The sequence below is a fragment of the Mucilaginibacter straminoryzae genome, assembly GCF_022953055.1.
Classification (GTDB): domain Bacteria; phylum Bacteroidota; class Bacteroidia; order Sphingobacteriales; family Sphingobacteriaceae; genus Mucilaginibacter; species Mucilaginibacter straminoryzae.
The window spans coordinates 57672-142370 of the sequence record NZ_JALJEJ010000011.1; the positions used below are offsets into that span (position 1 = coordinate 57672).

The window sequence follows — 84699 nt, forward strand, 5'->3', positions numbered from 1 at the left end:
GTACAGAAGAAATTGCCAACCTGATCTTGTACCTATGTTCTGATGAAGCTTCATTCATCACCGGGTCTGACTATGGTATTGACGGCGGCTTCATCAAGCTGAATACCTGATAATAGCTTAATCATTATACGATCAACAAAAAAGGAGCAGTAATGCTCCTTTTTTGTTGTCCTTTTACATAGAACTATATAATATTTATTTAATAAGGGTGATAGAAGCCGCACGTTCTATCTTCTTGTGCGCATAGGTATCCGTTCCCTGGAAAACCCAGTAATACACTCCGGCAGGTGCTGCTTTGCCTTTGTAGGTACCATCCCAGTAGTCCTGCTGGCTTTGGGTACTGTAAACAATTTGCCCATTCCGGTCATAAATGGTTAATGAATTAAAGGTCACATAACCCTCCAATTCAAACTTAAAGTAATCATTAATACCGTCGTTATTTGGTGTAAAGGTATTAGGGCAAAGGACTTTAAAAGGATCGGGTGGGGTTATGGTTATCGTCACCGGTACCACCGTTGTACAGCCCGCCTCGTTCACTCCCTTAATATAATACGTTCCGCTCTCGTTTACTTTTGATGATGAGGATATCGTAGCTTCCGGATTGGTATAGTAGCTGTAATTAACGTTAAGCTCAGGTGTGAACGTTTGTTCCAGGTCAACAGCATCTGGATATTGTACCGGCGATGGTGTGGTTACTTTTATAACAGGATCGCCAATTACTACTTTTACTGGTAAAATATTCATACAGCCTTCAGCATTCACCCCCTGGATGTAATAGGTGCCTTCCTGCTTCACGGCATTTGGCGTATATAGAAAGTCCAGTGTGACGGGGTCTGTAAAATAGCTGTATTTAATATCCGGATCGCTGCCCGCCGTCACGTTGCTACGTGTTAGGTCAACGCCGGTACCGGGGCAACCACGCACCACACTTGCTACTTTCATCACAAAAGGAGCATCTATTTTATTGACAACCGTATTAAAAACATCCGGGCAGCCAAGGCCTTCGTAGGGAACAATGGTAACAGAATATTTAGTTTGGTCCGGCGGGCAAGGCGTTAGCGTCAACGCTTCACTGTTGCCAACGATATTATTCTGCGCATCGCGCCAGACATAATTATCAAAGCCAGGAGGGGCATGCAGTGTCATACTGGTTTGTCCGGCGCAGTAGGAATTACCGGTTACGGTACTTCCGCAGTTTTCATCAAGATCTATGTAGGCATAGCCAAAGTGGGACCCATTGTTTTTTGTACAATCGTTGGTGGTGAATTCCAGCCTGATGCGCTTACCGGCGTAGCCATTTAAGTTGATCGTAGAAGAAGACCATCCTTTGTAGTAAACAGTGCCTGCATTACTAGATACTTTAGAGGCTTTAAACCCAGGCAGATTACTGGAAGAGATAAAGTCAAACGCCGGGCAGTCCAGCGTCTTATTGTCTGTAAGATCAAAAACATTCACTCTAAACCGTGGCTGTTCAAACGGTAGGTGTGCACTACTGGGGTTTTGAAGTACCAGGGCATAGTTGAAAATTAAACTGAAGGTATTACCGGCAGGCACTACAAACTCGTAAGTTAGCCGTTCTGCTCCTTGCTGCGCCTGGTCATTTCCAAGTTTAACCGAGTATTTACCACCGTTTGGGCACAATGTCGGGAAGTCGCCCCAAGGATCCATGGTAGGGTAGGTAGTCGCGCTTTGAATGGTATGGCGATTGTTCATCGGGCCGGTGAGCGACAGATCTAAGCTTCCGTCTGTGCGTACCTTTCCGGCGTAAGCTTCCCAACCAGTAAAAGTGCCGCTTTCAAAACCAATGTTAGTAAGGCACTGCGAAAAACAGGTGAATGTGGAAATAAGCAATATTGCTATAAGGTTGATTAGGAGCTTCATAAAGTTACTAAAGCTAATAAATATTAAGTTAAGGGTAAAAACATTCAGAGATATAAATAAACTTTATGCAGCAGCCTCGGGCTGAAAGAGATGTTGGTGTATATTTGGATATAGAACACACACATATGAAACCTATTATAACACCAGAAGCGCTCGCCACAATGGATTGGAAAGATTTGGTAATTGTTGATGCCAGAAGTGGGCCGGATGCTTATCAAAGATATCTTCACGCCCATTTGCAGGGAGCAGTATTTGCTGATCTGGATAATGACCTGGCCGCAAAGCCGGTTGATGCGGCAGTTGGAGGAAGGCATCCCTTACCCAGCCCGGCAGACTTTGCAAAGGTATTAACGCGGTTGGGTATAACGCCCCAAAGCCATGTGGTAATTTATGATGATAAAGCGGGTGCTAACCCGGCAGCACGCATGTGGTGGATGCTTAAAGCCATTGGCCATGAGCAGGTACAGGTTTTGAGCGGTGGGCTACAGGCTGCAATGGATCAGCACTTACCGGTTACCAGTCATTTAAGCGCCCCTGTAGCTACAGCAGAATATCCCGTACCAGCTGGTTTTAATGGGACAGCGGATATAGAGGAAGTAAAAGCCGCCGTGAAAGATGGAAACCGGAAAGTGATAGATGTGCGCGAGTCTGCACGGTACCTGGGGTACACAGAACCGCTTGACCTGATCGCAGGCCATATCCCTGGTGCGGTTAACATGCCTTACTCAAACAATATGACACCTGATAACCGCTACCTAGGCGAAGACGAACTAAAGAAGAACTACCAGGAACTGCTGGGCAATGTAGCCGCAGAACAGGTGATTGTTCATTGTGGTTCTGGCGTTACGGCATGCCATACCCTGCTGGCGTTGGAAGAAGCCGGGTTAACGGGTGCAAAGCTCTATGTGGGCTCATGGAGCGAATGGTCTCGCCGTGACCTGCCGATAGCCAAAGAGGAAGTTTAATTGGAATCGTCGGGTTTCTTATTATTCTGCTTGGGTTTCTTACCGTCTTTCGCTTTTTCTTCTTTCTCTGCGTTTTTGTCCGCATCATGAGGGAAATTTCTACCGGTAGACGTCACCCTGGAATCGCGCTGGGTAGAGCAGGCCTGTAGCGAACAAAAGGCGTAAATAACTATCGCAACGGAAACTAAATACTTTTTCATAAGGCTGATTATGTTATAAAAATACATTTTTCAGCCGATAATACCTTCTAAAAATAAAACGGCCGCCCATTTTGCAGGCGGCCGTCTCTTGTTAGTATCTGCCGTTGTTGTAGTAACCATCGCGATCATAGTGATGATCATGGTAACGGTCATTATCATACCGGCGATCATATCTGTAATGATGTCTGTACGTATCGTTCTCTACCATACAACTACTTAGAGAACCTACTATGGCTGCAATTACTGCTATGCCTAATATCCTGCGCTTCATAATCTCTGCTTTTATTTATTAGTAGGAGTGTTTTGTCACGAAAAGGATTAATAGTAACACTAATTTTACTGCAATAAATTACGTCGGTTTTTTAAAACCAGCTTTACTGAAACTCTAATAAACAGTATACTTGCCCTAAGCTGTTAAAAAGTGTTAACGTCAACAATCAAAGCCATTTTGCAGCGTTATAGTGACTTAAATTTAAACTTTTGAAAAAATATCTTTACCCGCTTCTGTTCCTGTTTTGCTTTTCATCTGCTTTTGCACAGCGCGATAGCTTGCCCGTGACAACGGTTGTACAGAAAGCTGCCGTATCTAATTCGGAACACCCTATAGAAAAGGTATACCTGCATTTCGATAAGCCATATTACGCAGTTGGCGATACCGTGTGGTTTAAAGCTTACCTGACAATGGATGTGCATCTGCCTTCGGCGATCAGTAAAGTTGTAAACGTAGACGTGATCGGTCCGCGCGATAGTTTGATAGAATCTTTCAGGATACCGGTTACCAACAGTACGGGATCGGGCAGGTTTGTTTTAAACGGAACCACCTACCGCCAGGGAAATTACCGCATCCGCGCTTATACCAACTGGATGCTAAACTTCAAAACCTCTTACTTCTTTGATAAAACCATTGCCATTGGCAACGCGCTGAATAAGGAACTAAGTACGCAGGTAAGTTATTATGGCAACCCCGATGGAAAAGGTGCAAAGCCGGGAGCAAAGATTTTTTATAAGGACAAGGCAGGTAATATCCTGGCGGGTAAAAAAGTAGAGTGGCGTATCGAAACGAATGGCGATGTGATTACGCGCGGACGTGGTACTACGGATGCCAAAGGTTACCTGGATGTACCCGTAGAAGATAACAAAGTGAAGAACTTTGCGGGCAGTACCATCATTACCAGCGTAGAGGTGGCAGAGAAGAAAACTGCCTCTGCCAGTTTTTCGCTTAAGAACGCCTTTGGCGCCCCCGACCTGCAGTTTTTCCCCGAAGGCGGCTTACTGCTTTCTAATATTCCTATGCAGGTAGCCTTTAAGGCTATCCGTAGCAGTGGTTTGGGGATAGATGTAAAAGGGACTATCGTGGATGGTACGGGCAAGGTAGTTGCCGATTTTTCGTCGCAGCACCTGGGTATGGGTAAGGTAACCTTCACCCCCGAGGCTAATACCACCTATAAAGCCAATGCAGAATTTGCTGATGGCAGTAAAGCAACCGTATTATTGCCCCGTGTAGTATCAAACGGCGTGGTGCTGAGCGTCAATAATGCCCAGCCGGATAACCTGGTGATTCAGATCGCCTCTACGCCGGCCTTCTATGAAAAGTACAAGAACCGTGTTTTTTATCTCATAGCACGCTCCGGCGGTACCATCGCCTACGCGGCGCAAACGGCTTTAACCAGCCAGACGTATTCGGCGGTGATTCCCAAGTCTAAATTTAAATCTGGCGTGATATCGCTTTCGTTATTGACTTCTTCGAGCGACCCGGTAAGCGAGCGTTTGGTTTATATCAACCGGGATGATAACCTGAACCTGACGCTCAGCAGCGATAAGCCTGCTTACGCCGCGCGGCAGCATGTGGCCATGAAACTTACCGCTAAACAAGGCGCTGTTCCGTCGGAAGGTAGCTTTTCCGTGGCGGTAATTGATGAGACAAAGGTGCCGTTTAAAGAAGATGCCGAAACCACTATTTTAACCAATCTGCTGCTTACAAGTGATATTACCGGTTACGTAGAACAGCCGAATTATTATTTCAATAAACCTGACGCAAAGAAAAATGCGGATCTGGATGTATTGATGATGACGCAGGGTTTCCGGCAGTTTGATTTGTATGATGTAGTATGGGATAAAGTACCGCGCGCAACTATCGCCCCTGAGCAAGGGATAGACCTTGGCGGTACCCTTCGTAAACTGAACGGTATGCCTGTATTTAGAGGGGCTGTAAGATTGATCATTCCTGATAAAAACTATTCTGCGGAAACAACCACCGATGCCGACGGTAACTTTGTGTTTAAAAACGTGCAGTTTACAGATTCATCAAAGGTTACGGTAAGCGCCCGCAATAACCCGGATTCGCGGAATATGAAGATTACTATGAATGGTGATATCTTCCCATCGATAGCCAAATCTGAAAACGTAGCCGATGAAATACCTAATATCGATAGCGTGCTGAATACCTATATCCTTAACAGCGAAAAACAATATAAATTTAACCAGATACTGAAAGAGGTAGTGATCAAAAGTGCCCCGGTGATCAAGAAGGTATCCCATAATGACTATTCGGCGCTTACCGGGCTTCCGGCAATGGCCGACCGGCAGTTGAGCGGCGAGATGCTGAAGGGCTGTAATAACTTCTTCCTCTGTATCCAGAATTCGTTGCCGGGCGTGACGTTTGATAACGGAAACTTTTATATCTCGCGAAATTACACCCAGGGCGACCGAACACCAATGCAGATTTATGTGAAGGGGATGCAGGGAGATGTGAATTACCTGATGAGTGTTAACCCCGCAGAAGTTGAATCTGTCGAGGTGTTCTTTAATGATGGGGTAAGCGGGATCAACCGGATGACCAGCACCGCAGGGGTAATTTCAGTAAATATGAAAGAAGCACCGAAAGGAACGCCAATGAAGCTGAGCGATCTGAAGCAGTTATTCCCGGATCAAAATATCGTCACCTTTACTCCAAAAGGTTATATCAAATACAAACAGTTTTACTCGCCTAAATATACGGTGGTAAAAAGCATTGCCGTGAGCGACCTGCGCACCACCATCTTCTGGAGCCCGAACATCATCACTGATAAAACAGGTACGGCTGTGTTTGATTTTTATAATTCAGATGGACGAGGTACTTACAAGGCCATTGTAGAAGGTATAGATAAAGACGGGAATATCGGCCGAGGCATTTATCGTTTTACTGTTAAATAACAGCGTTTAACCCTGTAAAGATTTATAACTTTTCGGGTGCGGGATGGTCTGGCTGGCAAAAGCCAGTTGGCCACGTCTGCCGCGTTAGCCACATCCGCCGCATTCGCCACATTTACCGGGCGGCCATAGGTTTTATAACTTTTAAGTCAGGATTACTGACGTAAAAATGGCAGCAACGTTAGCGCATGCGCACATTTTGTAATGCATGCGGGAAACAGCGGACGATTTAATCGTCATTCAAGCTTACGCACGCATTGCAAATGCGCGCGAGAAGTTAAGAGGGGAAACGCCTTGATATTTGCAAACGTTTGAAGCGTATTTAGGAAAAATATAGCACCCGCGCGCATTTGTAATGCTTGCGGGAAATAGCGGACGATTTAATCGTCATTCAACCTTACGCACGCATTGCAAATGCGCGCGATAAGTAAAGGGGAAAAGCCCTGACGATTTGATTGCCTTATAACAACATCGCTTTATTTAATAAACCTGCCTGTGGTGCGGGCGAAATGCGAGCCTGCTGCTGGGCGCACATGAACTGATACCGGCAATAACGGTGATAACCAACAATAATCCTGCTGCTACTTTTCTCATCTTGCTACTTTGTTTGTTAATGCCTTCTACGAAACATAACCACATAGGTTACAACAATAAAAAAGAGCCGCTGGTACTGGCGGCTCTTGAAATCGAATTATCTTGTTTACGCGCTTCGCTTCTCTGCAAAGTAGCGTTCCAGCGCATCATAAAGCGACGGTAGCAATAATCCTTTCTCGCTTCCCAGTACGCTGTATTGCGGGCGTTTGGCTTTGTACCTAAAGTTGGTTAATGGCAGCGACCGTACTAAGCTGGTGCGGATACCTTCCTTTTCTGCTACGGCATAGGCAAGGTTAGCCCAGCTGATCTCCCCCTGGTTACTCATATGCCAGATGCCATGTTCGCCGTCCAGCAGCAGATCAAGGCTGTTATTTACCAGGTCGGGCACGTAAGTGGGCGAGATGTATACATCGGCAGCGGCGGCAAACTCTTTTCCTTGTCTTAATTCATTCAGTGCCACCTGGATGAAGTTGTACTGATCCCAGGGCCCAAAGAATGCACTCGTTCTAATGATTAGCGCGTCCGGGTTACCAGCCAGTACCCTTGCTTCTGCCAGCGACTTGCTTTCGCCATAAATATTCAACGGCGACTTATTGTCGCTTTCTGTATAAGGCTTATTCTTGCTGCCGTTAAAAACAAGGTCGGTAGAGTAGGTGAGTAGCCGTACGCTGTATTTTTCGCAAAGTGTAGCCAGGTTTTCTGCCCCGGCTGTATTCAGTAAGAAGCAGGCATCACGGTCGGTTTCGGCGTCATCTACGCGTACAAATCCGGCAGTGTTTACTATTGCCCATGGTTTTTTCTCAGCTATCACCCGTTCTACCTGTACCGGGTTTGTAATATCCATTTCCTGCCTGCCCAGGTGCTCATAAACAATCCCCCGGCTTTCGCAGATGCGCGCAAAGGCCTTGCCTAAAGTGCCGCTTTTACCCACGATTAGCAGTGGTTGGATGGTCTTTTTTTGTTCCTCTTGCATTGGTGTAGCATCATGGCAATAAATAGCCCTTACCGGCCTTTTCCACCAGCCATGGACATCCAGTACGGGGTGATGGAAGTTTTTCCCTGCGCTATATTGCTGTAGCATATGGCCCAGGATGGTTTTCCGCGCATAGCCCGATCTCAGGTCGAACACGCCGGTTTCATAATCGCCGTTTGGTTTGGTGAGTAATTTATTCCAACCGTGCGAACCCAGAACAGCCCACGCGGTAATGGCTTCCAGCTGATAACCTTCTTCACGCAATTGGTTGGTATCGTGCCAGATCTCGTCCAGCCAGCGCATCTGTTCTTCGCGGGTGCAATGAAGGTGTACCTCGGTTACCGCTACCTTTACGTCGCCATACCGGTTAAAAACTTCTTTTAACAGCCCATACAAACCTTCTGGTTTAGCATGGCCCACGCGCACAGCTTCAACATCTGCGTACTGGTGCCGGCCATTGCCCCCGTAAGTGTGCACAGGGTAGTTTTCCAGCCGTTCATCCAGATAACGTTCGGATGTGAGGTAATGATTAATACCGATGATATCCGGCTTGCAAACATTATCCAGGAAAAACTGAAGATCAGCCGACGGGATTCCGATATGCGTCAGAAAGTGCCACATCCCGTGATCATGATGTACGCGACCGCTTAGCAGGTCAAACGTTAGCCACCGGCGAACGTTTTCGTGCTGGGCCTGGTAGGCTAACAACGGGGTACTATGTGTTTTTCCTAAATCGTCCGTCTGTACCAGTTTTGCATTAGGGTTTATCTCCCGTATCGCCTGCATAGCCAGCACGGTAGCTTTACATTCGTTCAGTAGTATACGTGCAAATTCCAGCACATCTTTGTGATGTGGATGCCAAATACCATACAACCCACAAAAGCGGGCTGTGGTTAAAGGCTCATTTACCGGCGTATAGTACTCAATCCAGGGGAACCTTTCGGCTACTTCACGGGCATAAGCTGCCAGCCCTGTTGCGAATGATTCTTCGGCCATGTGTACCCAAGCCGGGCCGCTACCATGATGGACTAGTCCGGCTATCGGTTCAACCCCTGTTTCCCTTAATTTATCCAGTCTTTTTGCCGTTGCCGACCAGTCGATCAACCGGCCGGGTTCGGGCATATGTTTTTCCCATAAAATGGGGTATCTTAATTTTTTTATTCCCAGTTCCGAAATCAGTTTCAGGTCGTCCTCGCGTTCGTAATGGCCGTTATATTCCAACTGGTCGAAATAATCATCATTTACACGGTTACACGTACACTCTAATCCACCCCAGATTTCTACTCCCGGTAAGCTCTGCTTTTCCATAATTTTATCTTTTCGGTCTCTTTGTTAAGACCAGCCGGTTGTTAAAGTTTTTGTTTACAGTATATACCTAATATGATATAGCTGCTTTTCTTTCACATAAGCATAGCTGACGAGCAGAGCGTCAGCGTTCTTATGTTTCGCGTCCTGTGTCTGACCTCACCCTAACCCTCTCCAAAGGAGAGGGAATTTTAAGTCCTCCCTACGGGGGAGGATTGAGGAGGGGCTATACTGTTGTAATGCCATTACTGGGCAATACGCAGGTATGAGTTTTTGTCGGCGGCTTTTTTAATCAGGCTCAGCATGTTGTCGCAGGTTTTATCCCACGAGTTTGAAGACAGGAAAGTATCGGCTTTTAGCTGCCAGGCTTCTTTATCCTTTGCAGTGGTGTTCAGCAACTGTTCGGCTGCTGAAATGAACTCTTCAGCTGTTTCACCTATATGTACCAGGTTATTCTTGCCGTACGGATGAACAACATCACGGATTGGGGTTGAAATAACAGGTAAACCTGCTGCCAGGTATTCCGGTGTTTTAGTAGGGCTAATGAATTTGGTGGATTCATTCAACTGGAACGGGATCAGGGCAATGTCCCAGGTAGCCATATAATCCGGCAATTGCTGGTAGCTCTTCTGGCCCAGGTAGTGGATGTTGCTGTTCTTTGGTAAATGGTCTGGGTTGATCTTTACCACCGGGCCGATCAGGATCAGTTGCCAGTCTGGCCGTGCATCGGCAATAGCGCCAATCAGGTCGATATCAAAGCGTTCGTCAATCACACCATAGAAACCCATTTTAGGCTTGTCGGTATCAATCTGGTCTGCGGGGCAGGTGTCTATTGTGCGGGCTTTCAAAAAGTGTTTCTTTTCGATACTGCTTGGGAACGGATAAATGTTGGGGTGCTGATGTTTTTTGGCTTCGTACAAAGAATGCCCGCCGGTGAATACCACATCTGCGCGGTTCATTAATTTTTTCTCGAGCGCTGGCAGTTCTGCCGGTGCAAACTTAAATGCTGAAAGTTCGTCCATGCAGTCATAAACTACTACTTTAGGGTCGTGGTCTTCGCTAAACTTCAGCGCCATTGGTGTGTAATACCAGAAGATGAAATTGCTTAGCTGTTTGTTCTCCATAAAACGGTTAAACATCTGTTTTTGCATCTGCATGCTTTGCTCGTCGTCCAGGCCGGGTGGTAGGTGCGGTACCATTACCCAAATGTTGGGTTCCCTTTTAGAAAAGGTGTAGTAATGTTGCTCAATCTCTTCTACGTGCGGTTCTTCTATAAAAAATATATTAAAGGTATCGGATAAACGGGTTAAGAGATGTTGCGGCCTCTGGAAAACGAAATCCCATCTAAGGTGAGAAAAACAGATCAGGTTATCTGGTAACTGTTCGTTCTGGTTGTTTTGTTGGAAGTCTGCTTCCGGGGTCAGCTTTAAACTCATGTTATATCTGTTTTATTTGTATGTTGTTGTTTGCAATTCAAATGCCACTTAGGACATTTTAGATCTTTCAATTCGCGTTCTGATTTAAAATAATAACTAATAGTTAAATTATATAGCAAATTTGTATGTTTCAGAACCGTTACGCTATGGTTAAGGAGATACGTGTATACTTTTCCGGATAGCGGCGATGCCTGATTAAGAACTGAAATGGGCTACTTTAACGGAGGTGTAATTATTAATTAAATCGGAGCGGCTTAGTAGCTTGCTTGTTTATACAACAGGATAATGCGACTTTTGTTCGCGTAACTGGCTGATGCTTATGAAAAATGTGCTTATTTATGTTTTCTTGTTCCTTTCGCCGCTCTTGTTTTTTAGCGCTTATGCACAAAAGGATACCATAATCAGGCGTTCGCCCGTAAAAACTTTAACCGACGCGCAATACAATGCCATCCTGAAAGGGGACGATGTAAATAACACCGCCGCATCCGCTACCATGAACGGCTACCCTTTGCCGGACAAGGTTTTGAAGTATAAAAAAGAACTGAACCTGACTCCCGCACAGTTGAAACAGTTTGATGAGATCATGAAAACGCTCGACCTGAAAAAGCGGGAAGTTGCTGTATCCGTGATCCGCAATGAAAAAATGCTGGACAGCATGTTCAGGCGGCGCTTTGTAAACGAAGGCAGTATTGTGTTCTATGGTAACCGTTACGGTTTGTACCAGGGCGAATTGCGTACCGCATTGCTTACGGCTTGCTTTAACACCCGGAAAGTGCTTACGCCTTACCAGTTGAACAAGTTTTACACCCTCGAGAAACCATAATTACTAATTGCCATTACATTTGCTTAAATTAGCCACCCGATTTAAAGTGTATGAAGATTTCGTTTGACTTTGAGAAACCGCTTGCCGATCTGCAGCAGCAGATAGAAAAGGTAAAGCAGGCAGAAGATAAAACCAAGGTAGATATGTCGGCAACGCTGGCAGAGATGGAGGAGAAGTTCGAGGTATTGAAGAAGCAGATCTACAGCAATTTGACCGGCTGGCAAAAGGTGCAGATCTCGCGTCATCCCGAGCGCCCTTATACCTTGCAGTATATAGAATTAATGTGCGACGATTTTATTGAGTTGCACGGCGACCGCAATATCGGCGATGATAAAGCGATTGTAGGCGGGTTCGGTTCTATCAATGGCCATACGGCTATGTTTATCGGCCATCAAAAAGGGCGTAATACGAAGGATCGTCAGTACCGTAACTTTGGTATGGCCAATCCCGAAGGTTACCGCAAAGCCCTTCGCTTGATGAAAATGGCGGAGAAATTCAATAAGCCTATCATCACCTTAATAGATACCCCCGGAGCATTTCCTGGCTTGGAAGCCGAAGAACGCGGACAAGGCGAAGCCATTGCACGCAACCTGATGGAAATGTCTGTACTGAAAGTGCCTGTAATTTGCGTGATTATTGGCGAAGGTGCATCCGGCGGTGCGATAGGTATCGGTGTGGGCGATAAAGTGTATATGCTGGAGAATACCTGGTATTCAGTGATCTCGCCTGAATCCTGCTCATCTATCCTTTGGCGTAGCTGGGATTATAAAGAAAAAGCGGCTGAAGTGTTGAAGCTGACTTCAGGCGAAATGTTTAAGAACAAACTGATCGACGGTGTGATCAAAGAACCGCTGGGTGGTGCACACCAGGATCCGGTGGCAATGGCCGGTACGCTAAAAAAGCAGTTGCTGAAAGACCTGAAATCTTTACAGGAACGCAATGTCGACGAACTGGTGAATGAGCGTATCGAGAAATTCTGTTCGATGGGTGTGGTAGTAGAAGAAGAGACTACGGACGAACAACCTCAAAACGTGGTGTCTGCGCAATAATACCTGTATATTATGATAACAGAAAACGCCGCGCTTTATCAGTGCGGCGTTTTCTGTTATGTTCTAAGTTACTTGTTGAACTTGGTCATCGTGAGTTCAGTTCCAACGGTCACGAAGCTTTTAATTACTTCTATAGAGCGGTCAATCAGTGCGGGTAGTTCGGGCTGTTCGTCATCGTCAAAGCCGCTTAAAACATAATCTACCTGGCGGCCTTTAGGATAATTGTTCCCAACGCCAAATCTTAACCGGGCATATTGTGCGGTGCCGATAGAAGCTTCAATGCTTTTTAAACCGTTATGGCCACCTGCGCTGCCCTGTGGTTTCAAGCGGAGTGTGCCAAATGGCAGGGCAAGTTCATCTACCAATACCAATACATTTTGCGCAGGTATTTTTAACTGCTGCATCCAGTAAGCCACAGCTTTGCCGCTCAGGTTCATATAGGTAGTGGGTTTGATCAGGTGCAGCAAACGCCCTTTATACGACATTTCTGTGTAACCGGCCAGCCGCATGGTATGGAATTTTAAGCCTTCCTGCTTGGCCAGCTCATCCAGAATCATAAACCCGATGTTATGCCGGGTATCTGCATATTCCGGCCCGATATTTCCTAAACCTGCTATTAAGTATTTCATACCCCTTAATCCCCTTAAGGGGAAATTTTAATTAAAGTTGTCATTGCGAGCGAAACGCGGCAATCTGTTCGTGTACCTTGTTGGTACAAAGTCACAAAAGTACGAGATTGCTTCGTCGTTCCTCCTCGCAATGACGCGTTTATCTATAAAAAAAGCGATAAGATATCTTATCGCTTTTATCTGTGAAATCACTTTTAATCGTGAAATCGAACAAAAATTATTTTTTACCTTCTTGCTCAGCCTGACGCAGTGCACGAGAAGTAGTAACAGATACGATAGTATCTTCAACTGCGTTGGTGATTACTAAGTTTTCTAACTTAACGTCGCCTACACGTACAGATTTACCAACTTCAAGGCCTTCGATGCTAACGTCGATGGTATCAACGTGGTCTTTAGGTAAGCCTTTAACACGCAGTTTACGTAATTTCTGAACCAGTTTACCACCCATTTTAACACCTGGAGAAGTTCCGGTTAAACGGATAGGAATTTCAATAGCAACCGGTTTATTTTCGTTCAGTTGTAAAAAGTCAACGTGAATGATTCTTTCAGTAAGCGGGTGGAACTGAATGTCCTGGATGATCGCCTGGGTAGTAGTACCGGCAACTTCAATATCAATTAATTGAACATCAGGAGTATAAACTACTGGTTTAAGATCAGCTTCTGCAACAGAGAAGTGAGTTTGAGTAGCACCACCGTACAATACAGCTGGTACCAGACCCTGGTAGCGCAGCGCTTTGGCATCGCGTTTCCCTACGTTCTCTCTTGGAGAACCGCTAATAGCAATTGATTTCATTTTTTTTGTTAATTGTTGAGCCTCTCACCATCCCTCTCGGGGGGAGAGGGGGCTTGAAGCCCATATTGTTTATTTATTAATTCAAATAACAGTCCTCCCTACGGGGAGGATTCAGGCGGGGCTCAATCCACCTTAAACAGCTGGCTGATCGAACCGTGCTCGTTTACGTTAGCGATTGCCTTTGCAAACAGATCAGCGGTTGAAAGCACCCGTATCTTGCTGCTCTCTTGCTTCAACGGAATAGTATCGGTAACGATCAATTCTGTTAAAGCTGATTTTTCTATCGTTTCGTAAGCATTGCCCGATAACACAGGATGCGTACAAACCGCTCTTACGCTTCTTGCGCCACGCTCCATAATCAATGCGGCTGCTTTTGAAAGCGTACCTGCGGTATCGCAAATATCATCGATCAGTACGATATCCTGATCGGTAACATCGCCGATAACCGTCATTGATTCTATTTCATTCGCCCGTTTACGGCGTTTGTCACAAATTACCACCTCCGCGTTAAAATATTTGGCAAAGGTTCTGGCCCGGTATGATCCGCCCATATCCGGCGAAGCAATGGTCAGGTTTGGTAAACCCAGGCTTTTAATGTAAGGTACAAAGATCACCGAGGCATCCAGGTGATCAACCGGAACATCAAAAAAACCCTGTATCTGCGCCGCATGCAGGTCCATCGTCATAATACGGTTAATACCAGCTGCAACTAACAGGTTGGCAACCAGCTTTGCACCGATAGCAACCCGCGGTTTATCCTTACGGTCCTGACGGGCTAAGCCAAAGTAGGGGATTACCGCTGTTACGTAGTGTGCAGAAGCACGGCGCGCAGCATCCACCATCATCAGAATCTCCATCAGGTTATCAGTCGGCTGGTTGGTAGACTGGATCAGGAACACGTCGCAACCACGGACAGACTCGTTAAAGTGTGGCTGGAATTCGCCGTCGCTGAAGCGCGAAAAAATCACATCTCCAAGTTCGCGGCCATAACAATCAGCAATTTTGCGGGAAAGCTCTAAGCTGCTTGTGCCTGAAAATAGTTTAACCGGGTTAAATTGTAAGGGCATCCTTTTATTGAAATTTCGAACCCCGGGGATTAAGCCGGAAATTCAGTTATCAACTTTACTTTACGTAAAAACGAGTTATCAACCTGCCAACCTCAGCAACAATACACGGTACTGAAGCCTATAAACGAAAAAATTCGAATTCCGATATACGAAATCCGAATCTTTTCCTTTGTTGTCCGACCTGGATTCGAACCAAGACAAACTGAACCAAAATCAGTTGTACTACCCTTATACTATCGGACAATACCAGTTTCAGATAATTGCCTTCCGAAACGGAATGCAAATGTAAGACGATTTTTGAAACTTCAAAAGTAAAATTTAAAAAAATCTGAAAGCATGTAAAATCTATGCTAAGCGGGGTTAAATAATGTTAAACTATCCGGCTATTGGCCAAAAAGATATAATAGTTTTCTTAATTTCGTCGGCTTTAAACTGTTTCCTTTATATTCAACTATGAATTATAATAAGACCAATAATTTATTCGGCTGGATTACATTCGTTATTGCTGCCATTACTTATATTCTTACGCTGGAGCCTTCGGCCAGTTTCTGGGACTGTGGCGAATTTATTGCCTGTATCTACCGTTTACAGGTAGCCCACCAGCCGGGTGCGCCTTTGTTCACCATGATCGGCAAGATCTTTTCTTTACTGTCTTTCGGTGATGTACATAAAGTAGCTTACTGGACTAACATGGCCTCAGCCCTGGCCAGCGCGGCTACCATTTTGTTCCTTTTCTGGAGCATTACTGCGCTTGCAAAGAAATTATTGGTTAAAAATAACAATGAAATATCCGCTACGGACCAGATCCTGATCATCGGTGCAGGTATCGTAGGCGCATTGGCTTACACATGGTCTGACACCTTCTGGTTTTCAGCTGTGGAGTCTGAAGTTTACGCGCAATCATCTCTATGTACTGCCATTGTATTCTGGGCTACCCTGAAGTGGGATGCGCATGCAGACGAGCCTGGTGCCGACCGCTGGCTGATCTTTATCGCCTACATCATGGGTTTATCTATCGGTATCCACTTGTTAAACTTGCTGGTAATACCGGCCATCGCCCTGGTAATCTATTTCCGCAGAGCTAAAACCATTACCTCTAAAGGTACCATCTGGTCTTTCATTTTAGGTTGTGTTGCTTTAGGTTTAGTTTTGTGGGGAATTATCCAATACACGGTAAAAGGCGCAGCTTACAGCGATTTATTCTTTGTAAATACCTTAGGTTTCAGTTTTAACACCGGTGCTATTATATTCTATCTGCTGTTGGTTGCAGCCATTGTACTGGGTATTTACTATACCATTAAGCCTAATAACAGTGTCATCATTGCGGCAGCAGCATGTTTTATCCTGTTGCTGTTCTTTAGCGCCGGAATTATTGGTGTTATTGCAGGTGCGGCTGTCCTTGCTATCCTCGAATATATACTGCATGTCCGCAAGGCACGCTACATCCTGAATATTGTTTTACTGGGTGCATTCTTTATTTTGCTCGGTTACAGTTCTTTCGTGATGATTATCATCCGTGCGAAGGCAGGCACCAACCTGAACAACAGCGACCCGGAGGATGCTTTTGCGTTAAACAGTTACCTGAACCGCGACCAGTATGGCGAAACGCCTTTATTATACGGTCAGTATTTCGATGCGAAACAAACTGATGTGAAGGAAGGGCAGACCTTGTATCGCCGTGGAAAAACCAAATATGAAATCGCTGGCAAAAAACAAACTGCCATTTACGATCATAACACGCCATTCCCTCGCATCTTTAGCCAAACCGGCGACGATGTGCAGTTCTATCGCCAGTGGCTGCACCTGGGGCAGGAAGAAAGCCCGACCATGGCGCACAACATCGGCTTTTTCCTGAGCTGGCAGGTAAACCAGATGTATAACCGCTACTTCTTATGGAACTTTGTAGGCCGTACCAATGATATGGATGGCCAGAACGATAGCAATGGTACAGACGGTAACTGGATCACCGGTTTCAACGCCGGTAAGCGCTTGCCTTACGCCGTAACCCATAGCAAATCTTACAACCGCATGTACGCCTTGCCGTTCCTGATCGGTGTATTAGGTTTGGTTTATCACTTCCGCCGCCGTCAGCGCGACGCCGGTATTGTGGCGGTACTATTCTTCTTTACCGGTTTAGCTATTGTGCTTTACCTGAACCAGGACCCGAACCAGCCGCGCGAACGTGATTATGCCTATGCAGGTTCGTTTTACGCTTTTGCTATCTGGATTGGTTTAGGGGTATTGGCTATTGCCGATCTGCTAAGCAAAAAAATGAATGCAAAAACCAGCGCGCTGATTGCCAGTGTAGCCTGTTTGATTGCCGCACCAATATTAATGGCCAGCCAGGAATGGGATGACCACGACCGTTCTACCAAAACTACGCCGCGCGATATGGCGACCAACTACCTGCAGTCTTGCGCGCCTAATGCGATATTATTCACTTATGGCGATAACGATACTTACCCGTTGTGGTATGCGCAGGAGGTAGAAGGTATCCGCCCGGATGTGCGTATCGTGAACCTGAGCTTGTTAGGTACCGATTGGTACATTCGCCAGATGAAGCAGAAAATGAATACTTCTGCACCGCTGCCTATCACCATGCCGAACGAAAAGTTTGTTGCTGGTGTGCGCGATGTACTTTACCTGAACGACCGTAACCTGCCAGGCTCGATTGAGCTGAAAGAAGTTTTCGATTTTGTGACTTCTGATAGCCAGGATGCGAAGATACAGTACGAAAACGGAGAGTCGGATAACTACCTGCCAACGCAGAATTTCAAGATCACCAATAACCCGGACGAAGTGGTGAGTACCGGAACAGTACCTGCCCAGTTGAAAGATAAGATCGATCCGGTAATGAGCTGGAAATATCCTTCACGCTACCTTACAAAAGATAACCTGGCTATGATCGATATCCTGGCGCACAATAACTGGAAACGCCCGGTTTATTTTGCCATCACCGTGGGTAACGATAACATGATCGGCCTTGACAAGTACCTTTATAATGAAGGTTTTGCTTACCGCCTGATGCCGTTAAAACCGGATACCGCCGCCCAGCCGTTAGAAGTAACAAACACGCTCACCATGTATAATAACATGATGAACAAGTTTAAATGGGGCAACATGAAGCATGCGCGTTACCTGGATCATGAGTCTACCGTAATGTTCTACCCGCTGATCATGAAGCAATTCAGCACCCTGAGCGATCATTTGGTAGCTGAAGGCCATACCGACCTGGCCAAGAACTTGTTGAAACGCTTTGATGAAGTGATGCCTGATCTGTACCCATACACCGAGGTTTCTGCCCGTAAATTCTACATGGTAGAAAGCGGCTACAAAGCAGGCGAACCTCAACTGGCAAACAAATGGGCGAACGAGTTGGATACCTATCTGGATGCGGTGTTAAGCTATAACTCAGACCTGCTGAAAGATAATGCTGACGGAGTAAACACACACGATGTGCAGTTGTGTATGTCTATACTGAACGGCTTGGTAGGATTGACGAAAGATAACCAGCAAACTGCACTGAGTGCAAAGCTTGACAAGCAGTTTAAGGATTACGAAAGCAAATTGTCGAGCATCCTGGCACGACAGCAACAATAAGCTGAATAAGCCCCACCTATATCCTCCCCGGTAGGGGAGGACTTTTATAAGCCCCTCTCCCAGGAGAGTGGTTGGGTAGAGGTAAAGGCAGGAAGAGCGGGAGCAACAGTTCGTCTGACTCTTGTTTACTTGTACGGTGCGCTCCCCGTAAAGATGATAATGACAAAAATGTCACCCTGAGCTCAGTCGAAGGGTTTACGCGTTTCCTTTAAGAAGAGATTGCCGCGTCGCTGCGCTCCTCGCAAAGACGATAATGACAAAAATGTCACCCTGAGCTCCGTCGAAGGGTCTTTACGCTTTCCTTTAAGAAGAGATTGCCGCGTCGCTGCACTCCTCGCAAAGACAAGAATTGGTATATCACGTTTACAGCGATCTGGTTAAATCCCAACTTTAAGATTTTTAAAGTCTTGATTCTTGTCTCTTGTTTCTGAAACGATTCTTATTTCTGAAACGGCTCTTGTCTCTTGCTCCCAATAGACTTGTCTTCAGCGCGTCATATAATCCGATTGCGTAAAAAGCGGTTGTGCGAATAGATACCTTTGCTTTACCCGAAACTAATTTATGCTAAGAAGATTATTTTTTACCCTTGGGTTTGCTTTATGCGTATCGCAGCTGTTTGCCCAAACCACCTGGACCTTAAACACAGAAAAAGAAGGTATTAAAGTTTACACCAGCCCGGTGCCTGATTCTAAAGTGAAAGCTTTACGTGTAGAGTGCGAGTACAAAACCACGCTGTCGCAGTTAGTTGCTGTATTGCTCGACGTAAAAGGATGCACGGAGTGGGTTTATCACACCAAGTCTGCTACCTTAATTAAGCAGGTATCCCCTTCAGAGTTATATTATTATTCAGAAATTAATCTACCCTGGCCTACAGAAAACCGCGATTTTGTGGCCCACCTGATCGTACAGCAAAATCCGGATACCAAAGTGGTTACGATGGATGGCCCGGCAGTGCCAGGTTTTGTCGCTGTAAAGAAAGGTATTGTACGGATAGATCATTCTAAAGGCAGATGGGTGCTTACCCCGTCAGATGGTAAGGTTAAAGTAGAATACACTTTACACGTAGACCCGGCTGGCGCCATACCCGCTTGGTTGGTGAACCTCTTAGCTGCTGAAGGGCCTATTCAAAGCTTCAAGGCGTTACGTACACAATTGCAGAAACCCCAGTACCAGAACGCGGGCTATAGTTTTATAAAGAACTAATCCTGTTTATTGCGGCTATGGTTAGGCCGATCGATATAACGTGTAAGCACCGGAAAAATAATTGCACTTTTTCGTAGCATTTTTGTAACTATCGGTATTCAGGTTACGTCTTATGTTTACATGAGATCTACCTTATCACTTTTGGCGTTACTGCTAATGTGCACGTGCGCCTTTGCCCAGCCTGCTACTCAGGTAATCAAAGGTATCGTAACAGATTCTTTAAAAAAACAGCCCATTGGTTATGTAACAGTGGCTGTAAGAACGGCAAAGACAGACCAGCCTGTAAAAAGTACCCTAAGCAAAGAGAGCGGTAGTTTCGAGTTCAATAATCTTCCCGCAAAATCCTACAAGCTGGTACTGGCATCGGTAGGATATAAAAATAAGACCATCTTTCTTGATAGCACAAAGGCGATGATAGACCTTGGCAAGATCCTGCTTTCACCTGCGAGCAAGGATTTGAACGAGGTAACAGTTACTGCATTAAAACCCCTGGTAAAGCGCGAGGTAGACCGTATTGCTTACGATGTGCAGGCCGACCCGGAAAGTAAAGCAACCAATGCCCTGGAAATGTTGCGTAAGGTGCCACTTGTTTCTGTAGACGGGCAAGACCAGATTAAGCTGAAAGGGAATACCGACTATAAAATATTTATTAATGGCAAGCCTTCGGCACTGGTGACGCAAAACCCTTCGGATGTATTGAAATCAATGCCGGCTACCAATATCGAAAAGATAGAGGTGATCACAAATCCACCGGCAAAGTACGAGGCCGAAGGTTTAGCGGGGATCATTAATATCATCACCAAGAAAAATGCCGACCAGGGGTATAACGGTACAGTTACCAGTCGCTATAACAGCGTTTGGGGACCGGGTGGTAATCTGAACGCTACGGTAAAGCAGGGTAAGTTCGGCATTAACGGCTATGTGGGTTTTAATAGTCAAAATAAACAGAATACCAGCTTTAATAACGCCACTTATACCTATGCGCCGGTGGTATCGTCGCTTATGCAGAACGGAAACCGCTTTAACCAGGGGCGAAACATTTATAGTAATGCTGAGCTGAGTTACGAGATAGATACGCTGAACCTGTTATCCGGAAGTTTTAATTCCTATAAATTCAGTTTCGACCGTAACAGTTATCAGCTGTCCTTTCAACCGGGGCTTACACCGTCTCTGAACCAGTCATATGCGCTTAATAACCTGGGAAATGGTTATTTCCGGGGAACGGAAGCTTCCCTGAATTATCAGTTGGGCTTCAAACGAAACAAAGATCAATTGCTCACCCTGTCTTATAAATACAGCAGTTTTGGCAACAAGCAGGATAATCAAAACACTTTCGAGCAAAAGCTCAACTATGGCCAGCCCGATTTTAATCAGCATAATAACGCTTCATCAGACGAGCAGACTATCCAGCTGGATTACGTACATCCGTTTGATAAAAAGCTAACCTTTGAAACCGGTACAAAAGCTATCCTGCGGAAAAGCACCAGCGATTTTAACAGCGAAGTGTTCGATAAGACGGCTAACGCATTTGTGCCCGATCTCACCCAGACCAACAACTTCGATTATCGGCAGGATGTGTACAGCGGCTATACATCACTGCAATACAAAAAAGAAAAATGGTCTGCCAAGGCCGGTTTACGGTTAGAACATACCACGGTTGATGCCAATTATACTTCAATCGGCAGCGCGGCAAACCAGGATTACAATAACCTGGTACCCAATATTTCCGTCATGCGTTCTTTCAAAAATAACAGCCTTAGCTTTAGTTTCTCCAATCGTATTTCGCGCCCGGGTATCTGGCAGTTAAACCCTTTTGTCAACCGTGCTAACCCCAAGTATATCCAGGTAGGTAACCCCGCGCTGCGGCCGGCCGTGAATCATAATTTCGAGTTAAACTATGATATATCCGGTAAGGGCAGTATTAATATGGGCCTGAGCTACACCTTCGCCAATAACACTATACAAAACGTAACAACTATCGGCGCGGACACCGTTAGCGTGAGCACTTATGATAACGTGGGGAAGAATAAAAGAGTAGGTTACAGTTTAAGCGTTAATTACCCGCTTACCAAAAAGCTTTCTGCCAATCTTAACGCCCAACTGTTATTTATTGATCTGAAGGGTTTCTATAATAATATCTACTACCACAATAACGGTTTGCAGGGCTACACGTTCTTTAATGCCTCTTACAAGTTTACAAAAACCTTTAGAATGGGTGCCGATGTTGATTTTGATAGTCGTTACGTGATGTTACAAGGCAGGGACAACAGTTGGTTTGGTGAATCTTTGAGCGCTTCTAAAGATTTCCTGAATGAAAAAGCCACCTTATCATTGTATGTCAGCAACCCCTTCAAAAAGTTCATCAAAATTGATTTTTATTCCAAGACAGAACAGTTTGAGCAGTTTAATTCCTTCTACAATTATTACCGTAACATCAGCCTCAGCTTTATGTATAAGTTCGGTAAGCTGAATTCAAGCATCAAGAAGAACCAGCGAGGTATCAGGAATGACGATACCAGCGGAGGTGGCCGCGGAAATTAATAACTTTGCCGGATGAAAGTTTACGGCATCACCAATTGCGATACGGTTAAAAAAGCGTTAACCTGGTTAAAGACAAACCATGTTGATTTTGAATTCCACGATTTTAAAAAACTTGGCGTAAGCGAAGAAAAGCTACAGGAGTGGAATGATAAGGCAGGTTACGAGAAATTTTTAAATAAGCAGGGCCTAACCTGGAAAAAGCTGGACGAACCCGTAAAGGCAGGTGTGAAATCTGCTGCGGAAGCCTTACCACTGCTGCAAGAGAAGACCAGTATTATCAAACGCCCGGTGATCGAAGATGGCAATTTTCTTTATTTCGGTTTTGATGAAAACGTGTACCGCGAACACTTTCTGAAAAAATAGCGCGATATTTCTTTACTTTGCACGTTATACTCTTGCCTAAGCAATTGTAGACCTTTATTATTTTCAATTTTTTAATGAGATATTTTACGTTAACCAGCGTGATGCTGGTTTTTTTTGCGGGAATTAATTGGTGCAGCGGGCAGCAAATATCCATTTTTCGTGCAGATAACTCTAAATTCGATCATGTGGCGCTGTTCAATCCGCGCTTTTATACCCAGAACGGTAATGAATACCGTGCAGCTGACGGCGAACCCGGGCCGCTTTACTGGCAAAACCGGGCAGATTACCAGCTGACTGCAAAACTGGATGAAAAATTGAACCAGATCACTGGTAGCGAAATTGTTACGTATACAAATAATAGTCCGCAACGGCTGGATTTCCTTTGGATGCAGCTGGATCAGGATACTTACAAGGCAGACTCGCGCGGTACGGCCATGGAACCCATCAGCGGTAGCCGTAACCATGCACACGGGCAGCTATTTGATGCTGGTTTCAAGATACAATCAGTAACGGTTAACGGCATTGCGGTAAAATACCTGATCAATGATGCACGGCTGCAACTGTTCTTAGCCAAAGCGATGGACGCAAAAGGCGGGAAGGCCACTATCCGGATCAATTATTCTTTCATCATCCCTAATTACGGGTCGGACCGTATGGGAATAGAGGAGACAAAGAACGGAAAGATTTTCACCATCGGCCAATGGTATCCGCGCATGTGCGTGTATGATGATGTGATGGGCTGGAACACCATTCCGTACAATGGCCCCAGCGAGTTCTACCTCGAGTATGGCGACTTTGATGTGAACCTTACCGTACCTGCTTCGCACATGGTAATGGCGTCCGGCGAATTACAGAATGCGCAGGAAGTATACACTGCTACAGAGCAGCAACGCTGGGCACAAGCCGCCACGAGCGATAAAACAGTAATCATCCGTGGAGCGAATGAGGTGAAAAATGCAGCATCGCGCCCGCAGGGGAAAACAGAACTTACCTGGCATTACAAGTTAACCAATGCGCGCGATTTTGCCTGGGCGTCTTCACCGGCGTTTATTGTAGACGCGGCAAAGGTTAATCTGCCATCCGGAAAGAAATGTATCGCTACCTCTGCTTACCCTGTAGAAAGTAACGGGCATAACGGCTGGGAGCGATCAACAGAATATGTAAAATCTACGCTGGAATATTATTCATCTAAATGGTTTGAATACCCGTATCCATATGCTTCTGCCGTGGGCGGCAGGGTAGGCGGTATGGAATATCCCGGCATTGTATTCTGTGGTTCTGAAAGCAAAGGAAAAGAACTTTGGCAGGTGAACGACCATGAATTTGGCCACACCTGGTTCCCCATGATCGTCGGTTCTAACGAAAGGTTATACGGGTGGATGGACGAGGGCTTTAATACGTTTATCAACGGCTTGTCTCAAACAGCTTTTAATAAGGGAGAATATGCAGATTCGGCGTTAGACTGGCAAAGCCCAAAAGCCTCGCATTTGCTGAACCCTAAAATGGAGCCGATAATGGCTACGCCGGATAACATCCCCGAGATTAATAATGGTACCTTACTTTACGAGAAACCGGCTGAAGCGTTGAACATTCTGCGCAATCAGATCCTGGGTCCGGAACGGTTCGACCGCGCTTTTCAGACTTATATTCAGCGCTGGGCTTATAAACACCCAACGCCGGATGATTTCTTCCGCACGATGGAGAACGTAGCAGGTGAAAACCTGGGCTGGTTCTGGCGCGAATGGTTTATCAATAACTGGCAGCTGGATGTTGCGGTTGACCAGGTCACTTACGTAGATAACAACCCTGCTAAAGGTGCCGTGATCACAATCAGGAACCTGGACAGGATGGCCCTGCCTGTGATACTGGAAATTAAAACTGTTAGCGGTAAGGTAAGTACCGTAAAGCTTCCGGTTGAAATATGGTCTACAGGAAGCAGGTGGACTTTCAGGTATAAATCTAACGAGGAAATTGAGTCGGTAACGTACGACCCCAAGCATGTTTTCCCGGATTACAATACCGAAAATAATGTTTGGCACCAATAAAATGTTAAAAAGTGCTGCTGTAAAAACTACTGAAGGTTGAACAGGTTATACAAATAACTACTTTTACATATGAAACCTTTTATCTTAGCAGCAGCTCTTTTATTGATGGCCATACAGACCACTTTTGGCCAGTCCCTTAAAGGCACCGTGGTAGAAACCGGTAGCAATAACCGTTTGCCCGAGGCCTTTATCCGCAACATGACGAATAAACAAATTGCACTTACAGATGATAAGGGCAATTTCGAAATCCCGGCGCAAACCGGCAATACGCTCATTATCTCTTCCCCGGGTTATGTATCAGATACCCTTTACCTGGTCGACCTGAAGACACGGCAGATCCAACTGACTACTCAGTCTATCGCCCTGCGCGAAGTGAATATCACCGCTTCGAGGAATTTCGATCCGCGGTCAGAATATCGCCAGGTATACCAGAACGCCAAGGTTTATGCGTTATCGCCATCTACCTGGTTCGGCAAAGATGCCAAGAACGCCCGCAGGCTGAAACACTACTTCGAACGCGAGGCGCAAGAGCGCCGTGTGGATTCGGCTTTCAGTCGCGCTTATGTGGGTAGTATAATTCCGTTGAAAGGACAGGAACTGGATGACTTTCTGCTGATGTACCGCCCTTCTTACGAATTCCTGCGCAACAATAACGGCCCGAGCATGGCGGTTTACATTAACGATAGTTACCGTAAATACATGGCCCTGCCGCCCGAAAAGCGCAAACCGCAACGACTGATGCAGTAGTCATTGATTTCCATTTTTTATCCGGCTGAAGCAGTGGTCGTTGTTTAGGTAGACAAGCACTCAACCTGCCGGATAGTACTTCACATTATTCATGCATTTCCCGGTAACGATACGGTTAGGCAGCTATATGCTGCCGGTTCACTTTATTTGTGAAACGCTTGCTTATACCATTGGCTACCGTTATTACGTGTACCTGCGTAATCATAAGCACGACGTCATCAGCGATCAGCATCGTATGGTCATTTTTATTGGCGCTGCCGTTGGTGGTTTTCTGGGTTCGCATATTTTAGGCGTGTTAGAAAAACCTTTGCTGTTACCGCAAATGAACCTGGTATATTTTATGGGGAACACTACCATCGTCGGCGGGTTGTTAGGCGGGCTGATCGGTGTCGAACTAACCAAAAAGCTAATCGGTGTTACGGTATCATCCGGCGATATGATGGTTTATCCGCTGATATTGGCGATGGTAATCGGGCGGACGGGATGTTTTTTGGCGGGTCTGGAAGATGGTACTTACGGTATCGCCAGCAACTTGCCCTGGGCCATAGATTTCGGCGACGGCATCAGGCGGCATCCTACCAACCTCTACGAAATTTTGTTCTGGCTGTTATTGTGGTGGGGTTTAGCATCTTTTGAACGCAAGCATCCATTGGCAGACGGCGCCCGGTTCAAACTAATGCTGGCTGTTTACCTTATTTTCCGTTTTGCAATAGAATTCATCAAGCCGGATTATTTCCTGCCGTTTGGATTGTCTGTGATTCAACTCGCCTGCGTAGCCGGAATTTTGTATTATTATCAAATATTTATCTATCCTAACCGGTTACTTAAACCTTATGCCTGAACGTCCGTACATCTATTACGATTTTACCTTAAGCATTTGCTCTACCTGCCTGCGACGCGTGGACGCCAAGATTGTGTTTGAAGATGGTAAGGTATATATGCTGAAGAACTGCCGTCAGCATGGTTTTGAAAAAGTACTGATTGCGACCGATATCGACTATTATAAGAACTGCCGTAATTATGCGAAGCGCAGCGAAATGCCGCTGAAGTTTAATGCGGAAACCCATTATGGCTGCCCTTACGATTGCGGTTTGTGCCAGGACCATGAGCAGCATTCGTGCCTGACGGTAATCGAGGTAACGGATCGTTGCAACTTAACCTGCCCGACCTGTTACGCCATGTCTTCCCCGCATTACGGGCGGCACCGCACACTGGAAGAAATAGAACAAATGCTCGACGTGATCGTAGAGAATGAAGGCGAACCGGATGTGGTACAGATCAGTGGGGGAGAGCCGACAGTGCATCCTCAATTTTTCGAGATACTGGATATCGCCAAAAAGAAACCGATCCGCCACGTGATGCTGAATACTAATGGTATCCGAATAGCTAAAGATGAAGCTTTTGTAGAAAGACTGGCGACTTATATGCCTGATTTCGAGATATACCTGCAATTCGATTCGTTTAAGAAAGAGGCACTGGAACAACTCCGTGGCGAAGACCTGCGCGAAGTTCGGATGAAAGCCATTGAGCACCTGAATAAATATAACCTGTCGACCACACTGGTTGTCACCCTTCAAAAAGGCTTAAATACCGACGAGATCGGCAAGATTATCGAATATGCGCTTCAGCAGCCTTGTGTTAGGGGTGTAACATTCCAACCCACGCAACAGGCCGGCAGGTTAGAAAACTTCAACCCGGCGACAGACCGTTACACGCTTACCGAGGTGCGTACCGCGATATTAGAACAAACAAACATTTTTACGGCACAAGATCTGCTGCCTGTACCTTGTAACCCCGATGCCCTGGTAATGGGTTACGCCTTAAAGCTGGGCGGGCAGGTTTTCCCGTTAACACGGATGATCAACCCCGATGATCTGCTGGATAATTCAAAGAATACGATTGTTTACGAGCAGGACGAAAAGCTGAAAGCCCACCTGCTGCACATGTTTAGCACCGGTAATTCGGTAGAGACGGCCAAGGAGCATTTGAAATCCATTATGTGTTGCTTGCCCGAGATTGATGCGAGGGGATTAGGTTACGACAACCTGTTCCGGATCATCATCATGAATTTTATTGATGCGCAGAACTTTGATGTGAGGGCCATCAAGAAATCGTGCGTGCATATTGTGAATAAGGACATGAAGATTATCCCGTTTGAAACCATGAACCTATTCTACCGCGACGATAAAATTAATTACCTGAACCAATTGCGTAACGAAATACCGATGTTATGACGGAACAACAACCACCCAAACAAGCTTCTGCAGATTTAAAAATACTGGGTTACAACCTGCTGATTTTTGCTGTTTATACCATCGCATGCGTGGCCGCAGGCAAGGATAATATCTTTGTAGGTTTTATGGTGGCTGTGTTTCATTTCCTGGTATGCGTGTTTGCAGCTATCATCCAAAAAAAGTGGAGCTGGTTGTTGGCCGGCTTCCTGATCCTGGTGATCGGTTTCGGTACCTGCGTAAACGGATTTAGTATTAGCGGGCATTGATGCTCCCGGGTTTTAACACATTTTAACAAATGCGTTACTTAAACCTTTAAGGGTAAACAGGCTCTATCTCTATAAATAACAATAGAGATGAAAAAGTTAATTAAATTCACATTTATAGCACTGGCTGTTACAGGTTTTGCAGCAGGTGCACATGCACAAACAGTAACTACTGCAGACAGCGCTAAGGCAGCCCATCATCGTGGCGGTCATCATGGTCATGCCGGCTTCGAGAAGTTCAAAGCTGTGCTTACACCAGAGCAGCAAGCCATGCTGAAGGCTAACCACGCGAAACAGAAAGAAGCCCGCAAAGCTTTCGTAGCTACACTGACACCAGACCAGAAAGCGATTATGAAAGACAAGACTTTAGAGCGGAAAGACAAGAAAGCTAAACTGCAAGCCAGCCTGACAGATGACCAAAAGAAAATGATGGCTGATAACAAAGAATTGCGTAAAACTAACCATAAAGCATTTGTAGCTACGCTAACCGATGCACAAAAGGCGAAATTGAAAGAACTGCGTAAGAACCACAAAGGTCACGGCCTGCACCGAGACAGCGAGCAAAAGTCATAAGGTTTATTGATTTCAGAGTTAAGTACGATTGAAGCCGCGCGGGTAATCCGGGCGGCTTTTTTGTGGAGTTTATTTCGGTTGATTACAGATTGTCATTTCGAGTGGAACGAGAAATCTTCTTCTCCAAACCAGTTAAGGAAGATTTTTCTCCGCCAGTTATCGGATCAGAATGACAAGGTCGTTGAATACACTTGCCCCATCACTCGCACCTCTCTCCGCTCCGCCCTCCCCGCTTCCCCTTAACCTCCTCTTAATAACCCGGTAACAAATAACCACTTAGCTAAAAATCTTTTACCAAACCGCTTGATAATCAAAAAATAACTCTGTACTTTTGCAGTCCTTAAAATAAGGATAAAACTGTAACAAGAAAAAGGAAAGAATGCCTACTATTCAGCAATTAGTTAGAAAAGGTAGAGTAGCTCTGGTTGACAAGAGTAAGTCACCAGCGTTGGACAGCTGTCCACAGCGAAGAGGCGTGTGTACCCGTGTATACACCACTACCCCTAAGAAACCAAACTCAGCAATGCGTAAAGTTGCCCGTGTGCGCTTAACAAACGGTAAAGAGGTGAATGCCTACATTCCGGGTGAAGGCCACAACTTACAGGAGCACTCAATCGTGTTGATCCGCGGCGGCAGGGTAAAAGACCTTCCTGGTGTTCGTTACCACATCATCCGTGGTGCACTGGATACTTCAGGTGTTAACGGCCGTAACCAACGTCGTTCTAAATATGGTACTAAACGTCCTAAACCAGGTCAGCCAGCTGCACCAGTTAAAGGCGGTAAAAAGAAATAATTAAAGGAGGATAGTATACAATGAGAAAGTCAAAACCAAAAAAGAGAATCCTTCTTCCTGACCCACGTTTTAACGACGTATTGGTAACCAGGTTTGTAAATAACATGATGTATGACGGTAAAAAATCTACCGCATACGGTATTTTCTACAACGCTGTTGATATCGTTGAGAAAAAAATAAATGAGAACGGTCTGGAGACCTGGAAAAAAGCGTTGAACAACGTTATGCCAGCTGTCGAAGTTAAATCACGCCGTGTGGGTGGTGCTAACTTCCAGGTACCTACAGAGGTTCGTCCGGAGCGTAAAATCGCTTTAGGTATCAAATGGTTAATCACTTACGCTCGTAAACGTGGTGAAAAAACCATGATGGAAAAACTTGCCGGCGAAATCATCTCAGCTTCTAAAGGTGAAGGTGCTGCCGTTAAGAAAAAAGAGGATACGCACAAAATGGCTGAAGCTAACAAGGCGTTCTCACACTTCCGTTTCTAAAATAGTTATTGGGTTATTAAGTTATAGGTTATTGTTTCTTCAAACAGATTCAATAACTCAATAACTCAATAACTCAATAATCAATAACAAAAGAAAATGTCAAGAGATCTTAAATACACTAGAAACATTGGTATTGCCGCCCACATTGATGCCGGTAAAACCACTACTACCGAGCGTATCCTTTATTACGCTGGTGTGAGCCACAAAATTGGTGAGGTACACGAAGGTGCCGCTACCATGGACTGGATGGCACAAGAGCAGGAGCGTGGTATTACCATCACATCAGCCGCTACTACCGTGTTCTGGAACTACCGTGGCAATAAATATCAGGTAAACGTGATCGATACTCCGGGACACGTGGACTTTACCGTAGAGGTAAACCGTTCACTGCGTGTACTGGATGGTCTGGTGTTCCTGTTCTCTGCTGTTGACGGTGTTGAACCTCAGTCAGAAACTAACTGGCGTCTGGCTAACAACTATAACGTACCTCGTATCGGTTTCGTTAACAAGATGGACCGTTCTGGTGCCGACTTCTTAAAAGTTGTTAAGCAAGTACGTGATATGCTGGGCAGCCACGCGGTGCCACTGCAAATCCCTATCGGTGCTGAAGATAACTTCAAAGGTGTGGTTGATTTGATCAACTTCCGTGGTGTGGTTTGGAACGAGCATGATAAAGGGATGACCTTTACTGAAGTGCCAATCCCTGACGACCTGGTTGCTGAAGCTACCGAGTGGAGAGAGAAATTATTGGAAGCTGTTGCTGAGTATGACGATACATTGATGGAGAAATTCTTCGATGATCCGACTACCATCACCGAGCGCGAAGTATTGGACGCATTACGCCAGGCTACTTTAGCAGGTAAAATCGTTCCGATGACTTGTGGTTCTTCTTTCAAAAACAAAGGTGTACAAACCATGCTGGATTATGTAATGGAGTTGTTGCCTTCACCGGTTGATTCAAAAGGTGTTGTAGGTACTAACCCTAACACCGGCGAAGAAGTACTGGTTAAACCAGACGTAAAAGAACCATTTGCTGCATTAGCATTTAAAATTGCTACCGACCCATTTGTAGGCCGTCTTTGCTTCATCCGTGTTTACTCTGGTAACCTGGAAGCCGGTTCATACGTGCACAATATGCGTTCTGATAACAAAGAGCGTATCTCCCGTATCTTCCAAATGCACGCTAACAAGCAAAACCCTATCCCTAACGTAGGTGCAGGTGATATTGCTGCGGTAGTAGGCTTTAAAGATATTAAAACAGGTGATACCCTTTGCGACGAGAAAAACCCGATCGTTCTGGAATCAATGGTATTCCCAGAGCCGGTTATCGGTTTGGCTATCGAGCCTAAAACTCAGGCTGACGTTGATAAATTAGGTATGGCTTTAGGTAAACTTGCCGAAGAGGATCCAACCTTCCGTGTAAATTCTGATGAAGAAACCGGCCAAACCGTTATCTCTGGTATGGGCGAGCTTCACCTGGACATCATCATGGACCGTCTGAAACGCGAGTTTAAAGTTGAAGTTAACCAGGGCGCTCCGCAGGTTGCATACAAAGAGGCCATCACCGGCAGCGTACAGCATCGCGAGACTTATAAGAAACAAACTGGTGGTCGCGGTAAATTCGCAGACATCCAGGTGATCATTTCTCCTGCTGACGATAACAAAGAAGGTTTACAGTTTGTGAACGAAATTACCGGTGGTGCAATTCCTCGCGAGTTTATCCCATCTGTAGAAAAAGGTTTTGCTGCTGCCATGGCAAATGGTGTGCTGGCAGGCTATCCGTTAACAAGCTTAAAAGTACGTTTGATTGATGGTTCATTCCACGCAGTCGATTCAGATGCGCTTTCTTTCGAGATTGCCGCTAAATCTGCTTACCGCGAGGCTTTACCAAAAGCTCGTCCGGTACTTTTAGAGCCGATCATGAAAATCGAGATCCTTACCCCTGAAGAAAACATGGGTGATGTAATCGGTGACATGAACCGTCGTCGTGGCCAGCTGCAAGGTATGGATACCCGTAACGGTTCTCAGGTGATCAAAGCAATGGTACCACTTTCTGAAATGTTTGGTTATGTAACTCAATTACGTACCATTACTTCAGGCCGTGCAACTTCAACTATGGAGTTTGACCATTACGAAGAAGCACCACGTAACGTACAAGACGAAGTGGTTGCTAAATCTAAAGGTCGCGTTAAAGGCGCTATCGCTTAAATAAAAAAGGTTATTGAGTTATTAGGTTATTCAGCTTAATAACTCAGTAACTTAATAACAATAATCAGCTACCCAGTAATAAATAGCTCTTACAGGTAGTCAATTTTAAATCAGTGAAATCATCTTTATCGGTGAAATCACAAGCAAAAAACAACAATGAGCCAAAGAATCAGAATCAAATTGAAATCTTACGATTACAACCTGGTTGACAAATCAGCTGAGAAAATCGTTAAGACTGTAAAGCCAACCGGCGCTGTAGTAAGCGGACCGCTGCCTTTACCAACAGAAAAGAAAATCTTTACTGTACTGCGTTCACCACACGTAAACAAAAAAGCACGTGAGCAGTTCCAACTTTGCAGCTACAAACGTCTGTTAGACATCTATAGCTCAAACTCTAAAACTGTAGACGCGCTGATGAAACTTGAATTGCCAAGCGGCGTTGAAGTAGAAATCAAAGTGTGATAGGACCGGAAGGTTCGAAATTATACAAAAGGCTATCCTGATTGATCAGGGTAGCCTTTGTTGTTTTTGTGGGTTCAAACTACCTTCTTATAGCCCAAACTTCCCTCATACTTTTTATATGTTCCTTTGTCGCAATATTAATTTCTTTCTTTGATAGTCCCATTTTTTTATATTTCGATTTTATAACATCTGTTAAAATTGTATTCCATTTAAAATCGAAACCTAAATCTGGTACTTCCAAAAGTACTTTATCTTCTTTTTGAGTGCTTGAGGGTTTATCTCCTGTTTTTCCGACTTGAAGAATGAAGCCACGAGATTGAATTATTCCTTCAATTAATGCATTTTCATTTTGTGTGTCAAAAACAATAGCAAAAGATGTCTTCATAGGTTTCATGAATTCAATTGTTAGATAGATTTTTTTTCTATTCCAAATCGAGCTTGACCATCTAAATATTGCATCTCCAGGAGGTAAATTCCTATGCACGGAAATTAATTCTTTAATTTCTTGATGACCAAGCGGATCAATAATTAGTAAAGGGATAAATCTTCCTTCACCAATAACAGTTGAAGATAAAGCACCCTCGCCCACAACTTGAAATACGGGATGATCCCAATTTTTAATTTTCATCTCCTAAATCTTTTATTAAAAACACTTCTAAAGTATCAGTGTGGTTATCAACGTCTGAAAGCCTTAAAACATACTTTAATATGCGATTATTCATTAAAATATCGGATGGATATTGAAACACAAACCATTTAGATTCAGATGTTTTTTCTTCCAATGTTATGTTAGAAGAAAAAAGAGTAAGGCTTTTAGTTAGATCAAGTTTAAGGTCAGCTGGGCTATAATCGATAACGATATGTTTAACCTCGTTTTCGTTTCCGACATATTGGATCTCTAAATATGCAAGAAATGAATTTTTTAAAGTGGCTTTGTTACTAATGGTTACGTTGAACAATAGAAATCTTCTTCCACTTTTTTTTTCGTCGCGGCTAAAGCTATTTATTAAATATAAAGTGAAGTTTGAGAGTTTGCTTAAATGCTCTTTTTTTGAAAGGCGATATGTTTTGCTGAAAATGCGATTGTAATATAAAGAACAGATTAACGAAAGACTGGATATTATTATCGAAATAATACTTAATTCGGTACTACTAAGATTGGTGATTTTTGAAATAAGGCTCATTGGCTAAATAAATGTCTAAATAAAAATAAGTAAAATAATTTGTTCTAATTCGGAATTATAGTCGTTTTACCCTGTTCGCCCACGAACAATAACTGTATCAGTACCGGACAGTTTTTACTTGCAGTGTTTTTGTAATCATTTGTTTATGAGTTACTTATTAATAAGGTTTCGTTTTTGGTACAGTAAGCAGACGGTTGTACACAACTTATTATCCTATGCTTAAAAATTATCTCAAGATCGCGTGGCGTAACCTGCTTAAGAATAAGGTTTACTCGTTTATTAATGTAGTCGGGTTAGCGCTCGGTATGGCCGTGGCCATACTCATAGGCTTGTGGCTTTGGGACGAAGTATCCTTCGATCACTATTTCGAGAAGCACGACAGGCTGGGGCAGATCATGGTCACCCAAACATTTGACGGACACACCGGTACGCAAATGGCGGTTGCGGTACCCCTGCGCGACGAGTTGAAGACAAAATACGGCGGTGATTTTAAAGCGATAACGCTTGCCTCGTGGAATATGCCTTTTACACTTGGGGTAGGTGATAAGAAAATTGCACAGAAAGGGATGTATACCCAGCCGCAGTTACCCGAGATGCTGACGCTGAAAATGGTAAGGGGTAATATCAACAGTTTGAACGATCCTTCATCTATACTACTTGCAAAGTCCGTTGCAGACGCCCTTTTTAATAACCTTGACGTGATCGGGAAAACCGTTAGGGTAAATAATAAATTTGATCTGAAGGTCGCAGGTGTATATGAAGATCTGCCCCATAATACCACCTTTTATGATACCAAGCTGTTAATGGCTTGGGATAAGTACCTTTCTGTTGAAGACTGGGTAAAACAGTCGGAAAAGGAGTGGGGTAACCACAGTTTCCAGCTTTTTGCAGAGCTGAACGATCATGTGGATTTTGATAAGGAAACACAGAAAATACGCGGTGCTATACATGGCAAGTTTAAAGAGGGTAACGAATGGCTGCTGGTTCATCCAATGGATAAATGGCATCTGTACAGCGAATTTAAAGATGGTAAAGTATCCGGTGGGCGGATCCAGTATGTGTGGCTATTCTCTATCATTGGTGTGTTTGTGCTGATGCTGGCCTGTATTAATTTCATGAACCTGAGCACCGCCCGTTCAGAGAAGCGTGCGAAAGAAGTGGGCGTCCGTAAGGCGATCGGTTCTTTACGCAGGCAATTAATAGCACAGTTCCTGAGCGAATCTATCCTGATTGCTGCATTGGCCCTTTTGGTATCAATGGTATTAGTGCTGGCCTTTCTTCCCACGTTTAACACACTCTCTTCAAAACAAATTCAACTGCCTTGGTTAAATCCTTTCTTCTGGGGGATCTGCCTGGTATTCACTTTGGTTACAGGCCTGGTTTCAGGAAGCTATCCGGCATTTTATCTGTCGGGCTTCAATACCATTAAAGTACTGAAGGGAACTTTCAAGGCCGGGCGCTTTGCCGCGCTACCCAGAAAGGTGTTGGTTGTTTCGCAATTTACCGTTTCCATCACCCTGATCATCGGTACCATCATCGTGTTTAAACAGATCCAGTTTGCAAAGAACCGGCCTGTTGGCTATTCACGTGAAGGGCTGATCACGATTGACATGAATACGCCGGAGATACGCGGACATTATGATGCTTTAAGAGCAGATCTGCTGAAGACAGGCGCCGTGGAAAATATGGCACAATCTTCCAGCCCGTCGACAGATGTATGGTCTAACCAGATTGGCTTTAACTGGAGAGGTAAAGATCAAACCACTAACCCGATTTTCGGCACCATTGCCGTTAGTCACGATTACGGCAAAACCATCGGCTGGAAAATTGGAAACGGCCGCGATTTTTCACGGGATTTTGCTACTGATACCGCTGCCTTGCTGATTAATGAAGCCGCCGCAAAATATATCGGCTTTAAGAACCCGGTAGGTGAAACTATTAAGTGGAATGATAAACCATATACGGTTATAGGCGTAATTAAAGATATGGTAATGCAGTCGCCCTATTCGCAGGTAATGCCAACGGTTTTCAAGCTGGATTACAACTGGGCTAATCTCATCACCGTGAAACTGAAACCCACCATGCCATTACGGGAGGCGCTAAGCAAAATAGAACCCGTATTTAAACAGTATAATCCGGGTAGTCCGTTCGATTTTAAGTTTACAGACGATGAATACAAGACTAAGTTCGCAGATGAAGAGCGCATAGGCAACCTTGCTACATTCTTTGCTATCCTTGCCATTTTTATCTCTTCGCTCGGCTTGTTCGGTTTGGCCTCTTTCGTGGCAGAGCAGCGTACGAAGGAAATTGGGGTACGCAAGGTATTGGGCGCTTCAGTGTATAATCTCTGGAGCATGCTTTCAAAGGATTTTGTTACCCTGGTAGTAATCTCTTGCCTTATCGCCATACCGATTGCCTGGTACTACCTGAGCGATTGGCTGAAAACCTACGAATACCGTACAGAGATCTCCTGGTGGATATTTATCATTGCCAGCTTCGGAGCCATGCTGATCACGCTGGTCACCGTAAGTTTTCAGGCCATCAAAGCAGCAATGGCCAACCCGGTAAAGAGTTTAAGGACAGAATAATATTTGTTAATTAATGTGTTGCGAAGGCTGCCACGATGTATCGGGGCAGCCTTTGTTTGTTTACGTAAAAAGCCTTACTTTTAAGTATATGCGAATTTGCCTATTCCTTGTAATACTTTTAGGTTTTAGCTGTAGCCCTAATAAATATAGTGGTAAGTTTAGGGATCCGGCTAATAGTTCTGCATCAATTGCTGCCTTCAAAAGTTATGTCGCTAAAAATTTGCTTTATCCGGCTGTTGCACGAGAAAATGGTGTACACGGACTTATTATCGCATCGTTTAATGTAGATGAAAAGTCTCAAATAAAAGCTGTACGGATCACAAAACCACTTTTTTCGGCTTGCGACGAAAAGGTGATTAGTTTGCTTAATCGGTATCCTGATAAACTTTCAGTGAGACCAGGTACTTATAGCATTATGGTGGAATTTATGCTTTATATCGACGGGAAAAAGCAATACCACAGCACCGAGTTGAACAATACTGATAAATCACATTTGTTATTTACACTTGTTAAAAAAGGCTCTGCTTCTACGGGTAAGATAACAATCGTTAATTAGCATTGAACAAGAATCGGCTGTTATTCACCCATTAACATTAACTGATCCGGGTAAAACAACTCACGCAGGTGGTCGCCGTCTGTTAAATCAACCAAAACCTGTCCTTCTATAATTTCTGCTACGTAACCGTTACCATTGGGCGTTGCTACGTAATCGCCGGGTTTAAATTCCATAAAAAAATCTTTCAGGTAACTACCCGAAAGATTTGAGTTTTGTTTTCTAACAATATGTTTTCAAAGTATTTGATACACCATTATGCAGATTCTTCCCGAAACTAGTTCGGGACGGGTCGCTTCGCTCTGAATGACAAATTTGATTGTTTTATTACTTTAGAGAGCCTTCTCGCTCCTCGTTACTCGCTCCCCGAACCTAAAAAGATCAATACTCCGGCTTACCGGTAATTTCTTCCAGTTTATTACGTGCGGTTTGCAGTTCGCGGGCCAGTTTCTTTTCTTTCTCGTTCGCTTTTACCTTATAGGTTTTATATTCTTCGTCCAGCTCTTCGTACAGGCGAACACGGTATTTTGCTTCGCGGCTATAACTTCCGGAACGGACTATGACGATGGCTGCTACGGCGCCAAACGCCAGCACCAAACCCCACATCAAAGAATTGTATGACGACTTAGACATGTTAATGCCCAGTAAGCTGATGCTATCGCGATTATTGTTCGATTGGTCGAGCGTCTTTTGCTGCTCGTTAAGGGCGGTGTGCGTAGCTTTCAGGCTATCGTTAAGTGCTGCAACCTGGGTTTGCAGTGGGGTTATTTTCTTACGTTCAGCCTTAAGCGAGTCGGTCACACTTTTATAAAATGCGGCAAGCATGCCACGCTGATAGTTGTATGTTTTGCTAAGTAAAAACTGGTATTGCCCGTTCAGGCTGCGGTCGTTAGGTGCAACGGATGTAGTTTGAACCGGGGTAGTGTAGGGCCTTGGGTTAGTCGCGGCAGGAACCTGAGCTCCGGTTTGTGCTCCGGGCGCCGGTGTTTTAGCAACAGTTTTATAAGGATTTGCAGCAGGCTGTTGGGTAGCTGCAGGCTTTGGTTTTACGTTAATGGTTTTGGCAGGCGCAGTAACCTTTTTTGTGGTGTCTTGCGCGCCGGCACTTAAGCTAATGGCTATTAAAGCAACAACTGGAAAATGTTTTAAAAGCAGCTTGTTAGTCATGCGGTATAAAGTTAGTTAGCACTAAAAGCATTTCTGCATTTCAACGTAAACGCTATGCAGATGGTTCACTAAGTTAGCCATTCTAAGTTAATCGGTGGTAAAATAATGTAATTAAAAAGGTAAGCAGCAAATACTTTACTGGTGATTATATTAGCGGCATGAATATCGGCTTTATCGGTTTGGGAGACATGGGTAAGCTTTACGCCAAAGCTTTTGCGGCAATAGGTTGCCATGTTTTCGGGTGCGACCTGCCCCAGAACCGCCACCGGCTCGAAGATGAATTAACCGCTTTAGGCATCCGGATACTGGATGATAATCTCGCTGTTGCCCGTGAAGCGGATTTTCTGATCTATTCTGTCGAAGCAGAAAAAATGGAACAGGTGGTAGCGCAATCGGCAGGGGTGGTAAGGCCGGGAACTATCGTGGCCGGGCAGACATCGGTTAAGCAACCGGAAATCACGGTGCTGGAGAAGTATCTTCCTAATCATGCGCAGATCATTACCTTCCATGCCATGCACGGCCCCGGGTTCGAGCCGAAAGGGCAAAAGTTAATTCTGATCCGTCACCGTGCAGACGATGAGGCCTATCAGCGGATCTATGATCTGTTTGACCAGCTGCAAACGGATATTGTAGAGATACCGGATTATCATCAGCACGACCAGATTGTGGCCGATACACAGGTAGTAACGCACGTGGGTTTCGAAAGTATGGGGACAGCCTGGAAGTCGGCCGGTTTTTTCCCCTGGGATAATGCCTCGTATCACGGTGGTATCGATAATGTGAAAATTTTAACTACGCTTAGAATCTTCAGTTATAAGGCGCACGTGTATGCCGGTTTAGCCATCCTGAACCCCTATGCACGGCAGCAGGTAAAGCAATATGCCACCTCAGAATCTGAATTGTTTAAGCTGATGATTATGGAGGAGGAGCAGGCCTTCCGCGAGCGTTTATATAAAGCGCGGGATTTTGTATTCCATGAAAGCCGCAAACTGATTATGTTTAACGACCAGGTGATGAAAGAATTTTCCCTGGCCGATAGCTCTGTTCACCCAAAACCTAATTCGCACCTGAGTATTTTAAGTATGGTGGATGCCTGGTACCATTTACAGGTAAACCCTTATGATAACCTGATCGGGCAGACACCGCCGTTTAGACTGCGGTTAGGTATCGCAGAATATTTGTTTAAAAACGAAGATCTGCTGGAAGAATCTATAGAGACAGCCTTGTATGATAAGACTATCCGCGGGGACGATCTGGAGTTCCACTCAGCAGTAAGGGAATGGTCATCTATCATCGGTCATGGCGATATTAAGGGTTACAAGAAGCAATTTAATGAGGTGCAAAACTTCTTTGCCGACCGTTTAGAAGAAGGCAAAAAACAAAGCGCCGAACTGATCCGGCGCCTGATGATGGGTTGATTAAAAAGGTAGTTTTCTTACCCTTATTCGGTTATCTTCAACGGTTACAATTTGGGGAACACTAAAGTCTGAAGAAAGCTTTTGGAAAATTAACTGAAGTTTATCAATGATGTTTTCTGCTTTAAAATTTGTTACCCTGAATTGAATAACGGAAGCAGCGTAATTTGTGTGTACGGAAAGTAGCTGACTAAAGTCCATATCTGCTGTGATAATTATTCGGTCTTCTTCAACTGCTTTTCTAAGTATCTCTATATCTGTTAAAGTATGTAGCCCGACATCTGATAGGTGAATGGCATCATAACCTTTATGCCTCAACCAAGTTATCGTTTTGGTTGAAATGCCCATATCTAACAGAAATTTCACTTAGGTAAGATAAAGTTCTTCTTCTGCCAGAAAAGCCGCATATTTTAGACACTCATTAATATCGTCAACTTCAAGAGAGGGATATTCCGAAATAATATCTTCTTTGGCCATGCCACTGGCAATCAGGTTCAAAATCATTGAAACTGTTATGCGCATACCACGGATGCATGCCTTTCCTCCCATTATTTCCGGGCTTGAAGTTATTCGGCTAAATTTCCTCATGATAACAAATATAGCTTTATAACACTACAATCACTACAACCCCCAAGTATTGTTGCTTTCGTCAGCATCCATAAAAATGCCGCCGTTAATCTTAACAGATTTTAAGGTCTTTTTAGTTTTTAAAGCCAGCGTTACTTCTTTCTGGTTGTTTTCCCAAAATGCCGCGGTGCGGTGTATGATTTCTTTGGTGCCGTCTGTATAAGTGAAGGTCACATCAAACGGAACGGCAAAACCGCCAATGTTTTTGATATCGATGTTACTGCCGGCAGCTGTTTTGGTCACCTTGTCAATCGCCAGGTCGATATAATAATTGGTAAAGAACCAGTTCTGGAAAAACCAGTTCAGGTTCTTGCCAGAGCCGCTGCTCATGGAATTGAAGTAATCCCAGGGAATAGGGTGCTTGCCATGCCAGTTATCCATATAAGTATGCAATGCTTTTTTAAATAGCTCGTCGCCGAGCATATCTTTTAAAGCCAGGTAACTTAACGAAGGTTTTACATATTCGTTATTGCCCATACCGCCGACCAACTCGCTGGTAGGTGTGATGACAGGCAAGTCCTCATAGGTTGCCGGATCGTGGATCCAACGGTTTACACGGAACATTTTATACAAGCTATCGGCATAAGGCTTACCAAAATTATGCTGACCGATCAGGGTTTCAAATGTGGTTGCCCAACCTTCATCCATATAACCGTAGCGCGTTTCATTGATCCCCATATAGAATGGGAAATAGGTGTGCGCTATTTCATGGTCCTGTACAAACTGGGCAAACTTCAGGTCTTCCTGGTGGCTGTCGTTCACCATCATCGGGTACTCCATATCTGCAAAACCCTGGAACGCCGTCATCTTAGGGAATGGATACGGTACACCCGGCCAGTTGTTAGAAAACCAGTTGAGCGAATTACGACCGAATTGCACGGAATGGTGAAAGTCTTTGGAAGCATCTGCAAAGGCAGCCTGCATGCTGGCCCTGCGGTTGGCAGTTTTATCAACTACTACACTCGCGGCATCCCACACATAATGGTTGCTGATCCCCAGCGCCACATCGGTGATGTTACTGGCTGTCCACACCCAGGTGTTGGTTGTTTTTTGTGCGGTGATGTTCTTCTTTGCCAGATCTGCTGCCGTAGCGATATGTATAGTAGAATCACTGGTGAAAGAAGCTTCCAAACGTTTAGCATATTCTGGCTGTAAGACTTCATTTGCATTTTGCAGCGTACCAGTTGCCCAAACTACGTAATTGGCAGGGACAGTAACCTTCAACGTATAGTCGTTAAAATCGTTATAAAACTCCTGCGCATCGTTAAAAGGCAGACGGTCCCAGCCGTTGTAGTCATCATATACCGAAACACGGGGGTAGAAGTAGGCCAGGTAATAGGTGGTCGAGTCGATCATGCCTTCACGTTCACTTTGTTTCGAGATCTGGTAATGCCAGGCAATATTTAGCTTCACGGAATCATGCGGAGCAAGCGCCTTAGGTAATCTTACCCCTTGATTGGTAGACGAAGTCGCAGGCACATTAATCACCTGGGCATTCGCTTTAAAGGTGTCGATCTTAATTCCGTCGGTCAGGTAGTCTGCTCCTGCCGGACTTAAACGCGCTGCACCTGGCTTGTGGATATTCAGGATCAGCTTCATGTTTAAACTGCGAAGCGTATCCGGGCTATTGTTGAAGTAGGTAATCTCTTCCGTGCCTTTAATGTTACGATCAGGCGGTGCAACCGTTACATGGATGTTATACCGGCCATGGTTTTGCCAGTAATTCTTTCCCGGCTTGCCATCTATAGAGCGGGTGCCTTTGTCAAACGCTTTCTTGATATCGCGCGGCATATAAAGCGTTTGTGCCGAAGCGCTGCCAAATGCTATAACAAGCAGCGTATTTATAATGGTTTTCTTAAACATTCTTTTTGAAAATAATTTCCACTAATGACTAATGACTAATGACTAATGACTAATGACCAATAACTAAACCTCCGCGAGATATTTATGTACAAAGCTAATGGCCATTGATCCTTCGCCTACTGCCGAGGCAACGCGGTTCATAGCTCCTGCGCGGACATCGCCTGCGGCAAAAATGCCGGGGAAGCTGGTTTCTAACAGGTAAGGGTCGCGCTGTAATTTCCAGATACGGTTAAAGTTATCATAGCTTTTCAGCTCGCGGCCGGTTTCGATAAACTCTTTATTGTTCTTGATAATTTCGGGCTGCAGCCAGTCGGTATAAGGCTTGGCACCAATAAAGATAAACAAACCTGCAGCCTCGCGTTGTTCAGTTGCTTTGGTTTTAACGTTATAAAGCGTTAAGCCTTCCAGGCAGTAATCGCCGTAGGCTTCTATCACTTCTGTATCAGTAATTAGTTCAATGTTCGGCGTGTCGTTCAACTGGTTGATGAGGTAGGCAGACATCGTATACGAAAGCGAATCCTTACGGATGATGATATGCACCTTTTTTGCAAACTTCGAAAGGTACATGGCAGCCTGCCCGGCAGAATTACCGCCGCCTATAATATAAGCATCTTTATCTTTCACCGCATGGGCTTCCGTCATGGCTGCGCCGTAATAGATTCCTGCGCCTGTAAACTTATCTACACCGGTTACTTCCAGTTTGCGATAATCTACACCGGTAGTGATGATAACCGCACGGCTTTTAATTTCATTGCCTTCGTCCAGCACGATGATCTTGTAACCGTCCTTATGCCGGATGGATTGCACCTGCTGCGGCGACAAGAATTCAGCGCCCAGCCTTTTTGCCTGGCTTATCGCACGGCGGGTAAGGTCGGCACCGCTTAAGCCTGATGGAAAGCCCAGATAGTTTTCAATGCGCGAACTTGTTCCGGCCTGTCCGCCGGGAGCTTTTCTTTCTATCAATAATGTTCTTAAACCTTCAGAAGCGCCATATACCGCCGCTGCCAGCCCCGCAGGGCCTGCGCCGATAATGGTTACATCGTAAATGTCATTAGTAGCTTGCGGACTTAAGTTTGTTTTCTCGGCAATTTGCCTGATGTTCGGCTTAACTAGGAATGAGCCATCTTCGAAAAATATCACAGGCAGATCATCGTTGGTCAGGTTATTTGCTGCCAGCCAGTCACAAGCATCCGCATTACGTTGGATATCCAGCCACTTGTATGGGATCAGGTTGCTGGCCAGGAAGTCTTTTACCTGGTGCGATTGCGGCGAAAACTGGTAACCCACCAAACGGATACCTTTAAAATCTGGGGTGAAAGTGCTTTGCCAGTCGCTCAGCAGATCATTGATCACAGGGTACAGCCTTTCCTCTGGCGGGTCCCATGGTTTGGTGAGGTAATAGTCTAACTTAACGTCGTTAATGGCTTTTATCGCGGCTTCGGTATCCGCGTAAGCAGTTAACAGCACGCGCCGGGCATCCGGGAAAAGTTTCACCGCTTTCTGAAGGAAATCAACACCCTCCAGTTCCGGCATCCGTTGGTCGCAGACGAAGAGTGCGATTGGCGCCGAGGAGTTCTTCAGATCCGTGAGGCTTTCGAGTGCTTCATTAGCAGAAGTAGTGCTGATGATCTTATATTCTTTACCGTACTGGTTTTTTAAATCGCGCGAAATGGCACGTAAAACCTGCGGGTCGTCATCAATACAAAAAATTATAGGGCGAGTCATAGATGATTGTCGTAGTTCTGTACAAATTTAACCGTTTATCGGAAAGCACACCACAAATTCGGTATGTCCCGGTTCCGACTTTACTTTAATTGATCCGCGGTGCTGCTGCACAATGCGCTGCACCACTTCCAGGCCCATGCCTGTTCCCTTACCGATAGGCTTGGTAGTATAGAAAGGTTCGAAAATGCGGGTCAGCGTATCCTGCGGAATGCCGGCACCGCTATCGATAATTGAAACAAATACCGATTTTCCATCGGTGACGGTTTTAATAGTAAGCGTCCCTTTGGGGATACCTTCCATTGCATCAATCGCATTATCGATCAGGTTGGTCCAAACCTGGTTCAGCTCGCCAATCATAGCTTTTACCGGCGGGATACTTTCATCATAATCTTTAACCAGATCTATGTTCCCCTTCCTGATCTTGTAACCCAGCATCGTTAAGGTATTATTAATGCCATCATGGATGTTGGCATACTGCTTATCGTGGGCGCGGTCCATGTGTGTAAAGTTCTTGATGGATTTTACCAGGTTCGAGATCCGGTCTGAAGCCTCCAGGATGTCGTCTACCATTTTCTCGGTCACCAGTATACTATTGATCCAGTTTAACACGCCGGAGAGATCTTTCGTCGCGATGTGCGATTTAAACTCATCCAGATCATCGGTCGTCATGCTGAAATCAGTAAATGTTTCGGCCATCTCATCCCCGTTCTCAATCTCATGCTCATCAAACCAATCTATCAGTTTCTCTTCGCGTTCGGCCCTCTGTTTCAGTGTGAACACCGGGCATTCGGCTTCCGATAGTATCCTGAACAGTTTTTTGGCAATGGCATCCATATTTTCTACGTCCATTTGCAGTCCTATCACATTGCGAAACGCATCGGGTTGCATCTGCAGGTGCTTTTTAAGGGATACAGAATCGCGTACGATGGCCGAAGCAGGATTGTTCAACTCGTGCGCAAGACCAGCCGCTACTTTACCCAGGGCCATCATTTTTTCGTTCTGCTGTTGGATGAAGGCAAACTCGCGAACACGATCATTCATGACATGTACCAGGGCCTGGGTAAGTTCGAAGTGATTTTTGATCATCTCCATCATCTTTTCCTTTCGTAGCATAATCAACCTGGTGTTTTCAACTACTTCGCCATAACCAATGCCTTTTTTACCTCTCGAATAGGGGAGATACCCCGAAATAGACCCGGCTTCGAGCATCACCAGTTCGCGGCGTACATTGTTTTGCAGGCTGTAAATCATGATCTTGCCATCGATCATTACCGTTGTGCCTTTTAATTCTTCATCAGGCTTTACAAAAATTTCGCCTGCTTCTAATTCAAGGTAGTCGCTATTATCTATAAACCATTGTAATTGGTCTTCCGGAACGTTATTGAGGGGTTTAAGGCTTTGCAGCCATTGGGTAGACACGGTTAATGTTTGCATATACTAAAAGTAAGCATTTATTCTTGTTAGAAAACACGGTTAGGTGTAGGCGAAAATAACAGATTTAGGTTACAACTTTTTCTGAGGCGGCGTGTTATTCTGATGTTCCTGACCCTGGCCGGTACCCAAACGCCAACGAGCTGCAGTTGCTAAATTGCGGAAAGTGAATGCTATAATTATTTTAAAAATAATTTCCTAAGTATTTGAGAGTTAATTAATAATTCCTATCTTTGCCGTCCCTTTCGGGGGGAAGTATGCCTTGAACGAAGCCCTACTGCTTCGATGGGCAATTAAAACAAAAAATAAAATGTCAGGAATTATTGGTAAAAAAGTAGGAATGACCAGTATTTTCGATGAGGCCGGAAAAAACATTCCGTGTACCGTAATCGAAGCTGGTCCTTGTGTGGTAACACAAGTGAGGTCTGTAGATACAGACGGCTACGCAGCTATTCAGTTAGCGTATGATGAGCAAAAGGAGAAAAACACTCCTGCTCCATTAAAAGGCCATTTCCAGAAAGCCGGAACTACTCCGAAACGCAAACTGGTTGAATTCAAAACTTTCGAGGATCAAAAGAGCTTAGGCGACACCGTTACTGTCGACATCTTCGCTGCTGGCGATTTTGTTGATGTTGTTGGAACTTCAAAAGGTAAAGGTTTCCAGGGTGTGGTAAAGCGTCACGGATTTGGTGGTGTGGGTATGCAAACACACGGTCAGCACAACCGTTTAAGAGCGCCAGGTTCACTGGGTGCATCTTCATGGCCTTCTCGCGTATTTAAAGGTATGCGTATGGCTGGTCAAACAGGTAATGTGCGCGTTAAAGTGCAAAACCTGGAAGTGGTTAAAGTGTATCCAGAACAAAACTTGTTAGTTGTTAAAGGTTCTATCCCAGGAGCTAAGGGTTCATTCGTAATCGTTGATAAATAAGATGGAAGTTAATGTAGTAAATGTATCAGGTCAGCAAACAGGTGCCAAGGTGCAGCTTCCTGATTCGGTATTCGGTATCGAGCCCAACGATCACGCTATTTATCTGGATGTAAAACAATATCTGGCAAATCAGCGTCAGGGTACGCACAAAGCAAAACAACGTAATGAAATTGCAGGTTCAACCCGCAAATTACATAAGCAAAAAGGTACAGGCGGTGCACGTGCCGGCAGCATTAAATCACCATTGTTCAACGGTGGTGGTCGTGTGTTCGGCCCTCAGCCACGCGATTACAGCTTTAAATTAAACAAGAAGCTGAAATCACTGGCGCGTAAATCAGCCTTGACTTATAAAGCTCAGGACAGCAATATCGTAGTTTTAGAAGATTTCACTTTCGATAGCGTAAAAACTAAAAACTATGTGAAACTGGTTGCCGATTTAAACTTGGCTAACGAGAAAACTTTGTTGGTACTGCCTGCAGCAAATAACAATGTTTATTTATCAAGCAGAAATCTGAAAAAAGCGAAAGTGGTTACTGCAGATCAGCTGAACACTTATGATGTGTTAAATGCTGGTAAGCTAATCCTGACCGCAGGTTCTGTTAAAACTTTGGAGGAAGCTTTTGCTAAGTAATTATGGAAATTTTAAAGAAGCCTTTACTTACAGAAAAAGTTGCTCAGTTAACTGAGAAGCTTAATCGTTATGTTTTCAAAGTTGATCACAGAGCTAACAAAATTCAGATCAAGCAAGCGATTGAAAACATGTATGGTGTAAACGTAACAGCGGTAAACACCATGAAATATACCGGTAAACTTAAATCACGCAACACTAAAGCAGGTTTGGTAACAGGCCGTGCTGCTACTTACAAGAAAGCGGTGATTACGTTGAAAGACGGTGAAACAATAGATTTTTATAGCACAATATAAAAAGAGATGGCAGTTAAAAGATTTAAACCGGTTACGCCGGGTACCCGCTTCAGAGTAGGTGCCGATTATTCGGACGTAACAACCAACGTGCCTGAAAAGTCACTTGTTGTATCGCACAAAAAATCAGGCGGTCGTAACAATACCGGTAAAATGACCATGCGTTATATCGGTGGGGGACATAAGAAATCATACCGATTGATCGACTTCAAGCGCAACAAATTCGACATCCCTGCGAAAGTTGCCACTATTGAGTACGATCCAAACCGCTCAGCACGTATTGCTTTGTTAGTATATGCTGATGGCGAGAAACGTTATATGATCGCTCCTGAAGGACTGACTGTAGGTCAGACCGTATTATCAGGCGAAGCGGTAGCTCCAGAAGTAGGTAACACCCTTCCTTTGAAAAGCATCCCGCTGGGTTCGATCATCCATAACATTGAACTTAACCCTGGACAGGGTGGCAGCATTGCCCGCTCTGCAGGTACTTACGCACAACTTTCTGCCCGTGATGGTAAATATGCCATCATCAAATTGCCTTCTGGTGAGACCCGCATGATCCTGTCTACCTGCCTGGCAACTATCGGTGCCGTTTCTAACGCTGAGAAAGCGAACGAAGTATTAGGTAAAGCAGGTCGTAAACGTTGGATCGGTCGTCGTCCAAGAGTACGTGGTGTTGCAATGAACCCGGTTGATCACCCTATGGGTGGTGGTGAAGGCCGTGCTTCAGGTGGTCACCCACGTTCACGTAAAGGTTTATTAGCTAAAGGCTACAAAACCCGCGACAAGAAGAAAACATCGGATCGTTACATCATTGAAAGAAGGAAGAAATAATGGCACGTTCAATTAAAAAAGGACCTTATATCGATTTTAACCTGGAACGTAAAGTTCTAACGTTAAATGAGACCAATAAAAAGTCGGTAGTAAAGACATGGTCACGCCGTTCCATGATTTCGCCTGACTTCGTTGGTCATACATTCGCAGTACACAACGGTAACAAGTTTATCCCTGTGTACGTAACAGAAAACATGGTTGGCCACAAGCTGGGAGAGTTTGCCCCAACCCGTACATTCCGTGGTCACGCAGAAAAGAAAAAATAAGGCATGGAAGCAACAACTAAAATCAAAAAGTCTGTTTTAATCAGACAACAGAAAGAAGCTGCGAAAGCTGTTGTAGGCGGAGCTTCTATCGCTAAACTGCAAAACTGCCCAACTTCACCACGCAAAATGCGCCTGGTGGTTGACCTGATTCGCGGTGAAAACGTTGAGAAAGCGTTATATATTTTAAAATTTACCAATAAGGAAGCAGCTATCCGCGTTGAAAAGTTATTACTCTCAGCTATCAAAAACTGGGAAGCTAAAAACGAAGGAAAACGCGTAGAGGAAAGTGGCTTATACGTAAAAGAAGTATCTGTAGGCGGTGGCCGTCAGTTAAAAAGACTTCGTCCGGCTCCGCAAGGCCGTGGTTACCGTATCCGCAAACGCTCAAACCATGTAACTCTTATTGTGGATAGTAAAAACGAAAACAACTAATCAGAAATGGGACAAAAAGCACATCCAATAGGTAACCGTTTAGGAATCATCAGAGGCTGGGATTCTAACTGGTTCGGTGGCGACAACTACTCCGATAAATTAGTTGAAGACGAAAAAATCCGCAAATATCTTTCAGTACGTATCGCTAAAGGCGGCGTTGCTAAAGTAGTTATTGAGCGTACATTAAAACGTATCACCGTTACAATTCATACAGCCCGTCCGGGTATCGTTATCGGTAAAGGCGGCCAGGAAGTTGACAAGATCAAGGAAGAGCTTAAAAAGCTGACCAAGAAAGATGTTCAGATCAACATCTTCGAGATCAAACGTCCTGAGTTAGATGCACAACTAGTTGCTGAAGGTATCGCTAAGCAATTAGAAGCACGTATCTCATTCCGTCGTGCCATGAAAACTGCTATCGCAGCAACCATGCGTATGGGTGCTGAAGGTATCAAGGTTATGACCAGCGGCCGTTTAGGCGGTGCTGAGATGGCACGTACCGAGCAATATAAAGAGGGAAGGATTCCGTTACATACCTTCCGCGCTGATATTGACTATGCATTGGCCGAAGCATTAACTACCTATGGTAAAATAGGTGTTAAAGTATGGATCTGCAAAGGCGAGGTTTATGGTAAACGCGATCTTTCTCCGAACATTGGTGCAGCAAGCAGCGCAAGCGGCAAAGGCGGTCGTCCAGAGGGCGCAGCTTCATTTGGTGCACGTGGCGAAAGAGGTGGTGACCGTGGCGATCGTCGTGGCGGAGACCGCAGAGGCGGTAACAACCAACGTGGTGGCGGCCAAAACCGTGGTGGTGGCCAGAACCGTGGCGGTCAGAACCGTGGTGGTAACAGATAACAACAGATGTTAGATGTGAGATTTGGGATATGAGAATTATTTCTGAATTGAGCATCTGAAAAGTAAAAACGTTAAGCAACAAAAGGATTTAAGAAAAGAGGTAGAAAAGCCTTCCGGTTTTTCAAATCTCAAATCTCAAATCTCAAATCTTTAAAAAAATGCTACAGCCAAAAAGAACGAAGTTCAGAAAGATGCAAAAAGGCAGGATGAAAGGTTTAGCCACCCGTGGTGCTGAGCTTTCATTCGGATCTTTCGGTATAAAATCACTCGAACCGGCTTGGATTACCAGCCGCCAGATCGAGGCTGCACGTATCGCTGTAACACGTTATATGAAACGTGAAGGTCAGGTTTGGATCAGGATTTTCCCTGACAAGCCGGTAACCAAAAAACCTGCAGAGGTACGTATGGGTAAAGGTAAAGGTGCACCAGAATATTGGGTAGCCGTTGTGCGCCCCGGCCGGATCATTTTCGAAGCCGAAGGTGTACCAATGGAAGTTGCCAAAGAAGCGCTTCGCCTTGCCGCACAAAAGTTGCCTGTACAAACAAAATTTGTAGTACGTAGAGATTACGCAGAGGCATAGTAACAAGTTTGGGTTGGAAAGTTGTAATGTTGAAACGTTGGAAAGTTGATTCAACTGTTACATAAGCACAACATTAAAACCTTACAACCTTTCAACATTAGAACAAAGAAAAGAAATGAAAAACTCAGAAATTTTAGGTCTGTCAACTGAAGAGTTGACCGCAAGAATTAACGAGGAAAAGAACAATCTCAATAAGTTGAAATTTGCTCATGCGGTTTCGGCCATTGAAAATCCGTCTCGTATCACTAAAGTACGTAAGGATATTGCTCGTTTAAATACCGAATTAACAAAGCGTAAAGCGGCATCAGCTTCTGAACAGAAATAACAATCAGCGTCGGAAACAATGGAAAGAAATTTAAGAAAAACACGTACCGGTCTGGTAGTTAGCAATAAGATGGATAAATCTATTGTTGTTGCCGTGGAGCGTAAGGTAAAACACCCTATCTACGGTAAGTTCGTAAAGAAAACTACCAAATTTATGGCTCATGATGAGCAGAATACCTGTGGTATTGGCGATACCGTATTGATTATGGAAACACGCCCGCTGAGCAAAAACAAAAACTGGAGATTAGTTCAAATTTTAGAAAGGGCTAAATAACATGGTACAACAGGAATCAAGATTGAACGTAGCCGATAACAGCGGCGCTAAAGAAGTTTTAGTGATCCGTGTATTAGGCGGTACCGGTAAAAGATATGCCTCTATCGGTGATAAGATTGTAGTTACCGTAAAAAGCGCACTGCCATCTGGCAACGTTAAAAAAGGTAGCGTATCTAAAGCGGTAGTGGTTCGCACCAAAAAAGAAATCCGTCGTAAAGATGGTTCTTATATCCGTTTCGACGACAATGCAGCTGTTTTGTTAAACAACCAGGACGAGCCACGTGGTACACGTATCTTCGGCCCAGTTGCCCGTGAGCTGCGTGAAAAACAATTCATGAAGATTGTATCATTAGCACCGGAGGTACTGTAAAATGGAAAGAAAGAAAAACACACAGCCTAAGCTGAAGATCAAAAAGGGTGATCTGGTAAAGGTAATCGCCGGTGACTCTAAAGGATCACAGGGTAAGGTAACCGAAGTTATCATAGCAACTAACCGTGCGGTGGTAGAAGGCGTAAACCTGGTGTCTAAACACACCAAACCAAACGCTGCTAACCCTAATGGTGGTATTGTTAAACAAGAAGCTGCTATTCACATCTCTAACCTGATGCTGGTTGATCCTAAATCAGGCGAGGCTACCCGCGTTGGCCGTAAAAAGAACAGCGAAGGTAAGTTAGTAAGGTTCGCAAAAAAATCAGGGGAGGAAATTAAGTAATGGCTTATATACCTAGGTTAAAAACCAAATACAAAGAAGAGATCCGCACCGCGCTGAAAGATAAATTTCAGTACAAAAGCGTAATGCAGGTTCCTAAGCTGGAGAAGATCGCGATCAACCAGGGTGTTGGCGGCGCTACTTCAGATAAAAAACTGATCGAGGTTGCTATTAACGAATTATCTACCATCACTGGTCAGCAAGCGGTAGCTTCACGTTCTAAGAAAGATATCTCTAACTTCAAATTACGTAAAAACATGCCTATCGGCGTTCGTGTAACTTTACGTGATAACAACATGTATGAGTTCTTAGACCGTCTGATCGCTGTAGCTTTACCACGTATCCGTGATTTCAAAGGGATCAACGATAAAGGTTTCGACGGAAAAGGTAACTATACGCTGGGTATTACCGAGCAAATTATCTTCCCTGAAATTAATATCGATAAGATTAACAAAATCATGGGTATGGATATTACCTTTGTAACCTCAGCAACAAACGATGTTGAAGCGCTGGAGTTGCTGAAACAATTTGGTTTACCATTTAAAAATCAAAATCCACAACAAAATGGCTAAGGAAGGTGTAAAGGCACGTGAACTTAAACGTGCTAAGTTAGTAGCTAAATACGCTGAAAAAAGAGCAGCCCTTAAAGCCGCTGGCGATTATATCGCTTTAGACAAACTGCCAAAGGCAGCTTCACCGGTAAAACTGCACAACCGTTGCAAATTAACCGGCCGTCCTAGAGGTTATATGCGTCAGTTTGGTATTTCACGTGTAACATTCCGTGAAATGGCACTGGCTGGTAAGATCCCAGGGGTTAAGAAAGCAAGCTGGTAACAATATTTAATTTCGGATTTCGAATGTTCAATTTCGGAATCTGAAATTCTTATTAAAAGATAAATTCGAAATCGGACATCCGACATTCGAAATACGACTAACCGATGGAAGGTCGCCAGGGATAGGCCCTGAAGGAAACCACCATCAATACTTTAAATTTAAATGAATACAGATCCAATCGCAGATTATCTTACACGAGTAAGGAATGCTATTAAAGCCAACCATAGGGTTGTTGAAATTCCTGCATCAAATCTGAAGAAGGAAATCACTAAAGTGCTTTTCGACAAAGGTTACATTGCAAATTACAAATTTGAGGATAACGGTCCTCAGGGCATCATCAAAGTTGCTTTGAAGTACCATCCGGTAACCAAAATTCCTGCTATCCGCACACTTACACGCGTTAGCAAACCAGGTTTGAGAAAATATGCAGGCACTACTAACATGCCTCGCGTATTAAATGGTTTAGGTATCGCTATTTTATCAACCTCTAAAGGTGTGATGACCGACAAGGAAGCACGCGTTAAGAACGTTGGTGGCGAGGTATTGTGCTACATTTATTAATAACAGGAGGAATTAAGCAATGTCAAGAGTAGGAAAAGCACCTATAACAATCCCTTCAGGCGTTACTGTTACCGTTTCTAATGAGAACGTGGTAACTGTAAAAGGCCCGAAAGGCGAATTACATCAGGCTGTAGACAGTGACATCACTGTTAGCCAGGAAGACGGAAGCATCGTGGTAACACGCCCTTCTGATCAAAAACGTCATAAAGCATTACACGGTTTATACCGCGCTTTATTAAATAACATGGTAGTTGGTGTAACAACAGGTTACAAGCTTGAGCAAGAGCTTGTAGGTGTGGGTTACCGCGCTACTAACACAGGTAATACATTAGATCTGGTGCTGGGTTATTCTCACCACTATGTATTTGAATTACCAAACGAAATTAAAGTAACAACAACTGCTGAAAAGGGTAAAAACCCTACTATCATCCTTGAATCAATTGATAAACAATTGATCGGACAGGTAGCTGCCAAAATCCGTTCGCTGCGCGCACCAGAGCCTTACAAAGGTAAAGGTATCAAGTTTGTTGGCGAGGAATTAAGAAGAAAAGCAGGTAAATCAGCATCTAAAAAATAATCGTCATGGCAGGTAAAATATCAAGAAGAGACAGAATTAAAAAAGGAATCAGAAAACGTATTTCAGGTTCTACAGAACGTCCTCGGTTATCTGTTTACAGGAGCAATAAAGGAATTTATGCTCAGATCATCGACGATGTACAAGGTAAAACAATCGTATCAGCATCATCTTTGTCAAAAGATTTTTCTGCAACAGGTACCAAAGCAGAGCAATCTGCAGCAGTTGGTAAACTGGTTGCGCAAAAAGCAATCGCCGCAGGTATTACAACTGTAGTATTTGACAGAAATGGTTACTTGTACCATGGCCGTGTTAAATCACTGGCAGACGGTGCACGTGAAGGTGGTTTAAATTTTTAATTGAAGCAAAGAGATGTCAGCAATAAATGTTAAAAGAGTAAAAACCAGCGAGATCGAATTAAAAGATCGTCTGGTAAGCATACAACGCGTTGCCAAAGTAACCAAAGGTGGCCGTACATTCAGCTTCTCAGCCATTGTGGTTGTAGGCGACGAAAACGGTGTTGTTGGTTACGGTTTAGGTAAAGCAAAAGAGGTTACCGAGGCTATCGCTAAAGGTATCGATGATGCTAAAAAGAACCTGGTAAAAGTGCCTATCATCAACGGTACTGTACCTCACGAACAATACGGTAAATATTCTGGTGGTTTCGTATTCGTAAAACCAGCTGCAACCGGTACCGGCGTTATTGCCGGTGGTGCGATGCGCGCTGTGTTAGAGAGTGCCGGTATCCACAACGTATTGGCAAAATCAAAAGGTTCATCAAACCCGCACAACGTGGTTAAAGCAACTGTATTTGCCCTTGCGCAACTGCGCGATGCTTATACCGTAGCGCAACACCGCGGTGTTAACTTAGGTAAAGTATTTAACGGATAATCAAATCATGGCTAAGATCAAAATAACACAGATAAAAAGCGTTATCGACAGAAACGAACGCCAGAAGAAGACCATCCAGGCTTTGGGTTTGAAGAAGATCAACCATAGCGTAGAAGTTGAAGCTACTCCGGCTATCATCGGTATGGTCCGTGCAGTTAATCATTTGGTAGCAGTTGAAACTATTTAAGATCATGAATTTAAGTAATCTGAAACCTGCAAAAGGTTCTGTAAAAGATAGCAAAAGGATTGGCCGCGGTACAGGCTCTGGCAAGGGCGGTACATCAACACGTGGTCATAAAGGTGCCGGTTCACGCTCTGGTACTACCACTAAGGTAGGTTTTGAGGGTGGCCAGATGCCATTACAACGCCGCGTTCCTAAGGTGGGCTTTAAAAACCCTAACCGTGTAGAGTATGTAGGTGTAAACTTAGACGTTTTGCAAAAACTGGCTGATGAGCATTCAGTGGCTGCAATTGACTTTGATACCCTTCGTCAACACGGATTGGTTTCAAAAAATGACCTGGTAAAAGTATTAGGTCGTGGTGAACTGAAAGCTAAGCTTGACATCAAAGCACACGCGTTTTCAGCTTCTGCCCAAAAAGCTATTGAAGCAGCCGGTGGTTCCATCGTTAAGTTATAATTTTCAATGAAAAGATTTTTCACCACATTATCTAATATCTGGAAAATCGAAGATCTAAGAGTGCGTATTACTAACACACTCTTATTTCTTTTAATATACCGGGTAGGTTCTTTTATCGTACTGCCAGGTGTTGATCCGGCTTCGTTAAACTCGCAACGCGCTAAAGAAGGGCTGTTGGGCTTACTGAATATGTTTGCCGGCGGTTCGTTCTCACGTGCGTCTATTTTTGCGTTAGGGGTAATGCCGTATATCTCTGCATCTATTGTGGTGCAGCTTTTAGGTATCGCAGTGCCTTATTTTACTAAGTTGCAGAAAGAGGGTGAAAGCGGCCGTAACAAACTTAACCAGTGGACCCGTTACCTGACTATCGCTATTACAGCGGCTCAGGCTATCGGTTACATTCGTACCCAAATCACTCCGGATTCTATCAGCCCTGTATTAGGCGCTACCTGGTTCAGCATTACTTCGGTATTTGTGTTAACCGCAGGTACGTTATTTGTAATGTGGCTGGGTGAAAAAATCACTGATAAAGGTATTGGTAACGGTATTTCCCTGATCATCATGGTAGGTATCATTGCGCAATTGCCTTCAGCAATCGTAAGCGAATTTGAATCACGTGTAACCGGCGCTAACAGCGGCGGTTTGCTGATCTTCATCGTTGAGTTTGTGGCGCTGATCGCAGTAGTGATGTTCACCATCCTGATTGTACAGGGTACCCGCAAAATTGCCGTTCAGTATGCAAAACGTATCGTTGGTAATAAACAATATGGCGGCGTTCGTCAGTACATTCCTTTAAAAGTGAATGCTGCCGGTGTAATGCCGATCATCTTCGCACAAGCGCTGATGTTTATCCCAACTACAATTGCTTCGTTCTTTCCTAAGATGGCTTCAAGCCCTGTGCTAATCCTGTTGTCTAACTATACTTCATGGTTACACAACCTGGTATTTGCCATCCTGATCATCCTGTTTACGTATTTTTATACGGCTATTACCGTTAACCCTAAACAGATGTCGGACGATATGAAGAAGAACGGCGGATTTATCCCCGGTGTTAAACCAGGTAACCCCACAATTGACTTTATCGACGACGTGATCTCTAAGATCACGCTGCCAGGCTCTATATTCTTAGCAATAGTTGCTATCATCCCGGCCCTGGCAAATCTTACCGGTGTAAACAGCCAGTTCGCCAGATTCTTTGGTGGTACTTCGCTGATCATTCTGGTAGGTGTGGTATTGGATACTTTGCAACAGATCGAAAGTCACTTGTTGATGCGCCATTACGACGGTTTGATGAAAACCGGAAGAATTAAAGGTCGCACCGCGATACCTACAGCTGCTGGCACCACGCCTCCGGCTATCTGATCTGGAGATATTTAAATGGCAAAAAAAATCCACTATAAATCTGCAGAAGAAATTGAATTAATAAGGGAAAGCGCCTTATTATTATCTAAAACACTCGGAGAGATAGCCAAGGTTATCGCTCCGGGTGTTACTACTAAAAAGCTGAACGATCTGGCCGAACAGTTTATCCGCGATAATGGCGGCGTTCCTGCTTTTCTAAACTACCACGGTTTTCCTTACTCTTTGTGTATCTCACCCAATGATCAGGTGGTGCATGGTTTCCCTGGCGATAAAGAACTGCGCGACGGAGATCTGATCTCTGTTGATTGTGGCGTGATCCTGAACAAGTACATCAGCGATTCTGCTTATACCTTTGGTGTTGGCGAAGTGAGCGAAGAGAACAAGAACCTGATGCGTGTTACACAGGAATGCCTTGCGCTTGGTATAGAGAAAGCGGTAGCCGGTTTACGCGTAGGCGATATTGGTTATGCGGTGCAACATCATGCAGAGAAACATGGTTATGGCGTGGTAAAGGAACTGGTGGGCCACGGAGTAGGTTTAGAACTGCACGAGAAACCCGAAGTACCTAACTACGGTAAACGCGGTTCCGGAACAAAACTGGAAGAGGGGATGGTGATCGCTATCGAACCCATGATTAATGCCGGTAAAGCAGGTGTTAAATTCTGGAATGACGGTTGGACGGTTTCTACGGTAGACGGTAAATCTTCAGCACATTATGAGCATACGGTAGCCGTTAGAAAGGGTAAACCGGATGTTCTTTCTACTTTTTCATATATCGAAGAAGTTTTAGAAAGAAAAAATTAAATTATCAAAAATATTTTTTAATTTTGCAACCCGCTTTGAGGGCGGATAACAGAGTAATTATCAATAAAATATGGCGAAACAATCATCGATTGAGCAAGACGGTACAATAAAAGAGGCATTGTCTAATGCAATGTTTAGAGTTGAACTGGAGAATGGCCATGAGATAATTGCACATATATCAGGAAAGATGCGTATGCACTACATCAAGATTTTACCTGGTGACAGAGTGAAATTAGAGATGAGCCCGTATGATCTGACTAAAGGCAGAATAACCTACAGATATAAATAAAAAAGAGATGAAAGTTAGAGCATCGATCAAAAAGCGTAGCGCTGATTGCAAAATTATCCGTCGTAACGGAAAGCTTTACGTGATCAACAAAAAGAACCCTAAATACAAACAACGTCAGGGATAATTAAAAATATTGTTATCGATTCGTACAACGGTAGCCGCCGTTCGGTCGATTACTTAAAAACAACTTACAAATATGGCAAGGATATCAGGTATAGATTTACCAAGAAACAAAAGAGGAGAGATCGGACTTACTTACATCTACGGAATTGGCCGTTCAACTGCACAGAACATTCTGGACCAGGCTGGCATTTCTTATGATGTTAAAGTACAAGACTGGACCGATGAGCAATTAGCTGCCATTCGTGGTATCATCAATGATCAGATCAAAGTAGAAGGTGCTCTGCGCTCTGAAGTGCAATTAAATATTAAACGTTTGATGGATATCGGTTGCTACCGTGGTACCCGTCACCGTAAAGGCTTACCATTACGTGGTCAGCGTACTAAGAACAACTCACGTACCCGTAAAGGTAAACGTAAGACAGTTGCTAACAAGAAAAAAGCTACTAAGTAATAATTGATAGATATGAGATGTGAGAAGTTAGATATGAGAAATATCTCCCGAGCATCTCAAATCTGGAATAACAAAAGATAAAAGCAGTTATGAGTGCCGGGTTGGAGTAAGTTCTCACATCTCAAGTCTCATATCTAAAATCTAAAGAAATGGCAAAAGCTAAAAAAGTAACCAAAAAACGTATCGTAGTAGTTGAGCCTGTTGGTCAGGCACACATCAATGCTACTTTTAACAACATCATTGTAACCCTTACCAATATCCAGGGCCAGGCTATTTCATGGTCTTCAGCTGGTAAAATGGGTTTCAAAGGTTCTAAAAAGAACACTCCTTACGCTGCATCACAAGCTGCTGCCGATTGCGGTAAAACAGCTTATGATTTAGGCTTACGTAAAGTAGAGGTGTTTGTTAAAGGTCCGGGTGCCGGCCGCGAGTCTGCAATCCGTACCCTGCAAACTACAGGTATCGAGGTTACTCAGATTAAGGACATCACTCCGCTACCTCACAATGGTTGCCGTCCGTCTAAACGCAGAAGAGTTTAATTAATATTTATTTTAAAGCTAAGATCCGGTAGCTGCGGGCTATCAGGTACTTTAAAAACACAACAATGGCTAGATATACAGGTCCAAAATCCAAAATCGCACGTAAATTCCGTGAGCCGATCTTCGGTCCGGATAAAGTGTTAGAAAGAAAAAATTATCCTCCGGGCATGCACGGTGTCTCTAAAAGAAGAGGCAAACAATCTGAGTATGCTGTTCAGTTGCAGGAAAAACAAAAAGTGAAATACACTTACGGTGTGTTAGAGCGTCAGTTCGAGAACTTGTTCCACCGCGCTTCTTCACGTGAAGGTATTACCGGTACTAACTTGCTTCAATTACTGGAAGCGCGTTTAGATAACGTAGTTTACCGTTTAGGTATTGCTCCAACCCGTTCTGGCGCTCGTCAGTTAGTGGGCCACAAACATATCACTGTTAACGGTGAAGTGGTGAACATCGCTTCTTACACTGTTAAAGCTGGTGACGTAATTGCAGTTCGCGAGAAGTCAAAAACACTTGAGGCCATCACTAATTCAGTAGCGGGCAGAAGAGTAAACAAATACCCTTGGTTTGAGTGGGATCATGCTAACCTTTCTGGTAAGTTATTGAACTACCCTAACCGTGATGAGATTCCTGAAAACATCAAAGAGAATCTGATCGTCGAGTTATACTCTAAATAAGATATAAGAATTGAGATGTGAGATCTGAGACAATGTTGTCGCAGATTTCGCATTTTAGCAAAAATCGAATGATGTGAACATGGGGTATTAAGCCTGCAAATGGTCTCAAATCTCATATCAAACATCTCAAATCTATTTTAAATAACAATAAACAAAGGATATAAATGGCAATTTTAGCATTTCAAAAACCAGACAAGGTAATCATGCAGAAGTCGACTGACTTTGATGGTACTTTTGAATTCCGTCCGTTAGAGCCAGGTTTCGGTGTTACCATTGGTAATGCTTTACGTCGTATCTTACTTTCATCACTGGAAGGTTATGCTATTACTTCTGTACGTTTTTCAGGAGTTACGCATGAGTTTTCAACTATCAAAGGCGTTGTTGAAGACGTTACCGAGATTATCCTGAACCTTAAACAAGTTAGGTTAAAGAAAACCGGTACCTCTGGTGATACCGAAAAAATATTTGTGATCATCAACGGTCAGGATACTTTCAAGGCTGGTGATATCACTAAGTTCTCAAATAACTTTACTGTTCTTAACCCAGAGCTGGTTATTTGCAATATGGATACTGCAGTTACCCTGGAAGTAGAACTTACTGTAAATAAAGGCCGCGGTTATGTACCGAGCGAAGAGAACAAAAACCCTGATGCAGCTGTAGGTGTAATCGCTATCGATTCTATCTATACGCCGATCAAGAACGTAAAATATACCATCGAGAACTATCGTGTTGAGCAAAAGACCGACTATGAAAAACTGGTTCTTGATATTGTAACCGACGGTTCTATCCACCCTGAAAACGCTTTGAAAGAAGCGGCAAAGATCCTGATCCAGCACTTTATGCTGTTCTCTGATGAGAACATGATGTTAGAGGCTCAGGCTAAAGAAGAAACCAAAGAGGTTGACGAGGAAATCCTGCACATGCGCAAGATCCTGAAAACCGAACTGGTTGATCTTGACCTTTCAGTTCGCGCATTAAACTGCTTAAAAGCAGCTGACATCCGCAGCCTGGCTGATCTGGTTTCTTATGACGTTGCTGATATGCTGAAGTTCAGAAACTTTGGTAAAAAATCACTGACTGAGATTCAGGACCTGGTGAAATCAAAAGGTTTATCTTTCGGCATGAACCTGGCGAAATACAAACTGGACGAAGAATAATCTTTTAGACATAAGATTAGAGATGTGAGTATTGAGATACTTGCATCTCTTTTTTTGAAAGTAAATAACGGGAGGTTTATATGAATCTAACAGCTCATATCTAACATCTCAAATCTATAAATAACAGCGTAATTCCGAGGGCTTGACGGCAACGCCGCCCAACGGTATGCACGTGCCACAACAACAAACAAAATGAGACACGGTAAAAAACACAACCACTTAGGTCGTACCGACAGCCACCGCAAAGCGATGCTGGCTAACATGGCTTCTTCACTGATCGAACACAAACGCATCACTACTACTTTAGCAAAAGCTAAAGCCCTGCGTGTTTATGTAGAGCCTATCATCACTAAATCTAAAAACGATACTACGCACTCACGTCGTACTGTATTCAGCTACCTGCAAAATAAAGATGCAGTTACTGTATTGTTCCGCGAAGTTGCAGAGAAAGTGGCTAACCGCCCAGGTGGTTATACCCGTATCATTAAGTTAGAAAACCGTTTAGGTGACAACGCCGAAATGGCACTGATTGAATTAGTAGATTACAACGCTGTATACGGTGCTGATACTGCTGCTGCTCCTGCTAAGAAAGCTACCCGTCGTCGTGGTGGTGCTGGCAAAGGTAAAGCTGCTTCAGCTGCTACTGCAGAAGTTACTCCTGCTGATGACGCTACCGTTGCTGCTAACCCTGCAACTGAAACTCCTGCAACGCAAGCTCCATCTGCTGATGAAGTAAGCAACAAGGAAGATCAAGCTGAAAAAGGCGAGTAATTTTAATTACTACGATAACGAAAGCCCTGTCTGCTCAAAGCACGACGGGGCTTTTTGTTTCAGAATACTTTGCTCTGATAAGTGTTCCGTTAAAAAATTGCCTAGACCACCGGCAGGCGCCACTTCTTTTTGTAAGCAATCATCCGGACAGAGAATACCAGTAAGGCGCTGATGATGTCCAGCGGCGCATCTGTAAGTACCGGCCTTAGCAGGAAATAGCCAATGCCGCCAATAATGCAGGTGGTGGCGTAGATCACTTCTTTCTGAAAGATTACCGGTACACGGTTCAGCAATACATCACGCAGTACCCCGCCAAAGCAGGCGGTAATAGTGCCCAGGACAATGCAAACCCCAGGCGACAAGTGCGCCGCAATGCCTTTGCGTAAGCCAATCACGGTAAATAACCCCAGGCCAAGGGCGTCAAAAAAGATCAGTGTGCGTTGGAAGTTTTCGCTTTTGCCTTTTAACAGGATGGCAGCGATCACACTTACGGAAATCACTGTCAAAGTACTGGTATCCCGCATCCAGGCAACGGGTGTAGCGCCAATCAGAATATCCCTGATGGTACCGCCGCCAATGGCAGTAACAAAAGCGATTACCAACAGGCCAAAGATATCCAGTTTCTTTTCCATAGCAGCGAACACACCGGAAATGGCAAAAGCTGCCGTACCGAGAATCTCGATGATATGGGAAAGGCTGGAAATAGAATCGAACAGCATAAAACTTTGTGGCCTGAAGATAATATTATTGAACGGAATAGCTAACTAATCCATGAGCGCCAGTAACCCGTATCTAATCGTTTCCATCTGCCCTGAGTTTTTACATAAATTTCAATGCCACCCTCGCCACAAAGGCCGCCGCAATGATAGGCGCGGTTGATGAATACCGTTTTTCTGTCTCGGGAAAATACGGGTAGTGAAATATAAGTTATCGGTAAATGCCTGTCAGACTTAAGGTGCCAGTCAATACCTTTAAATTGCGAAGTATCTAAACCTGCCACTTGTCTGTAAACCTTTACTTGTGATAAGACATACAGACAGTCTTTTGGCGAAATTTCAAAGCTGATGCCAAAGTTTCTGAAAGCAAAAAAGCGGTCCATGCCGACCATATAGTCAAACGGTTTTACGGTATCGCAAAGTTTTTTGGCAGGGTTTTCTTTGAGGTACCATTTCAAGAAATCGTACTGCTCTTTTTGGGTAGGCAAACTTTGGCTGTTAGTATTTAATAATAAAGAAAGGCTGATAAGGACTAATAGGCACACTCTTTTCATACTTAAATTTACGAGAAATAATGCAACTTAAGCTCTGTTGTTATAGCCGATCCCTTAAAAGAAGCCTAACTGGAAGAGGCTCGCCAGACACGGCAGACCTCCTCCGGATAAATCAGTCGATTTAGAAAATTTCCTTACCGATGCTGTAGGCAAAGTCCCCTAAATCGGTCAGGTTGGTGTTGCTTAAAATTATGATCGTTAAATCTTTATTTAAATATCGTACAACAATATCATTGGCACCCATAATAGATCCGAACCGCTCCATCCTTTTATACTTATTGTTTTTGCCTTTGCTGTCACTTATCCAAACGCTGTAGCCGTACTCGCCAAGACCTGGTGTTAACATTAAATCTAATGCACGTTTGCTAATCAGCTTCAGGTCATAAACCGCGTTCCAGAATTTCAACAGGTCTGCCGTAGTCGAATACATCCCACCTGCTGCGTACCAGTTTTCCATATAAACGGGAAGATCCGGAACCAGGTGCCCAACGTCTTTTCGCATCATATAGGTGTTGGCCAGTCTTTTTACCAATTTGGCTTGAGATAGCATTCCGGAATTTGCCATCCCCAATGGTTTTAATAACCGTTCATTTAAAATCTCTTCATAGGGCTTTTTATAGATGCCTTCCAGTATTTTACCCAAGATGATATAATCGCCGTTGTTATAATCAAACTTCTCGCCCGGGTTATTCACCAGGGGGTACGAAGCAAAATTATCCAGCAGTTGATCGGTAGTATATGGCTTCTGATAAAAACTAACACCATATTTTATGGCGTTTTCAAAACTCTTAATTGTGTCGGTGTTACTCATGCCCGAGGTATGGTTCAGCAATTGATGTATACTCACCTTGTCGCCGGCCTCTCCCTTATAGTTTGGTAGATACGTTTTCATCTTAGCGTTCAAATCAATCTTTCCGGCATCGTACAATTGCAAAATAAGTACGGCTGTAAAAGACTTGGTGATGGAGCAAATTTTATATCGGGTATCGTTAGTTGCCGGTAGGGCGAACTCGCGATTAACCAAGCCGTAACTTTTGTGATAGCTAACCTTTCCATTTTCCTGGATCAGAATTGTTCCATCGAACTGATGTTTAGCCACGTAACCGTTTATAAAAGATTGCAGCTTCTTGGGTTGTGCTTGTATCGGCAGGCTGCCAATAGAAAGTAGCAGTAAGTAGAGTAATTTCTTCATCGCTAACGGATTTCTTTTTATCAGACGACGTTTACCGTCATGAGGTTACATACTACAAGCATCGTTTCAATCTTTTCGGCTATCTCGACCAACCTCAGTGCGCAGTCGCTCGGCTCTAGCCGAGTGACGACTATCCTATTACACTATAGTTGTCGTGAGCTAACCGTCCCGGCATGAATCAATACGTGAGATTAAGCCAAGGCAGTTTTTCATTATATATAATTATATCAAACCAAAAAGATAAATTGGCTCTATGTCAGAACTAAGAAAAGCTTCTACTGATAGACCTTATTTTATTACGCTGACCGTAGTGGGATGGATAGATATTTTTACGCGCGATGTTTACTGTCGGCAAATTATAGAGAGCCTGGATTATTGCAGAAAGAACAAGGGATTGAAAATTTATGCCTATTGTATCATGAGTAGTCATATCCACCTGATTATATCTCATGATGAGAGTAAGTTACCCTCTGTTCTTAGAGATTTTAAGAGTTTTACAGCGAAAAGAATATTGGAACTGGTAAATGATGTGCAGGAAAGCCGCAGAGAATGGTTGTTGTACTTATTCAGATATTTCGCGAATAACAAAAAGCAGAACAGCGAACATGTGTTCTGGCAGAAAACTTCTTATTCTATCGAACTCATCACTCCGTTGGTATTTGATCAAAAGTTGGATTATATTCATCATAATCCTGTAAAAGCAATGGTGGTTAGCGAAGCAACTTCATATGTTTACAGCAGTGCTAATCCGGATTCTCCGTTAATAGTAGACGAAAGCTAATAGGCCGGAGGCCCGGCAATAGCTAGTCACTCGCGAGACGCGAGCGACTGCATTTTAATTAATACCATCATCCCGCGATGTGGCCGCAGGCTCTGGATGAAAGCTGATAGGCCAGAGGCCCGGCAATAACGAGTCACTCGCGAGACGCGAGCGACTACATTTTAGTTGATGCTTCCCCCCGCTCTGCAGTCGCTCGGCTCCAGCCGAGTGACGACTATTTATTTTAGTCAGGTGTGATTAGACTAACAGATTTATCCCTTGCTTGGAAACTAATAAAATAGAAACCTGTCTCTGCCAACCTGTCACGGCTAAGTCACCCATGCTGACTAAAAGTTTCGTTTCTGCCACCTCTGAAGTTTATTTTCTGCCAATTGCCGCTTGGCACAACCCTTGATAAATAGGAGTAATAACAAACTTTAAAAAAGGAAAAAATCAATCATATGTCTAAAATCATTGGAATCGACTTAGGAACAACAAACTCTTGCGTGGCCGTAATGGAAGGCAACGAGCCTGTGGTTATTGCCAACAGCGAGGGCAAGCGCACTACACCATCTGTAGTAGCATTTGTTGATAACGGCGAGCGTAAAGTAGGCGACCCTGCTAAACGCCAGGCTATAACCAACCCAAGAAAAACTATCTATTCTATCAAACGCTTTATGGGTAACAAGTTTGACGAAGTTACCAAAGAAACAGAGCGTGTACCATATGCCGTAGTTCGTGGCGACAACAATACGCCTCGTGTCGAAATCGGCGACCGTAAATATACTCCGCAGGAAATTTCTGCCATGATTCTTCAGAAAATGAAGAAAACTGCTGAAGACTTCCTGGGAACTGAAGTAACCGAGGCGGTTATCACCGTACCTGCTTACTTTAACGATGCACAACGCCAGGCAACTAAAGAAGCCGGCGAAATTGCAGGTTTGAACGTTAAACGTATCATCAACGAGCCTACTGCTGCTGCCCTGGCTTACGGCCTGGATAAAGCCCACAAGGACATGAAAATTGTGGTGTTTGACTGTGGTGGTGGTACCCATGACGTGTCGGTACTTGAATTAGGTGATGGCGTGTTCGAAGTAAAATCAACCGACGGTGATACCCACCTTGGTGGTGACGACTTTGACCAGGTAATCATCGACTGGTTAGCAGACGAGTTCAAAAGCGAAGAAGGCCTTGACCTGCGTAAAGACCCTATGGCTTTACAACGCTTAAAAGAAGCTGCTGAGAAAGCTAAAATCGAGCTTTCAAGCACTGCACAAAGCGAAATTAACTTACCATATATCACCGCTGTTGACGGTATGCCTAAACACTTGGTTAAATCTTTAACCCGTGCAAAATTTGAGCAACTGGCAGATAGCCTGATCAAACGTACCATTGAGCCTTGCCGTACTGCATTGAAAAATGCCGGTTACAGCACTTCTGATATCGACGAGATTATCCTGGTAGGTGGTTCAACCCGTATCCCTGCCATTCAGGAAGCCGTTCAGAAATTCTTTGGTAAAGCGCCTTCAAAAGGTGTAAATCCTGACGAAGTGGTAGCTATCGGTGCTGCAATTCAAGGTGGTGTATTAACCGGTGAAGTAAAAGACGTGTTACTGTTAGACGTTACCCCGCTTTCATTAGGTATCGAAACCATGGGTGGTGTAATGACCAAGCTGATCGAAGCGAACACTACTATCCCGACTAAAAAGTCAGAAACGTTCTCTACTGCATCAGACAACCAGCCTTCTGTAGAAATTCACATTCTGCAAGGTGAGCGTCCGATGGCTGCGCAGAACCGTACTTTAGGTCGCTTCCACCTGGATAGCATTCCGCCTGCTCCTCGTGGTGTGCCACAAATCGAAGTAACTTTTGATATTGATGCAAACGGTATCTTACACGTATCTGCTAAAGATAAAGCTACCGGTAAAGAGCAAAAGATCCGTATCGAAGCTTCTTCAGGTTTAACAGATGCTGAAATTAAGAAGATGAAAGACGAGGCTGAAGCTAACGCCGAAGCAGACAGAAGAGCAAAAGAGGAAGTTGAAAAACTGAACGGTGCTGATGCCCTGATCTTCTCTACCGAAAAGCAACTGAAAGAATATGGTGACAAAATCCCCGCTGACAAAAAAGCACCTATTGAGTCATCATTAGAAAAACTGAAAAGCGCTTACGCTGCTAAAAACCTGGCTGACATTGAAGCTGCACAAACAGAGCTCAACAACGCATGGGCTGCAGCATCTGAAGACATGTACAAAGCAACAGCAGACGCTGGTCAGCAAGGCGGCCAACAAGGTCCCGGCCCTGACGCTAACGCTGGTGGCGCACAAGGCAACTCAGATACAGTAACTGACGTTGACTTTGAAGAGGTTAAATAATGTATAAAAAGAGGGGGATTTATCTCCCTCTTTTTGTTTAAACTGAAATCAAAATTAATTTATATGGATAAACAATTTAATATAGGTGATCAAGTCCGATTGAAATCGGGTGGGCCAGTAATGACGGTTGATAGTATTGATGATAATACTTCTAGATTGGTATGCGTTTGGTTTGATAGCAAAAAAGTTTTTCAACATGCTAAATTTATAGCAGACACTTTGGAAAAGTATGAACCAAGTTCAAGTGTTCCTGGGATTTATTTTGCATAAACTTAACTTTAATAATATTGAAAGAAATATACTTAGCTTGAAAACCCTGCTTGTTAAATCGGCAGGGTTTTTTGTTGGAATTTAATCAAGAGAGCGATCTCTTTAAAGCGGGGGTTATTCTTTAATAGTAGTTGTTTCTGCTGTCGCTGTTTCTTCTGCTTCCTTTGCTTTTAATGCTTCGGTAACGCGATAATGTTTATTGATGTAATGCCTTCTGAGTATCACCAGGGCTGGCCAGATCAGTAAAGGGCAAAGCCAGCTGAGTGGTAGCGAAATAAATGAAACGATGATGCCTACTCCAAATATCAGTGGTATGGTTAAAGACCGGGCGATAAAAAGTTCCTGGAAGATAGTAGATGGAAAATGGTTGACGATGCCCGACTGCGGATGGGTGATATACCTGGTGATGCCATAGTTCAGCAGACCGGTAATTATAATGTTGCTGTTGTAGAAAAGTAACGGCAGGTGATAGTTAATATTCTCGCTGTAATAGGCAGATGAGAACGGCATTAGCACGATGGAGAACAGGAATAAAAAATTCAGCAAAATGAGTTTATCGCTGTATTGGTTTACAAAGCCATAAAGTCTGTGATGACTGCGCCAGTAGATACCAATCACAAAAAAGCTGATGATAAAACCGATGAACTTAGGCGTAAGGGACGATAGCTGAAACAGTTGATCGCGTAAGCTACGCGAATGTACTTCCGGTGCTTTAATTTCTATGATAAGTAGTGTAATCGCAATGGCAAATACGGCATCGCTGAAAAGAATGATGCGGTCTATCTGGAAGTCTTTACGCTCTGGATCGTGCTGTTCTAAAAAATGTTCTTTAGCCATAAATTTTATCAATGGTTAAAATAACAATTCCCCCGAAATAATAAAAGCGCCGATGGAGGCGCTTTTTACTAAACATTTAGAGGTAATTTATAAAGTGATGTTTATTTGCTGTGGTGTAAGCGTGGAAGGCTGGACGGTTTTACCATCGAAGCCGTGTAGAATCACCTGTAATTGTGTAAACCTGGAAGTATAGCTACCCTCCCCCTCGCTGATGGTAAGGGTCTGGTTAGCCGGATCATAACTAATCGTTCTTAAATAATATGCCCCGTTTTCATAGTCATAAGTTTCGCCGTCATCTTCGTAATAGGTGAAACTTGTTGCTTCGTTACCTTTCCAGATATGCAGTTCTAATACACCATCGCCTTGCTCCTGCGTACTTTGCACAATGTGCTGCATGGGGATGATCGTACCGCTCTTAACAAACACCGGTAGGTCATCCAACGGTGCATCAACAGTGTATGCTTCTCCTCCGTTATATAATTCATCTGAAGATAAGCGGTACCATTGCCCTTCTGGCAGGTAAACTTCTGCGCTATGGCGGGTACTGATCACGGGGGCTACCAGTATACTATCGCCAAAAAGGAACTCGTTCTGGAAAGCCTCATTGTATACCTGTTCATCAAAAGTATAATCAATGGCCAAGGTACGGCTTACCGGTAACCCGTTTTTGCAAGACTGGTAAAAGCTGGAATAGATGTACGGCAAAAGCTTATACCGTTGTTCAATATCTTTTTTGATGATCTGCTCGTTTGCTTCGCCCCATTCCCATGGCTCGCGCATTACCGTGCCCTGCATGGCGTGGTTACGGAACATCGGGGTATAAACGCCCAGCGAGTTCCAGCGTACCATCAGTTCGGGCGTAGGGTTGCCCGTAAAGCCGCCGATATCCACCCCGACAAAGGACATGCCGGTAACACCAAGGGCATTTACTAAACGCTGCCCCAGTAGCAGATGATCGTCCGTTGCGGTATTATCTCCTGTCCATACGGCAGAATAACGCTGCGTACCGGCATATGCAGCGCGGGTAAGTACAAATGGCCGTTTATTATTAAGCAGTGCGCGTGTACCCTCATAAGTACCACGTGCCATTTGCATACCGTAAGCATTACGTACTTCGGGCATAAACTTATCGCCGAATTTAACCATCCCGGGGATGTTTTGCCCCCAGGCGGCAGGTTCGTTCATATCGTTCCAGAAGCCTTCTACCCCCGGCTCCGTTAAGGCAGAAAATGATTTTCCCCACCATTCGCGCACATCCTGTCGGAAGAAATCCGGGAAGTGGCAGCGGCCAGGCCATACTTCGCCTACAAATTTCTCCCCGTTTGGATAGGTAGCAAAATAACCTTTCTCTACCCCTTCGTCATATTGCTGGTACCCTTCTTCTATCTTGATGCCTGGGTCTACGATGGTCACCAGCTTGAAGTTCATTTCTTTCAGCTTCTCAAGCAGGGCTTTGGGATTCGCGAAGGTTTGTTCGTTCCAGGTGAAGATCTTGTAATCCTGCATATAGTCGATGTCGCAATACATCACGTCAGCCGGAATTTGCTTCTCGCGGAATTTTGCGGCGATATCTAATACCTCCTTAGCCGACATATAGCTCCAACGGCATTGCTGGTATCCCAGGCTCCATAACGCAGGCATTTCCATACGGCCGGTTAACCAGGTGTAATCTCTTATGATGCCCGCAACACTTTGTTCGCCGAAAAAGTAATAGTTAATGTCGCCGTTGTCTGCGCCAAACCAGCTCATTTCGTTATCGGTAGTAGCGCCGAAATCGAAGTAGCTTTTATTGGTATTATCCAGGAATAAACCATACGTTCCGCCCTGGTAGATGCCGATAAAGAACGGAAAGCTTTTGTACAGCGGATCTGTTTTTACACCATAATCCGGGCAATCTGTATTCCAGTTGGTATAGGCCCATCCGCGCCGATTCAGGTTACCCACTTTTTCGCCCAGGCCGATGAATTTTTCATCCGGATATAATTTCCGATAGTTAATTACCCGGTCGCCTTGCCAGTTAATCCCGAAGCGGTCATCATCGCGACTAAGCTCTTTGCCGTCGGCAGTGTAAAAACTAAAACGCAGCGGCGATTTGCTGATCCGTAGCAATAGGGCAGAAGTACTTATGATAACTTCTGTATCAGATTCTAGGTAATTCAGCTCACCCGAAGATTGCTGAATGACGGCGAAGGAAGTGTCTTCTTTGTCTGGTGTGCGGGTAACACAAACCCGGATGATCGTCGGACTGTAAACCGAAACCCTCGCAGTAGCCTCTGCGGTCTTAATGATTAGTGTTTGATCTTGCTGCGTGACGCTTTGCGTATTTCCTAAGAGCTGAAAATCCATCCGATAATATTTGAAATGAAATAACGAACGCGTAAAAATATCGTTTTTCTGATTTTATCGGGAACGTTCCCGAAATAAATAAAAAATAATCCCCACCGGGAAGTGGGTGGGGATTGAGTAAGATTCGTCGTTGCGCTTACATTAACTACCGACGTCACCATGAGCTCGTCGAAGGGTCGCGCCTTGTATCTAAGCTAAGAGATTGCTTCTCCGCCGTTGGCGTATCGCAATGACGCCTTCATTATTTCATATTGTAGGCAGGGTAACGATGCTTTCTATCTTGTTTCCTGCCTCTTGATTCTTGTTTCTGTCAAAGACGAATTAGCTCCACAAGTTGGCAGGGTATGCACCGCTTTCTACCAGTTCAGAGATGCTTTTCTGTACAATAGGTTTATCCTCTTTATAAGTTACACCAAACCATTTTTGTGAAGTTGGGATTACTTTGAAGCTCGCGGTGCCTGATTTGATCAGTTCGTCTGCTACCAGAGGGATAAAGAATTCAGCCTTTGGATTAGTTTTGTTGGCTTCCACAAAGCGTTTGAACATATCTTCACTTTGTTTAAATACAGCCGGAGTAAAGCCCCAGAAATTCATAGAAACGCGTGCATCATTTGGCAGCGGGTGCTCTTCGCCGTTTTCTTTATACGCCACCTTACCACCTTCTGTAAAGTAAACTTCGGTGCGCTCGTTAATTTCAACCATGTTGCCGTTCTCATCAACCTTACAAACACCGCGTGATACAGAACCGTTTTCTGATAAAGTTTTATCGATCTGATAACCGATCAGCGAATATTTATCGTCAGCCACTTCGGTAGTTAAAAATTCTGCCATTTTCTGAAAGGCTTCCGGACCGTAGTAATCGTCTGCATTAATTACGCAGAAAGGCTCATCTACCTGGTTACGTGCTGCTAATACCGCATGCGCAGTTCCCCATGGTTTAGAACGCTCGATGGTTTCGTTGATACCGAAAGGCGTAAGATCATAGCTTTGGAACACATAATCCGTCTCTACACGTCCTTTTAATTTAGGCTCGAATATCGCTTTAAAGTTGTCCTGAAATTCTTCACGGATGATGAAGCTGATTTTACCGAAACCGGCGTTAATGGCATCGTATATAGAGTAATCGATGATGGTTTCGCCATTAGGGCCAAAGCCGTCAACTTGTTTCATGCTGCCGTACCGGCTGGCCATTCCTGCGGCCAAAATAAGTAATGTAGGTTTCATATGTTGTTTTTCTAAGCTAAAGCTTAATTGTTTATTAGGTGATAGAAAATTAAAGTTAAAAAGGGAAAATCCCCCTATACTATTTAAAATATTTAAAGTCCTGTCCGGCCTCTATGTTCAATAAAGTCTCATAAATCAGGCGGATCACGTTGTCCACGTCTTCTTTGTGGATCATCTCTACAGTGGTGTGCATATAACGCAGCGGAAGCGAGATCAGGGCTGATGGCACGCCATCGTTAGAATAAGCAAAGGCATCGGTATCTGTACCGGTAGAACGCGATGACGCCTGGCGCTGGAACGGAATACCTGCTTTTTGCGCAGTATCAACCAGTAGTTTGTTCAGGTTGTTTTGCACAGCCGGGGCATAGGATACTACCGGTCCGCGGCCGCATGCCAGATCACCCTGCACCACTTTGTTAATCATCGGTGTTTGGGTATCATGGGTAACATCTGTTACGATGGCTACGTTTGGTTTAATATGATGGGCGATCATCTCGGCCCCGCGCAAACCAATTTCTTCCTGCACAGCATTCACAATGTACAGTCCGAACGGAAGGGTCTTGTTATTTTCCTTTAAAAGACGGGCAACTTCGGCAATCATGAAGCCACCGGCGCGGTTGTCCAATGCGCGGCCAACATAGTACCGATCATGCAGCACCATAAACTCATCTTCGTAAGTAATCACGCAACCTACATGGATGCCCAGTTTTTCTACCTCTTCTTTAGAAGTGCAACCGCAATCCAGGAAGATGTTTTTCAGCGTAGGGGCTTCTTCTTTTTCGCCGCCCAGGCGGGTATGGATGGCAGGCCAGCCGAATACCGCTTTTACAATGCCATTATCGGTGTGGATGTTCACCCGTTTAGATGGCGCAATCTGGTGGTCTGAACCTCCGTTACGGATCACATAGATTAAACCATCGTTGGTGATATAGTTTACAAACCACGATATCTCATCGGCATGGGCTTCTATTACCACCTTATATTCTGCCTGCGGGTTAATGATACCGACAGTAGTACCGTAGGTATCTACATAATAATCGTCGATATAGGGCTTAATGTATTCCAGCCAAAGTTGCTGGCCTTTCCACTCGAAACCGGTAGGTGAGGGGTTGTTGATGTATTTCTCGAAAAAAGCTAAAGAAGTTTCGGTAACAACGGGTTGATGTTGTTTAGATTCGTTTTCTTGTTCAGGCATAGTATTTTAACACTTTACCGCATGCGCGGTTAGCAAATATAATAAAGCAGTTTTAATGAAGGATAACGGTTAAAAGATCAAAAGGTTGACTGCGGGTTGATTAATTTATAGTTTCTTTTCCATGATCTGGTAGTTAATACCTTTGCGTATGAATATATTGCCGGTAGCTGTAAAGCCATATTTGCGGTAAAAACCAAAGGCCGTATCCCTTGCGTTGCACCAGATGCGGGTGCCGCCCTCTGCACGGGCATAATCGGTAACGTAAGTTAACAGCGCTTCGCCGATCTTCTGCCCCTGCATATCTGCCCTTACGGCAAATTTCCGGAACTGGAAATCCTGCCCTTGTCTGAAAAGCGAAACCACGGCCACCAACTGGTTATCCCTGAAGGCACCAAAGTGCATCCCATGGCTATCCTCTTCCATTTCCATCTGGTGTACCATTTCGTTCGGGTACAACTCGTCGCGACGCAAACGCCAGGTTAGCTCAGGGGTGATTTGTTCGATGTGGATGTTGTTCATGAATTAAGAGCCAAGATACGAGTAGTTGCAAACAAGAGTCAAGATACACAAGAATCAAGAGAATATTCGCGGACATTGAATGACAGTTTGCTCAGTTTTCATAGTCATCACTTGCTGCAAGCGAGCGACTGCTTAGAGACTTCCTACTGTTACCCCTCCCCAACCCTCCCGATGGAGGGAATGTTTCTTATGTTAGCTATTGATTCTTGGCTCTTGTTTCTTGCCTCTCTTACAACGGTATATTCCCGTGCTTTTTACGCGGGCTGTTCACCACCTTATTCTCCAGCATTTTAAACGCATTGATCAATTTCTTACGGGTTTCTGATGGTTCTATCACTTCGTCTATAAAGCCGCGTTCGGCAGCACGGTAAGGATTGGCAAACTTGTCAGAGTAGAGCTGTTCCATTTCGCGCCACTTCGCTTCAGGGTCTGCCGCACTGCTGATCTCGCGCTTAAAGATAATCTCCGCGGCCCCTTTGGCCCCCATCACAGCAATTTCGGCAGAAGGCCAGGCAAAGTTCATGTCAGCACCAATGTGTTTAGAGTTCATCACGTCGTAAGCACCACCGTAGGCTTTTCGGGTTATGACGGTAACGCGCGGAACAGTAGCTTCACAGAAGGCATAAAGCAGCTTTGCACCGTTGGTAATAATAGCGTTCCACTCCTGGTCTGTCCCCGGTAAAAAGCCAGGCACATCTTCAAATACCAGCAGGGGAATGTTAAAGCTATCGCAGAAACGGACAAAGCGTGCGCCTTTGGTGGATGAATGTATATCAAGCACGCCGGCCAGGTAAGCAGGCTGATTAGCCACAATGCCAATGCTGCGACCGGCGATACGCCCAAAGCCCACCACCAAGTTAGGGGCAAAATCTTTATGCACTTCCAAAAAAGAGCCCTCGTCTATAATAGTTTCAATTACTTCGCGCATGTCATACGGTTGCGAGGCGTTCTCTGGCAGCAGGTTGTTTAGCGCTGGCCTGCTTTCGTCCTTAGCCTCATAAGGCAGGGCAGGGGCGGTTTCTTCACAGTTCTGCGGCATATAGCTCAGCAGTTTTTTAATATGCTGAATAGCTTCAATTTCATTGGCACACGCAAAATGCGTTACGCCCGATTTGGTGGCATGCGTATTGGCGCCGCCCAGTTCTTCGGAGCTTACCTCTTCATGTGTTACGGTTTTCACCACGTTAGGGCCGGTGACGAACATGTACGAGGTATTTTCCACCATCAGGATAAAATCGGTGATCGCAGGCGAATAAACAGCGCCACCCGCACACGGGCCCATAATGGCAGAGATCTGCGGTACTACACCGGATGCCAGGGTATTGCGGTAAAAAATATCAGCATAACCGCCTAATGATACCACCCCTTCCTGTATACGCGCACCACCAGAATCATTCAACCCAATCAGCGGGACGCCGTTTTGCAGGGCAAGGTCCATAATCTTACAGATCTTTTCTGCATGGGTTTCCGAGAGCGATCCGCCGAACACGGTAAAGTCCTGCGAAAAAACATAAACCGGGCGCCCATTAATAGTACCGTAACCGGTAATTACACCATCGCCGGGGTATTGTTCCTTTTCCATCCCGAAATCGGTAGAACGGTGTACCACCAGCATGCCTATTTCCTGGAAAGAACCTTCGTCTACCAGGAAATGCAGCCTTTCGCGGGCGGTTAATTTTCCTTTTTTATGCTGGCTGTCCACGCGGGCTTGTCCGCCTGCGGCGATAGCTTGTTCGCGTTTTTGCTTCAGGATTTCAATCTTCTTATCCACGGTAGTCTATTGGTTTGGGCTTAAAAGTAGCGATTGTATAATGATAATTGCAAAAATTAAAAGGCTGCAAACCAATAAGCAAAGCGCCTGTTAAGGTTATCTGGTTGTAAAAAAGCTCAACTAAACGTTAAAAGCTAAGATTGCTTTGTTATATTTGCTCAAAGTGAAACTGCGAAACTTAAAAATATGGATCTGCATGCTGTTTATGGGCATCTTTGTTGTGAAGATGCTGATATCGGTAGCGCCCGCATTTTTATGTCTGAACAGTAAGACCGTCCACGCTGCTATTATGCAGTTGGAGCAAGAGACCAAGAACGAAAAGGAAGATCCGGATAAGGATGCCTTTAAAGAGAAAAAGTCTTTTGACGAAGATTTGTACTGCTTTGACTTTGAGCACGTGCATTTTACGCAGGAGATCAACAGGCTCCATAACCTCGAAAAGTCGCTGTATCAACAGGTATATCATCCTGTAGTACCTACCCCGCCTCCCAACGCATAATTTTATTTATCGCCAGGCTGATGTCGTGGCGATGAATTGCTGACGCATAACCGGGCGGTTTTATTCGCTTTGTTATCGGTTGCGCTTGTACAGTTATGCTGTTAAAGCGACTATCCGGGCTATACCCTTCAGCAATTCCATCCATTATGAAGTATCCGTCGCGGATACGGAGAATCCAATTTTTTAATTATTAACTGGTACTACCAATAAGTTCCATTACTGAATAGCTTGGACTTAAACGGGTATCAGAAAGCAAAACGGACCAAAGCTGTCCGGAAATAAATGAATCAGATCATCAAATCTCAAGATAACACTACCGTGGAAAATCAACATCATCAATACGAACAAGATAGCTATCAATCACTGATTGACGGAAATATAAACTGGGTGAATAACCGGGTGAAAGAAGACCCTGAGTTTTTTACCCGTCTGGCAAAAGGCCAAAGCCCCGAAGTGTTGTGGATCGGCTGTTCGGACAGCCGCGTACCGGCGAATGAAGTAACAGGCACGCAACCAGGCGAAATTTTTGTTCATCGTAACATTGCCAACATGTGTGTGCATACGGATATGAACATGCTTTCGGTACTGGACTATGCCGTTAACGTATTAAAAGTAAAACATGTAATTGTAGCCGGCCATTACGGCTGCGGCGGGGTAGCCGCTGCGCTAACGAATAAACAATTTGGTCTGATAGATAACTGGCTGCGGAACATTAAAGATGTATACCGTCTGCACAGCCACGAATTAGACCGTATTACGGATGAAAAAGCAAAAGTGAACCGTTTAGTAGAACTTAACGTTACTGAACAGGTTTACAATCTATGTAAAACCACCATTGTACAGAACGCCTGGAATGACGGCCGCGAATTAAGCGTGCATGGCTGGATAATAGACCTTAGTTCTGGCCTGGTGAAAGATTTAAAAGTGAGCAGCAATGCCGCACATCATTTAGGATATGTTTACCAGGTAGAGGAACTACAAGTTGTTGAAACGCATTAAGGGGTACCTTAATACTTTTAGTTGAGTTGATCGCTCCCGGCTCGGGTAGCCGGGGGCTTTTTTTGAAAACATTCGTTTAAATTAATCTATGCTACGAAAAGCAAAGAACGACAGATCGCTGCGGGAGAACCTGATGCTGGCCTCTTCCACTGCATTTGTTTCAGGGGGGATAAACGTTGCCAGTATTATTGCATTTCTGGCCTTTACCACCAATGTTACCGGCCATGTAGCTAAACTGGCCCATCACGTGGTAGAGCAGAATATAAGGGAACTGGTATTGTTTGTGGTATGGTTGCTGCTGTTCTTTTTAGGGGCCTTTACCGCAAATTTTATTATACGCTCGCTGGAGCGGAAGAGCTTATACCGGGCGCATACTACGCCGGTTTTTATTGAGGTGGTACTGCTGGTGCTTATTGCTATTTATGGCGATAATTTCTATAATGATTCGCAGACGGAGCGCGAAATTTTGATAGGCACTCTACTGTTTACCATGGGTTTGCAGAACAGCATGGTTTCCACTGTTTCCGGCGGTTTGGTTAAAACCAGCCACCTTACCGGCTTGTTTACAGACCTTGGTGGAGAAGTATCCGAATATTTTCATCCAAACGTATCAGGCAAGGATGTCACAAAAAATAAAATCTATATTCGCCTCACCATTCTTACCTTTTATATTACAGGTGGAGTGATTGGCGGTTATTTTTTCAACCGTTACAATTTTGCAATGTTTTACATTTTTCCGGTAATATTGCTAACGATCATTTACTATGACTTATCGCCGATTGCGTTGCACAAACTGGAACGATTTTTCTGGCGATCGAAAAACATTAATGCTTAAAAATTATGTGCGCTAAAACCACAAAGTACCATACACACGACATCAGCTACGATGCGTTATTAAACGGCAACAAACAGTTTGTAGCCGATACACTGAAAGAAGACCCGGATTATTTTACGAAGCTTGCATCTGGGCAGCAGCCGCCCGTTTTATGGATCGGTTGTGCAGATAGCCGCGTGCCTGCTAATCAGATCACCAATACTAACCCGGGCGAGATATTTGTTCACCGGAATATCGCCAACATGGTGATCCACTCAGATATGAACATGCTGTCTGTACTTGACTATGCCGTTAACGTGCTGAAAGTAAAACACGTGATTGTGACCGGGCATTATGGTTGCGGTGGCGTAATTGCCGCTATGAGCCATAAACAGTTCGGGCTGATTGATAACTGGCTCCGCCACATCAAAGATGTGTACCGTTTGCATTCGTCCGAATTAGATGCCATTGAAAACGAAGAACAACGGGCAGACCGCCTGGTAGAACTGAACGTGGTGGAGAATGTATACAACCTTTGCAAAACCTCTATCGTTCAAAACGCCTGGAAAAACGAACAGACGTTAAGTGTACACGGTTGGGTATACTCGCTGAAAACAGGTTTCATTAAAGACCTGAAAGTTAGCCGCACTAATGGCGATGACATCAGCGGTGTATTTAAGTTTGAATAGCACTATTGGAGAAGCCAGAAATAAGAGGCCAGAAACAAGATTCAAGATTGTCTTTGCGAGCTGCGATAGCAGCGCGGCAATCTTCTGAATTAGATTATGCAAGATAAATCAGCGATGCTCTGATATTAACAAAAAGGCGCGCCATCTGGCGCGCCTTTACAATATATTTCCTAAAAACTAAACCTCTTTATTCAAAAACGGGTAGCGGTAATCTTTCGGCGGATCAAAGGTTTCTTTGATCGTACGCGGAGATACCCAGCGTAACAGGTTTAACATAGAACCGGCTTTATCATTCGTGCCGGAACCGCGGGCGCCGCCGAATGGCTGCTGACCCACTACTGCACCTGTCGGTTTGTCGTTCACGTAGAAGTTACCAGCGGCATTACGTAAGCCATGCGTTGCTTTGCTAACCGCATAACGGTCCTGCGCGATGATAGAACCCGTCAGCGCGTATTTACCGGTCTTCTCGATAATTTCCAGCATCTTATCAAACTCCTGGTCTTCATACACATAAACGGTTAATACCGGGCCGAAGAGTTCTTCGCACATGGTTACATAAAACGGATCCTGTACACGCAGAACAGTCGGCGTGATGAACCATCCCTGGCTTTTATCATAAGTACCGCCCGAAACAACTTCAACATCAGGATCAGCCATGGCGTTATCAATATACTTCGCCAGTTTATCAAAAGAACGCTCGTCGATCACCGCGTTGATAAAGTTCTCGAAGTCTTCAACCGGACCAACTTTAAAAGTAGCCATTTCGGCAACAAGTTTTTCCTGCAAGGCAGGCCACAGCGACTGCGGAATGTATGCCCTTGACGCAGCGGAACATTTCTGTCCCTGGTATTCAAAAGCGCCGCGCAGCAAAGCAACGTTCAGTACGTCTATATCGGCACTCGGGTGGGCCAGCACAAAGTCTTTACCACCGGTTTCGCCGACAATGCGCGGGTATGATTTATACAAATGGATATTTTCGCCGATGGTCTTCCAAAGGTTCTGGAAAACGCCGGTAGAGCCGGTGAAATGCAAACCTGCAAACTCGGGGTGACGGAAAATTACATCACCTGCAACCGGGCCGTCGGTGTAGATCAGGTTAACTACGCCCGCAGGTAAACCGGCTTCCAGGAACACCTGCATAATTACATTAGCGGCATAGATCTGCGTTGGCGCAGGTTTCCAAACCACTACGTTACCCATTAACGCTGGCGCAGCACAAAGGTTTCCGGCAATAGCGGTAAAGTTAAAAGGCGTAATAGCGAACACGAAACCTTCTAACGGACGGTACTCTAACCGGTTCCAGATACCTTTGGCGCTTTGTGGCTGCTGCTGGTAAATCTCGGTCATGAAATGCACGTTGAACCGCAGGAAATCTATCAGTTCACAGGCCGAATCTATTTCTGCCTGGTAGGCATTTTTGCTTTGGCCAAGCATGGTCGCCGCGTTGATCCTGGCGCGGTAAGGACCGGCGATCAGGTCTGCCGCTTTCAGGAATATGGCAGCGCGATCTTCCCATGCCAGGTTTTCCCAGGCATCCTTTGCAGCTAAGGCAGCAGTAATTGCCGCCTCAACGTGGCTCGCATCACCTTCGTGATAAGTGGCCAGCACGTGCTTATGGTCATGTGGGGGGCGTATTTCAAACGTTTTACCTGTGCGTACCTGTTCGTTGCCGATGTACATAGGTATGTCAAGTTGCTGACTGCGTGCTTCGGTAAGAGCGGCCTTCAGTGCGGCACGTTCTACACTACGCGGGCCGTAATTTAATACGGGTTCGTTAACGGGCGCAGGCACATTAAAAAATCCTTTTAGCATAGCTGATATTTTGGTTGGTGCAAAGATAAGCTTAAAGCAGTCGTAATGTGTGGCTCCTGCGTAAATTTGATAGTGTGCTGTAAGTTACGCGAGGTGCTGCTGGTTCATGGCGGAAGGACTTAAAATTCCCGCTCCTTTGGAGAGAGGGCTAGTGAGAGGCCTGTGTAACAAATGTAGTTACAAATGAGAATTTTACAGCTTTACGAGGATCTGCCTGTAACATTTAAATACTTTCGCCCTCTAATTCAAAAAATCATTATTTAATGAAACGTATAGTTTTACTTTTTGCAATTTTTTGTTCTGTAATTTCGGCGAAGGCGCAGATGGGACTGGGCGGCGGTTCTACCGTTACGGGCCGTATTTCCGGAACAGTTATAGATTCTATTTCAGGCAAGCCGCTTGACTATGCCACCGTTAGCTTAATGCGCAGCGGCGGCAAAGTGCCTCTTAACGGCGTGTTGACCGACGGAAAGGGATCATTCAAAATTGATAACATTAAACCAGGTAATTATAAGCTACTGATCACTTACATTGGTTATCCCACCAAAACCATTGATCCGGTAACGACTACCCCTTCTAAACCAGATAAAAACGTAGGTACAGTTATTGTAGCGCCAAGTGCTAAATCTTTAAAAGAGGTGGTAATAGCAGGACAAGCGCCTGTTGTTGAGAACAAGATTGACAAAATCGTTTACAACGCAGAGAAAGACCTGACAAGCACCGGCGGTAATGCAACAGACGTTTTGCGTAAAGTGCCTTTGGTTTCTGTTGATATTGACGGTAATCCTTCGCTTCGTGGTGACCAGAACGTACGCGTTTTAATTAACGGTAAACCTTCAGGGGCATTATCAACCAGCCTGGCTGATGTATTGAAAACTATCCCTGCAGACCAGATCAAGAACATCGAGGTAATTACTTCACCGTCTGCTAAATATGATGCAGAAGGTTCTGGTGGTATCATCAACATCATCACCAAAAGCCGCGACGTTTCTGGCCTTAACGGTTCTGTTTCCGGCGGTATTGGTACACGCCAGAACAATGGTAACGTTAATCTTAACTACAAACACAACCGTTTTGCTTTAAGCGGTAACGTAGGTACCAACTTTGCGTGGCCGCAAACTGCGCTGGTAGATTTTAACAGTACCATCGGTTCCCTGGTTCGTACACAGGAAGCCACTTCAAAAACCAAACGCCAGGGCGTGATCGGTTCTGTTAACGGCAGTTATGACTTTAACGAATATAACAGCATTACCAGTAGTTTAAGATTAAACAGCGGCGGTATGCGTAACGATGGTACTTCTATCAATACCAACACCAGTTTTACCCCGGCTACTTATAACAGCACCAACTATTCAAAAGCGCAATTTGGCGGTTTTGACTGGAACGCGGGTTATACCCACAAGTTTAAAAAGAAAGACGAGCAATTGGATATTGCCGGTCAGTGGAGCCATAGCACCATCAACCAGGATTATAACACCATGTTTTATAATGTAGCAGCAGCTAACGTTAGCAAAACACCTAACCAGATGGGCAGCAACGATGGTAAAAACGACGAGTATACCATCCAGGCAGATTATGCTTTGCCTGTTACCGACAAATTTAAGATCGAGACTGGTGGTAAAGGTATCTTCCGTAAACTGAGCAGTAATTCTGATGTGTTCAGACAGCCGGGCAATACAGGTCCCTTCCTGCCGAACGATACGGCTTCTTACCTGTATGATTATAACCAGAATGTATATGCAGGTTACACCGTGTTAAGCTATACGCTGCCTAAAGGTTACTCTATCCAGGCAGGTGCCCGTGTAGAGAATACCGATATTAAAGGTAACCCACAGAACAGCATACAAAATAGCCTGACACCGTTTACCAACTCTTACACCACGTTTGTGCCAAGCTTTATTATTTCTAAAAGCCTTACTGCAACACAAACTTTAAAGTTGACTTATAACAAACGTATCCAGCGCCCAAGCCTGCAGTTCCTGAATCCGTTCATTAACCGTGCAAACCAGGATAACCAGACCCAGGGTAACCCTAACCTGGCGCCGGAAGTAACTCAGAGTGTAGAGTTAGGCTATACTACCTTTATCGGCAGCTCGGTGATCAACCTGTCTACTTACTACCGTTATACTGATGGCCTGATCGAAGGTATTATTTCAACCATACAGGATCCGGATCAGCAAAACCGTACTGTAACCCGTACCACTTACCGTAACATCGGTACCAATAAATCAGTAGGTGCAAGTTTCTTCGGTTCTGTTAACCCGATCAAGATTTTAACTATCCGCGGTAGTATCAACGGTTATACCTACCACCCTACAACTACCAATGCTGCCCTGGCCGCTCAGCAAAGCAGTACCGGTACATACTTTAACTACAATGCCTTCTTAAGCGCCAGTTTAACTTTGCCTAAAGGTTTGGCTGTTGAAGGTTTTGGAGTATTCAACTCGCCTCGCCGTACCATCCAGGGTACTAACCCGGCATTCAACCTGTTTGGTTTTGGGTTGAAGAAAGAGGTAATTGCCAAAAAACTGACATTAGGTTTGAATGCCCTGTCTCCATTCCAGAAATACCTGCACCTGGATACCAAAACAGCTGGTCAGAACTTCTCACAAACACAGAATATTTCTTATCCGCTACGCTCGTTCGGCGTATCATTTACCTATAACTTCGGTAAGATTACTTACGGACAGCAGAACCAGAAAAAGGTGATCAATAATGACGACTTGAAACAAGGCGATCAGAATGGTGGCATGGGCGGTGGCGCTGGTGCAGGCACTGGCGGTCCAAGCGGCGGCAGATAATATTAACGGGGCTTCAAGCTAAAACCTTATTCCAAGCCATCCCTTCAAAAAAGGGGTGGCTTTTCTATTTTAATCCAGTGCAGTGGTGTCGATACCGATTCTTTTTAGCAGTAGTAACGCGTTAAAGGTTTTGCATTCGCCGGGCTTTAATTTGTAATCAAACAGCATTTCATCATCTTTTACCTCGATGTCGAAATAGAAATTGCGGACATAGCCCGGATATTTTTGCTCCAGTTGGGCCAATTGCAAATCGTGCGTGGCAACAAGGCCAACACCCTGATGGCTGATCAGGTTTTCTATCACTGCTTTGGAACCAAGGTATTTGTCGGTCGAGTTGGTGCCGCGCAGCATTTCATCTACCAGGAAAAATATTTTTTCGTCGCCCTGTACGGCATTCAACAGCATCTGCAGCCGGTCAAGCTCTGCTTTAAATGTAGAGGTACTTTCATTTAAAGAATCTTTGATGCGCATATAAGTGAAGAGGCTGATCACTGAAACTTCCATCTCTGCAGCACAAGCCGGTGCGCCGGCTAATGCCAATACGGTATTAATGCCGAGAGTCCGCAAGAACGTACTTTTCCCGGCCATATTCGAACCGGTAATGATATCAATGCCAAAGGTATCCGCCATCAGGTAATCGTTGGCAACCCTGGTGGTTTCGTCTATCAGCGGGTGGGCGATTGCCGCGGCAGTCAGCGTATATCCGTTTCCGACGGCTATTTGGGGGAAACACCACTCAGGGTAGTTGATGTGTAGACTGGTCAGGCTTATTAATGCTTCGAACTCGCTCACCACCTCGAAAGCCTTTTCAAAATCGTGCTGGTATTGTCGTTTCCAGTTTTCGATGGCAATGATCTGGCGGATGTCCCACAATAAAAAAGCGTTCAGGAAAAAGCCGACCAGCATATTCAATCGGTAGTTGAACTTGTCAATAAGCCGGTACAATTGCTTTATCTTGGCAGAAGTGGTTAAGCCATGCCCCGAGCTTACTTCTTCAGAAAGCTGTTTGTTCAGCGGGGCGCCCCAGGGTTCGTTTTCTATCCGCTCAAATACAGCAGCATAGTTATTTAAGGTCTCCGCCATTTTATCTGAAGACAGGCTTACCTGCTGTATAAATTTTATACGTGAGCCTACCAGGGCCACATTACCCAACCCTACAAGCGCCACTACTGATCCTAATGGATAGAAGAACGACAAGCCAATCAGCCCGAGCATCACCAGTGGTGCAACTTTACTGTAGACCGTGAGCCATTTTTCTCCGGGTAGGTTCAGCGGAGTTTGCAGGTACCGCAGAAATTGCTTTAACTGGTCTGTTTGTTCGTTTTTATTAAAGAGCAGCAAAGCTTGAACGTCCAGCTTCCAGTCGTTTTTAGCGGCCAATTCTTTAATCGCATCCTGCCGGGCAATAATCGTATCGCGGTCGGCGGCTTTTTGAAGCCATGCGGAAAGGGTTTGGTTACCGCGGTAGGTGGCAGCCCGGTTAACTAACTGATAAAGCGAGCGCGAACCAAAAATATCCAGATCCGAAGTATAGAAGTGCTTTTCATCATAAAACTGGCTTCCGTTTGAATAGATGTTACCGCGGTTAGCCATACTGTCCACCTCGTTCATATTAACCGCTTTCAGCGCGGCGAAATATTTCTTTTGCTGCTCAAATAGGCTTTGCTTCTTCACCAGCCAGGCGAACGCAAGGCCGAGTACGACGAAGCTTAGGGCGAAAAAGAGCAGGTCGCCCCATTTTACAGCATAGTACACAGAAGCCAGCAGCAACAGGAAATCAATAAGCCGAAACACCGAATAAAGATTAACCTGGCGTTCATACTTGTTAAACTGTTGGCTCGCTTCGGCAGCGTTGGACTGGTACTGATCGATGATTTTTTCTTGCATGGCAGAGGTTGGGCACAAATTAAAGTATTTGCGTTAATCATTTATCCGTTTCGCGTTAATTTGCATTATGAAAGTAACGCTGCTTACGGTTGGTAAAACGGAAGACAACTACCTGAAGGAAGGGATTGAAAAGTACCTGAAAAGGCTTAAACATTATGTGAAGGTAGAAGTGGTGGAATTGCCCGAACTTAAAAATACCAAGGCCTTGTCAGAAGATCAGCAGAAAAGTAAAGAAGCAGAGCTGATTCTAAAAAAGGTGACGGTAACCGACTTCCTGGTGCTGCTGGATGAAAAAGGCCTGGAGCTGACTTCGCCGCAGTTTGCCGCTTACCTGGATAAAAAAGCATTGGGTTCTGTGCAGCATGTGGTGTTTGTGATTGGCGGCCCTTACGGTTTTGATGACGAGGTTTATCGTAGAGCGAATGATAAACTATCGCTTTCGCGGATGACGTTCTCGCATCAGATGGTACGCCTGTTTTTTGTAGAGCAATTGTACCGCGCGTATACGATTATAAAAGGCGAGCCCTATCATCATCAATAACAATAAATGTGTAATAGCCACAACTTGATCTGACAGTTGGTAGGTTTTAAAAGTTGTCAGATGGGTTCTGTGAATATAGCTTATTTTGTGCAAACCCGGCTGACGCAGCTTTTATCTCATCACTTTGTGGG

Annotated in this window: 88 protein-coding genes (1 of these 88 cut by a window edge); 60 read left to right on the plus strand and 28 right to left on the minus strand. The window is 44.5% G+C overall.

Annotated elements, in window-relative coordinates; all coding sequences use genetic code 11:
* Positions 1-110, plus strand: partial view of an SDR family NAD(P)-dependent oxidoreductase gene (locus MUY27_RS18100; protein WP_245132414.1) — the 3' end only. 655 nt of this gene lie to the left of the window's left edge; only the last 110 of its 765 coding nucleotides appear in the window; its start codon lies beyond the left edge, outside the window; it ends in the stop codon at positions 108-110.
* 85 nt (positions 111-195) lie between these two features.
* Here MUY27_RS18100 and MUY27_RS18105 read toward each other — a convergent pair whose 3' ends face one another.
* Positions 196-1881, minus strand: coding sequence for a T9SS type B sorting domain-containing protein (locus tag MUY27_RS18105; RefSeq protein ID WP_245132416.1), 1686 nt, complete (start codon positions 1879-1881; stop codon positions 196-198).
* A gap of 125 nt (positions 1882-2006) precedes the next feature.
* Here MUY27_RS18105 and MUY27_RS18110 point away from each other — a divergent pair, with 125 nt between their 5' ends.
* The gene (locus MUY27_RS18110) at positions 2007-2846 is read left to right on the plus strand and encodes a sulfurtransferase (protein ID WP_245132417.1); all 840 of its coding nucleotides are present in this window, start codon (positions 2007-2009) and stop codon (positions 2844-2846) included.
* On the opposite strand, the gene MUY27_RS18115 is transcribed toward MUY27_RS18110, so the two are convergent.
* Positions 2843-3046, minus strand: coding sequence for a hypothetical protein (locus tag MUY27_RS18115; protein WP_245132419.1), 204 nt, complete (start codon positions 3044-3046; stop codon positions 2843-2845). The two genes, MUY27_RS18110 and MUY27_RS18115, sit on opposite strands and share 4 nt — an antisense overlap.
* A gap of 91 nt (positions 3047-3137) precedes the next feature.
* Positions 3138-3317, minus strand: a complete 180-nt coding sequence (locus MUY27_RS18120; protein WP_245132420.1) for a hypothetical protein — start codon at positions 3315-3317, stop codon at positions 3138-3140.
* Between the two features lie 209 nt (positions 3318-3526).
* Here MUY27_RS18120 and MUY27_RS18125 point away from each other — a divergent pair, with 209 nt between their 5' ends.
* Positions 3527-6238: a carboxypeptidase-like regulatory domain-containing protein gene (locus MUY27_RS18125; RefSeq protein WP_245132422.1), complete on the plus strand. Its 2712-nt coding sequence runs from the start codon at positions 3527-3529 to the stop codon at positions 6236-6238.
* 697 nt (positions 6239-6935) lie between these two features.
* Here MUY27_RS18125 and MUY27_RS18130 read toward each other — a convergent pair.
* Both MUY27_RS18130 and MUY27_RS18135 read right to left on the minus strand, forming a co-directional pair.
* Entirely contained in the window at positions 6936-9110 is a 2175-nt protein-coding gene (locus tag MUY27_RS18130) for a family 1 glycosylhydrolase (RefSeq protein ID WP_245132424.1), read from the minus strand.
* A gap of 242 nt (positions 9111-9352) precedes the next feature.
* Positions 9353-10543 carry a glycosyltransferase family 1 protein gene (locus tag MUY27_RS18135; RefSeq protein ID WP_245132426.1) on the minus strand — a complete coding sequence of 397 codons (1191 nt, stop codon included), beginning with the start codon at positions 10541-10543 and terminating at the stop codon, positions 9353-9355.
* A gap of 319 nt (positions 10544-10862) precedes the next feature.
* On the opposite strand from MUY27_RS18135, the gene MUY27_RS18140 reads away from it, so the two are divergent.
* Positions 10863-11366, plus strand: coding sequence for a hypothetical protein (locus MUY27_RS18140; protein ID WP_245132428.1), 504 nt, complete (start codon positions 10863-10865; stop codon positions 11364-11366).
* A 50-nt stretch (positions 11367-11416) separates the two neighbouring features.
* Positions 11417-12415 (plus strand): acetyl-CoA carboxylase carboxyltransferase subunit alpha, encoded by a 999-nt coding sequence (locus MUY27_RS18145; RefSeq protein ID WP_245132430.1) that lies wholly within the window; start codon positions 11417-11419, stop codon positions 12413-12415.
* 68 nt (positions 12416-12483) lie between these two features.
* Here the strand turns inward: MUY27_RS18145 and pth are convergent, their stop codons facing one another.
* The 3 genes from pth to MUY27_RS18160 form a co-directional block, all read right to left on the minus strand.
* A complete protein-coding gene (pth, locus tag MUY27_RS18150) occupies positions 12484-13044 on the minus strand; it encodes an aminoacyl-tRNA hydrolase (RefSeq protein ID WP_245132432.1) in 561 nt (186 codons plus the stop codon).
* Positions 13045-13261: 217 nt separating this feature from the next.
* Positions 13262-13837: a 50S ribosomal protein L25/general stress protein Ctc gene (locus MUY27_RS18155; protein WP_245132434.1), complete on the minus strand. Its 576-nt coding sequence runs from the start codon at positions 13835-13837 to the stop codon at positions 13262-13264.
* A gap of 122 nt (positions 13838-13959) precedes the next feature.
* Complete coding sequence (locus tag MUY27_RS18160; RefSeq protein WP_245132436.1) at positions 13960-14904, minus strand: ribose-phosphate pyrophosphokinase; 945 nt, start codon at positions 14902-14904, stop codon at positions 13960-13962.
* 453 nt (positions 14905-15357) lie between these two features.
* Here MUY27_RS18160 and MUY27_RS18165 point away from each other — a divergent pair, with 453 nt between their 5' ends.
* The 14 genes from MUY27_RS18165 (at position 15358) to rpsJ (ending at position 32424) form a co-directional block, all read left to right on the plus strand.
* Entirely contained in the window at positions 15358-18504 is a 3147-nt protein-coding gene (locus MUY27_RS18165) for a glycosyltransferase family 117 protein (protein ID WP_245132437.1), read from the plus strand.
* Positions 18505-19065: 561 nt separating this feature from the next.
* Positions 19066-19707 (plus strand): START domain-containing protein, encoded by a 642-nt coding sequence (locus MUY27_RS18170; RefSeq protein ID WP_245132439.1) that lies wholly within the window; start codon positions 19066-19068, stop codon positions 19705-19707.
* Positions 19708-19863: 156 nt separating this feature from the next.
* Positions 19864-22248 carry a TonB-dependent receptor gene (locus tag MUY27_RS18175; RefSeq protein ID WP_245132441.1) on the plus strand — a complete coding sequence of 795 codons (2385 nt, stop codon included), beginning with the start codon at positions 19864-19866 and terminating at the stop codon, positions 22246-22248.
* A gap of 12 nt (positions 22249-22260) precedes the next feature.
* Positions 22261-22611: a Spx/MgsR family RNA polymerase-binding regulatory protein gene (locus tag MUY27_RS18180; protein WP_245132442.1), complete on the plus strand. Its 351-nt coding sequence runs from the start codon at positions 22261-22263 to the stop codon at positions 22609-22611.
* 74 nt (positions 22612-22685) lie between these two features.
* Complete coding sequence (locus MUY27_RS18185; protein WP_245132444.1) at positions 22686-24656, plus strand: M1 family metallopeptidase; 1971 nt, start codon at positions 22686-22688, stop codon at positions 24654-24656.
* A 69-nt stretch (positions 24657-24725) separates the two neighbouring features.
* A complete protein-coding gene (locus MUY27_RS18190; protein WP_245132447.1) occupies positions 24726-25403 on the plus strand; it encodes a carboxypeptidase-like regulatory domain-containing protein in 678 nt (225 codons plus the stop codon).
* Between the two features lie 91 nt (positions 25404-25494).
* Positions 25495-26244, plus strand: a complete 750-nt coding sequence (locus MUY27_RS18195; protein WP_245132449.1) for a prolipoprotein diacylglyceryl transferase — start codon at positions 25495-25497, stop codon at positions 26242-26244.
* Entirely contained in the window at positions 26237-27637 is a 1401-nt protein-coding gene (locus MUY27_RS18200; RefSeq protein WP_245132451.1) for a radical SAM protein, read from the plus strand. The genes MUY27_RS18195 and MUY27_RS18200 overlap by 8 nt, the downstream gene beginning before the upstream one ends.
* Positions 27634-27903 carry a hypothetical protein gene (locus MUY27_RS18205; protein ID WP_245132453.1) on the plus strand — a complete coding sequence of 90 codons (270 nt, stop codon included), beginning with the start codon at positions 27634-27636 and terminating at the stop codon, positions 27901-27903. Before MUY27_RS18200 ends, MUY27_RS18205 begins: the two co-directional genes overlap by 4 nt.
* Positions 27904-27990: 87 nt before the next feature.
* Complete coding sequence (locus MUY27_RS18210) at positions 27991-28473, plus strand: hypothetical protein (RefSeq protein WP_245132455.1); 483 nt, start codon at positions 27991-27993, stop codon at positions 28471-28473.
* A 379-nt stretch (positions 28474-28852) separates the two neighbouring features.
* Positions 28853-29266, plus strand: coding sequence for a 30S ribosomal protein S12 (rpsL, locus tag MUY27_RS18215; protein ID WP_245132457.1), 414 nt, complete (start codon positions 28853-28855; stop codon positions 29264-29266).
* A gap of 20 nt (positions 29267-29286) precedes the next feature.
* Positions 29287-29754 carry a 30S ribosomal protein S7 gene (rpsG, locus tag MUY27_RS18220; protein ID WP_245132459.1) on the plus strand — a complete coding sequence of 156 codons (468 nt, stop codon included), beginning with the start codon at positions 29287-29289 and terminating at the stop codon, positions 29752-29754.
* Positions 29755-29850: 96 nt separating this feature from the next.
* On the plus strand, positions 29851-31962 hold the full coding sequence (fusA, locus tag MUY27_RS18225) for an elongation factor G (protein WP_245132461.1): 2112 nt from the start codon (positions 29851-29853) through the stop codon (positions 31960-31962).
* Between the two features lie 156 nt (positions 31963-32118).
* Entirely contained in the window at positions 32119-32424 is a 306-nt protein-coding gene (rpsJ, locus tag MUY27_RS18230; protein ID WP_022830652.1) for a 30S ribosomal protein S10, read from the plus strand.
* 79 nt (positions 32425-32503) lie between these two features.
* On the opposite strand, the gene MUY27_RS18235 is transcribed toward rpsJ, so the two are convergent.
* Positions 32504-33052, minus strand: a complete 549-nt coding sequence (locus MUY27_RS18235; protein WP_245132464.1) for a hypothetical protein — start codon at positions 33050-33052, stop codon at positions 32504-32506.
* Positions 33042-33608, minus strand: coding sequence for a hypothetical protein (locus tag MUY27_RS18240; RefSeq protein WP_245132466.1), 567 nt, complete (start codon positions 33606-33608; stop codon positions 33042-33044). Before MUY27_RS18240 ends, MUY27_RS18235 begins: the two co-directional genes overlap by 11 nt.
* A 215-nt stretch (positions 33609-33823) precedes the next feature.
* On the opposite strand from MUY27_RS18240, the gene MUY27_RS18245 reads away from it, so the two are divergent.
* On the plus strand, positions 33824-36196 hold the full coding sequence (locus MUY27_RS18245; RefSeq protein ID WP_245132468.1) for an ABC transporter permease: 2373 nt from the start codon (positions 33824-33826) through the stop codon (positions 36194-36196).
* Positions 36197-36284: 88 nt separating this feature from the next.
* Positions 36285-36752, plus strand: coding sequence for an energy transducer TonB (locus MUY27_RS18250; RefSeq protein ID WP_245132470.1), 468 nt, complete (start codon positions 36285-36287; stop codon positions 36750-36752).
* A gap of 20 nt (positions 36753-36772) precedes the next feature.
* Here the strand turns inward: MUY27_RS18250 and MUY27_RS18255 are convergent, their stop codons facing one another.
* Both MUY27_RS18255 and MUY27_RS18260 read right to left on the minus strand, forming a co-directional pair.
* Positions 36773-36925: a hypothetical protein gene (locus MUY27_RS18255; protein WP_245132472.1), complete on the minus strand. Its 153-nt coding sequence runs from the start codon at positions 36923-36925 to the stop codon at positions 36773-36775.
* Positions 36926-37130: 205 nt separating this feature from the next.
* Positions 37131-37916: a hypothetical protein gene (locus tag MUY27_RS18260; protein WP_245132474.1), complete on the minus strand. Its 786-nt coding sequence runs from the start codon at positions 37914-37916 to the stop codon at positions 37131-37133.
* Positions 37917-38026: 110 nt separating this feature from the next.
* On the opposite strand from MUY27_RS18260, the gene MUY27_RS18265 reads away from it, so the two are divergent.
* A complete protein-coding gene (locus tag MUY27_RS18265; RefSeq protein ID WP_338042699.1) occupies positions 38027-39334 on the plus strand; it encodes a prephenate dehydrogenase/arogenate dehydrogenase family protein in 1308 nt (435 codons plus the stop codon).
* Here MUY27_RS18265 and MUY27_RS18270 read toward each other — a convergent pair whose 3' ends face one another.
* From MUY27_RS18270 to MUY27_RS18290, 5 genes are all read right to left on the minus strand, one after another.
* Positions 39335-39697, minus strand: a complete 363-nt coding sequence (locus MUY27_RS18270) for a DUF5615 family PIN-like protein (RefSeq protein WP_338042697.1) — start codon at positions 39695-39697, stop codon at positions 39335-39337.
* Complete coding sequence (locus MUY27_RS18275) at positions 39698-39919, minus strand: DUF433 domain-containing protein (protein WP_245132480.1); 222 nt, start codon at positions 39917-39919, stop codon at positions 39698-39700.
* A 33-nt stretch (positions 39920-39952) separates the two neighbouring features.
* A complete protein-coding gene (locus MUY27_RS18280) occupies positions 39953-41821 on the minus strand; it encodes a M1 family metallopeptidase (protein WP_245132481.1) in 1869 nt (622 codons plus the stop codon).
* 63 nt (positions 41822-41884) lie between these two features.
* Positions 41885-43546: an NAD(P)/FAD-dependent oxidoreductase gene (locus tag MUY27_RS18285; RefSeq protein WP_245132483.1), complete on the minus strand. Its 1662-nt coding sequence runs from the start codon at positions 43544-43546 to the stop codon at positions 41885-41887.
* A gap of 27 nt (positions 43547-43573) precedes the next feature.
* A complete protein-coding gene (locus MUY27_RS18290) occupies positions 43574-44980 on the minus strand; it encodes an ATP-binding protein (protein ID WP_245132486.1) in 1407 nt (468 codons plus the stop codon).
* 307 nt (positions 44981-45287) lie between these two features.
* Between MUY27_RS18290 and rplC the strand changes: the two genes are divergently transcribed.
* From rplC to rplQ, 29 genes are all read left to right on the plus strand, one after another.
* Entirely contained in the window at positions 45288-45905 is a 618-nt protein-coding gene (gene rplC / locus MUY27_RS18295; RefSeq protein ID WP_245132488.1) for a 50S ribosomal protein L3, read from the plus strand.
* Position 45906: 1 nt separating this feature from the next.
* A complete protein-coding gene (gene rplD / locus MUY27_RS18300; RefSeq protein ID WP_245132490.1) occupies positions 45907-46536 on the plus strand; it encodes a 50S ribosomal protein L4 in 630 nt (209 codons plus the stop codon).
* Between the two features lie 2 nt (positions 46537-46538).
* The gene (rplW, locus tag MUY27_RS18305; RefSeq protein ID WP_245132492.1) at positions 46539-46829 is read left to right on the plus strand and encodes a 50S ribosomal protein L23; all 291 of its coding nucleotides are present in this window, start codon (positions 46539-46541) and stop codon (positions 46827-46829) included.
* 6 nt (positions 46830-46835) lie between these two features.
* Complete coding sequence (gene rplB, locus MUY27_RS18310; RefSeq protein ID WP_245132494.1) at positions 46836-47660, plus strand: 50S ribosomal protein L2; 825 nt, start codon at positions 46836-46838, stop codon at positions 47658-47660.
* Positions 47660-47926 (plus strand): 30S ribosomal protein S19, encoded by a 267-nt coding sequence (gene rpsS, locus MUY27_RS18315; protein WP_245132496.1) that lies wholly within the window; start codon positions 47660-47662, stop codon positions 47924-47926. The genes rplB and rpsS overlap by 1 nt, the downstream gene beginning before the upstream one ends.
* Before the next feature lie 3 nt (positions 47927-47929).
* A complete protein-coding gene (gene rplV, locus MUY27_RS18320; RefSeq protein WP_262918355.1) occupies positions 47930-48358 on the plus strand; it encodes a 50S ribosomal protein L22 in 429 nt (142 codons plus the stop codon).
* Positions 48359-48364: 6 nt separating this feature from the next.
* Positions 48365-49210, plus strand: coding sequence for a 30S ribosomal protein S3 (rpsC, locus tag MUY27_RS18325; RefSeq protein WP_245132498.1), 846 nt, complete (start codon positions 48365-48367; stop codon positions 49208-49210).
* A gap of 158 nt (positions 49211-49368) precedes the next feature.
* A complete protein-coding gene (gene rplP / locus MUY27_RS18330; protein ID WP_245132500.1) occupies positions 49369-49791 on the plus strand; it encodes a 50S ribosomal protein L16 in 423 nt (140 codons plus the stop codon).
* Positions 49792-49906: 115 nt separating this feature from the next.
* Positions 49907-50116, plus strand: a complete 210-nt coding sequence (gene rpmC / locus MUY27_RS18335; RefSeq protein ID WP_245132503.1) for a 50S ribosomal protein L29 — start codon at positions 49907-49909, stop codon at positions 50114-50116.
* Between the two features lie 18 nt (positions 50117-50134).
* Positions 50135-50389, plus strand: coding sequence for a 30S ribosomal protein S17 (rpsQ, locus tag MUY27_RS18340; protein ID WP_245132505.1), 255 nt, complete (start codon positions 50135-50137; stop codon positions 50387-50389).
* A gap of 1 nt (position 50390) precedes the next feature.
* Positions 50391-50759 (plus strand): 50S ribosomal protein L14, encoded by a 369-nt coding sequence (rplN, locus tag MUY27_RS18345; protein ID WP_245132507.1) that lies wholly within the window; start codon positions 50391-50393, stop codon positions 50757-50759.
* Between the two features lies 1 nt (position 50760).
* Positions 50761-51102, plus strand: a complete 342-nt coding sequence (gene rplX / locus MUY27_RS18350; protein WP_338042698.1) for a 50S ribosomal protein L24 — start codon at positions 50761-50763, stop codon at positions 51100-51102.
* Positions 51102-51671, plus strand: a complete 570-nt coding sequence (rplE, locus tag MUY27_RS18355; protein ID WP_262918356.1) for a 50S ribosomal protein L5 — start codon at positions 51102-51104, stop codon at positions 51669-51671. Before rplX ends, rplE begins: the two co-directional genes overlap by 1 nt.
* Entirely contained in the window at positions 51664-51933 is a 270-nt protein-coding gene (gene rpsN / locus MUY27_RS18360; RefSeq protein WP_066006035.1) for a 30S ribosomal protein S14, read from the plus strand. Before rplE ends, rpsN begins: the two co-directional genes overlap by 8 nt.
* Before the next feature lie 162 nt (positions 51934-52095).
* Positions 52096-52494 (plus strand): 30S ribosomal protein S8, encoded by a 399-nt coding sequence (gene rpsH, locus MUY27_RS18365; protein ID WP_245132509.1) that lies wholly within the window; start codon positions 52096-52098, stop codon positions 52492-52494.
* Positions 52495-52513: 19 nt separating this feature from the next.
* Positions 52514-53071, plus strand: coding sequence for a 50S ribosomal protein L6 (gene rplF / locus MUY27_RS18370; protein WP_245132511.1), 558 nt, complete (start codon positions 52514-52516; stop codon positions 53069-53071).
* A 5-nt stretch (positions 53072-53076) separates the two neighbouring features.
* Complete coding sequence (gene rplR / locus MUY27_RS18375; protein ID WP_245132515.1) at positions 53077-53427, plus strand: 50S ribosomal protein L18; 351 nt, start codon at positions 53077-53079, stop codon at positions 53425-53427.
* Between the two features lie 13 nt (positions 53428-53440).
* Positions 53441-53959 carry a 30S ribosomal protein S5 gene (gene rpsE, locus MUY27_RS18380; RefSeq protein ID WP_245132517.1) on the plus strand — a complete coding sequence of 173 codons (519 nt, stop codon included), beginning with the start codon at positions 53441-53443 and terminating at the stop codon, positions 53957-53959.
* Positions 53960-53966: 7 nt separating this feature from the next.
* Positions 53967-54146, plus strand: coding sequence for a 50S ribosomal protein L30 (gene rpmD / locus MUY27_RS18385; protein WP_245132520.1), 180 nt, complete (start codon positions 53967-53969; stop codon positions 54144-54146).
* Positions 54147-54150: 4 nt separating this feature from the next.
* Positions 54151-54597 carry a 50S ribosomal protein L15 gene (gene rplO / locus MUY27_RS18390; RefSeq protein WP_245132522.1) on the plus strand — a complete coding sequence of 149 codons (447 nt, stop codon included), beginning with the start codon at positions 54151-54153 and terminating at the stop codon, positions 54595-54597.
* A gap of 6 nt (positions 54598-54603) precedes the next feature.
* On the plus strand, positions 54604-55959 hold the full coding sequence (gene secY, locus MUY27_RS18395; protein WP_245132524.1) for a preprotein translocase subunit SecY: 1356 nt from the start codon (positions 54604-54606) through the stop codon (positions 55957-55959).
* Between the two features lie 15 nt (positions 55960-55974).
* Positions 55975-56763 (plus strand): type I methionyl aminopeptidase, encoded by a 789-nt coding sequence (gene map, locus MUY27_RS18400; RefSeq protein ID WP_245132526.1) that lies wholly within the window; start codon positions 55975-55977, stop codon positions 56761-56763.
* Positions 56764-56833: 70 nt separating this feature from the next.
* The gene (infA, locus tag MUY27_RS18405; protein ID WP_074487406.1) at positions 56834-57052 is read left to right on the plus strand and encodes a translation initiation factor IF-1; all 219 of its coding nucleotides are present in this window, start codon (positions 56834-56836) and stop codon (positions 57050-57052) included.
* A gap of 7 nt (positions 57053-57059) precedes the next feature.
* Positions 57060-57176, plus strand: coding sequence for a 50S ribosomal protein L36 (gene rpmJ / locus MUY27_RS18410; protein WP_074487407.1), 117 nt, complete (start codon positions 57060-57062; stop codon positions 57174-57176).
* A gap of 72 nt (positions 57177-57248) precedes the next feature.
* Entirely contained in the window at positions 57249-57626 is a 378-nt protein-coding gene (rpsM, locus tag MUY27_RS18415; RefSeq protein WP_245132528.1) for a 30S ribosomal protein S13, read from the plus strand.
* Positions 57627-57775: 149 nt separating this feature from the next.
* A complete protein-coding gene (gene rpsK, locus MUY27_RS18420; protein WP_245132530.1) occupies positions 57776-58165 on the plus strand; it encodes a 30S ribosomal protein S11 in 390 nt (129 codons plus the stop codon).
* 65 nt (positions 58166-58230) lie between these two features.
* Entirely contained in the window at positions 58231-58839 is a 609-nt protein-coding gene (rpsD, locus tag MUY27_RS18425) for a 30S ribosomal protein S4 (protein ID WP_245132532.1), read from the plus strand.
* 164 nt (positions 58840-59003) lie between these two features.
* A complete protein-coding gene (locus MUY27_RS18430) occupies positions 59004-59996 on the plus strand; it encodes a DNA-directed RNA polymerase subunit alpha (RefSeq protein ID WP_245132534.1) in 993 nt (330 codons plus the stop codon).
* Between the two features lie 192 nt (positions 59997-60188).
* A complete protein-coding gene (gene rplQ / locus MUY27_RS18435) occupies positions 60189-60767 on the plus strand; it encodes a 50S ribosomal protein L17 (protein ID WP_245132536.1) in 579 nt (192 codons plus the stop codon).
* 101 nt (positions 60768-60868) lie between these two features.
* Here rplQ and MUY27_RS18440 read toward each other — a convergent pair whose 3' ends face one another.
* The 3 genes from MUY27_RS18440 to MUY27_RS18450 all read right to left on the minus strand — a co-directional run bounded on the left by MUY27_RS18440 (position 60869) and on the right by MUY27_RS18450 (position 63229).
* Positions 60869-61486 carry a trimeric intracellular cation channel family protein gene (locus tag MUY27_RS18440; protein ID WP_245132538.1) on the minus strand — a complete coding sequence of 206 codons (618 nt, stop codon included), beginning with the start codon at positions 61484-61486 and terminating at the stop codon, positions 60869-60871.
* Between the two features lie 41 nt (positions 61487-61527).
* Positions 61528-61971 carry a hypothetical protein gene (locus MUY27_RS18445; protein WP_245132540.1) on the minus strand — a complete coding sequence of 148 codons (444 nt, stop codon included), beginning with the start codon at positions 61969-61971 and terminating at the stop codon, positions 61528-61530.
* A 187-nt stretch (positions 61972-62158) separates the two neighbouring features.
* Complete coding sequence (locus tag MUY27_RS18450; RefSeq protein ID WP_245132542.1) at positions 62159-63229, minus strand: serine hydrolase domain-containing protein; 1071 nt, start codon at positions 63227-63229, stop codon at positions 62159-62161.
* A 253-nt stretch (positions 63230-63482) separates the two neighbouring features.
* Between MUY27_RS18450 and MUY27_RS18455 the strand changes: the two genes are divergently transcribed.
* The 3 genes from MUY27_RS18455 (at position 63483) to MUY27_RS18465 (ending at position 66634) form a co-directional block, all read left to right on the plus strand.
* Positions 63483-64010 (plus strand): REP-associated tyrosine transposase, encoded by a 528-nt coding sequence (locus tag MUY27_RS18455; protein ID WP_245132544.1) that lies wholly within the window; start codon positions 63483-63485, stop codon positions 64008-64010.
* 440 nt (positions 64011-64450) lie between these two features.
* Positions 64451-66364: a molecular chaperone DnaK gene (gene dnaK / locus MUY27_RS18460; RefSeq protein ID WP_245132546.1), complete on the plus strand. Its 1914-nt coding sequence runs from the start codon at positions 64451-64453 to the stop codon at positions 66362-66364.
* 63 nt (positions 66365-66427) lie between these two features.
* A complete protein-coding gene (locus MUY27_RS18465; RefSeq protein WP_245132548.1) occupies positions 66428-66634 on the plus strand; it encodes a YodC family protein in 207 nt (68 codons plus the stop codon).
* A gap of 114 nt (positions 66635-66748) precedes the next feature.
* Here the strand turns inward: MUY27_RS18465 and MUY27_RS18470 are convergent, their stop codons facing one another.
* From MUY27_RS18470 to MUY27_RS18495, 6 genes are all read right to left on the minus strand, one after another.
* Positions 66749-67471: a TMEM175 family protein gene (locus MUY27_RS18470; protein ID WP_245132550.1), complete on the minus strand. Its 723-nt coding sequence runs from the start codon at positions 67469-67471 to the stop codon at positions 66749-66751.
* An 87-nt stretch (positions 67472-67558) separates the two neighbouring features.
* Complete coding sequence (locus MUY27_RS18475) at positions 67559-69817, minus strand: glycoside hydrolase family 31 protein (RefSeq protein WP_245132552.1); 2259 nt, start codon at positions 69815-69817, stop codon at positions 67559-67561.
* A gap of 321 nt (positions 69818-70138) precedes the next feature.
* Entirely contained in the window at positions 70139-71041 is a 903-nt protein-coding gene (locus MUY27_RS18480) for a nucleotidyltransferase family protein (protein ID WP_245132554.1), read from the minus strand.
* Between the two features lie 79 nt (positions 71042-71120).
* Positions 71121-72236 carry a M42 family metallopeptidase gene (locus MUY27_RS18485; protein ID WP_245132556.1) on the minus strand — a complete coding sequence of 372 codons (1116 nt, stop codon included), beginning with the start codon at positions 72234-72236 and terminating at the stop codon, positions 71121-71123.
* Positions 72237-72341: 105 nt separating this feature from the next.
* Entirely contained in the window at positions 72342-72755 is a 414-nt protein-coding gene (locus tag MUY27_RS18490; protein ID WP_245132557.1) for a GNAT family N-acetyltransferase, read from the minus strand.
* A gap of 229 nt (positions 72756-72984) precedes the next feature.
* Positions 72985-74526, minus strand: a complete 1542-nt coding sequence (locus tag MUY27_RS18495; RefSeq protein ID WP_245132559.1) for an acyl-CoA carboxylase subunit beta — start codon at positions 74524-74526, stop codon at positions 72985-72987.
* A gap of 163 nt (positions 74527-74689) precedes the next feature.
* On the opposite strand from MUY27_RS18495, the gene MUY27_RS18500 reads away from it, so the two are divergent.
* From MUY27_RS18500 to can (MUY27_RS18515), 4 genes are all read left to right on the plus strand, one after another.
* Positions 74690-75025 carry a hypothetical protein gene (locus MUY27_RS18500; protein ID WP_245132561.1) on the plus strand — a complete coding sequence of 112 codons (336 nt, stop codon included), beginning with the start codon at positions 74690-74692 and terminating at the stop codon, positions 75023-75025.
* 282 nt (positions 75026-75307) lie between these two features.
* The gene (gene can / locus MUY27_RS18505; protein WP_245132563.1) at positions 75308-76024 is read left to right on the plus strand and encodes a carbonate dehydratase; all 717 of its coding nucleotides are present in this window, start codon (positions 75308-75310) and stop codon (positions 76022-76024) included.
* 88 nt (positions 76025-76112) lie between these two features.
* On the plus strand, positions 76113-76859 hold the full coding sequence (locus tag MUY27_RS18510) for a YoaK family protein (protein ID WP_245132565.1): 747 nt from the start codon (positions 76113-76115) through the stop codon (positions 76857-76859).
* A gap of 5 nt (positions 76860-76864) precedes the next feature.
* Entirely contained in the window at positions 76865-77527 is a 663-nt protein-coding gene (gene can, locus MUY27_RS18515) for a carbonate dehydratase (protein WP_245132567.1), read from the plus strand.
* 177 nt (positions 77528-77704) lie between these two features.
* Here can (MUY27_RS18515) and pruA read toward each other — a convergent pair whose 3' ends face one another.
* A complete protein-coding gene (gene pruA / locus MUY27_RS18520; protein WP_245132569.1) occupies positions 77705-79339 on the minus strand; it encodes an L-glutamate gamma-semialdehyde dehydrogenase in 1635 nt (544 codons plus the stop codon).
* 263 nt (positions 79340-79602) lie between these two features.
* Here pruA and MUY27_RS18525 point away from each other — a divergent pair, with 263 nt between their 5' ends.
* On the plus strand, positions 79603-82140 hold the full coding sequence (locus MUY27_RS18525; RefSeq protein WP_245132571.1) for a TonB-dependent receptor: 2538 nt from the start codon (positions 79603-79605) through the stop codon (positions 82138-82140).
* Between the two features lie 69 nt (positions 82141-82209).
* Here MUY27_RS18525 and MUY27_RS18530 read toward each other — a convergent pair whose 3' ends face one another.
* The gene (locus MUY27_RS18530) at positions 82210-84027 is read right to left on the minus strand and encodes a MutS-related protein (protein ID WP_245132573.1); all 1818 of its coding nucleotides are present in this window, start codon (positions 84025-84027) and stop codon (positions 82210-82212) included.
* 67 nt (positions 84028-84094) lie between these two features.
* On the opposite strand from MUY27_RS18530, the gene rlmH reads away from it, so the two are divergent.
* Positions 84095-84568 (plus strand): 23S rRNA (pseudouridine(1915)-N(3))-methyltransferase RlmH, encoded by a 474-nt coding sequence (gene rlmH / locus MUY27_RS18535; RefSeq protein WP_245132575.1) that lies wholly within the window; start codon positions 84095-84097, stop codon positions 84566-84568.
* Positions 84569-84699: the final 131 nt, after the last annotated feature.

Excerpts from the sequence above, each read along its gene's own strand:
- MUY27_RS18105 (WP_245132416.1), bottom strand. The coding sequence starts at position 1,881 with ATGAAGCTCCTAATCAACCTTATAGCAATATTGCTTATTTCCACATTC.
- MUY27_RS18110 (WP_245132417.1), top strand. The coding sequence starts at position 2,007 with ATGAAACCTATTATAACACCAGAAGCGCTCGCCACAATGGATTGGAAA.
- MUY27_RS18115 (WP_245132419.1), bottom strand. The coding sequence starts at position 3,046 with ATGAAAAAGTATTTAGTTTCCGTTGCGATAGTTATTTACGCCTTTTGT.
- MUY27_RS18120 (WP_245132420.1), bottom strand. The coding sequence starts at position 3,317 with ATGAAGCGCAGGATATTAGGCATAGCAGTAATTGCAGCCATAGTAGGT.
- MUY27_RS18130 (WP_245132424.1), bottom strand. The coding sequence starts at position 9,110 with ATGGAAAAGCAGAGCTTACCGGGAGTAGAAATCTGGGGTGGATTAGAG.
- MUY27_RS18135 (WP_245132426.1), bottom strand. The coding sequence starts at position 10,543 with ATGAGTTTAAAGCTGACCCCGGAAGCAGACTTCCAACAAAACAACCAG.
- MUY27_RS18140 (WP_245132428.1), top strand. The coding sequence starts at position 10,863 with ATGAAAAATGTGCTTATTTATGTTTTCTTGTTCCTTTCGCCGCTCTTG.
- MUY27_RS18145 (WP_245132430.1), top strand. The coding sequence starts at position 11,417 with ATGAAGATTTCGTTTGACTTTGAGAAACCGCTTGCCGATCTGCAGCAG.
- pth (WP_245132432.1), bottom strand. The coding sequence starts at position 13,044 with ATGAAATACTTAATAGCAGGTTTAGGAAATATCGGGCCGGAATATGCA.
- MUY27_RS18155 (WP_245132434.1), bottom strand. The coding sequence starts at position 13,837 with ATGAAATCAATTGCTATTAGCGGTTCTCCAAGAGAGAACGTAGGGAAA.
- MUY27_RS18160 (WP_245132436.1), bottom strand. The coding sequence starts at position 14,904 with ATGCCCTTACAATTTAACCCGGTTAAACTATTTTCAGGCACAAGCAGC.
- MUY27_RS18165 (WP_245132437.1), top strand. The coding sequence starts at position 15,358 with ATGAATTATAATAAGACCAATAATTTATTCGGCTGGATTACATTCGTT.
- MUY27_RS18170 (WP_245132439.1), top strand. The coding sequence starts at position 19,066 with ATGCTAAGAAGATTATTTTTTACCCTTGGGTTTGCTTTATGCGTATCG.
- MUY27_RS18175 (WP_245132441.1), top strand. The coding sequence starts at position 19,864 with ATGTGCACGTGCGCCTTTGCCCAGCCTGCTACTCAGGTAATCAAAGGT.
- MUY27_RS18180 (WP_245132442.1), top strand. The coding sequence starts at position 22,261 with ATGAAAGTTTACGGCATCACCAATTGCGATACGGTTAAAAAAGCGTTA.
- MUY27_RS18185 (WP_245132444.1), top strand. The coding sequence starts at position 22,686 with ATGAGATATTTTACGTTAACCAGCGTGATGCTGGTTTTTTTTGCGGGA.
- MUY27_RS18190 (WP_245132447.1), top strand. The coding sequence starts at position 24,726 with ATGAAACCTTTTATCTTAGCAGCAGCTCTTTTATTGATGGCCATACAG.
- MUY27_RS18195 (WP_245132449.1), top strand. The coding sequence starts at position 25,495 with ATGCATTTCCCGGTAACGATACGGTTAGGCAGCTATATGCTGCCGGTT.
- MUY27_RS18200 (WP_245132451.1), top strand. The coding sequence starts at position 26,237 with ATGCCTGAACGTCCGTACATCTATTACGATTTTACCTTAAGCATTTGC.
- MUY27_RS18205 (WP_245132453.1), top strand. The coding sequence starts at position 27,634 with ATGACGGAACAACAACCACCCAAACAAGCTTCTGCAGATTTAAAAATA.
- MUY27_RS18210 (WP_245132455.1), top strand. The coding sequence starts at position 27,991 with ATGAAAAAGTTAATTAAATTCACATTTATAGCACTGGCTGTTACAGGT.
- rpsL (WP_245132457.1), top strand. The coding sequence starts at position 28,853 with ATGCCTACTATTCAGCAATTAGTTAGAAAAGGTAGAGTAGCTCTGGTT.
- rpsG (WP_245132459.1), top strand. The coding sequence starts at position 29,287 with ATGAGAAAGTCAAAACCAAAAAAGAGAATCCTTCTTCCTGACCCACGT.
- fusA (WP_245132461.1), top strand. The coding sequence starts at position 29,851 with ATGTCAAGAGATCTTAAATACACTAGAAACATTGGTATTGCCGCCCAC.
- rpsJ (WP_022830652.1), top strand. The coding sequence starts at position 32,119 with ATGAGCCAAAGAATCAGAATCAAATTGAAATCTTACGATTACAACCTG.
- MUY27_RS18235 (WP_245132464.1), bottom strand. The coding sequence starts at position 33,052 with ATGAAAATTAAAAATTGGGATCATCCCGTATTTCAAGTTGTGGGCGAG.
- MUY27_RS18240 (WP_245132466.1), bottom strand. The coding sequence starts at position 33,608 with ATGAGCCTTATTTCAAAAATCACCAATCTTAGTAGTACCGAATTAAGT.
- MUY27_RS18245 (WP_245132468.1), top strand. The coding sequence starts at position 33,824 with ATGCTTAAAAATTATCTCAAGATCGCGTGGCGTAACCTGCTTAAGAAT.
- MUY27_RS18250 (WP_245132470.1), top strand. The coding sequence starts at position 36,285 with ATGCGAATTTGCCTATTCCTTGTAATACTTTTAGGTTTTAGCTGTAGC.
- MUY27_RS18255 (WP_245132472.1), bottom strand. The coding sequence starts at position 36,925 with ATGGAATTTAAACCCGGCGATTACGTAGCAACGCCCAATGGTAACGGT.
- MUY27_RS18260 (WP_245132474.1), bottom strand. The coding sequence starts at position 37,916 with ATGACTAACAAGCTGCTTTTAAAACATTTTCCAGTTGTTGCTTTAATA.
- MUY27_RS18275 (WP_245132480.1), bottom strand. The coding sequence starts at position 39,919 with ATGAGGAAATTTAGCCGAATAACTTCAAGCCCGGAAATAATGGGAGGA.
- MUY27_RS18280 (WP_245132481.1), bottom strand. The coding sequence starts at position 41,821 with ATGTTTAAGAAAACCATTATAAATACGCTGCTTGTTATAGCATTTGGC.
- MUY27_RS18285 (WP_245132483.1), bottom strand. The coding sequence starts at position 43,546 with ATGACTCGCCCTATAATTTTTTGTATTGATGACGACCCGCAGGTTTTA.
- MUY27_RS18290 (WP_245132486.1), bottom strand. The coding sequence starts at position 44,980 with ATGCAAACATTAACCGTGTCTACCCAATGGCTGCAAAGCCTTAAACCC.
- rplC (WP_245132488.1), top strand. The coding sequence starts at position 45,288 with ATGTCAGGAATTATTGGTAAAAAAGTAGGAATGACCAGTATTTTCGAT.
- rplD (WP_245132490.1), top strand. The coding sequence starts at position 45,907 with ATGGAAGTTAATGTAGTAAATGTATCAGGTCAGCAAACAGGTGCCAAG.
- rplW (WP_245132492.1), top strand. The coding sequence starts at position 46,539 with ATGGAAATTTTAAAGAAGCCTTTACTTACAGAAAAAGTTGCTCAGTTA.
- rplB (WP_245132494.1), top strand. The coding sequence starts at position 46,836 with ATGGCAGTTAAAAGATTTAAACCGGTTACGCCGGGTACCCGCTTCAGA.
- rpsS (WP_245132496.1), top strand. The coding sequence starts at position 47,660 with ATGGCACGTTCAATTAAAAAAGGACCTTATATCGATTTTAACCTGGAA.
- rplV (WP_262918355.1), top strand. The coding sequence starts at position 47,930 with ATGGAAGCAACAACTAAAATCAAAAAGTCTGTTTTAATCAGACAACAG.
- rpsC (WP_245132498.1), top strand. The coding sequence starts at position 48,365 with ATGGGACAAAAAGCACATCCAATAGGTAACCGTTTAGGAATCATCAGA.
- rplP (WP_245132500.1), top strand. The coding sequence starts at position 49,369 with ATGCTACAGCCAAAAAGAACGAAGTTCAGAAAGATGCAAAAAGGCAGG.
- rpmC (WP_245132503.1), top strand. The coding sequence starts at position 49,907 with ATGAAAAACTCAGAAATTTTAGGTCTGTCAACTGAAGAGTTGACCGCA.
- rpsQ (WP_245132505.1), top strand. The coding sequence starts at position 50,135 with ATGGAAAGAAATTTAAGAAAAACACGTACCGGTCTGGTAGTTAGCAAT.
- rplN (WP_245132507.1), top strand. The coding sequence starts at position 50,391 with ATGGTACAACAGGAATCAAGATTGAACGTAGCCGATAACAGCGGCGCT.
- rplX (WP_338042698.1), top strand. The coding sequence starts at position 50,761 with ATGGAAAGAAAGAAAAACACACAGCCTAAGCTGAAGATCAAAAAGGGT.
- rplE (WP_262918356.1), top strand. The coding sequence starts at position 51,102 with ATGGCTTATATACCTAGGTTAAAAACCAAATACAAAGAAGAGATCCGC.
- rpsN (WP_066006035.1), top strand. The coding sequence starts at position 51,664 with ATGGCTAAGGAAGGTGTAAAGGCACGTGAACTTAAACGTGCTAAGTTA.
- rpsH (WP_245132509.1), top strand. The coding sequence starts at position 52,096 with ATGAATACAGATCCAATCGCAGATTATCTTACACGAGTAAGGAATGCT.
- rplF (WP_245132511.1), top strand. The coding sequence starts at position 52,514 with ATGTCAAGAGTAGGAAAAGCACCTATAACAATCCCTTCAGGCGTTACT.
- rplR (WP_245132515.1), top strand. The coding sequence starts at position 53,077 with ATGGCAGGTAAAATATCAAGAAGAGACAGAATTAAAAAAGGAATCAGA.
- rpsE (WP_245132517.1), top strand. The coding sequence starts at position 53,441 with ATGTCAGCAATAAATGTTAAAAGAGTAAAAACCAGCGAGATCGAATTA.
- rpmD (WP_245132520.1), top strand. The coding sequence starts at position 53,967 with ATGGCTAAGATCAAAATAACACAGATAAAAAGCGTTATCGACAGAAAC.
- rplO (WP_245132522.1), top strand. The coding sequence starts at position 54,151 with ATGAATTTAAGTAATCTGAAACCTGCAAAAGGTTCTGTAAAAGATAGC.
- secY (WP_245132524.1), top strand. The coding sequence starts at position 54,604 with ATGAAAAGATTTTTCACCACATTATCTAATATCTGGAAAATCGAAGAT.
- map (WP_245132526.1), top strand. The coding sequence starts at position 55,975 with ATGGCAAAAAAAATCCACTATAAATCTGCAGAAGAAATTGAATTAATA.
- infA (WP_074487406.1), top strand. The coding sequence starts at position 56,834 with ATGGCGAAACAATCATCGATTGAGCAAGACGGTACAATAAAAGAGGCA.
- rpmJ (WP_074487407.1), top strand. The coding sequence starts at position 57,060 with ATGAAAGTTAGAGCATCGATCAAAAAGCGTAGCGCTGATTGCAAAATT.
- rpsM (WP_245132528.1), top strand. The coding sequence starts at position 57,249 with ATGGCAAGGATATCAGGTATAGATTTACCAAGAAACAAAAGAGGAGAG.
- rpsK (WP_245132530.1), top strand. The coding sequence starts at position 57,776 with ATGGCAAAAGCTAAAAAAGTAACCAAAAAACGTATCGTAGTAGTTGAG.
- rpsD (WP_245132532.1), top strand. The coding sequence starts at position 58,231 with ATGGCTAGATATACAGGTCCAAAATCCAAAATCGCACGTAAATTCCGT.
- MUY27_RS18430 (WP_245132534.1), top strand. The coding sequence starts at position 59,004 with ATGGCAATTTTAGCATTTCAAAAACCAGACAAGGTAATCATGCAGAAG.
- rplQ (WP_245132536.1), top strand. The coding sequence starts at position 60,189 with ATGAGACACGGTAAAAAACACAACCACTTAGGTCGTACCGACAGCCAC.
- MUY27_RS18440 (WP_245132538.1), bottom strand. The coding sequence starts at position 61,486 with ATGCTGTTCGATTCTATTTCCAGCCTTTCCCATATCATCGAGATTCTC.
- MUY27_RS18450 (WP_245132542.1), bottom strand. The coding sequence starts at position 63,229 with ATGAAGAAATTACTCTACTTACTGCTACTTTCTATTGGCAGCCTGCCG.
- MUY27_RS18455 (WP_245132544.1), top strand. The coding sequence starts at position 63,483 with ATGTCAGAACTAAGAAAAGCTTCTACTGATAGACCTTATTTTATTACG.
- dnaK (WP_245132546.1), top strand. The coding sequence starts at position 64,451 with ATGTCTAAAATCATTGGAATCGACTTAGGAACAACAAACTCTTGCGTG.
- MUY27_RS18465 (WP_245132548.1), top strand. The coding sequence starts at position 66,428 with ATGGATAAACAATTTAATATAGGTGATCAAGTCCGATTGAAATCGGGT.
- MUY27_RS18470 (WP_245132550.1), bottom strand. The coding sequence starts at position 67,471 with ATGGCTAAAGAACATTTTTTAGAACAGCACGATCCAGAGCGTAAAGAC.
- MUY27_RS18475 (WP_245132552.1), bottom strand. The coding sequence starts at position 69,817 with ATGGATTTTCAGCTCTTAGGAAATACGCAAAGCGTCACGCAGCAAGAT.
- MUY27_RS18480 (WP_245132554.1), bottom strand. The coding sequence starts at position 71,041 with ATGAAACCTACATTACTTATTTTGGCCGCAGGAATGGCCAGCCGGTAC.
- MUY27_RS18485 (WP_245132556.1), bottom strand. The coding sequence starts at position 72,236 with ATGCCTGAACAAGAAAACGAATCTAAACAACATCAACCCGTTGTTACC.
- MUY27_RS18490 (WP_245132557.1), bottom strand. The coding sequence starts at position 72,755 with ATGAACAACATCCACATCGAACAAATCACCCCTGAGCTAACCTGGCGT.
- can (WP_245132563.1), top strand. The coding sequence starts at position 75,308 with ATGAATCAGATCATCAAATCTCAAGATAACACTACCGTGGAAAATCAA.
- MUY27_RS18510 (WP_245132565.1), top strand. The coding sequence starts at position 76,113 with ATGCTACGAAAAGCAAAGAACGACAGATCGCTGCGGGAGAACCTGATG.
- can (WP_245132567.1), top strand. The coding sequence starts at position 76,865 with ATGTGCGCTAAAACCACAAAGTACCATACACACGACATCAGCTACGAT.
- pruA (WP_245132569.1), bottom strand. The coding sequence starts at position 79,339 with ATGCTAAAAGGATTTTTTAATGTGCCTGCGCCCGTTAACGAACCCGTA.
- MUY27_RS18525 (WP_245132571.1), top strand. The coding sequence starts at position 79,603 with ATGAAACGTATAGTTTTACTTTTTGCAATTTTTTGTTCTGTAATTTCG.
- MUY27_RS18530 (WP_245132573.1), bottom strand. The coding sequence starts at position 84,027 with ATGCAAGAAAAAATCATCGATCAGTACCAGTCCAACGCTGCCGAAGCG.
- rlmH (WP_245132575.1), top strand. The coding sequence starts at position 84,095 with ATGAAAGTAACGCTGCTTACGGTTGGTAAAACGGAAGACAACTACCTG.